Origin of the sequence: Stieleria bergensis (genome assembly GCA_007745635.1) — a bacterium.
Classification (GTDB): Bacteria; Planctomycetota; Planctomycetia; order Pirellulales; family Pirellulaceae; genus Stieleria; species Stieleria bergensis.
Genome location: CP036272.1, coordinates 1,123,371 through 1,238,713, shown reverse-complemented (window position 1 = coordinate 1,238,713; position 115,343 = coordinate 1,123,371). Strand labels below are relative to the sequence as shown.

The 115,343-nt window shown below is 55.5% G+C and carries 89 protein-coding genes (1 of these 89 only partly in view); 48 read left to right on the top strand and 41 right to left on the bottom strand.

The window, feature by feature from the left end:
* From SV7mr_RS04040 to SV7mr_RS04000, 10 genes are all read right to left on the bottom strand, one after another.
* Positions 1 to 346 carry the 5' end (the start) of a 2-isopropylmalate synthase gene (locus SV7mr_RS04040; RefSeq protein ID WP_145269453.1) on the bottom strand. 1,226 nt of this gene lie to the left of the window's left edge, so only the first 346 of its 1,572 coding nucleotides appear in the window; its start codon is at positions 344 to 346; its stop codon lies off the left edge, out of view.
* A gap of 566 nt (positions 347 to 912) precedes the next feature.
* Positions 913 to 1,659, bottom strand: a complete 747-nt coding sequence (locus SV7mr_RS04035; protein ID WP_145269451.1) for an EscU/YscU/HrcU family type III secretion system export apparatus switch protein — start codon at positions 1,657 to 1,659, stop codon at positions 913 to 915.
* Positions 1,660 to 1,668: 9 nt separating this feature from the next.
* Positions 1,669 to 2,499, bottom strand: coding sequence for a flagellar biosynthetic protein FliR (locus tag SV7mr_RS04030; protein WP_145269449.1), 831 nt, complete (start codon positions 2,497 to 2,499; stop codon positions 1,669 to 1,671).
* 42 nt (positions 2,500 to 2,541) lie between these two features.
* Entirely contained in the window at positions 2,542 to 2,811 is a 270-nt protein-coding gene (locus tag SV7mr_RS04025) for a flagellar biosynthetic protein FliQ (RefSeq protein ID WP_419188069.1), read from the bottom strand.
* Positions 2,808 to 3,683 (bottom strand): flagellar type III secretion system pore protein FliP, encoded by an 876-nt coding sequence (gene fliP, locus SV7mr_RS04020; protein ID WP_419188068.1) that lies wholly within the window; start codon positions 3,681 to 3,683, stop codon positions 2,808 to 2,810. Before fliP ends, SV7mr_RS04025 begins: the two co-directional genes overlap by 4 nt.
* 327 nt (positions 3,684 to 4,010) lie before the next feature.
* Entirely contained in the window at positions 4,011 to 5,114 is a 1,104-nt protein-coding gene (locus SV7mr_RS04015) for a pilus assembly protein TadG-related protein (protein ID WP_419188067.1), read from the bottom strand.
* A 174-nt stretch (positions 5,115 to 5,288) separates the two neighbouring features.
* Positions 5,289 to 6,395, bottom strand: a complete 1,107-nt coding sequence (locus tag SV7mr_RS04010) for a pilus assembly protein TadG-related protein (RefSeq protein ID WP_145269442.1) — start codon at positions 6,393 to 6,395, stop codon at positions 5,289 to 5,291.
* 142 nt (positions 6,396 to 6,537) lie between these two features.
* Positions 6,538 to 7,095: a TadE/TadG family type IV pilus assembly protein gene (locus tag SV7mr_RS04005; RefSeq protein ID WP_419188066.1), complete on the bottom strand. Its 558-nt coding sequence runs from the start codon at positions 7,093 to 7,095 to the stop codon at positions 6,538 to 6,540.
* 7 nt (positions 7,096 to 7,102) lie between these two features.
* On the bottom strand, positions 7,103 to 7,279 hold the full coding sequence (locus SV7mr_RS25055; protein ID WP_419188065.1) for a hypothetical protein: 177 nt from the start codon (positions 7,277 to 7,279) through the stop codon (positions 7,103 to 7,105).
* A 12-nt stretch (positions 7,280 to 7,291) separates the two neighbouring features.
* Positions 7,292 to 7,549: a TadE family protein gene (locus SV7mr_RS04000; protein ID WP_419188064.1), complete on the bottom strand. Its 258-nt coding sequence runs from the start codon at positions 7,547 to 7,549 to the stop codon at positions 7,292 to 7,294.
* Positions 7,550 to 7,959: 410 nt separating this feature from the next.
* Here SV7mr_RS04000 and SV7mr_RS03995 point away from each other — a divergent pair, with 410 nt between their 5' ends.
* The 5 genes from SV7mr_RS03995 to SV7mr_RS03975 all read left to right on the top strand — a co-directional run bounded on the left by SV7mr_RS03995 (position 7,960) and on the right by SV7mr_RS03975 (position 12,584).
* A complete protein-coding gene (locus SV7mr_RS03995) occupies positions 7,960 to 8,442 on the top strand; it encodes a TadE family protein (RefSeq protein WP_145269435.1) in 483 nt (160 codons plus the stop codon).
* A 68-nt stretch (positions 8,443 to 8,510) separates the two neighbouring features.
* Positions 8,511 to 8,969 (top strand): TadE/TadG family type IV pilus assembly protein, encoded by a 459-nt coding sequence (locus SV7mr_RS03990; RefSeq protein WP_145269434.1) that lies wholly within the window; start codon positions 8,511 to 8,513, stop codon positions 8,967 to 8,969.
* An 86-nt stretch (positions 8,970 to 9,055) separates the two neighbouring features.
* Complete coding sequence (locus SV7mr_RS03985; RefSeq protein ID WP_419188063.1) at positions 9,056 to 10,336, top strand: vWA domain-containing protein; 1,281 nt, start codon at positions 9,056 to 9,058, stop codon at positions 10,334 to 10,336.
* A 75-nt stretch (positions 10,337 to 10,411) separates the two neighbouring features.
* On the top strand, positions 10,412 to 10,972 hold the full coding sequence (locus tag SV7mr_RS03980) for a hypothetical protein (protein ID WP_145269432.1): 561 nt from the start codon (positions 10,412 to 10,414) through the stop codon (positions 10,970 to 10,972).
* Positions 10,973 to 11,150: 178 nt separating this feature from the next.
* The gene (locus SV7mr_RS03975; protein ID WP_145278007.1) at positions 11,151 to 12,584 is read left to right on the top strand and encodes a sulfatase-like hydrolase/transferase; all 1,434 of its coding nucleotides are present in this window, start codon (positions 11,151 to 11,153) and stop codon (positions 12,582 to 12,584) included.
* A gap of 121 nt (positions 12,585 to 12,705) precedes the next feature.
* Here SV7mr_RS03975 and SV7mr_RS03970 read toward each other — a convergent pair whose 3' ends face one another.
* Positions 12,706 to 14,916 (bottom strand): hypothetical protein, encoded by a 2,211-nt coding sequence (locus SV7mr_RS03970; protein WP_145269430.1) that lies wholly within the window; start codon positions 14,914 to 14,916, stop codon positions 12,706 to 12,708.
* Positions 14,917 to 15,521: 605 nt separating this feature from the next.
* Here SV7mr_RS03970 and SV7mr_RS03965 point away from each other — a divergent pair.
* The 3 genes from SV7mr_RS03965 to SV7mr_RS03955 all read left to right on the top strand — a co-directional run bounded on the left by SV7mr_RS03965 (position 15,522) and on the right by SV7mr_RS03955 (position 21,427).
* The gene (locus SV7mr_RS03965; protein WP_145269428.1) at positions 15,522 to 17,075 is read left to right on the top strand and encodes a circularly permuted type 2 ATP-grasp protein; all 1,554 of its coding nucleotides are present in this window, start codon (positions 15,522 to 15,524) and stop codon (positions 17,073 to 17,075) included.
* An 84-nt stretch (positions 17,076 to 17,159) separates the two neighbouring features.
* The gene (locus SV7mr_RS03960) at positions 17,160 to 18,110 is read left to right on the top strand and encodes an alpha-E domain-containing protein (protein ID WP_145269426.1); all 951 of its coding nucleotides are present in this window, start codon (positions 17,160 to 17,162) and stop codon (positions 18,108 to 18,110) included.
* On the top strand, positions 18,107 to 21,427 hold the full coding sequence (locus SV7mr_RS03955) for a transglutaminase family protein (protein WP_145269424.1): 3,321 nt from the start codon (positions 18,107 to 18,109) through the stop codon (positions 21,425 to 21,427). The genes SV7mr_RS03960 and SV7mr_RS03955 overlap by 4 nt, the downstream gene beginning before the upstream one ends.
* Before the next feature lie 527 nt (positions 21,428 to 21,954).
* Here SV7mr_RS03955 and SV7mr_RS03950 read toward each other — a convergent pair.
* From SV7mr_RS03950 to SV7mr_RS03920, 7 genes are all read right to left on the bottom strand, one after another.
* Positions 21,955 to 22,899 (bottom strand): IS110 family RNA-guided transposase, encoded by a 945-nt coding sequence (locus SV7mr_RS03950; RefSeq protein WP_145268727.1) that lies wholly within the window; start codon positions 22,897 to 22,899, stop codon positions 21,955 to 21,957.
* Positions 22,900 to 23,241: 342 nt separating this feature from the next.
* On the bottom strand, positions 23,242 to 24,237 hold the full coding sequence (locus SV7mr_RS03945; protein WP_419188062.1) for a transglutaminase family protein: 996 nt from the start codon (positions 24,235 to 24,237) through the stop codon (positions 23,242 to 23,244).
* Positions 24,234 to 26,825, bottom strand: a complete 2,592-nt coding sequence (locus SV7mr_RS03940; RefSeq protein WP_145269422.1) for a circularly permuted type 2 ATP-grasp protein — start codon at positions 26,823 to 26,825, stop codon at positions 24,234 to 24,236. Before SV7mr_RS03940 ends, SV7mr_RS03945 begins: the two co-directional genes overlap by 4 nt.
* Positions 26,826 to 26,837: 12 nt before the next feature.
* Positions 26,838 to 27,770 carry a peptide chain release factor N(5)-glutamine methyltransferase gene (gene prmC, locus SV7mr_RS03935; RefSeq protein WP_145269420.1) on the bottom strand — a complete coding sequence of 311 codons (933 nt, stop codon included), beginning with the start codon at positions 27,768 to 27,770 and terminating at the stop codon, positions 26,838 to 26,840.
* Positions 27,770 to 28,849: a peptide chain release factor 1 gene (gene prfA / locus SV7mr_RS03930; protein WP_145269418.1), complete on the bottom strand. Its 1,080-nt coding sequence runs from the start codon at positions 28,847 to 28,849 to the stop codon at positions 27,770 to 27,772. The genes prmC and prfA overlap by 1 nt, the downstream gene beginning before the upstream one ends.
* A 208-nt stretch (positions 28,850 to 29,057) precedes the next feature.
* Complete coding sequence (gene rpmE / locus SV7mr_RS03925) at positions 29,058 to 29,297, bottom strand: 50S ribosomal protein L31 (RefSeq protein WP_145269416.1); 240 nt, start codon at positions 29,295 to 29,297, stop codon at positions 29,058 to 29,060.
* 241 nt (positions 29,298 to 29,538) lie between these two features.
* Positions 29,539 to 30,516, bottom strand: a complete 978-nt coding sequence (locus SV7mr_RS03920) for an NAD-dependent epimerase/dehydratase family protein (RefSeq protein ID WP_145269414.1) — start codon at positions 30,514 to 30,516, stop codon at positions 29,539 to 29,541.
* Positions 30,517 to 31,336: 820 nt separating this feature from the next.
* On the opposite strand from SV7mr_RS03920, the gene SV7mr_RS03915 reads away from it, so the two are divergent.
* The 4 genes from SV7mr_RS03915 (at position 31,337) to SV7mr_RS25050 (ending at position 39,018) form a co-directional block, all read left to right on the top strand.
* A complete protein-coding gene (locus SV7mr_RS03915) occupies positions 31,337 to 34,552 on the top strand; it encodes a tetratricopeptide repeat protein (RefSeq protein WP_419188061.1) in 3,216 nt (1,071 codons plus the stop codon).
* Positions 34,549 to 35,628: a MotA/TolQ/ExbB proton channel family protein gene (locus tag SV7mr_RS03910; protein WP_419188060.1), complete on the top strand. Its 1,080-nt coding sequence runs from the start codon at positions 34,549 to 34,551 to the stop codon at positions 35,626 to 35,628. Before SV7mr_RS03915 ends, SV7mr_RS03910 begins: the two co-directional genes overlap by 4 nt.
* A gap of 3 nt (positions 35,629 to 35,631) precedes the next feature.
* The gene (locus tag SV7mr_RS03905; RefSeq protein WP_145269410.1) at positions 35,632 to 36,054 is read left to right on the top strand and encodes an ExbD/TolR family protein; all 423 of its coding nucleotides are present in this window, start codon (positions 35,632 to 35,634) and stop codon (positions 36,052 to 36,054) included.
* A gap of 63 nt (positions 36,055 to 36,117) precedes the next feature.
* Positions 36,118 to 39,018, top strand: coding sequence for a hypothetical protein (locus SV7mr_RS25050; RefSeq protein WP_419188059.1), 2,901 nt, complete (start codon positions 36,118 to 36,120; stop codon positions 39,016 to 39,018).
* A 219-nt stretch (positions 39,019 to 39,237) separates the two neighbouring features.
* Here the strand turns inward: SV7mr_RS25050 and SV7mr_RS03880 are convergent, their stop codons facing one another.
* Positions 39,238 to 40,062, bottom strand: coding sequence for a tetratricopeptide repeat protein (locus SV7mr_RS03880; protein ID WP_419188058.1), 825 nt, complete (start codon positions 40,060 to 40,062; stop codon positions 39,238 to 39,240).
* A gap of 314 nt (positions 40,063 to 40,376) precedes the next feature.
* Here SV7mr_RS03880 and SV7mr_RS03875 point away from each other — a divergent pair, with 314 nt between their 5' ends.
* A complete protein-coding gene (locus tag SV7mr_RS03875) occupies positions 40,377 to 40,925 on the top strand; it encodes a hypothetical protein (protein WP_145269398.1) in 549 nt (182 codons plus the stop codon).
* A 110-nt stretch (positions 40,926 to 41,035) separates the two neighbouring features.
* Here the strand turns inward: SV7mr_RS03875 and SV7mr_RS03870 are convergent, their stop codons facing one another.
* Complete coding sequence (locus tag SV7mr_RS03870) at positions 41,036 to 41,527, bottom strand: Fur family transcriptional regulator (protein ID WP_419188443.1); 492 nt, start codon at positions 41,525 to 41,527, stop codon at positions 41,036 to 41,038.
* Between the two features lie 734 nt (positions 41,528 to 42,261).
* On the opposite strand from SV7mr_RS03870, the gene SV7mr_RS25045 reads away from it, so the two are divergent.
* Positions 42,262 to 42,456 carry a hypothetical protein gene (locus SV7mr_RS25045; RefSeq protein ID WP_419188057.1) on the top strand — a complete coding sequence of 65 codons (195 nt, stop codon included), beginning with the start codon at positions 42,262 to 42,264 and terminating at the stop codon, positions 42,454 to 42,456.
* Between the two features lie 137 nt (positions 42,457 to 42,593).
* Here SV7mr_RS25045 and SV7mr_RS03865 read toward each other — a convergent pair whose 3' ends face one another.
* Complete coding sequence (locus tag SV7mr_RS03865; protein ID WP_145269394.1) at positions 42,594 to 42,923, bottom strand: flagellar biosynthesis anti-sigma factor FlgM; 330 nt, start codon at positions 42,921 to 42,923, stop codon at positions 42,594 to 42,596.
* A gap of 463 nt (positions 42,924 to 43,386) precedes the next feature.
* Complete coding sequence (locus SV7mr_RS03860) at positions 43,387 to 45,228, bottom strand: TIGR03960 family B12-binding radical SAM protein (protein ID WP_145278001.1); 1,842 nt, start codon at positions 45,226 to 45,228, stop codon at positions 43,387 to 43,389.
* Positions 45,229 to 45,381: 153 nt separating this feature from the next.
* On the opposite strand from SV7mr_RS03860, the gene SV7mr_RS03855 reads away from it, so the two are divergent.
* A complete protein-coding gene (locus SV7mr_RS03855; protein ID WP_145269392.1) occupies positions 45,382 to 45,705 on the top strand; it encodes a Rieske (2Fe-2S) protein in 324 nt (107 codons plus the stop codon).
* Between the two features lie 137 nt (positions 45,706 to 45,842).
* On the opposite strand, the gene SV7mr_RS03850 is transcribed toward SV7mr_RS03855, so the two are convergent.
* Positions 45,843 to 46,526: a metal-dependent hydrolase gene (locus SV7mr_RS03850; RefSeq protein ID WP_145269390.1), complete on the bottom strand. Its 684-nt coding sequence runs from the start codon at positions 46,524 to 46,526 to the stop codon at positions 45,843 to 45,845.
* 2 nt (positions 46,527 to 46,528) lie between these two features.
* Complete coding sequence (gene trpB / locus SV7mr_RS03845; protein WP_419188056.1) at positions 46,529 to 47,770, bottom strand: tryptophan synthase subunit beta; 1,242 nt, start codon at positions 47,768 to 47,770, stop codon at positions 46,529 to 46,531.
* A gap of 440 nt (positions 47,771 to 48,210) precedes the next feature.
* On the opposite strand from trpB, the gene SV7mr_RS03840 reads away from it, so the two are divergent.
* From SV7mr_RS03840 to SV7mr_RS03830, 3 genes are all read left to right on the top strand, one after another.
* The gene (locus SV7mr_RS03840; protein WP_419188055.1) at positions 48,211 to 48,882 is read left to right on the top strand and encodes a DUF2185 domain-containing protein; all 672 of its coding nucleotides are present in this window, start codon (positions 48,211 to 48,213) and stop codon (positions 48,880 to 48,882) included.
* Positions 48,883 to 48,884: 2 nt separating this feature from the next.
* A complete protein-coding gene (gene mutM, locus SV7mr_RS03835; RefSeq protein ID WP_145269388.1) occupies positions 48,885 to 49,769 on the top strand; it encodes a bifunctional DNA-formamidopyrimidine glycosylase/DNA-(apurinic or apyrimidinic site) lyase in 885 nt (294 codons plus the stop codon).
* A 163-nt stretch (positions 49,770 to 49,932) separates the two neighbouring features.
* Positions 49,933 to 50,997 carry a prenyltransferase/squalene oxidase repeat-containing protein gene (locus tag SV7mr_RS03830; protein ID WP_145269386.1) on the top strand — a complete coding sequence of 355 codons (1,065 nt, stop codon included), beginning with the start codon at positions 49,933 to 49,935 and terminating at the stop codon, positions 50,995 to 50,997.
* On the opposite strand, the gene SV7mr_RS03825 is transcribed toward SV7mr_RS03830, so the two are convergent.
* The 5 genes from SV7mr_RS03825 to SV7mr_RS03805 all read right to left on the bottom strand — a co-directional run bounded on the left by SV7mr_RS03825 (position 50,994) and on the right by SV7mr_RS03805 (position 59,792).
* Entirely contained in the window at positions 50,994 to 53,246 is a 2,253-nt protein-coding gene (locus SV7mr_RS03825; protein WP_419188054.1) for a serine/threonine protein kinase, read from the bottom strand. The two genes, SV7mr_RS03830 and SV7mr_RS03825, sit on opposite strands and share 4 nt — an antisense overlap.
* Positions 53,247 to 53,536: 290 nt before the next feature.
* A complete protein-coding gene (locus SV7mr_RS03820) occupies positions 53,537 to 55,465 on the bottom strand; it encodes an ABC transporter ATP-binding protein (protein ID WP_145269384.1) in 1,929 nt (642 codons plus the stop codon).
* A 154-nt stretch (positions 55,466 to 55,619) separates the two neighbouring features.
* Entirely contained in the window at positions 55,620 to 56,825 is a 1,206-nt protein-coding gene (locus SV7mr_RS03815) for a hypothetical protein (RefSeq protein ID WP_145269382.1), read from the bottom strand.
* A 12-nt stretch (positions 56,826 to 56,837) separates the two neighbouring features.
* Entirely contained in the window at positions 56,838 to 58,055 is a 1,218-nt protein-coding gene (locus SV7mr_RS03810; RefSeq protein WP_145269380.1) for a lysophospholipid acyltransferase family protein, read from the bottom strand.
* Positions 58,056 to 58,280: 225 nt separating this feature from the next.
* Positions 58,281 to 59,792 carry a serine/threonine protein kinase gene (locus SV7mr_RS03805; protein WP_145269378.1) on the bottom strand — a complete coding sequence of 504 codons (1,512 nt, stop codon included), beginning with the start codon at positions 59,790 to 59,792 and terminating at the stop codon, positions 58,281 to 58,283.
* A 673-nt stretch (positions 59,793 to 60,465) separates the two neighbouring features.
* On the opposite strand from SV7mr_RS03805, the gene SV7mr_RS03800 reads away from it, so the two are divergent.
* The 10 genes from SV7mr_RS03800 (at position 60,466) to SV7mr_RS03755 (ending at position 72,148) form a co-directional block, all read left to right on the top strand.
* Complete coding sequence (locus tag SV7mr_RS03800; protein WP_145269376.1) at positions 60,466 to 61,200, top strand: TIGR04282 family arsenosugar biosynthesis glycosyltransferase; 735 nt, start codon at positions 60,466 to 60,468, stop codon at positions 61,198 to 61,200.
* A 51-nt stretch (positions 61,201 to 61,251) separates the two neighbouring features.
* Complete coding sequence (locus tag SV7mr_RS03795) at positions 61,252 to 62,490, top strand: NAD(P)/FAD-dependent oxidoreductase (protein WP_145269374.1); 1,239 nt, start codon at positions 61,252 to 61,254, stop codon at positions 62,488 to 62,490.
* A gap of 106 nt (positions 62,491 to 62,596) precedes the next feature.
* Positions 62,597 to 63,364, top strand: a complete 768-nt coding sequence (locus SV7mr_RS03790) for a hypothetical protein (RefSeq protein WP_145269372.1) — start codon at positions 62,597 to 62,599, stop codon at positions 63,362 to 63,364.
* Positions 63,365 to 63,469: 105 nt separating this feature from the next.
* Complete coding sequence (locus tag SV7mr_RS03785) at positions 63,470 to 64,540, top strand: hypothetical protein (protein ID WP_145269370.1); 1,071 nt, start codon at positions 63,470 to 63,472, stop codon at positions 64,538 to 64,540.
* Entirely contained in the window at positions 64,537 to 66,114 is a 1,578-nt protein-coding gene (locus tag SV7mr_RS03780) for a sodium/glutamate symporter (RefSeq protein ID WP_145269368.1), read from the top strand. The genes SV7mr_RS03785 and SV7mr_RS03780 overlap by 4 nt, the downstream gene beginning before the upstream one ends.
* Before the next feature lie 150 nt (positions 66,115 to 66,264).
* The gene (locus SV7mr_RS03775; RefSeq protein ID WP_145277993.1) at positions 66,265 to 67,107 is read left to right on the top strand and encodes an ABC transporter permease; all 843 of its coding nucleotides are present in this window, start codon (positions 66,265 to 66,267) and stop codon (positions 67,105 to 67,107) included.
* 3 nt (positions 67,108 to 67,110) lie between these two features.
* The gene (locus SV7mr_RS03770) at positions 67,111 to 67,965 is read left to right on the top strand and encodes an ABC transporter permease (RefSeq protein WP_419188053.1); all 855 of its coding nucleotides are present in this window, start codon (positions 67,111 to 67,113) and stop codon (positions 67,963 to 67,965) included.
* Positions 67,966 to 68,022: 57 nt separating this feature from the next.
* Entirely contained in the window at positions 68,023 to 68,694 is a 672-nt protein-coding gene (cysC, locus tag SV7mr_RS03765) for an adenylyl-sulfate kinase (protein WP_419188052.1), read from the top strand.
* Between the two features lie 258 nt (positions 68,695 to 68,952).
* Positions 68,953 to 69,222: a 30S ribosomal protein S15 gene (gene rpsO, locus SV7mr_RS03760; protein WP_145269366.1), complete on the top strand. Its 270-nt coding sequence runs from the start codon at positions 68,953 to 68,955 to the stop codon at positions 69,220 to 69,222.
* Positions 69,223 to 69,907: 685 nt separating this feature from the next.
* On the top strand, positions 69,908 to 72,148 hold the full coding sequence (locus SV7mr_RS03755; protein ID WP_145269364.1) for a polyribonucleotide nucleotidyltransferase: 2,241 nt from the start codon (positions 69,908 to 69,910) through the stop codon (positions 72,146 to 72,148).
* 147 nt (positions 72,149 to 72,295) lie between these two features.
* On the opposite strand, the gene SV7mr_RS03750 is transcribed toward SV7mr_RS03755, so the two are convergent.
* Entirely contained in the window at positions 72,296 to 73,258 is a 963-nt protein-coding gene (locus SV7mr_RS03750; RefSeq protein ID WP_145269362.1) for an esterase/lipase family protein, read from the bottom strand.
* A gap of 283 nt (positions 73,259 to 73,541) precedes the next feature.
* Positions 73,542 to 76,658: a DUF11 domain-containing protein gene (locus tag SV7mr_RS03745; protein ID WP_145269360.1), complete on the bottom strand. Its 3,117-nt coding sequence runs from the start codon at positions 76,656 to 76,658 to the stop codon at positions 73,542 to 73,544.
* 433 nt (positions 76,659 to 77,091) lie between these two features.
* Between SV7mr_RS03745 and SV7mr_RS03740 the strand changes: the two genes are divergently transcribed.
* Positions 77,092 to 78,204: a lactonase family protein gene (locus tag SV7mr_RS03740; RefSeq protein ID WP_419188051.1), complete on the top strand. Its 1,113-nt coding sequence runs from the start codon at positions 77,092 to 77,094 to the stop codon at positions 78,202 to 78,204.
* Positions 78,205 to 78,230: 26 nt separating this feature from the next.
* Here SV7mr_RS03740 and polX read toward each other — a convergent pair whose 3' ends face one another.
* Both polX and SV7mr_RS03730 read right to left on the bottom strand, forming a co-directional pair.
* The gene (polX, locus tag SV7mr_RS03735; RefSeq protein WP_145269356.1) at positions 78,231 to 79,964 is read right to left on the bottom strand and encodes a DNA polymerase/3'-5' exonuclease PolX; all 1,734 of its coding nucleotides are present in this window, start codon (positions 79,962 to 79,964) and stop codon (positions 78,231 to 78,233) included.
* 26 nt (positions 79,965 to 79,990) lie between these two features.
* The gene (locus SV7mr_RS03730) at positions 79,991 to 81,430 is read right to left on the bottom strand and encodes a hypothetical protein (protein ID WP_145269354.1); all 1,440 of its coding nucleotides are present in this window, start codon (positions 81,428 to 81,430) and stop codon (positions 79,991 to 79,993) included.
* 1,053 nt (positions 81,431 to 82,483) lie between these two features.
* Here SV7mr_RS03730 and groL (SV7mr_RS03725) point away from each other — a divergent pair.
* From groL (SV7mr_RS03725) to SV7mr_RS03695, 7 genes are all read left to right on the top strand, one after another.
* Complete coding sequence (gene groL, locus SV7mr_RS03725) at positions 82,484 to 84,190, top strand: chaperonin GroEL (RefSeq protein WP_145269353.1); 1,707 nt, start codon at positions 82,484 to 82,486, stop codon at positions 84,188 to 84,190.
* Between the two features lie 103 nt (positions 84,191 to 84,293).
* Positions 84,294 to 84,590: a co-chaperone GroES gene (locus tag SV7mr_RS03720; protein WP_145269350.1), complete on the top strand. Its 297-nt coding sequence runs from the start codon at positions 84,294 to 84,296 to the stop codon at positions 84,588 to 84,590.
* Positions 84,591 to 84,716: 126 nt separating this feature from the next.
* The gene (gene groL, locus SV7mr_RS03715; protein WP_145269348.1) at positions 84,717 to 86,336 is read left to right on the top strand and encodes a chaperonin GroEL; all 1,620 of its coding nucleotides are present in this window, start codon (positions 84,717 to 84,719) and stop codon (positions 86,334 to 86,336) included.
* A 317-nt stretch (positions 86,337 to 86,653) separates the two neighbouring features.
* A complete protein-coding gene (gene dnaJ, locus SV7mr_RS03710; protein ID WP_145269346.1) occupies positions 86,654 to 87,772 on the top strand; it encodes a molecular chaperone DnaJ in 1,119 nt (372 codons plus the stop codon).
* Positions 87,773 to 87,908: 136 nt separating this feature from the next.
* Positions 87,909 to 88,478, top strand: a complete 570-nt coding sequence (gene grpE / locus SV7mr_RS03705) for a nucleotide exchange factor GrpE (protein WP_145269344.1) — start codon at positions 87,909 to 87,911, stop codon at positions 88,476 to 88,478.
* Between the two features lie 31 nt (positions 88,479 to 88,509).
* Complete coding sequence (locus SV7mr_RS03700) at positions 88,510 to 88,800, top strand: FmdB family zinc ribbon protein (RefSeq protein ID WP_145269342.1); 291 nt, start codon at positions 88,510 to 88,512, stop codon at positions 88,798 to 88,800.
* Positions 88,801 to 89,014: 214 nt separating this feature from the next.
* Positions 89,015 to 89,587: an isochorismatase family protein gene (locus SV7mr_RS03695; protein WP_419188050.1), complete on the top strand. Its 573-nt coding sequence runs from the start codon at positions 89,015 to 89,017 to the stop codon at positions 89,585 to 89,587.
* Between the two features lie 5 nt (positions 89,588 to 89,592).
* Here SV7mr_RS03695 and SV7mr_RS03690 read toward each other — a convergent pair whose 3' ends face one another.
* Positions 89,593 to 90,543, bottom strand: coding sequence for an alpha/beta hydrolase (locus SV7mr_RS03690; protein ID WP_419188049.1), 951 nt, complete (start codon positions 90,541 to 90,543; stop codon positions 89,593 to 89,595).
* A 155-nt stretch (positions 90,544 to 90,698) separates the two neighbouring features.
* Here SV7mr_RS03690 and SV7mr_RS03685 point away from each other — a divergent pair, with 155 nt between their 5' ends.
* From SV7mr_RS03685 to glpQ, 8 genes are all read left to right on the top strand, one after another.
* Positions 90,699 to 91,856: a TIGR03032 family protein gene (locus tag SV7mr_RS03685; protein ID WP_145269336.1), complete on the top strand. Its 1,158-nt coding sequence runs from the start codon at positions 90,699 to 90,701 to the stop codon at positions 91,854 to 91,856.
* Between the two features lie 198 nt (positions 91,857 to 92,054).
* Positions 92,055 to 96,119 carry an ELWxxDGT repeat protein gene (locus SV7mr_RS03680; RefSeq protein WP_145269334.1) on the top strand — a complete coding sequence of 1,355 codons (4,065 nt, stop codon included), beginning with the start codon at positions 92,055 to 92,057 and terminating at the stop codon, positions 96,117 to 96,119.
* Between the two features lie 117 nt (positions 96,120 to 96,236).
* Positions 96,237 to 96,719 carry a hypothetical protein gene (locus SV7mr_RS03675; RefSeq protein WP_145269332.1) on the top strand — a complete coding sequence of 161 codons (483 nt, stop codon included), beginning with the start codon at positions 96,237 to 96,239 and terminating at the stop codon, positions 96,717 to 96,719.
* 44 nt (positions 96,720 to 96,763) lie between these two features.
* Positions 96,764 to 97,447, top strand: a complete 684-nt coding sequence (locus SV7mr_RS03670; RefSeq protein ID WP_145269330.1) for a hypothetical protein — start codon at positions 96,764 to 96,766, stop codon at positions 97,445 to 97,447.
* A gap of 13 nt (positions 97,448 to 97,460) precedes the next feature.
* The gene (locus tag SV7mr_RS03665; RefSeq protein ID WP_145269328.1) at positions 97,461 to 98,306 is read left to right on the top strand and encodes a sugar phosphate isomerase/epimerase family protein; all 846 of its coding nucleotides are present in this window, start codon (positions 97,461 to 97,463) and stop codon (positions 98,304 to 98,306) included.
* 526 nt (positions 98,307 to 98,832) lie between these two features.
* Entirely contained in the window at positions 98,833 to 99,180 is a 348-nt protein-coding gene (locus SV7mr_RS03660) for a histidine kinase (protein ID WP_145269326.1), read from the top strand.
* A gap of 62 nt (positions 99,181 to 99,242) precedes the next feature.
* Positions 99,243 to 100,016: a PIG-L deacetylase family protein gene (locus SV7mr_RS03655; protein ID WP_145269324.1), complete on the top strand. Its 774-nt coding sequence runs from the start codon at positions 99,243 to 99,245 to the stop codon at positions 100,014 to 100,016.
* Between the two features lie 65 nt (positions 100,017 to 100,081).
* Positions 100,082 to 101,020 (top strand): glycerophosphodiester phosphodiesterase, encoded by a 939-nt coding sequence (glpQ, locus tag SV7mr_RS03650; RefSeq protein ID WP_145269322.1) that lies wholly within the window; start codon positions 100,082 to 100,084, stop codon positions 101,018 to 101,020.
* Positions 101,021 to 101,169: 149 nt separating this feature from the next.
* Here the strand turns inward: glpQ and SV7mr_RS03645 are convergent, their stop codons facing one another.
* The 3 genes from SV7mr_RS03645 to SV7mr_RS03635 all read right to left on the bottom strand — a co-directional run bounded on the left by SV7mr_RS03645 (position 101,170) and on the right by SV7mr_RS03635 (position 105,054).
* Complete coding sequence (locus tag SV7mr_RS03645) at positions 101,170 to 102,291, bottom strand: tRNA-queuosine alpha-mannosyltransferase domain-containing protein (RefSeq protein WP_145269320.1); 1,122 nt, start codon at positions 102,289 to 102,291, stop codon at positions 101,170 to 101,172.
* A gap of 38 nt (positions 102,292 to 102,329) precedes the next feature.
* Positions 102,330 to 103,676: a nucleotide sugar dehydrogenase gene (locus SV7mr_RS03640; protein ID WP_145269318.1), complete on the bottom strand. Its 1,347-nt coding sequence runs from the start codon at positions 103,674 to 103,676 to the stop codon at positions 102,330 to 102,332.
* A 190-nt stretch (positions 103,677 to 103,866) separates the two neighbouring features.
* Positions 103,867 to 105,054 (bottom strand): LptF/LptG family permease, encoded by a 1,188-nt coding sequence (locus tag SV7mr_RS03635; RefSeq protein WP_145269316.1) that lies wholly within the window; start codon positions 105,052 to 105,054, stop codon positions 103,867 to 103,869.
* Positions 105,055 to 105,243: 189 nt separating this feature from the next.
* On the opposite strand from SV7mr_RS03635, the gene SV7mr_RS03630 reads away from it, so the two are divergent.
* The 4 genes from SV7mr_RS03630 to SV7mr_RS03615 all read left to right on the top strand — a co-directional run bounded on the left by SV7mr_RS03630 (position 105,244) and on the right by SV7mr_RS03615 (position 111,915).
* Positions 105,244 to 105,576, top strand: coding sequence for a pentapeptide repeat-containing protein (locus tag SV7mr_RS03630; RefSeq protein WP_145269314.1), 333 nt, complete (start codon positions 105,244 to 105,246; stop codon positions 105,574 to 105,576).
* Between the two features lie 94 nt (positions 105,577 to 105,670).
* The gene (locus tag SV7mr_RS03625; RefSeq protein WP_145269312.1) at positions 105,671 to 106,300 is read left to right on the top strand and encodes a hypothetical protein; all 630 of its coding nucleotides are present in this window, start codon (positions 105,671 to 105,673) and stop codon (positions 106,298 to 106,300) included.
* On the top strand, positions 106,231 to 108,822 hold the full coding sequence (locus tag SV7mr_RS03620) for a secretin N-terminal domain-containing protein (RefSeq protein ID WP_419188048.1): 2,592 nt from the start codon (positions 106,231 to 106,233) through the stop codon (positions 108,820 to 108,822). The genes SV7mr_RS03625 and SV7mr_RS03620 overlap by 70 nt, the downstream gene beginning before the upstream one ends.
* Positions 108,823 to 109,143: 321 nt before the next feature.
* The gene (locus SV7mr_RS03615) at positions 109,144 to 111,915 is read left to right on the top strand and encodes an MMPL family transporter (protein ID WP_145269308.1); all 2,772 of its coding nucleotides are present in this window, start codon (positions 109,144 to 109,146) and stop codon (positions 111,913 to 111,915) included.
* Between the two features lie 156 nt (positions 111,916 to 112,071).
* On the opposite strand, the gene SV7mr_RS03610 is transcribed toward SV7mr_RS03615, so the two are convergent.
* From SV7mr_RS03610 to SV7mr_RS03595, 4 genes are all read right to left on the bottom strand, one after another.
* Positions 112,072 to 112,749: a histidine phosphatase family protein gene (locus SV7mr_RS03610; RefSeq protein WP_145269306.1), complete on the bottom strand. Its 678-nt coding sequence runs from the start codon at positions 112,747 to 112,749 to the stop codon at positions 112,072 to 112,074.
* A gap of 9 nt (positions 112,750 to 112,758) precedes the next feature.
* Entirely contained in the window at positions 112,759 to 113,064 is a 306-nt protein-coding gene (locus SV7mr_RS03605) for a hypothetical protein (RefSeq protein WP_145269304.1), read from the bottom strand.
* Positions 113,061 to 113,708, bottom strand: a complete 648-nt coding sequence (locus SV7mr_RS03600; RefSeq protein ID WP_145269302.1) for a thioredoxin family protein — start codon at positions 113,706 to 113,708, stop codon at positions 113,061 to 113,063. Before SV7mr_RS03600 ends, SV7mr_RS03605 begins: the two co-directional genes overlap by 4 nt.
* A 108-nt stretch (positions 113,709 to 113,816) precedes the next feature.
* A complete protein-coding gene (locus SV7mr_RS03595) occupies positions 113,817 to 115,241 on the bottom strand; it encodes a sulfatase family protein (protein WP_473163671.1) in 1,425 nt (474 codons plus the stop codon).
* Positions 115,242 to 115,343: the final 102 nt, after the last annotated feature.

Below are 115,343 nucleotides of genomic sequence, written 5' to 3'. Positions count from 1 at the left end.
TGCGAGACTTCTCGGCTGGCTCAACCGCATCGGCGGCACGCAGAATGTCCTTTTCACTACAACGGGCGAGACCACAGATGGTCGATCCCTTGATCGCACGCGCAATCTGCTGAACGGCCTCAAAGTCGCCCGGTGAAGCAATCGGGAACCCGGCCTCAATGATGTCCACACCAAGTTTCTCGAGTGCGTAAGCCACTTCCAGCTTTTCGGCGAGGTTCATGCTGGCCCCTGGTGATTGCTCACCGTCACGCAGCGTGGTGTCAAAAATCCGAATATGACGCGATTCATTGGACGCGTCAGCCGCAGCGGGTTTGCTGTCAGCATTGGCTGTTTGCTGTGGTTCCATGTCAATGTCCTGCCGGACGGGTAAAGGAATACTGGAAGTGAAAACGATACGTTAGAAACGAAACGATGTGGGTCAATGCGACGACGGGTAAACGACCGGTAACAAACACAAAAAAACCCGAGCCTCAGGGAAGACTCGGGTTTTTGCGTTTGTTCGGTTGGTCGGCCGCGTTAGCAGCCCGTCAAGCGATGCGTAGAAACCCTCGTCTTCCCGCTGGCTAGCAATGGAAGGAGTAGGAGAATTTCGTTTCGAAGTCGCAACGCTTGGTTCATGTCAACAGCCTAGATCAAAAGCCCGCAAATCGTCAAGCGGGTTTCGCACTTTGCATCAAGAATCTTGCGATGGCGGCATGCACGCCAAGCCCTTGCCAACGCCCAAGACCACCCATCACTCAACCGACACTGCAAGCATCGATCAGGTTCGCCCGAACCCCGGACGCATCGGAGCCGCGAACCAGGAAGGTTAACGATCCACGGCAGAACAGCCCCACAATCGACGTGACGCAGAATAGATAAGACGCAAAACCCACGCTCACACCATCGAGCTGAAGCTGCCAGTCGGCATGCTCATTCAGCCAGCGCCTGCACCGGCTGGGACCTGGCGACTTGCTGGCCGCGGGGACCTTCTTCGTTTCGTAACTCTTCACGCAACTCTTGTTCACTCATCATCAAGTCTTGCTGATGCTGCCACCAAGCGATGCCATAGTCTGCCGCTGCCAACATCAACAGCGTTAGCCCAAACCAGACACCACACTCCAGCACGAGTTGAAAGATCGTGGCGGCGATCTCGACCAGTGGCAAACCACCCAGCATGGCAAGCTGCTGCAGTTTGCCTTGGATCATCAAACCGGCAACGGCCAACATCACCAGTAACTTGAATCCAGCCAATGCCACAGCGAACAAACGTCGCGCCGAAAACATCAAACGCAAACCCGCTAATGGAGACACTCGCTGCCAAGATGGTTGTAACTTTGCTGGCGTAAACATCGGACCGGTTTGCAACACACTCAAACAAACCGACCCCAGCATCATCGCTAACGCCAAGGGGACCAGCATCATCAATCCCGAAAAGGCCGCGGCAATCAACAGCTGATAAATGGCTTCACCGTCGGCGCGGATCATCGCTGGCGATTGTGTCACTTGCCGAATGCTGGCACTGGCTCGATCCGCAATCTCTGGCGCGACAAACCATAGCATCAGCGTGAGCGCCAACAGGCCACCGGCTGACACCAATTCCTTGGACTTGGCAACTCGTCCTTGAGCACGAGCCTGCTGGCGACGCTTCGGTGTTGGTAAATGAACTTTATCTGACATGTTGCGAGATCAATAAAGCCCCAACCGAGAAAGCGTGTCAGCCACCTGAACCTGAAAGATCATGCCAGCCGCACCCACGGTCAATGCTAAGATCGCCAGGCCACCTAAAACATTCAGGTTAATTCCGATCGCCAACAAGTTCAGCTGTGGCAGCGAACGACTGATCAAGGAAACAACCAAGTTGCCGATCAACACGACTGCGATCACCGGTGCAGCAACGCGCAAGCCCGATTCGATTCCGATCGCCAAATGGTCCCAAACCAACTCCGCCAACTCAGCCGTTGATGGCACCACCGTCGGCGGCATCCGCTGAAAACTCATCAGCAAACCATCCAGCAATAATCGATGCGCCCCAACAGCAAACAAGATGGCAACAATCAATAGCCCTAACAACTGAGACATCTGTGGAACGGACTGGCCTTCACTGGGCGAAGCGGCTTGCGCTAACTGCATGCCCATCACCGAAGCAATCAATTCACCCGCCATCAAGATGCCGCAATAGAGCAACTGGATCGTGCCTCCGATCACCAAGCCAAACATCAGCTCGCGCGCACAGGCGATCAATCCGTCGACCACCCCTGATGGCACTGGCTGCCCGGTTCCATGAGCGATCGTGCTGGGTGCGACAATCAACGCAATCGCCATCACCAAAACCAAACGGAATCGCATCGGCAATAAAGCCGTAAAACAGGGCACCGCGAGAACCGTTCCAGTGATCCGAGCGATGATCAAGACGAATACCACCAACGAATCCACCGCATAGGCATTCACCCCTGGCAACCAATTGGACCAATTAGAATCCAACCCCGCAGGCAACCAAGATGCAATGGATTCAAACACGCGCGATCACTGACCCGAATGATGTTTGGAAGAACGAGAACCCTAATAAGGTTCGACACCCGACATGGTCTGCCAAAACTGCATCACCTGAGAAAACATCCAAGGCAAACAAACTAGCAACACCATCACGCTGGCAAGTAACTTGGGCACAAAGGAAATTGCTTGATCCTGAATCTGAAACAGAGACTGCAACAGCCCCGTCAGCAATCCCATCAACACGCCAACAATCAATATCGGCGCGGCAATCATGGCAGCAAGCAGCAACGCTTGCTGACACATTTCAATCGCAGTGTCTGCATCGATGTGAGTCAACTGATCGGCCCAAAACTGTTTAACAACATCCCAACCACTTGATGCCAGCCATCAACCAAGACGAACAACAGCAGTTTCAATGGCAACGACACCATTGCCGGTGGCAACATGAACATGCCCATCGACGTCGTCACACTGGCAACCACCAAGTCGACGACCAATAATGGTAAAAAGATCGTAAAGCCCATCAGGAACGCGACTTTCAACTCGCTGATGACAAAGGCCGGCAAGAGCACTTGCATCGGCACCTCAGCGAAGGACTCCAACGCCGCGCCCTCCGGATAGGCGTGGCGGTAAAACAAAAAGACATCCGCGCGATTATCGGCCGCGGCGATCTGCGCCGCCATGAACTGACGAATCGGCAACGCGCCAGCATCATAGGCTTGCCCCAACGTCATGCCACTTTCGTCTTGACGATAGGGCTCGATCGCGTCGTCATACACACGCGTCCAAACCGGCGTCATCACAAGCAAGGTCATGAACAGCGACAGACTGGTCAGCACTTGAGTCGGCGGTAATGTCTGCAGCCCAATCGCCTGCCGCACCAACGACAACACGACCATGATGCGAATGTAACTGGTCGTCATCAAAAGCACCGCTGGAGCCAAGCTAACGACCGACAACAACAGCACCGCTCGCAAACTGCTGCCAATGTTCTCCGGAGCCGCAATCGAACCCTCGCCACCGGCGATTGACTCAATCATCTGCCCCGCGCTTGAAACGCCTTGATCGTCCGAGATCGCATTCTGCAAGCCAGGAGAGATCGCCTCGTCCTGCAATGGCTCGCCCGCGACCAATGTCTGCGCGTGCGCTGACATCGGCAAAACGCCGACACAAATGGCAAAGACGAACAGGAAAACAGAACGCAACACGTTGAACCGCTAAGACAAAGGTGTTTGGGCAAGCTGCATTGATTGCTAGCAAATGCCCAAGCAAATAACGGAGGCCTGTCGGCCTCTCAGCGGGATGACTTTAGAAAAAATGCCGTCGAAAACGATAGATGAGTTTTAAAATGGATTGCCGCGTCAGACCACGAGCGTCTCGCCGCCCCTGACACCCCCAACGGGCGTCTCCCCCTGCTTTACCCTGCCCTGCCCGTTCTCTCCAGCACCGCGCAAAAAAAGACAGCATGCAACCCAGAAGTCGCATGCTGCCTTGTTTGGTTTGGAAAATCAGCCTTTTCGTCGCTGCTCGAGCGATCACTCAATCAATGCCGGAGTTGTAAACGCAGCGCTGATGCTGTGTGAGGTGTCTGACAAATCGTGATTCGGTCTCAAGTCGCCATCATAAAGATAGGTCTTTTTAATTTCGACAAACGTGCGTCCGTTGCCGCGAAACTCACTATTAACCACTTGAACAACGCCCCAATCCACGATTCGAAATTCTGTGCCGCCACCATGGCCGGCCAGGTCGTCGTAGATCGGAATCAGTCGAGTCTGACCATGCACGTCGGCGACTGCGTGTCGCATCCCGCCGGAAAGCCCGGTGTCACCGTTGACGTAAAAGTCCAGATCACCGTCGATGTACTCGTCGGTGGGAATTCGACTTTCGCCGTTCAACGCATCTAAATCGTCTTGATACAGCCCACCACGAATTTGGTCGCTCAAGTCACGGGTACTGTTATTCGAGATGCCGATATCGACGGTTCCCCAGTTGCCAGGAATCATATTGCCAGCCCCATCCTCCAAGTGTCCGTCCCCGTAAATACTCCAAACGTGCCCCTCCGGCAAACCATTCCAATGACTCTCTGGCACGGAAAACGGCAACACGCTAGATCCTGGTGGCAAGTAACGCGCTTTCTGCAGCACGGCCGTAGCGGTCACAACCACGTCGGAACTGTCCATGCCAAGCACACGTGCGAAGAACATTGGCACGCCGGGGTTGGTGGCAGTGTCACGACGCAACGTCACGCGGACCGTATCGGCCACGCCATCATTGACAATCGTCAAGTTTGTAAAGACAGTTGCGGGATCAAACCGACCAATTTCAATGTCTTCGTCCAAGACCGTGAAGGCATCGAAATCAGTCAAATTCATTTGCACGTACTGGCGAACCGCTGCTCGCGTAGCAGCCAGATCTTGGGACAAGTCTGCCTTGGGCACAAGTTCCTGCACGGCGGCCAAGGCGGCTGCATCGGCCATCCGTTGAAGTTCAGATCGCTCGCGAAGCACGTAGCCATAATCAACCGCAAAGGCCAGCATTCCGGCGATCGGAATCAGCAGCAGCGCCGTTGTTGCGGCGATCGCACCTTTGCGAGCCTGGCCTGGGCAGCCAGTTGGTTGAGGAGATTTTGAGAAAGCCATGATCGTAAAGTCCGTGTTGCTCAATTTTCGGCCTGCCTCAACACTGACATCAGTGCTGAAGCAGGACGAATGAAACTGTCTGTCAAGGAATCCAATTGCTTCAAACGCCCCTTCTTTACGCTTGCCTTGGCAAACGCGTGTCTTCCACATCATTCTCGTGATCTGTTCAATCGCCTAATCCACCAGCACGGGTACCGTGTAGGCACCGACGATCGATCCTTCGCTGACTGCCAGATCAGGTTGTGGCCGCAAATCACCGTCATAGATGAACGCCTTCTTGACGCGAACATAAGTGTTCTTCGAGCCTTGGAAACGCGAGTCCACCACTTGGCACACGGCCCAATCGACAATGCTAAATTCGGTGTTATTGCCGTTGCCACTGACACCGTTGTAGATTGGGATCAGACGTGTCTGACCATGAATCTGCTTCACCGCATGCTTCATCCCGCCCGACAGACCGGTATCCGCCTGGACGTCGAAATCCAAGTCACCATCGATGTATTCGTTGGTCGGAATTCGCCCATCACCGTACAGTTCATCCAGATCATCTTGGCGAAGCCCATTGATGATTTGATCAGACAGGTCTGCGGTACTGTTGTTTTCGTTGCCAATGTCAACCGTTCCCCAGTTGCCAGGAATCAGGTGCCCATGACTGTCTTCAAGCCGTCCGTCCCCGTAAATATTCCAAACCTCGTTCTGCGCCATATTGTTCCATTCGTTCTGGGGAATGGAAAATGGCAAGACATCCGAACCTGGCGGAATGTAACGCGCTTTCTGCAAGACAGCGGTCGCCGTGACGACGACATCGGAGGTGTCCATGCCAAACACGTTGGCAAAAAAGAGTGGTATCGCCGGATTCGTCTCACCATCTCGACGCAGGGTCACTCGAATCGTATCCAGCGTCCCGTCCTGCAAGAGCGAGACAGAATCGTAGATCATGTCTGGATCGAATCGACCGATTTCGATGTCTGCATCCGCAACATTGAATCCCTCAAGTTCCGTCATATTCGCGGCAACATATTCCCGAATGGTTGCCATCGCCGTGGCGACATCTTGAACGCCCTGGTCATCGGGCACTAAATCTTGAACGCCAGCGAGTGCCGCCGCATCTGCAGCACGCTGCAATTCAGATCGCTCACGAAGCAAGTATCCGTAATCAACAGCGAACGCGAGCATCGCTGCCATCGGTATCAACAGCACGGCGGCGATCACTGCGATCGCCCCCGTCCTGTGTGCAGTTGGCCGCCTAGTCGGCCAGCAGTAAGGACTGAAGTGACTCATCGAACTTATATCCAAAAGGTGTTTAAACTTCAAAGCGTTAAAAATCAATCAAAAATGATTGCGTAGCAAAACGAGTTTGCCTACCAAACTCACACACCGATCAAAGGGAAACAAATAAGGAATACAGAATGATGCGTTGGCGCTATTCACGCCGCATCACGGTGGTCGTTGTGAATGCCGAATTGGACAAACCGGGAAAACCAGGTGTCCAACGTACGGACTCGTACTGCAGCGTCACGGTCACGGAGACGGCATCCCCCGTCTGCAAGGCGTTCATGTCCCCATTGACGGCGGTCCCCGCACGATCAGCGACGGTGATCGGCGTGTGACCAGCCAAGGTTTCCGCAGCAACGTTCGGAAAGTTCTGTTGCAAGTAGGACGTCACTGCATTGCTGACTTGAGCGGTATCGGTTGCTCGATCTCTGGAGGCCTCACGTGCTCCGGCGCGCGAGGCGTCATTGACCACTTGCGACACACTAATCGACTGGCCAACATCAATGCTGCCCAAGACCATCAGCACCAAAACGGGAGCAACAAAGGCAAATTCGACGACCGCTGCACCCTTGCGTGATGCAGCCTTGCGTGATGCAGCCTTGCGTCTTGCGAGACGCCGAGAAACCCCAGCGACTGGTGCCTGAGTTGCACGGGCGCGGGAACCAGAACCAGCGCGAAGTTGATTGAATAATGCAGAATCGTTCATGATGGGCTTACTCCCGAAGCGAGGTCGCGGTGGCGCTAATCGTGACGCCGTCAAGAAAATTTGGCGCAAGCCAGGACACATCGGAAAAGTTCGTGCTCACCGTGGTCGTGATCTCAGTCCCAGGCTCCAGTGCCGACAAGCCATTGGGGGCGATCGCAACATTGCAGGCTGCAGGATCGTTCACGACCTGAGTCAACTAATCGCGTGCCGCTGCCTCCGCGACACCGGAATCATTGCAAGACGCCAAACTGGCACGCCGACAACCCGCTCGAGCTGCATCGGTCATCGTTTGCTGGATCATGACTGCACGACTGAACTCAATCAGGCCGAAAACCAGCATGAAAAAGACCGGCATCACGACAGCCATTTCAACGACGGTTGCGCCGCGGCGATCGCCTGGGCGGCGAGCCGCTTTGTCGCCCGAACGCACGAAAAAAGGGATGAAAGGACTCATAAGCCGTGTTTCAGATAAGGGCATGGTATGGAGCAGAGACAAAGAGCCTGGGCTCACTAAATTGGGGGCACTCAAGACAGAGCATCAGTTGAAACCTGGTATGAGAACCGTCATTAGGCCGCCAAATTCGTGAAAACGGGACGGATAATTCGCCCCACAGCCCCACCCCGTGGCAGGCATCCTGCACGCCTCCGTCACCTAACACCTTTCTGACAATGAAACTCGCCGCAATGAGGTAGGCCACGCAACGGCGACCGACCCTCCGCAAAAAAACATCATGTGTTTGGCTAAATCTTCGGTGAAATCGCTTGCCCCCTAGCCCTCATGGCATAGGGTCCACCGTGTTGACTGTGCGTTTCTCACCCTATTAGCGAGAACGCGCTTGTACACTTTTAGCCGGAGTGCCCATCATGTTTCGCCGCAGGCAATCTCTGCGCAATGACCAAACTCATTGCGTTTCTCGCTGGCCCGATCGCAAAGGGGTCGCGACTGTCGAGTTGGCATTCTGTGTCCCGCTGCTGCTGGTTTTCACCATGGCAACGCTGGACCTCTGCTCCCTGTTTTTCTTGAAGGAAACCATCACGCTGGCGGCCTATGAGGGCGCACGAGCCGGGGTCGCTCGCGGTCGAACCGACGAAGATGTCATCAACCGCATCTACCAAGTGCTTGATGAACGCAATGTTTCCTACGACGCGGGCAGCGTCGCCTTAAGCAGCCCGGGCTTTACAGACGCCGAACAACTGCAACATGTAACCGTCCGCGTCACGCTTTCAACAGAAGGCAATTTACTCGTGCCTTGGGGGCGTTTCACCAAGGACACCCTGTCGGCAGATTGCACGATGCGAAAGGAATATCGCAACCCACAAGTGGGTGATCCCAACCAAGGGTCTTGACCAACAAACAGCCCCAGCTCGTCAGCCCCAGCTCGTCAGCCCCAGCTCGTCAGCCCCAGGAACACCTCATGATCTCATCAAGAAGCCATCGACATCGCGCTCGTCCGATCCGTCGCCAGCGCGATGGACAACGCCTCGGCGCCACTGCAGTTGAATTTGCGATGTGCGCCAACCTTTTCTTTTTCCTGTGCTTCTCCTGCATCGAGATTGCTCGCATGAACATGATTCGCAATCTCGCTCAGGATGCCGCTTACACGGCTGCCCGGCATGTGGTTGTGCCCGGTGCAACAGCAGAGGAAGCTGAAGCCAAAGCCAGACAAGTGTTGGGCATGATCATCAACAATGGCTACACCATCGATGTCCCCACGATTGATCGCGACACACTTTGGGTTGATGTCACGGTGTCGGTGAATCTAAATGAAGTCGCTTTACTGACACCCAGACTGTTCGGCAACAAAACGTTAACAACCACCGCCCGCATGAATACCGAGCGTTACGAACACTACTTCAACCAAGATACCAATTAGCGCGTCAACGGCACCCAACCGTGCCTGATGCGCGTTTTAATCACTTCTTTTAGCTAGCCTTTTCACCAAGCGGTGAGGAACAGGTCATGGGACAAATCAACGTCGCGACAAAACAACAGTGCCGAGACAACCGACGTGGCGCCATCATGGGCGTGATGGCATTGATCTTCCCAGTGCTGGTGATGCTGGCTGCATTTGCGATCAACAGCGCGCACATGCAGCTCACCAGAACCCAACTGATGGTCGCCACTGATGCCGCAGCTCGCGCCGGCGGGCGAGCATTTAGCGAGACCCAGTCCGTTGATTCTGGAATCCAAGCAGCAGCAGCAACGGCCGCGATGAATGTTGTCAACGGCGAACCGCTGGCACTGAAAACCGGAGACAACGACGGGGAAATCATCTTCGGCATCGGGGTGCAGCCAGGCGGCGTCCTGGCTCGTTACGAATTCCAACCCCTCTCGACCGCTGCGGTTCGCGGCGGCCTGACCGCCAGCGCGTTCCAAGTGATTGGCAATCGCACCAACAACTCACTGAACAATCCGGTGCCTGTGATCCTGCCAGGACTGCTAGGGATCAACGAGTTTGAAGTCTCCTGGCCCTCGGTGGCGATGCAGGTTGACCGCGACATTTCACTGGTCCTGGATCGATCGGGATCGATGGACGACCTGGATCTCCCCTGGGAACCAGGCCAAGACCCCTTCAGCAATTCCGCAATCAACTGGGCCGTTGACCAAGGCATGGTCAACCGTTCCTGGAATGGAAACTCCGGCAGCTATCGCTACTACTATGCAGATGGCTACGACAGCGTGAGCTATCAACAGGCCGTCTACGAGGACTATTACGAAAACGGTATGGCGCCGAGAAATGCTTGGCAAGACCTCGTCGTTGCGGTGGATGCGTTCTTAGATATTTTGGACGAAACACCACAAGAAGAACAGGTTTCGCTCGCGAGCTATTCAACTGCGGCGTCCCTCGACAATCTGCTGGAAAAGGACCTCAACCAAATTCGGCGTGTTGTCCATCGCCTAAATACCGGTGGGCGAACGGCGATTGGACAAGGAATGAACCAAGGCATTCGTGCACTTGCCGATGCGCGTGCTCGTCCCTACGCAGCCAAAACCATGGTTGTGATGACCGATGGAATGGAGAACGAAGCCCCCTGGGCCGGGCCCATTGCCCAACGACTGATCGCGGAAATCCCGATGGTCATTCATACGGTTACCTTTGGCCCCAATGCAGATACTCGAGCGATGCGAAATGTCGCCGCCGTTGGCGGTGGCAAACACTATCACGCTGCAACGGGGGCGGACTTGGTCCGGATCTTTCAAGAGATTGCCAACAACCTGCCAACCATTTTGACACAGTGAAACATTGCGTCACGATCCTTCGACCAGTCAACAAATGCATTGATCGCCCCCGTCTGTTAACTCTGAACGCCCATCATGCCAACTTCCAAGCAAAAACCAAACTCCAAGCTGCCCGATTACTACATGAATGACTTGGGGTCTGATCGGACTCCACGTGAGGAACAGGCCCTCAAAGCTTCCGCGCGAGCTTACAAGATCAAGATGAGCGTGATTGCTGTCTCCGCATTCGCCCTGCTAATAATCCTGTCGAGATCCTTGGAAAGCGTGACTGCTGAAAACGAAGCAAACTTGGACACCCAAGACAGACGCACCGTTTCTTCGTCCAAACTGCTAAGAGTCCCCCGAGAAGTTGGTGAGCTACCGGACGTTGATCACATTCACATTGAGCGAGTTGAAGCGGATCTTCAAGCGAGCCTACGCGAACGAGAGATCCCTGCGTTCGTTGGCGAAAGCTCCAAACAAATCAAGGCCAAGATGCTTAAGCGTCAACGCGTCGTCAGGCAACAGTTGCAAGACCTGAATCAAGTGGTAAGTGATTTAGAGGCCAACAGAGCCCCCAGCAGAGCCCCCAACCAGCCTGCGACCATTCAGCAAGAGCTTCAGCAGCATTTGAAAAAGGTTGCCGACGACATCTGAAACATTCTTCGCTGTTAACCGTCAAACCAATTGACTAAACTGGAATTGCCAACACCCCGTCGCCAGACTTCGAGGGGGTGTTTTTCATTTCCACTGCGTTTCCCGTTTGGCTCAGTTTCTCATGCCTATCGTGCTTTCCTTTCTCGCTCGAACGCCGCTTGTCATCGCGACCGTGCTGATGTGCCTGCTATCCCAGAGTCTTTTACAGGCTCAGCAGAATCAGCGTCCGCCAAACATTGTTGTCATCTTGGCGGATGACATGGGATATGGCGACTTGGGCTGCATGGGCAGCCAAACACTCGAAACGCCAAACCTTGACCAACTGGCTGCTGCGGGAGTGCTTTGTCGCCATGCTTATGTAGCGAGTTCGGTTTGTTCCCCATCACGCGCAGGCTTGATGACCGGTCGAGACCCCAGACGGTTCGGCTATGAAGGTAATTTAAATGCCAGCGCGAATTCCTACGCTACGCGTCCCGAACTGCTTGGTTTACCCACCGGTGAACAGACTCTGGCAGATCAATTGAAATCAGCCGGCTATGCCACCGCGCTGATTGGCAAGTGGCATTTGGGGACAGGGGAAGCATTTCATCCCAATCAACGTGGCTTTGATCACTTCTGTGGCATGCTGGGCGGCAGCCATAGCTACTTTCCGCTCAACGGCAGGAACTCTATCGAACGCAATGGCACGCCGGTAACAGAATTCTCCAGCGAGTACATCACCGACTTCTTCACCGATGAGGGTCTGCGTTTCATTGACTGGCAATCGGAACAGCAGCCCAAACAACCCTGGTTCGTCTTCTTCTCTTACAACGCGCCGCATACTCCAATGCAGGCTCTGCCGAATGATCTGGAGCGATTCTCGCACATCACGGACAAGAAGCGGCGCACTTATGCCGCGATGGTTTACGCACTGGATCGAAACGTCGGCAGAATCCGTCAATCCCTTGAAGACAGCGGCCAATGGGACAACACGCTACTAGTGTTTTTCTCCGACAACGGGGGCGCGACCAGCAACGCCAGCTGGAATGGCCCTTTGCGAGGTGCCAAAGGCACCATGCGTGAAGGCGGCATTCGGATCCCCATGATTTGGACTTGGCCCAAACAGTTTCAAGCCGGCCAGGTTTGCAAGTCCGTGATCAGTTCCTTGGACCTGATGCCAACGTTTATGAGTGCTGCTGGTTCGCAGCCACTCCCGCTGAACGATCCACCCAGCCATCAAGACGCGCGGAATCGCAAACGCATGGTCGAACTCGCCGGTCCCTACGATGGGATCGATGTTTTGCCACAGCTGACCGATGTCTCGCTCGATTCCCAACGTCGTTTGCATTGGCGATTACAAGGCCAAGCCGCCATCCTGTTCGGTAAGCACAAATTAGTCCGACTTTCACATCGCCCCGCTGAACTCTTTGACGTTGGCAAAGACATCGCTGAAGCCAACAACAAGCGGCAGACCCATCACGCTGAGTTTGAAGAGATGTTTGAAGCCCTGGGGACCTGGGAGTCCACATTGCCGACGGTACCGCTGTGGGGATCGTCGCCGGTTTGGTCAGGTGTCTCAGCGGAGCACTACGACTCGCTGAACCCACGCCCGGAACCGTCATCGCCCCAGTAGACCGCAAAAAGCTTGTCAAACGCCAATGCGGCGGATGAGCTTTGACTGCACTCTCCCGCAAGCGGGAGGGTGTTGTTGAGCGAACCGTGGCGAACGCCAATGCGGCGGATGGAAACTGCTTCTACACGCGTAGATCGGCGAAGAAGGTTTCGTAACTGCTAAACGCCCCTCCCACCACCGTCACTGATTCGCCAGAGGGAAATCGCAGGCGACAGGAACTCCGCAAGTAACCACTCTGTTTTGTAGCTTGGACTTGATCACGCTTGGCGATTGCGACCAGGTACAACACTTGATGAGCGGGATCGTCGCTGGCCTCACTCACTTGATAGGCGACCAAGGTATCACCCAGCTGAGTTAAAAAGCCGTCGCCAGTGACTCGCGCGTCATCAGTCTGGATTTCGCTGCATTGATAGTGCGCAGCAACCTGAACTCCGCCCAGTTGCTGTTGCAAGAACAAAACCGGCGGCAGCGTCTTGCTGTCGTCAGCTGGGTTTTGGCACTGCTGAAAGAGCTCTTGTTGACTGGCTTCCTGATAGCGAGCCTGAATCTGCTGGGCGTCTTTTCGCAAGAAATAGGCGGCCTGCAGCATCGCATCCTGTCCCAGCCATCTCCGCAACAGGAACTCGCTTCCAGCTTCAAGCTTCACCTCTGCACTGAGCTGCGAATCGCCGATTTGTGTGGCTGCTGGCGGCAAGGGCGGCACCATCGCCAACAAGTCATCGAACCAGCGTTCACAGATCTGGGCCTCAGGGGGAAGAGGTGGCGGGGCAAAGAAAAATGGCGGCTCGCTTAAACCATCGGCTTCCCATTGCCGACGTTCCTCTATCGATAACTGGGACAATGTCTTGGTTCCATCAAGTTGCTTGATCGCCGCTGCCGCATCTTCACCAAAGAATTCCAAGCGAAACGCCAATAGCGTCTGGCAGGCGGCCACCAATTGCTCCTGGTCCGATAGTTCATGCCCCCATTTCTTGATCGCAATTTGCAGTCGCTCGGCGACCTCAGCAAACCACTGATGAAGCTGCTCACTGGAGACCTGCTGGACCGATGCTTTGAGCAGATGCGTGGTCACAAACTGTTCCAACTGCTGAGCGACAATCACGCGATCTTGCTGTGAAAGACTTTCTGCGGGCAGATATTGGTCCGGCCGCGACGTCGCGCCACTCGCCAATTGTCGCATCAAAGACACGCGGCCGTATTCAGCACGCAGGGTCAGTTTGCCAAGCTCACCAAGGGCAGCTAAACGGACCTCAGGCGGTAGCGGCACTTTACTGGCAAAATGCACCAACTCAACACCATAGATCCATTGAGCATCACGATAACGAACCTGCGGGCTATAGATGGCAGCGACTTCGACAGCAAAGATTTCGACCAACTGCCGAATCAAACCGATCGCCTGTTCATTGATGACATGCTCGCTGAGACGCGACGCACCATAGGTGGTTGCTTTTGACGCTGCCCACCAAGCGGCCAAGGTGATTGGACTGGCGCCGGAGGCAAATCGTCCGGCATAAAAGACGCTCGACGCGATGTCCAAGTAAGGCTTAGCGGTTTTGTAATAACCAAACGCCTTGACCGCTCGGCTGACCATGTCATAAATGGTTTGAAAATTGTACTGGTAGACATTGCCTGGCAAACTCTCTGCGGCCACCATCAGACGCAAGGAAGCATGACCAATCGCGCGAGTCGACGCCTCCGGATTGGTCTTCAAAAGAAAGTCCTGCTCGCCTGGCTTGTAGATTGCCACCACGTCAGCCAATAAGCGATACAAGTCGGCTCGAATCCGGCCGTAATCGAAAACCTTGACACCTCCCTTTTCAGTGCGGTACACGTCATTGCGAATGTCCTCAAACAACTCGTGAGTCTTGCCTTCAATCAGTTGCTTGAGTTCCACATCATGCTTGGCCAGCGGATCGGCTTTCACGGATTGTGCATGATCAATCAAACTGGGATCAGTTGACGCTCGTTGATTCCAGTCCATCGCGTCAGGGAACTGTAACCACTGCTGCAACAACAGCGATTGCTCAGTCAGCTGCGTTTCGCGAGCCGTCAAGTCGTCGGCTCGATCCTGCAGAAATTGCTGTAGGTCTGCGCCACCCTGGGAATCCCCTGCTGCCAGCTCCTGCTTCAGCTTCGCTCCGGACCGTGGCAACAGACGAACGACATCCAGGACCGCCGCCGTCAGAGGCAATCCCCCCAGAGCCAAGGCCCCTGCAGAAGACAGATCGTATCCGGTCAACAACATCGCCGAGCATGAAACGAAGACAAACACGCCAGAGAGCAAGCTGAGCAGAGGGGTTTTGCGATACAGAGACTTTAAAAGCGACTTCATTAAAAATTATTCAAGACGTGAACGTGCGATACTTTCGGACAATCCATGCGGATCATCCCTTCCCTGCGGAAAGCCTGACGCAAACTAGGACCAGAACGCGAATCGAGTGGGGATGTGACAATCATTCTCGAGTGAACGACCTGCACGCGCACGAACGCTTTCACCGTAACGGGGCATTTATGGTCATCCAGATGCCACAAGGTACATTGCGAGTGCGACTTAGTGGCCAATGGGAACTGTTTAGGTACGATAAATTGAAGTAAATCGGGAACAGGCGACGAAGTACATGTTAATGTGCCAGACTTGGCAACAAGTCACCCAGGCAATCGGCACTGCGACACCTCTGTGAAGGCTCCCATTTTTTCTCAATGGCTCGGCCGCTCGCTGAAAACTCAGCTAGCGTCCGACGCACCAGAACCGATCGTCAGGCGGGTCGATCAAATTCAACACTCACTTCATGAACCATGCATTGGTTCAGGTGGTGAATGCTGTTTTTATCGATTGCGATCGTATGCTGTGACCGACAGGTTACGGCACCCATTCAATGCAACGTCGAACGTTGCCTCGCATCTTGTTGCCAGAAACCGCCACCACGAGAATCAACCATGCAGCAGTCACAGAAGAGCGCTGCGGACTCCAGTTCCTTTAGCCCTTCCGACGGCTCATCCGAGCGGACGAAGATCGTGCTCCCAGGCTATAGTACAGACGCGTTTTACGACGAACTCGTCGAAGCAAACGGAGTTGCACGGCCCGATGCAGAGCAACTGATTCGCCTGTTCCAGGAAATGCCCGACGGCGAACTCAGTCGCCGCCAGCAGGCGATCGAGCGATTGCTGTACCACATGGGCATCACGTTCACCGTCTACAACGACAAAACGGGGACAGAAAAGATCTTCCCCTTTGATGTCGTGCCTCGAATCATCTCCTCGATGCTTTGGAAACACATCGAAGCGGGATTACGACAGCGAATCAGCGCCTTGAATTTCTTTCTCTGCGATGTCTATAACGAGCAGAACATTGTCAAGGAAGGCATCATTCCGGAGGATCTGATCAAGAGTGCCCCCGGGTACTTGGAGGCCTGCCAGGGGCTGAAACCGTTTAACGATGTTTGGTGTCACATCACCGGGACCGACCTTGTCCGAGACAACTCGGGAGCCGTCTATGTTTTAGAGGACAACCTGCGTTGTCCCTCTGGGGTTTCCTATGTGCTGCAGAATCGGCATGTGATGAAACGCAACTTCCCACAAGCGTTTAGTGCCTCGAATGTTCGACCGGTCAACAACTATTGCTCGCGATTGTTCCAGATGCTCCGTGATGTCGCGCCGCCACAAGTCTCGGACCCCACCGTGGTGATCCTTACACCGGGGATCTACAACAGTGCTTACTACGAGCATTCGTTCCTGGCGCAACAGATGGGAATCGAGCTTGTGGAAGGACGCGACCTCGTGGTCGATCGTGACATCGTCTACATGCGCACGGTGGCTGGCCTGAAACGCGTTGATGTGATCTACCGGCGAGTGGATGATGATTTCCTGGATCCAAAAACGTTTCGTAAAGACAGCGTACTCGGCGTTGCTGGTTTAATGGATGCGTATCGCGCTGGCAACGTCGCACTTGCCAATGCACCTGGAACAGGCGTGGCGGATGACAAAGTGATCTATTCCTTTGTTCCGGAAATGATTCGCTATTACTTGGGTCAGGAACCGATCTTGCCGAACGTGCCAACGTATCTCTGTCAACGTGCCGACGATCGCAAGTACGTGCTGGAGCATCTTGATGAACTGGTTGTCAAACCTGCGGGTGAATCAGGTGGCTATGGGTTGCTGATCGGGCCTCACTCCAGCAAAGAAGAACGCAGCGAATTTGCTGCGAAGATCAAGAAAAACCCACGCAATTGGATTGCTCAGCCCACACTGCAACTCTCTCGCGTGCCCACGGCCATTGACGACAAACTGGAAGGCCGCCATGTCGACCTGCGGCCGTACATTCTGTGCAGCCACCCCAATGACGTCTGGGTATTGCCGGGCGGCCTAACGCGAGTGGCATTAAAAAAGGGGTCGCTAGTCGTCAATTCCTCTCAGGGAGGCGGCAGCAAAGACACCTGGGTTGTGGCTGAAAGCGGCCAAGATGTCGCCACGGCATCCTCTCCTTCGACTTAATCCGTTCTTGCTTGCAATCATTGATGGTCACTTAACGGGCCATCGTTACCGGCCATCGCAATCGTCACCTAGCCTTCAAATCACATGCTTTCACGAGTCGCCGAATCAATTTACTGGATGGGACGTCAAGTCGAGCGGGCTGAAAACCTGGCTCGTTTCTTGGAAGTCACCTTGCAAATGACGTTGGAGCATCCCGACACCTTGGTTGACCCTTGGACACCCTTGGTAGAAGTCACCGGGGATCAAAAGGAATTCGCCGCCCGCTACGGTCGCGCGGATCCTCAAAATGTCGTGCAGTTCTTGGGCTTTGATCGAGATTATTCCAGTTCGATGGTCTGCTGTTTGCGTGCTGCTCGTGAAAACGCGCGAGGCGTCCGCGAATCGATCTCCACCGAGGCATTTGAACAGCTGAACGACTTTTATCACTTCGTACGTGATGCTGGCCCTTCACAATTGAGCCAACCAACCGGCGAATTCTTCGTCGAGATTCGCAACCATGCCTTGATGTGGACTGGCGTTTTAGACAGCACCATGAGCCATGACTTGGGCTGGCAATTTCTGAATGCGGGACGATTGATCGAGCGAGCCGATAAGACGTCACGAATCCTCGATGCCAAGTACTTTAATTTACTGCCTCGCATTGAAGACGTCGGCACCGCGGTCGATGATCTGCAGTGGTCCAACCTGCTGCTGGCCATCAGTGGCTTTGAGGCCTATCGTCGCGAACACCACCTGATGGATATCGAAAAGATCGTCTCGTTTTTCATCTTCCACAAAACCTTTACACGCAGCATTTATGCCTGCGTGGCAGGTGCGGATTGGTCAGTGCGTGAAATTCATAAGCAATGCGATGCTGAATTCCCCAGCGCATCGAGCAACCAGATCGCCTCCCTCCGGCATCGCCTACAAAGCATGGACGTGAAAGAAGTCTTGTCAGGTGGCATGCATCGCTTCATCGATGACCTGCAAACTCAACTCAACGAAATCGGCCAGGCGATTGCCAACGACTACTTTAACGCTATTGGAAGCAAATGACTATTCGCGTCGCCCTGAATCATCAAACGCATTATCAGTACGATAAGCGAATTTCACTGGCCCCCCAACTCGTTCGGTTAAGACCGGCCTACCACTGCCGAACGTCGATTGCAGGATACAACCTGAAGGTCACGCCCGACGAGCACTTCATCAATTGGCAACAGGATCCCTTTGCCAATCCCATGGCTCGCTTGGTCTTCCCAGAGAAAACAGACCGACTGAGTATCGAGATCGACCTGATCGCGGACATGACCGTGATCAACCCGTTTGATTTCTTTTTGGACGAAGAGGTTCAGGAGTGGCCCTTTGAGTACGATCCAGCGATCGCCAAACAGTTGGAATCCTACATCACACCAGAGCCTCTGACACCAAAACTCGGGCAGTGGGTTGACTCATTACCCAAGAAGATGCCACGGACGATCGATTTCCTCGTCGACGTCAATCGTCAAGCCCAAGAACTGATTCGCTACACCGTGCGGCTTGAACCGGGTGTGCAAACTCCAGAAGAAACACTCGAATTAGCGAGCGGTTCCTGCCGTGATTCGGCTTGGATGCTGACCCAAGCGTTTCGCCATCTGGGAGTCGCAGCGCGGTTCGTTTCAGGTTACTTGATTCAATTAACAGCTGATGAAAAGCCTGTTGATCCAAGTGAAGGCGCCGGTCCGGACGAGGACTTCTGTGACCTACACGCCTGGACGGAGATCTATGTGCCCGGTGGTGGGTGGATTGGCTTGGACCCGACCAGCGGCTTGCTGGCTAGCGAAGGACACATTCCCCTGGCCTGCACGCCGCACTACAACGATGCCGCACCGATCACTGGCGGCCACGAAGCCTGCGACGTTGAATTCAGACACGAAATGTCGGTACGCCGGGTGCTGGAGTCTCCTCGGACCACCAAACCGTATACCGATGATCAGTGGCAGAGCATTGTGTCTGCTGGGGATCAGGTTGATCAACTCTTGGATGATGGCGATGTTCGCTTGACCATCGGTGGCGAACCAACCTTCGTCGGCATCCAAGACACCGATGACCCGCAGTGGAACACCGAAGCGGTTGGCGAAGAGAAACGGGTGCTTTCCAATGTGCTATTGCTCAAATTGCGCGACACACTGGCGCCCGGTGCACTGCTGCATTACGGGCAAGGCAAATGGTACCCCGGGGAAAGCCTGCCGCGTTGGGCGCTGACTTGTTTATGGCGTAAAGATGGCCAACCGGTTTGGCAGGACGCGCGTTGGATTGCAGATGAAGGCAAGCAGTATGATTATCAGGATGCCGACGCAGAGCGTTTTGTCCAACACCTTTCGGGCGTGCTGGGGATCGACGCCAAGCTTTCGTTCCCTGTTTATGAGGACACGTTTTACTACCTGTGGCGCGAACAAAAGCTGCCCAAGGACGTTGATCCAACGGATCCCAAATTGGAGGACCCCAACGAGCGCGCCATGATGATGCGTGCGTTCCAGCGAGGACTCGATCGTCCGGTAGGGTTTGTGATGCCGCTCAAACGTGCTTGGTGGCAAGCGCATGCTGGTTGGGTCGGCGGAACCTGGCCGATGCGTGGCGAAAAAGTGTATGTGATTCCAGGTGACTCACCCATCGGGCTGCGGCTGCCTTTGGACCGACTTCCAAAATCATCCAGTGTGCCAGCCCATGAACAGTTGCCGGTTGACCCGTTCGCGCCACGGTCGCCACTGCCACCGGCCGTCCCGATTCGCCAAGAACCCAGTCGCATCGAACGCATCACCAATCAGCTGGAAGCAGAAAAAGAACAGCCTGTCCCCGATGCAGAAGTCATTCCCACTGCGTTGTGCATTGAAGTTCGCCACGGCAGGCTGCATCTCTTTATGCCGCCTACTCAGCGACTTGAAGACTACCTGGACTTGCTTGCCGCGGTAGAAGAAACCTGCGCCGACTTGGAAATCCCAGTGATCATCGAAGGCTATCTTCCGCCGAATGATCACCGCGTGGAACTGTTCAAAGTCACACCGGACCCCGGCGTGATCGAACTGAACGTGCAGCCCAGCAAGAGTTGGCCAGAGCTGGTTGAATTAACAGAAACGATCTACGAAAAGGCTCGCGAAAGCGGCTTAACGGCCCAGAAGTTTGATCTCGATGGAATTCACACCGGCACCGGCGGCGGGGCTCATATCGTGCTCGGTGGCCAGTCGCCAGAGGACAGCCCGTTCATTCGGCGCCCCGACCTGCTGGCCAGCATGATTCGCTTTTGGCACAATCACCCCGCTCTGTCGTACTTGTTCAGCGGAAAATTCATCGGCCCGACCAGCCAAGCGCCACGGATGGACGAAGCCCGCCGCGACAGCGTCTATGAGATGGAAGTTGCGTTGGCTGAAGTCGATCGCCTTGAGCAGAATGGCCAAGACATCATGCCCTGGACCGTTGACCGTCTGTTCCGTGATCTGATGGTCGACCTGACGGGCAACACGCACCGCGCAGAGATCTGCATTGATAAGCTTTATTCACCGGATTCAAGCACAGGCCGGTTGGGCTTGGTTGAATTCCGAGGCTTTGAAATGCCACCGAACCCACAAATGAATCTGGCCCAGCAATTGCTGATTCGAGGTGTCGTGGCCGCCTTCTGGCATCAGCCCTATAAGCAACCCTTGGTGCGCTGGGGAACCATGCTTTATGATCGCTTCATGCTGCCTCACTTTGTCTGGACAGATCTCTGCAACGCCCTGGATAAAATCGGTCAACTGGGCGTCAGCCTTGATCCAGGTTGGTACTTGCCCCAGTATGAATTCCGCTTTCCAGTGATCGGCGAAATGGTCACCGGAGACGTTCGCATGGAACTTCGCAATGCCATCGAACCCTGGTACTTGATGGGTGAAGACCCCGCCGGAGGCGGCACGGCACGCTTTGTTGATTCCTCGATGGAGCGTCTACAGTTGACGCTTGATGGCTTTGATCCAGCCAAACACGCAGTGTTGTGCAACGGACATCAAGTTCCCATGCACCCCAGTGAGATCACGGGGCGCTACTTGGCCGGGATCAAGTACCGTGCCTGGCAAGCTCCACGCTGCCTGCATCCGACGATCGGAGTCAACGTGCCGCTGCAAATTGAACTGGTCAATCGGTTCAGCAATCGCTCCATGGCTGGTTGCCGCTATCATGCAGCCGACCCCAGTGGACGAGCTCACGAAGTGTTTCCCATCAATGCGTACGAAGCCGACGCACGTCGCAGTGCACGATTTGAAACGCACACACTGACCGGCGGCAAATTGATGATCCCCGACCTGCCACCTTCCCGTTCACCAAATGATTACCCAATCACGTTTGACCTGCGCGGTGTCGGCCGTTAGTCTCGTCCCCCATTAACGCAGGCCGTAAGGCCCCGTTTTTGGGATGCTGCCGTCGTTGTGACCAAACCTTGGCCAACGCCAAAACGGCTGAGGTGATTCATGACTGAACTCTCCCGCTGGCGGGAGAGTCGAGCGTCAGCGAGGTGAGGGTGAAGTGGTTGGCAACGCCAACCGCAGGCCGCCACAACAGAGCCGTTGCCCCTTCGTTGACTGAACTCTCCCGCTGGCGGGAGAGTCGAGCCTAAGCGAGGTGAGGGTGAAGTGGTTGGCAACGCCAACCGCAAGCCGCCACAACAGAGCCGTTGCCCCTTCGTTGACTGAACTCTCCCGCTGGCGGGAGAGTCGAGCCTAAGCGAGGTGAGGGTGAAGTGGTTGGCAACGCCAACCGCAAGCCGCCACAAAGAAGCCCTCCCCGGCCGGCCGTTGAGACAACCAATGTCGCCGCCTTGCAACTCGGCACACTCACCAGCATGCCACCACCGCAAATCGGCCGACCCTTCCGCAAGCGGGAGCGGCTGTGTTAGATGTCAAGCGTTTTGTGGATTTTCCCATGCTGTATTTGTTTTGACCATTGTGTTGAGTGTGATGAGGATTTTGCGCATGCATGCGGTAATAACGACCTTTGGAGGCTTGCCTTGTTCGGCCAGTCTCTTGGAAAAGGCTGCGATCGCTGGGTTGTATCGGCGAGCACTCAGTGCGGCCATGTAGAGCGCCGATCGCACTGATCCACGGCCTCCAAAAATCGAACGCTTGCCTCGCATCTGCCCGCTGTCCCGGTTGAACGGTGCTAGTCCAACGAGCGAGGCGATTTCCTGTCGGTTCAGGTCGCCAAGCTCTGGTAACTCTGCAATGATCGTTGCTGATGTCACATCGCCGATACCAGGCATCGTCCCAAGTAATTCGGCGCGATGCTTCCAGTCATCATCAGACTGCACAAGCTTTTGGATCTCACGATCAATCATTTTGATGTCCTTGTTGATTGCATCGAGAACGCGCTGAATGCTCTTGCGAACCGCTCCGGACACGGCTTGTCCCTGTCGGTTCTTCTCGGCAGTTCTGGTGCCGATCAACTGTCTTCTTCGAGTCACAAGCTGATCCAATTCACCCTGCAATTGCTTGGTTTTGGCGACGGCTCGAGGCCTCGTCAATTTCCCAAACAGTGCGATGATGCGTGCGTCGATCTTGTCAGTCTTTGCCAATTTTCCAATCGCTTTGGCAAAGTCTCTCACTTGTCTCGGATTGACCACAGAGACAACATGGCCGGCTTCAACAAGTCGCACAGCGAGTGGACGTTCGTAGTTGCCAGTGGCCTCAATTACGATCAGGCAAGACTTCGCTTCTGGCAACAAATCCACTAGCTCATCAATTCCCTTTGGATCATTGGGAACGACTGTTGTCGTGGCTTGTTCATCAAACGCGAGATCAAGCTTGGCTTTTGAGACATCGATTCCGATAAAGTGTTGAAAACTCATCTTGGATGTATCCCTTCCTTGCAAATGCGAGCTCGAGAGCTTGTCTCGGCTCAGGCGGCTGTTCGGGCTATTTACCAAAGGCCGACGACGATCCAGCTCCCGCACAGTATCTGCGTTGCAGCACTCGAGGGTCAACGATCTGCCGTCGGCCGCAGTTGCTTTAGCCTCTTCGCTACGCTCAGAGGCTAAAGCAACTGCATCTGTAGTGTCCAACGAAACACCACTAGAATGTAACATACAAGGGTGTTGCTGAGAGAACCGTTGACTGAACCCTCCCGCAAAACAGCAGAGTGTTGCTGACCCGATCCTGGCCAGCGCCAAAACGGCTGAGGGAGCACTTGGCTACTGACCGGCCGGCACCGGTTCAACATCGACGCTGACCGACAAATGGTGCGTACCGCCTCCTAACACCACGCCACGCATCGGGCTGACATCTTCATAGTCCAATCCAATGCAAACAGGGATGTGATCGGTTCCCACAAACGTCCCGTTGGTGGGATCCAGCCCAACCCAACCCAACTCACGCCCAGCGTAAAGTTCAACCCAGGCATGCGACTCGTCAGCACCAATCAAACGCGGCTTGCCTGGCGGCGGAACCGTGCGCAGGTAGCCACTGATGTATCGTGCGGGCAATCCCAACGAACGCAAGCATGCAAGCTGCACGTGGGCAAAGTCTTGGCATACCCCTGAACGCATTTGAAACGCTTGTTCAGTGGGTGTATTGACATCCGTGGTCGTGGTGTCGTAGCTAAAATCGTTTTGAATGCGTTGCGTCAGCCCCAATGCGGCTAACAAAATCGGTCGACCACCGGAGAATTCTTGGCGTGCGTAACCGGCAAAATCATCGCTCAACCGGACACGACGGGACGGGTTCTTGTATTCGTCAATCAGTGGCTGAAAACCAGTGTCGGTCGCGGGGATCGCATTGGATCGCAGATCGGTCAACCCGATCACCTCCTCGAACCTCGGGGATCTCGTTTGCACGCTGATGCCAGAAGCACGGACCTGGACCAGACTGACGCATTCGACGAACAACGAGTCATGCAAAGATTCAATCGAGAAGGTTGTGACCTGATTCCCAAAGTAATCACGGTGTTCCTCTTGGCTACTTGGCGTGGGCGTGATGGTTAGATCACTGGACAAGCAATGACAAGGGGGACGCGACACAGGTTGCATACGCACTTGGTTTTGGCAGACCGCTACATTCTCGCTGTACTGGTAATGCGTCTGATGGCGAATCTTGTACCGCACGGCTTCCTGGGCCGGAGATTGCGACCCCAAGGGTTCGGCGACTGGGCCACTCTGTTGCTGACTTTGATTGCCCGTTTGATTCATCATCGCTGTGAGCCCGTTAACAACTGCCGTGGTGAGGTGTGAATCAGGTAGCGCGCGACCAGAGCTTCAGAAAGCTTGGGGAGTTCTCGCGAGCAGATCTCCAGTAACGCGTCGAGATGATTTAACGTGCCATCCTCGGCGACTTCAGCCAGTTGCATTGGATCGGCGTCTGCCACCTGTTGCAACAAGTTCTCAGCCAATGATCGCAACAGATCATCCGTGCCAGCGGCTTGACGGGTCGGCAGAAGATCGATCACCTTCAGAGTCTGCTGCAACTGGAAACACAGCGAACGCGGGTTGGTCGGATCGGTGACCAGCAGATCAATCACGGGAGCCAATCGCATCAGATTCAGATAGCGTGCACGGTAGGTCATCAACGAGTCCGTGACCCGCAACACCGCTTCGCAAATTGACTTTCCCTGATCCGTTGCCGGCACCAGCGTTTGCCGCAACAACTCGCTGGTTTGATCGGCGCGTTCAATCCGACGACCAAGTTCCACGAACTGCCACACGTGGCTGCGAACAAGGCTTTCACTGGTCAGCCCCGCCAAGGCCAACAAATCGACGATCAGACGCTCGACTCGCTCAATCGCTTCGCTGATCTGTATTTTCGGGACGGAGCCTGTGGGATGTGCCAAGGGCGAATGCGTCAAATCACGATAAGCCCGCTGAGCGATTCGGAAGGCTTCGCTGGACAAGCGATCGCGCACGGCGATGGTGTTGCCAATCACCGCACCCATCGAACGCACCAAGCCCAAGGCCTGATCACGATCCAACAAAGAGGCGGGCAACATCTGTTCGATATCCGGTAGCGTGGCCGCCAAGGAATCCACTGCGAAACCAGGTTCAATCTGCCCCTGCACTGCCAATTGACGAATCAAACGCGGCACAGCCGGCAAGTTCACCCAATCGTCTTCACCAGCGATCAAGTCCATGGTGGTGCGCATCACCCGGGCGATCGATTCCGAACGTTCAGCATATCGTCCCAGCCAGAAAAGATGCTCGGCAACGCGACTGGGAAGTTCATCACCAACCCGACGAATCTGCACCGGTGTCTTGCTATCATGCAACAGACTCTGGTGCGTGCCAACCGGTTGATCATTCGTCACCCAGCAATCTAACGTCAAGTGACCGCTGACCGGTGAAGTGGTCAGTTCCAGCGTATTCTCACCCACCCGCGCCAACGCACCGGGCAGAACATTGATGCTGTCTTTTTCATGTAGCTGAAAACTACGCAATACCATCGCGCGTTGCTTGATTCGATTGTCACTCCATAACGGAGTCAAACTAAAACTGGCGACACGCTGGGCGATGTAGCTTTGCGGGTGCTTCCGCAGTTGGCCCAAGAAGTTCTCCGCCTGGGCTGCATCAAGATCTTGCAAACAAACAGGCAGGTCACTGCTGACGCGAAAGGCATTGCGAAACACCCATTGATGCGGGTCGGCCAGCACTTGTTGAAAGTCATTAGGATCACCGCACCACAGTGTTTGCTGTGACTTCAATTGCAACGGATTGCCGTCAAAGAACTCACTTGCAGCATCAAGATAAGCCATCATACCGGGACACTGCGCCAAGGAACTTCCCACGGCGTTGGCAACGGCAACGCTGCCACGGCGTAGACAGCGCAGCAACCCCGTGACTCCTTGGTTGGAGTCGCCGGCCAGTTCCAAGGGATCGCAAAGTCGATCACTGACATGTCTCCACAACACATCAATGGATTGCAAGCCACCGAGCGTCTTTAAATACAGCGATCCACCGCGAACAGCTAAGTCCTCGCTCTGCACCAACGGCAGCCCCAAGTAACGGGCCAAGTAAGTGTCTTCGAAGCCCCGGTAACTGCCGCGCGGTGGCGTCATGATGCCGATCCATGGGTTGTCACTTTGACTGGCCAAGGAACGCAAGTGACTCTTAAATCGATCAAAGAACGATGCTAAACGCACGGTATTGCTGCGTCGAATCAAACCCGACATCACGCGACCGGTGACCACTCGATTTTCTAACAAGTACCCCAGTCCGCTAGGCGCTCGCGTGCGATCTCCAGTTGCGTACCAATTGCCATCAGCGCCGCGTGCCAAGTCCACGGCACTCAAATGCAGCTGTGGCTGCGCGCCAGCAAGCCCTTGAAAGGCTCGGTAGTAATACGGGTTCCGCCAAAGCAATTCGCCCGGAATCACGCCCTCGCGAATCAGTCGCTGTGGGCCATGAAGATCGGCAAGAATGCGTTGCAACAATCGCGCCCGCTGCTGTAGTCCGGCAGCGATTGGATCCCATTGCTGGATCGGAATCACAAACGGGATCACCGACAGTTGCCACGGCCGATTGATTTCGGCTGCTGAATCGTTGGTTGCAGCGGAACGAAACGTGACACCGTTTTCGCGAATGATATCGGCAATCGCGGCACTACGCCTGGAAAGCTCATCTGGCCCCAATTGATCAAGCTGTTGCGACAACCATTGCCAGTGCGGACGCACCTGTCCATCGGGAGTCGTTCGCTCTGAGTACGCTCCAACCGACTTCAATGGCTGCTCGGGCGCAGTTGCCAAGCTAGGATCCGCCCAAATGGATGATGGTTGGGACAGCTTGGTTGTCACAGTTGCTTCCCGTCAATGGATGGGCGACGCGCGGTGAGCGACGAGCACTCGTTGCAATCCGGAAAAGTCATTGATTAGTTTAGCATCCACAAGATGATCAAGGGCATTTGCCAAACGCAAACACTGCTCGGCGATCATGGGACTTAATTCAATCAACATCAAGCCACCGGGCACCAAACGATTTTCCGCAAGCTGTAAGATCCGTTCGATGATCTCCGTTCCCGTAGGCCCACTGACCAGTGCCGTTTTTGGTTCATAGCCTTTGACCGATGGATCGAGCTGCTGGTATTCGCTTTCACTGACGTAGGGTGGATTGCTACAAATCAGATCAAACACACGTTCCGAATCAACGTCGGCAAGCAAATCCGACTGCACAAACTCAATGCGATCCTCAGCGCCATGCAACTGAGCATTTGACGCTGCGACCTGCAACGCTTGTGGACTGATATCAATCGCCGTCAGTTGCGACGACGGGCTGTGCACAGCGATGGAAACGGCAATCGCTCCAGACCCTGTCCCAATATCGGCAATCGCGGGCGGATGATCCTGGGGATCACATTGTTTCAGATGATCCAGAGCAGCGATGACCAGGTGCTCGGTTTCCGGCCGCGGGATCAAGGTGTGCTCGTTGACATCAAACCGCAACGAATAGAATTCTTTGTAACCGACCAACTGAGCGACCGGAGCTCCCTCACCACGACGTTGGACCAGTTCACGAAAACAAGTGCGCTGCTCCTCGTCAGGCTCAGACTCGAACGCGGTGTACAGTTCGATGCGAGAACACGCCAGTGAGTGCGCAAGCAAGATCTCGGCGTCCAGACGCGGCGACTGACTGCCTCGAGATTCGAAAAACTCAGTCGTCCACTTCAGCAACCGCAAGACGGTCCAACGATCATCCTGAGCGGTCTTGGCAGCAGCGTTTGTGGCACCCGATGAATCATTCATCAGTCGATCATGTCTCCGCGCAATTGGTCGCGATCGTATTCAATTAAGGCATCGGTGACAGGATTCAAATCACCCGTCAAAACTTGATCCAGCTTGTAGAGCGTCAAATTGATGCGATGATCGGTCAGGCGATTTTGAGGGAAGTTATAAGTGCGAATTCGTTGACTACGATCGCCGGAGCCGATCAAACCTTTCCGCTGTTCAGCTTGCTTGGCAGCTTCTTCTTCGCGTTTCTTTTCGTAAATCCGAGCCTTCAAAACGCGAATGGCTTTGGCCAGGTTCTTGTGCTGACTCTTTTCGTCCTGGCACTGCACAACAATGCCGGTCTCATGGTGAGTCAAGCGAATTGCCGATTCCGTCTTGTTGACGTGCTGACCACCCGGACCGGACGCACCAAATTTGTCGACACGGTAGTCATCGGCTTTTAAGTCGATTTCCACGTCCTCCGGTTCCGGCATCACCGCCACGGTGGCAGCACTGGTGTGCACGCGGCCTTGAGTTTCGGTTTCCGGAACACGCTGCACGCGGTGCCCACCGGACTCATAAGCCAGATCGCGGAACACCGATTCGCCTTCTAGCGTGACCGTGATTTCCTTGAAACCGCCCATGTCGTTGACGCTGGAATCCATGATCTCGGTTTTCCAACCTTTGATCTCCGCGTAGCGACGGTACATCTCGAACAAGTCGCGGGCAAACAAAGCCGCTTCATCGCCACCGGTTCCGGCGCGGATTTCCATCACGCAGCGCGTTCGATGGCTATCTTCACCGCCAATGGTCATCGACAGCAGCTCTTCCCAAATGGTCTCGCGGCGAGAGCGCAAATCGGCCATTTCTTCTTCGGCCATTTCTCGCTCTTCTGCATCCTCGGCCAGCTCCGCCATCTCTTTGCAGCCCTGGATCTCGCTGCTCAGCTTTTTGAACTCGCGGTAACGACCGGCTAGCTTCGCCAGCCCACCGTGCTCGCGCGCTGTGGCACTCATCCGAGCCCCGTCGCCGAGGACTTCAGGATCGGACATGTCGCGTTCCAGTTGCTCGAAACGCTGCAGTTTTTCTTCCAGCAAATCGCGGATGCTGCTCATGAAGGGTGCCGAAGGCGAAAGAGGAATGAAGGTCGCAAGTCATGCCGGCGCACGAACGTTCACCAAGAACAGACGCCAGCAAAATAAAAAACGCATGGCCCATCACTGCCGTGGACCATGCGATAACGTAGCCATTTCATCGAATTCCACTAGCGGGGGCGTGTGATTCGCCAAAGCCCATGGAATCCAAAGAGGCGAAAGAGCAAAGCTATTTCTTTTTGCCTTTCTTCTGCAAGCTGCCGTAAGTACCAGCTGCAAACTTCTTCTGGAACTTGTCAATCCGGCCAGCGGTGTCAACAAACTTCATTTTACCAGTGTAAAACGGGTGACACGCATTGCAAATATCAACCTTCATTTCGCCTGGACGGACCGAGCGAGTATCAAAGGTGTTGCCGCAACCACACTTGATGGTGGTCTTCGCATAATTGGGATGGATGCCTTCTTTCATGGCACTTTCACTTCTCTTGTTTGGGTGAAGAGTGGAACTGGCTGGTGTACAGAACCACAAGGCCCAACAGAATAGGCTGCAACCGGGACCACCGACAAGCCCTGCTACCAACTCCAGGCCTAGTCATAACGGGTGGAAAGCAACAGCAATAAGCCCAGGTCGCCAGCCAGAAGAGGCCGAAACCACCCCACAGAACTACTCGCCGGCGCGTTCACAAACGCAACCCACCGGGAAACGACCGCTAACGCATGGCATTGGCAACGTCATCAATGATGTCGTCGAGCGTTTTTTGGGCCTCAAATCCAATGGCCGAGCGAATGCGATTCAGATCGGGAACTCGCCGGCGAATGTCCTCGAACGAATCATCGTACGCTTCGCGGTAGGACTGAAACTGAATGGTCGCTGCTGGATTGACTTTCTCGATCACTCGCTGGGCGAGCTGCAGAATGGACACCGGCTTGTCGCTGCCAATGTTGTACACGCGTCCTGCGGTTTCACGGGCCTCGCTCAGGGTAACGACCGCCCCCACCACATCATCGACATGAGCAAAACAGCGGACCTGTTTGCCATCGTCATGAACCACCAGCGGCTCGCCCGCCAAAGCAGCTTGAACGAAGCGTGGCAAGACCATCCCGTACGCGCCGGTTTGCCGAGGGCCGACAACATTAAAGAATCGGCCAACGACGATCGGCAGCGAAGATTCTTTGAAATAAGCCAAGGCCAAAAACTCGTCGATGGCCTTGCTGACGCCGTAACTCCAGCGCGGCTTGGTGGTCGCGCCAAAAACCAAGTCGTCCTCCTCGGACCACACTTCTTTGGGGTTCTTGCCGTAGACCTCACTGGTGCTGGCGATGAAACAGGGGATCAATTGGCCGCGTTTGGCACGTTCCCCCAGGCGATCCAAAATCAACTGTGTTGGATAAACGTTGCGTTCAATGGTCTGAATCGGCTGCTTGGCGATCAAAGCCACACCAACGGCGGCGGCCAAGTGATAAACGCAATCCGCGCGGCCAACCACTTCGGCAACCAATCGATCATCTTCGACGCTGCCTTGAATGAACTCCAGTTGTGGATGATCCATCACGTGCTGCAAGTTATTGGCTTGCCCGGTCGAGAGGTCGTCGACCACCAATACACGGTGCCCGCGTTGCAACAGTTGCTGCGTCAGATGTGATCCGATGAACCCAGCACCGCCGGTCACCAAACAGGTCTTTGCCATTTCGATTGTCTTGTGTTGTGGTTCCAGCCAGCGTGCCCGAGTGCATTTGTGAACCCCCGAGTGCATCCGTGAACCAAAGTCCAACGATGACCGCCGCTAGCTCTTCGCTGTGACGGCCTAAACGAGCCTCCATGTCACCGATTCAAAATCGCAGCGTTTCAAATGTTTGGCGGCGATGCGAATGGGGGAGCACCAAAGTGTCTTACGTCGCAAACCCACCCGGCGGTTCGCTGCCAATCAAAGCTTCGGCAAGCAAACGGTACGAATTAACCGATTTCGGTCGCTTCGCCAAATGCTTCCGCGGCGCCCTAATCAGCCGCCCGCCCCTCCTTTGAGAACCATCTGCTTTCCCCGCTGCTGAGGCGGGTGAGGCTTCGGCAAAGAGGGCAACAATCGCTACAACCGGCAGCGTCAACGCGAAGTGCATCACGGTGGCGGTGAAACGGAGCCTGAGGGAGTCATCAAAACAGCGTCCCAGGAGAGGCTGCGAAGTTTGGGCAAACTGACTGGCGAACTATCCTTTATTCCTTACTGCCGTTAAACTTAGTCTAGTTGGATCCTCGCGTAAGCTGGAAAAAGATGTGTCGTTGAGAGGAACCCGTCCGTTCAGGACAGTGGTACCGATTTCAGCGATGATCACACTTCATCTGATAGTCAACTTCTTTTCTGCGGTGCAAGCAACACCCCTATCATGAATCGATCTCTGTTCGCTCCAGACACTCTCCGTCACACAGTCCCTGGCATTTGTTCGGTCGTCGCCAGACGCCGTGCCCGGAAACGTTGGCAAAGCATCGCTGCATGCCTTGTCACCTTTATGGCAATGATCATTGACGCAAATGTCAGCAAAGCTGAAGAATCAACTGCAGCCTCGATCGCGTTGTACTCTGACGCGGCGAATTTTCAAAACAAAGGCGCCATCGATTTGGCGATTCGCAACTGGGAACAATTCCTTCAGCAATACCCCAAAGACGATCTCGCCAGTCAAGCGGCTCACTATCGAGGCGTCTGCGAGATGAAGCGTGAGACGCCTGACTACGGTCGCGCGATCACAGCCTTTCAATCTGCATTGACCGACCCGGCTTCCAAGCTTCGTGAGCAAAGCCTTGCCAATCTAGGATGGTGTCAGTTTGTCGTGGCCACCGAAGGTCAGAATGCGGATGCCAAAGCACTGCAGCAAACGATTGCCACGTATGTTCAATTGATCAAAGAGTTTCCCCAAACAACGTTTGCCGACCGCGCCTACTTTTACAGTGGTGAAGCAGCCTATCAGTTAGGACACGCTGATGCGGCCATCGCCAGCTACCAGCGCATGCTATCGCTCGCGACGTCAAAGCAATCCCCTTTGCGCTGCGACACGTTGTATGCCTACGGGGTTGCTCTGGAAGAAGCCGGCAAAGATGCTCAAGCGGTCCGGGCCTACCAGCAATTGTTGCAAGAATTCTCGACGCATGAATTCGCAGTGGATGTGCGACTTCGCTTGGGAGATCAATTCATCGCTGCGGGCAAGCAGGCCGAAGCTCTCAAGCTCTTTGATGGAGCGCTCTCGGCGGCCCAGTACGCCGAAGACGAACGCTACGCGATGCTGCGCAAGGCGTTTGCCCTGGTGCAGTCCAATCGGCCTGCCGAAGCAGCCCAGGTCTACGATCTGCTCCGGCAAAAGCACCCCAACAGCCCAGAGGCAGCGGGCGCCCTGTTGGCTGCCGGACAAGCTTACTATCGCGCCAAAAAATTGGATCTGGCGGGAAAACGTTTCCAACAACAACTCCAGCAACCCAACGTTGGCGGCGAAACCGCAACCGAATCGGCTCACTGGCTGGCACAGATCTCCCTGAACCAAAAACAAACCAAACAAGCCGCCAAGGTCGCCGAAGATCAAATCAAAAAGCAAGTGGCTGGAACCTACTCGGCACATTTATACTTAGACTTGGTCGAAGCACTTGCGGCCGATCCAGGCACGCTGGCAAAATCACTGCAAGTTGCCAAACAGGCTGCACAGAAATACGGTGACAGCGAGGTGGCGCCGCGACTGCTTTATAACGCAGCGTTCTCTGCTTTGCAGCTTGATCAGTATGCCGAAGCAGTCCAGCTAGCCAACCAATTCATGCAGCGTTTCAAGGATGACCCGTTGGCAATTGACGTGCGATTCATTGCTGCTGAATCGACCTTGCTGCAAGGCAAATCCCAAGAGGCCGTTCAGCATTTCCAAGCTTTGCTGGGTCGCTCCCCGGCCAATCATGCCAGCCGAGGCCAATGGGCACTGCGTGCTGCAACGGCAGCGAATCTGTCCAAGCAATACGACCTAACCTTGCAACTGTTGAAAAAAGAAACTGCGTCACTGAAGTCGGCTCAGCAACAATCCGAAGCCGCCTTGCTGATGGGCAAGGCCGCTTTACTGAACAAGTCAGCCGACCAAGCGATCGGATTGTTGGCCGGTGCAATCAAGCTGGCACCGGGCAGTCAAACAGCCGCACAGGCTCAGTTCCTGCAAGCCACTGCCTACGACGACGCCAATCGCTCGCAAGAGGCGACTCAGGCTTGGGCTCAAATCGCCAAGCGAACCGAGTCAACACCAGAGGTCAGGCAAGCACGCTACCGACTTGCCCAACTGGCTGCGGACCAAAATGATCACGCCACTGCATTGCAATGGCACCAACGACTGATCAATGACCCGGCCAGTAAACGATTGCGTCCGTATGCCTTGTTCGGATTCGGCTGGTCATTGATCCAAGCCGATCGGCATGGCGAGGCGATTGCTCCGTTAAGCGAATTGCTGGACAAATCACCCAACCATGAAACCGCGACCGATGCTCGTCTGACGCGTGGGATTGCCTACCGCGTCACCGGCGACAGCGCAGCGGCCCGCCGTGACCTGCAAGCGGTGATGGCCAAGAAACCGACCGGCACTCAACTGGGCCACGTGCTCTACGAATTGGCATTGGTCGATCAAGCCGAAAAACGCTTCGGCGACGCCGCCAATAAATTGTCCCAACTCCTGTCCAAAGTGCCCGATTATGACTCCCCAGAACGCCTGCGTTACGAAATGGGCTGGGCGCTGCAACAAGCAGGCAAAACCGATCAAGCCGCCAAGGTCTTTGAAGGCATCCTGGCCAAATCGAGCGACGCTCCGTTCACCGCTGATGCAGCCTTCTTCGTAGGCCAGTTCTATTACGACCAAAAAAACTGGGACAAAGCATCAGAGTTTCTCAAGCAAGCCAGCGCGGCCAAGGATCCCGTCGTGGCAGAAAAGGCCATGTACCGCTTGGCCTGGAGCGATTTCCAAGCAGGAAATCTGCAACAAGCTCGCCAGGCGTTTTCAAACCTCACCAAACGGTTTCCCAAAGGCGAATTGGCTCTGGACGCTTACATGATGGATGGCGAATGCCTGTTCCGAATGGATCAATTCGAGCAAGCTCTGCAGTCCTTCACAATGGCTCGCAAACAGATCGAAGCCAACGGTGACGACTCCACGACGCTCCGTGACCCAGAAGATCGCCGTATCCGGGAACTCGTCCTCTTGCATGGCGGTCAGTCTGCTGCTCAGTTGCAGCAATGGGATGTCGCCATCGATTGGTTCGATGCACTGAAAACACGCTTTCGATCAACCAGTTACTTGCCACAACTGCTGTACGAACTCGGCTTCGTCTACCAACAAAAAGGTGACACAGAACGCGCTTTAAGCTACTTTCAACAGGTCGCCGAAGGCTATCGTCGCCAGGAAGTCGCGGCTCGCTCGCGGTTCATGATGGGTGAGATTTACTTTCTGAGACAAGCCTTCGACAAAGCCATCCCGGAATTTCAAAGCGTCATGTATGGATTCGGTGGTTCAGAAGCCTCGGCCACCATTCGGCCCTGGCAAGCGCGAAGCGGATTTGAAGCGGGTCGCTGTGCGGAATCTTTAATCCAACAAGCGCAAACCGATGCCAAGCGCACCAAGGCCCAGACCGTCGCACGCACGTTTTACCAGTTTGTTGTCGAGGAACACCGCGACCATGAACTTGCCAAGAAGGCCGCCGAACGCTTGGAGGCGCTGAAGTGAATCAACCTTGTCCCCCACACAACAACGTCGCAGCGATGAGCGCTGCGGCAACTCCGGTTACACGGCCTGCCCTGATGACACCTGCTGCTCAACCGTCTGACTCATTCCTCGATCGAACCTGCCGATGGGCACGAAGCTTAATGCTGGCCGGGGTGCTGACATGGTTGCTTTGCGGCGGCATGCTGGGAATCGCCGTCGCACAGGACAATGCACCGGTCGATGCCGCTGAGATCCAGCGGATCATGAATGAAGCTGCGCCGACCGAGCCGACGCCAGAAACGCCGACCGGCATCGACATGATGTCGCTGATGCTCAGTGGTGGCCGCTTCATGATCCCCATCATCATCATGAGCCTTGTTGTCGTCGCGCTGGCCGTCGAGCGGATGCTGAGCCTGCGACGCGAAAAGGTGATTCCCGAAGAATTCGTCCAGCAGCTCAAAGAGATTGCGGATCCACTTGAATTGTTCGACCCGCAATCGGCATTTCAAGTCTGTGCGAACCATCCCTCCCCAGCGGCCAGCACCATCGGCGCGATGCTCTCTCGCACAGGCGAGCCCCTGGGACAAATTGAAACCGTGGGCGCAGAGACCGTCGCGCGGCAGGCTGATCGCTACGCCAGCCCAGTCCGCTGGTTAACACTGGCTGCCGCAGCGACTCCACTGATGGGATTGCTGGGGACGGTCTGGGGAATGATCGTGGCGTTTCATGATTCGACCGCGTTGTCCGCCGATCAATCCCGCAGTGAGCAACTTTCCGAAGGGATCTACACCGCACTGGTCACGACGCTGGCCGGTCTGGCAGTTGCGATCCCCGCGGCGATTCTGGCTCAATATTTGGAAAACCGAATCGCCAAACTGTTCTCCGAGATCGAACAACTGGCGTTTGACTTGGCGCCTGGGCTGCGACGCTTCGTTGGACGCAATCGCCTGAACAGTCGTGGTGAATTGGTGACAGACACTCACTCCAGTACCCCGCCAAGCAATCCAACGGCGCCACCGCTGGCTCCGCCGCGCGTCAGCCCCACTGACCAGGCACAAGACACAGCGACCAATGAACCTCCGGCGAGGGCAAGCTAAACGATGGCTGTTGAAATCAAAAAATCCAGCGTCGCTGGAATGCTTAGCCTGACGCCGTTGATCGATGTGGTCTTCCTGCTGCTGATCTTCTTTTTGGTCACCAGTGAGTTCGAAGAAGAAGAGCGTCGCATGGACATCGTGCTGCCGACGGCCACCTCGGCCGTGCCGATGGTCAGCAAGCCCAGAGAAATCGTGATCGATATCGATGCGGCCGGGCAAACGTACATGCGTGGCCAAGCGACTGAAATTGAGAACCTTGAACAGCTCCTCAGATCAGCAGCGGCATCAAACCCCACCAATCAGACCGTTGTGATTCGTGCGGATCGATCCACCAGTTTTCAGCCCGTCGTCAGCGTGATGGATGTTTGCAATCGCGCTGGAATCAGTGATTACTCGGTCACCACCTTAAAAGGCCCTGCGTCGTAATCGCCATCACTCCAGTGCGTCCCCCTTTAGCCCTACCCCGTCGTTGAGCTGACCAACAGAACCGTGGAACCTCCACCACCCCCTCGCCGCCCCAAGATCGAAAGCACTCCGGTTGAACCCAAACGGAAGTGGCCGCTGGACGTTGTGTCGTTAACGCTTGGCGCCGTGGTGCTGTATCTGGTCGTCAGCCAGTTGCGTCTCGACGATCCACGCTGGTGGCTGAACCCGAAAACGTACTTCGTTGCAGTGCCGCTGTTTTCCGTCTCGCTGGCGGTGATTCTGCGGTTCGTGTTTTCCAGATTCTTTCGCCAATCGATCCAACTCGGTTTCCTGATCAGTTTGATCGTCCACCTGATTTTGCTGATCGCGGCCCTGCAATACGTTGTGTTCTCACGGTATGAACCGATGGCATCCAACGGGGACTCCAAGCAAAAACCGATTCGCAAAACCATCTCAGAACATCTGTTCCGGCCCAAGGAAAACAACGAAAAACGGCCCGATTGGTCAAAACCGATTGACTCCGAAACCAGCGATCGCGTGGTGCCGCAAGAATTGCCCAAGATGCCTCCACTGCAGCAAAACGACGTGGAGCTGCAGATGCCGAATCCGAAACCGTTTCGTCAGGAACGCACTGAAAAGCAACTGATCAAACGGCAACAGCCGACTTCGTCGCAACCCACACCGGCGAACGCCGCTGGCAAGCTAGCGCGACGTGAAATCGAGCGTCAGCAACAAGCCAACCCGTCCGAACAAATCGCAATTCCCAAGAACCAACCGTCGCCCGCCCAACCTCAATCCGAGTCGCTGCCGGATCGACCGGCGGCAACAGCCAACCTGCCACGGCGATCAACCAACCAGTCAACGGTCCGCGCCGCAGCCCAGCGTTTGCCCACCATGCGTGACATGTCGCAGTTGCCAAAACAAACGCTGCAACGATCAGCGATCGCCCCGGCCGCCTCGCCCAGCACAAATGCTTTGCCAACCGTCGGGAATGCGGGACAGACTCGGCAGCGGCGAGCAACCGAGATCGGCACAGCGGCTCCCGCACTTGGCGCGGCGCCCACACCCATCGAAGTCGCCGTCGCACAAGAATCACCCTCAGCATCGATGGCTCTGCGCGCGGTGCCAAACAACATGCAACGGATGACACAGCAAGCCGGCTCACGCTTCGCTCCGCAGAATCAACCGAGCTTCTCCAACCAGCCCACGACAAGCTCGCAAACAACGGGGACACAGATCGCAAGAAACCAAGCCAGCACACTCTCGGGCGGACCGCAAATCAATGCCGGCAGCGCGTTACGAGCGACCGGACGCTCCAGACGACCGAGTGCGGTTTCCGGTGCCGCTTCCACAGCGCCCATTGAATTACCTGGTGGCAGTGGCGACCAAGCCGTCGCTCAGGCCAACACGGGGCAAGCCATGGACAGTGACCCCTTTGGCGCGATCGCCCCAGCCAGCTCGGGCGGAAACAGCGGCAACGGGTCAACCAACGGGTCAACCAACGGGTCAACCAACGGGTCAACCAACGGGTCAACCAACGGGTCAACCAACGGGTCAACCAACGGGTCAACCGGGTCTGGGCAAACGGGTTCGCCTGCAGGGTCCGCCTTGAACGGTTCGGGCCTGAGCGGGTCAGCCATGGGCCGACAACCCAGCAGCCTCGCCGGCGGTTCTCCATTGCTGGTGGATGCAGCAACCGGCCCTGCGGGGCTCGGTCGAATCCCATCGCGGAAAGTCGGCCTGCCTACCGCCGATGCAGGACCACAAATTGCTTCGATCGACCTGCCACGTCGTTCACGGCGAAGACCACGTAGCGGTAGCCCCGTCGAACCAGCGGGCGCCAAAGTGGCAGCCGTGCAATCGTTTGCCCAACGAATGCAGCGAACCAACGGCGGATCGGTCCCGCAAGCTGGCATGGGCGGCCCAGAAACCGAAGCAGCCATCGAACGCGGCTTGGCCTACTTGGCACGCATCCAAAACGATGATGGCAGCTGGTCACTACAAGGGCATGGCGAACCCGTTCAAATCACCAGCAACACCGCCGCCACCGGCTTGGCGTTACTGGCCTTTCAAGGCGCCGGCTACACTCACAAACAGCATCAGTACGCCCAGCAAGTTGCCAAGGGAATCGATTACCTGAGATCAGTCCAGCGACCGTCGGGAAACTTGTATCGTGCCGAGAATCCTGCTACTGACCCCAACGCGATGTTCTACAGCCATGGGATTGCGGCTTTGGCGCTCTGCGAAGCCTATGGCATGACCCAGGACCCTGAACTACGACCGGCCGCGCAGCGCGCGTTGGACTTCATCATGCGGTCTCAGCACCAAACACTTGGCGGCTGGCGTTACCAATCACAAGTTGGCAGCGATACCAGCGTTTCAGGTTGGATGATGATGGCACTCAAAAGCGGCGAACTCTCCGGCCTAACCGTCCGCCAACGCACGTACGAAAAGATCAATGACTGGTTGACGCTCGCCAGTGGCGAAAACAACCGCCGAGATCGTTATCGCTACAACCCGTTGGCGGCAGACACCTTGGAGAAACGACACGGACGGCGACCCACACCGACCATGACCTCCGTCGGGATGCTGATGCGGATGTACAGCGGCTGGCGGCGTGATCGCACTGAGATGCGTTCGGCTGCCGATTACCTGATTGGCAATCGCCCTGCACTGGGCACCACCGCGCAACCGCAACGCGACTGTTACTACTGGTACTATGCGACACAGTTCATGTTCCACATGGGCGACAAACATTGGGAACAGTGGAACCAAAGCCTCAACCCCTTGTTGATTGAAACCCAGGAGACCCAAGGCGACAACGCCGGTTCATGGTCTCCGCTAAAGCCTGTGCCGGATAAATGGGGCGGCTATGCGGGCCGTGTCTACGTCACGACGCTGAACTTGATGAATCTAGAGATCTACTATCGCCACCTGCCAATCTACGACGACACGGCAAAATAGTGGCCAAGCCAGGCGCAGCGCCGCCGGTTGATCAGTAAGACCATCCGGACCATGCTCAATGCCGGACCATGCTCAATGCCGGACCATGCTCAATGGGGGACAGCCCCTGACAGCCCGACCCTGTCAGCCAACGCAGGACCGTCACGTTCACGCTTCATTGATCGGCAAAGCGCATGACGGTCATCGACAGCCCGGCCTGCCGCTTTGCAACCGTTTCGGTTATCGCAGCGGCGAAGAAGCCCCGGTGCGGTTGGGATCCAAGGCAATGACTTGCTGTGGTGACAACATGTAATCAACCCAGCCGGTTTGCTGCACCAAGGGCTGATCGCGTTGTGCGGCGCGTTCGATGGCTAAATGCGCCGCATAAGCATCGCCGCGCGACAGTTCGATCGAAGCGATCTGCAGCAATGGCTCGGCGGCATTGGGATCATGCTCGGCGGCCTTAGCAAAGTGCTTGACGGCCAGCTCAGGACGCTGCAGACTTCGCAGCGCAATGCCGCGCATCATGTGAACCGCAGTGGGCATCTGCGAATCATCGGCGGCAGGATCAAATTGATCCAACGTTGCCAGCAAGCGATCGTACTGTTTGCTTTCCAGGTACAGGTCTGCGATCTTCAGCTTCACCGCGACCAGATCAGGCTGAATGGCAAGCGCTCGATGGTACGCGGCCATCGCTTCGCGACTGTTGCCACGCTGCTGAAAACAGTCACCGCGCAGCACCCAGATCTGCGGCGACTCGCGATCGCCAGCCAAAGCGATTTCACCTTGCTGCTGAGCATCATCAAGTCGACCGGTAATAAAATACATCTCGCCGAGTCGGGCGACCAATCGTGGCTCCTGTCCACTCAGCTCAACCGCTTTTTCCATGTGCAGGATCGCTTGGTCGTAGTCCCCGCGATTCCAGTAAGCTTCTGCGATACCACGGTGCGCCCGGTCGTCATCCTGCGAAACTGTCAACGCGTTCCCAAAGAGCTGCTCAGCTTGATCCCAACGTCCGTTTCGCATCGCCTGCAAGCCCTGGCGAGACAACCGACGTGCGGCCACCGTGTGTTTACTTTCGGTAATCCGCCCAATGGTGTGGCATCCGAAACTGGACAGGCACAGCAACCCAAGCAACGCTCCAGAGACCGCCCACGTTATCGCTGGGGACGCACACCCAGCGATTGCATTCGCGCGGGGAGTGGCGTTGGGAGGCCGTTGGTTGCATTGCAGCGAGAACATCACGCGCGATTGCCCGTAAAATAGAACTTTCCGATTGATTGTCGATTCGCAAGACTATCTCCTAGCAAATCGCCCCGGCGAACGCAATTCGGTTCCTCGGCAGAACGTTTCGAACCCTCCTGATAAACACCGCCAACATGCCTGCTCAATTTGATTCTATGGGACTGCGTTTCCTGTACCCGGACAACTGGACGGTCGCCCCCAGCGAGGAGACGGAAGCCAGCAGCGGCATGGGCGCGACTCTGGACATCCCCGGTGGTGGTTTCCTGTCCCTAGAGTGGTCACCGGCTGCCGACGTTGACGAGATGATCAGCCGAATTGAAACCACGATCTGCGAGGAATACGACGACGTTGAGCGTGAGAACACGCACTGGGACCTGGTTTCGCCGGACACTCCGATCATCGACCTGCGGTTTTACTACCTCGATTTGCTGATCCAGTGCCGATTTGTGCTCCTGACCAACCTGCCTGCTGCCGACCGCATTGCGGCTCAACAGGTCTTCAGCCAGCCCACGGCGGCCGAAGGGAGCGATGAGGAGGAGGCGGACACTCCTTCGCTGGCAGCGTTTACGCAAGGAGACCCTCCTGTGCTGGTCGTGCAACTGCAGGCAGAGAGCCGCGATTTTGACAAGAACGAAACCGTGTTTGCAGCAATCATCAAGCAGCTCGCCGAGCAAAGCCTGTAGCCAGACAGCGGCGGCCAATCGATTAGCCATTCCGCCCGTTTTTTAGCGAGGCAGTTCCCACCAAGCAAACCGTGGCTCACGGCAAAACGTTTGATGGGGCCCGTGATCGCTTAAACCAAATCTTGCTTGCGTTTTTTGCGACGAGCACGCGAGCACTCGCGACAAACACCTTGAATGATCATCCGATGGCTTTCGACACGAAAACCGTGCATGGCAGCCATCTTGTCGCGGATTTCCAACAGTTCATCACTCTGGAATTCCAGCAACTTGCGACACTGAGTGCAATAGAGGTGATCATGTTGTGGGTAACCATAGTCATGATCGTAAACCGTTCGCCCATCGAGCTGAAAACAATTCAGTAGCCCGGCATCAACACATTCGCGGAGCGTCCGATAAACGGTCGCAGTGCTGACGTAGTTTTCTTCGCCACGGCGAGGCAATCGATCAATCAACTCCTCGGCATCGAAGTGGTCATGCTGAGCAAAGACTTGCTCCACCAAAAACTTGCGTTGATTGGTTTGCCGCAACCCGCGAGTCTGTAGGTACTCGCTAAAGCGTTCCTGAGGTGATAGCGATACCTCCAAGGCCTCCACCTTTGTCATCACCTCGCCATCAGGGGAATCGGCGGGCGATGTTTCGACGGGATGTTGTGAGGACTGGACCATCAATCAATCTAACGGGGAACTGCCGCAACAAGGGGAAGACGGGATCAAGTATGAAACCCAATCGAGTCGGAAAACCGTGGCTTGCTGAACCATCCGTGGTGATGGGATGGTGATCGCCAGCGAGCAATCTGAGGCTGTTTTCCAATGAGTTTCCATCAGGCGGACAGCGTCATGCCCTGCCAAAGACCTATTCGAAGTCTACCCCGGCAACTGGCATTTGTCTGCCACCTGGGGGCATAAGCGATAAAAATCACGGGCGATGGCGGAGAAACTCACCCTAAATCACTTCATGAAACAGCACTCAGGTCTAATCTGCATCCATTGGGAGACAAAGTATGCCGCCTAGACACTTCGTTGCCCGGCGCGACTGGCTGGTGATTCGTCAGTGCTGACTACTCAGAGTTCGCGTCGGCATTCACCGAGGCACGGCGACGCGTCTCGGACGCGAATACAGGCAAGCGATGGAGATGGAGAACGCTAATCAGCACAAATCAATTAGCGTCGATGAGCGCTTATTAGTGTTCCAGAATCTCGGACCTCGGATATTGCGTCATTTGGACGACGAACGCTTGGTACACCACGACCCAAAAACGGGCCGAACGGCATTCACCGAGGCACGGCAACGCACCTCGGACGCGAACGCAGGCAAGCGATGGAGATGGAGAACGCTAATGAACACTAATCAGCACAAATCAATTAGCGTCGATGAGCGTTTATTAGTGTTCCAGGACCTCAGGCATTGCGTCGTTTGGATGACGAACGCCTGGTACACCACGATCCAAAAACGGGCCGAACGGCATTCACCGAGGCACGGCGACGCGTCTCGGACGCGAATGCAGGCAAGCAATGGAGGTGGAGAACGCTAATCAACACTAATCAGCACAAATCAATTAGCGTCGATGAGCGCTTATTAGTGTTCCAGCATCTCGATCCTCGATCCTCGCGTCGTTTGGACGACGAACGCTTGGCAAGCGTCATCGGCGTTGCTTGCCCGTCGATTCGTCTACCCCAGCAGGTCGAGGAATCGATCCAGAGCGGCGTCCATTTTCTCGGGCGAGTCATAGCTTCCGTCGGCGATCTGGCGACGAATTTCAGCGACGCGATCGAAACGAATGCCATCGCCGGCAACCGATGCACTGGCATCCAAGCGGCTCGCTGCGGTCGCAGCTTGGCTAAGGTCCAACTGGTCGACGACTCCACGGTCAGCAACGCTGCGAGCGGAGGAGTCTTGATGATCTACCGAATCAACCTGGCTGGCATCAACGCGTTGTGTTGCTTGAACGTTTGAAGAAGCGTTGGTGGTTGAAACGCGAAATGGGCCGTAAATCTGCATGTGAGCAATGCTCCAATGACTGAAAGGAATTCCGTTGGGCGATCACGGACCCACTGCGGGAGTGGTCAACAGCGATCACCTAACTGGGACAATGCGACGAAATTGGGCCGGACGAATCAACTTGGACCATTCGATCAAGCATAGGTTCGATTTGGCAAAACACCAAATGTGAACCCACACACAATCATCAAGAACAATCACAGGGAATGACTCGTCGTTTCCACATCGGCCATCAGCGCCGCGTTCCGTGTCCCGGTAGCAATCCATTAAGCGTCATAGAGACTATTGCCAGCGCATGTGAAGGGGAAACAGGAAGACGAATCGGGTCGATCCGCACACCAAGCCCACTGCGAGTGACAAAAACGGGATGCAAATCCGAGGCACTGCCCGCGACCCTAGCAAATCAGAATCCTTTCCCGCAAGCGGAATCTTCGCGCCAAGTGAACCGTCCGTCGAATTCGCTTCAGGTCGCGTTTGCCATGGCTTCCAATTGCACGGTTGCCCTGCCCTGTTCCTTTTCCAAGTAGTTGCGACCGAATTTTACGTTCACATGGTCCCAGGGCAACTTATCCATTAATTCGTACTTCTGGTGCACCTGTGCCTCAATGTCAATTCCGGCATCATGCAACGCTTGCCACCAACGATCAGGATCCATGTGTTCGGTCCAGCCGTCCATTCTTGCCCCACGCTCCCAGGCCAAGCGAATCGCTTTGGCGGTACGCCGATCACCACGGCTTAGAACGCCTTCTAACAAGCTGGTTTCAATGTTGTGACACTTGATGTTCACGCTGCGAATCTTGCGACGATTCCACAGGTACTTGTGTGCCCATTGAAAGTACTCCCTGCGCTGCATGCCATTCCACTGGTACGGCGTATGAGCTTTGGGAACGAAGTTGGACACACTGGCGGTCACGCGTGCGTAACGCCCATTGACCTCCTTCCCGACCCCGGCAATGGTTTCGGCCAAGTCCACAATGCCGTCCAAGTCGACCTCGCGTTCACCCGGCAAGCCACACATGAAATACAATTTCACGCTATCAAATCCATTTTGAAACGCGTTGCGGCAACCCTCGATCAGATCACTGTTTTTGATCTTCTTGCGAATCTGTTCTCGCATGTCGTCCCGAGCCACTTCAGGGGCCAACGTCAGCGAGCTACGACGATCGGTGCCGATCAGTTTGGGTAAGGAACGCAATTGATCATTGACGCGCAAACTGGGCACCGAGATATTCACGCCCAACGGCTTGAACACTTCATGCAAACGCAGCACCAAGGGTTCGAAATGCGGATAGTCGCTGCTGGAGAGCGACAAAATACTGATCTCGTTATGACCGGTGTTCAGATAGCTCTCCCACGCCGCTTCCACGATCGTTTCCACTTCGCGGATTCGCAGCGGACGCTTGATCACCGTGCTCTGGCAGAAACGGCACAAGTGAGGACAACCACGCATGATCTCTAATGCAATTCGATCATGCACACATTCGATGTAGGGCACAATCGGGCTCGTTGGCAGTGGAATGCCATCCAAGTCGCTGATCACACTGGGTGCAAATGTCTTGGGAACATCATCGCGCAAGGGTTGCAGCGATTCGATGCGTCCATCGCCGTCTTTGTAAACAGGCTGATAAAACCGGGGCACATAGGCAAACTCCAGCTTTTGCGCGACCTGGGCCAAAGCCTCGGCACGTTGCTGGCGGCCTTGTTCGCCGGTGGCATAACTGCCGTCGCTCTGGCGGTATTGCTCTTTGAGCTCCAACCAGAGATCACAAATCACTGGCAGCGCCGGTTCCCCGTCACCGGTGATCATGACGTCAAAGTACTCTGCCATCGGTTCAGGGTTTTGGCAGCATGGGCCACCAGCGACCAACAAAGGATCACCAATCGTGCGATCATCAGACAACAGCGGGATGCCGCCCAAGTCGATCATCGTCAGCACGTTGGGAGAACTGATCTCGTATTGCAGACTCAATCCCACGACATCAAAATCAGACAGCGCTGAAAAGGTTTCCAGCGTATACAGTGGAATATCGTACTGGCGAAGCAATTGCTCCATATCCGGCCAAGGCGTGAAGACACGCTCAGCACACCAGTCCTGGCGACGGTTCATTAGCGAGTACAAGACCTGCAAACCATGGTGACTCATCCCGATCGTGTACGCATCGGGAAAACCAATCGCCAATTTGCCTTTCACCTGACGATGGTCTTTGACCACGATGTTGCGTTCACCACCAACGTATTGAGCTGGCGTTTGCACGTGTGGCCAAACTCGCGATTCTAAAAGCTTGCGTCGTTGCTGTTGAATCATGTCGCTACAGAGTGTTAATCGAAGGGAGACCGTGGCAGGAGTGGAAGCGAGCAGCATTTCCGCCTACAGTGTGTCATCAGAGCACTCAGTGTGAACAATTATCCCTCGCAAGGACAAGAGAATCTTGCGAATTACCCGCGGAGAAACCCCGTCGTGAGCGATTTTGAATCAGTTGGGAAGGTCAGCGACTTTGAAATTGGCCGAGGTCGAGCCGTGGTGGTCGACGGCCGCATGGTGGCTGTTTTTCGCCAAGAAGACGGGTCCTGGGACGCGATTGACGACCTCTGCCCTCACATGGGGGCCTCTCTGGCCGAAGGCCATGTGGAAGGCAAAACGGTCACCTGCCCCTGGCACGCGTGGCGTTTCTGCGTCAACGATGGCACCTGGGAGGATAACCCGCGCGTCAGTGTGGACTGCTTTGAAGTCAAAGTCGAAGAGGAAGAAGTCTTCGTAAGGCCTGCACAGAAAAGCGAATAACTCACTCAGCCTTGCACCACTTGCAGCCAGCACCACTTGCAGCCAGCAGTCCTTGCAGCCAGCAGGCCTTGCAGGGCGTCTCCCGCATCAAGCGGGGCGGGACGAATCATCCGCTCGGGACGCCGCCTCGGCAGGCGTTACAGCGAGTAGCTGCCGCCGACTTCTAGAACGACGGCTTTGGTATCCGTTTCACCGCGAACCATCGTCGCCCAGGCTTCGGCATCCTGTTCTATCGGAGGCCATGTTCCATAGTGCGTGGGCAATGCGATTTTGGGACCGATCAGCTTGATCGCTTCAACACTATCGGCGGGCCCCATCGTGAACAGGTCACCAATGGGCAAGACAGCGACGTCGACACCGCCGGCATAGAAACGCATGTCACCAAAGTAAGCGGTGTCGCAGGCGAAATAGATGCGTTTGTTTTCCAGCTTCAGCACAAACCCTGCGGCGGTTCCGCCATACGAACCATCGGGCAAACCACTGCTGTGCAGCGCGGGAACCATTTTGATCTCGCCTTCAGCCAGCTCGGCAGCCCCGCCCAGATTCATTGCCAGCGCATTGGTCAGTTGATGCTTTTCAGCGAACCACTGGACGATTTCGAAGTTCGAAATCAGCCGCGCTCCTGAGCGTTTCAAGATTGCGGCGGCATCGGCCACATGATCAAAGTGACCGTGAGAGACCAGCACGTCGGTGACGTTTTCAAACGCGTCCGGCTGGACGGTTGCAACGGGGTTATCGGTAAAGAATGGATCCAGCAACAAACGCTGTGAACCGGATTCAATCAACCAGCTGGCGTGCGATAACCAAGTTAGCTTAACCATGATTAAAACTCTTGTCCTTTCAGCCGAGCGATCTCCATCGCATCTTTGTCGCCGCGTCCAGAGAGGCACACGACCAAGTGCTGATCGGCTGACATTTCGCTTGCGATTTGAAGTGCTTTGGCAATGGCGTGACTGGTTTCCAAAGCGGGAATGATGCCTTCTGTGCGCGACAGTGTATCAAATGCCGACATCGCTTCGGTGTCTCCACACTGAATATAATCGACTCTTCCGGTATCTTTCCAGTAACTATGTTCGGGGCCAACGCCGGGGTAATCCAAACCCGCACTCATGCTGTGTACATCGCAGGTTTGGCCGTCATCGTCTTGGACAACGTAGCTGTAACTGCCATGCAAAATACCGGGCTGACCAAAGGCCATCGGAGCGGCATGATCACCGGCTTGCGAGCCGCGACCACCGGCTTCAACACCGACCAAGCGAACGCCTTCATCTTCGACGAAGGGATAGAACATTCCTGCTGCGTTACTGCCGCCGCCAACACAGGCCACCACACAATCGGGCAAACGGCCCAAGAGTTCGCGTGACTGATCACGTGTTTCCCGACCGATCACCGACTGAAAATCACGCACGATCATGGGGAAGGGGTGCGGTCCGATCACGCTACCGATGATGTAGTGAGTGTCCTCAACGGACGACATCCAATCTCGCATCGCTTCGTTGACAGCATCACGCAAGGTTCGTGACCCTGATTCGACGGATTCAATGTGAGCACCCATCAATTGCATGCTGAACACATTGGGCTTTTGACGGCGGATGTCTTCGGCCCCCATGAATACGGTGCAAGGCAAACCGAAATGGGCACAAGCGGTTGCTGAAGCCACCCCGTGCTGTCCCGCACCGGTTTCCGCAATCACGCGTGTTTTGCCCATTCGCAAGGTCAGCAGAGCTTGGCCAAGCGTGTTGTTGATTTTGTGGGCGCCGGTATGATTAAGGTCTTCCCGCTTGAGCCAGATCTGAGCACCGCCGGCGGCCTCGGTCAGGCGTTTGGCAAAATAGAACGGGCTGGGACGTCCGACAAAGGTTTTTAGGAGCTGATTCAGCTCACGCTGAAATTCGGGGTCTTTTTTGGCCGCTTCGTACTCCTCGGCCAGCTGATCCAGAGCTCGCATCAGAGTCTCAGGCACGAAACGCCCACCAAAGTCGCCAAAACGTCCGTTCATGTCGGGAACGGAAGCAGTGGCAGATCCGTTTTCCATCGGCTCGCTTTGCTGGGGTAAAGTACTCATTGTCAATTATGTCCGTCGTGTAAGCTTTCAAAAGGTGCTGATATCATCCCCCGAGCGATCGATTTGGTCAACGCAGCGTTTCTCGGGAGATCATGAAATACTTGGTGATTTTCCACGTGTTTTCACGCCGATTCGGGTTTGCCTACGCCCCACAAGTCAGACAAAGCCAACCGAACTGGTCCGCGTGGCCAGCCAACAGACCAACCAGCAGGACGCGACAAAAACCTCCACCAAGCGGTGTGTCAACCGCCACCCAACCGCTTCGATAACCGCCCACCGAGACCATTCGCCCCGCAGCATTGACCGGCAAGATTGACCGGCCAGATTGACCGGCCAGATCAACCCGCGACATTCACCCTGCGAATCACTGATACAGGCGTTCCCGAACTCACCTGCGTCAAACAGACAACCGCTTTCCTCACGCAATCTCAGAACACCGCATGACCTACCGAGTTTTCTACTGCACCGAATCCACCGATGAAAACGTGGCGCCCAAGAAAGCGGTGACCAAGAGTCAGGATGAACTGCCGGCGATGCTGCAAGCACAATTGATCGATCGCCAGGATTTCCTGGGCATCATCGATGAAGGGCACACGACGATGCAATTCATGCGTGGCGGTGGCCAGCGGGTTTGGATGGAAATCCCCGATCCAGTCAAGCAAGGTTCGTTTGGAAAGCACTGCTTGCTCAGCGAAGCGATCGAGATTGTCAAATCACTTGACGGACCGCTGAATGAGTTCAAAGAACAATGGACATTCCAATCCTGGACACCTAAACCGGGACAGGAAAAGTTGCTGGCGATCACGCCCGATCAAGCTGAGGTCCTGATCCCTGGCACCGAGAAATGTTTTGCCACCGATGACGTCACCGTGAGCGATCTGGGCGTGGGCTACATGTACCGAGAAGAACCGGACTTCGATGAAGACTCGGGCTGGCGACTGTTCAGCGGCCACGAAGATCAAGAGTACCTGGATGATCCAGAAAACTGGGGCATTTATGATCTGAACTTGATCGCCAACTACGATCCTGACATCCTCCCTCTGATTGACGAAGCGATCGACTCTCACTGGGAACGCAATCAAGACAATCAGTTTTCTCCTGTCACCGATTGACGATGCCTGAACTTCCCGAAGTCGAAACCATGTGCCGCGGCATCGCTCCGATTGTCGGGCAGACCATTGTGCAAATCAATCGACCGCCCTGCGAGCGCAAGGCGATCTCGATCAAGCCCAGTGTGAAAACGATCGCCAAGAAAGCGGTCGGCCAAAAGGTCCAACGCATCGATCGACTTGGCAAACGCGTCTTGATCGTGCTGGAAAATGAATCGGCAATCGTCATCGAACCGCGGATGACGGGACTGGTGCTGTTAGCCGACCCACCCAGCACGGAACATCTGCGGCTGCAGATCATCTTGCATGGCAAGCCCGATCACAACGTGCTGTTCTGGGATCGACGCGGCTTGGGAACGGTGCAATTGCTCAACCCAAGTGAACTGAAACGCAGCGTGATTGACCGACTGGGGCCGGACGCCTTGGTAGCCACCGCAGATCAACTGAAATCCATCTTGGGCACCAGTCGACGGGCGATCAAGGTCGCATTGCTGGATCAATCTGCGATCGCGGGCGTCGGCAACTTGTATGCCTCCGAAGCCTTATTTGTCTCGGGCATCGATCCACGCACGCGCTGTGATCAGCTGACCAAACCACAATGGCAACGGCTTTGCTCGGCGATCCACAGCGTCTTGCGAGAAGCCATCACGCACGAAGGCAGCACGCTTTCCGATGGCACCTACCGCAACGCGTTGAACGACGCGGGCAGCTACCAGAATTACCACCGCGTGTACGATCGGGCTGTGCAAACCTGCAAACGTTGCCAAACCGGCAGCATCCGCAGAATTGTCCAGGCCCAACGGAGCACGTTTTTCTGCCCCGATTGTCAACAGCGGCGCGGCAAGCACGCCAGCGTTGACGCGGCGTCACCAAGCGTCGATCAGCCGTAAATGGGCCGACTTTCGCGTTTTTTCTCTCTCCCGGTCGCAGCCGGAAAAATCTTTCTTTCTCATGGGGATGGATTAGCGGTACAATATAAGTAACGCGATACCAACTGCCTTGCCCAGACAGCCGCCACGCTCTGTGCCTTTTTCTTTCAAAGATCACTGCGCTATGAACCACCGCACGCCAACCTCTAGCAACCGTCGTCAGTGGTTAAAAACGGCAGCACTTGGTGCAGGTGCCTTGTCACTTGGCAACTTGGCTCGCCCCTCCATTGCCACCGCTGCTGACAAAGCTTCCTGGGACACCGCGACTGAAAAGGGACTCCAGTGGCTGGCCAAGTCACAATCGTCGCGTGGCCATTGGAACACCCAGGTCTATCCAACCGCAATGGCAGCCCTGGCCGGTACCGCGCTCGTTGGCAGCGGTTCAACCACCACTCAAGGACCGTATGCAAAAAACATTTCACGCGCCGCTGACTTCATCATCAGCAAGAGCCGCAGCAATGGGTTGATCGGTGATCCCAAAACCGATCAACGCTACACCTACGGTCACGGCTTCGCGATGCTGTTCCTGTCGCAAGTGTTGGGTGAAGAAGGCTTGCTCGATCGACGCCGCGAAATTGTGGATGTGCTAACCCGAGCGGTGGAGTTCAGTGGCAACGCGCAGACCGCCGCCGGCGGCTGGGGCTATGTCTCTGCCGATGAGGGCAACGACTTCGACGAAGGCTCCACCACGATCACACAAGTGCAAGGCTTGCGCGGCTGTCGCAATGCGGGCATCCCCGTGACGGCCGAAGTCATCGACAAAGCCAAAGAATACATCTATGGCTGCAAGAACGACGACGGTGGCATCAGCTACAGCAGCCGTCAACGCGGTAGCAGCCGGCCTGCGATCACGGCCGCTGCCTTGGCTGCCCTGTACAACGCCGGCGACTACGACAGCGAACATGTTCCGCAGATGTGGGAATACACCAAGAAGGAACTTCACGATTTAGGTAACGGCAAGAATACGTTTGGCCACTGGGACTACACGTACTTGTACTACAGCCAAGTGGTTTATCGCCAAGGCGACGAATTGTGGCAACCTTGGAAAGCCAAGCTTTACAACCAAATCGTTAGCCAGCAATCACCCAACGGATACTGGGAAGGTCAGATTCATCCCGTCTATGTCACGGCCTGCAAACTGACCATGCTTCAGCTGGACTATGGGTACCTGCCGATCTACCAGCGTTAATCCGAGCGGATCGTCTCATCGCTTAGATCGCGTGTAACGTCTAGCTCTTGCTTGGTCGCAATCTGAGTCACTTCCAGACGCTTGGTCACACCGGCAGCCGGCGACGGTTCCTCGCCACGCAGATTGTCCTCCCACCACTTGAGAGCGTCCTTGGCGTTCCACTGCAAGGCAGACTGGCAGGCCGCCAGTCGATCGGCGAACGCTTCGGCGCTCCGCACACGGTCCTGAGGATCTTTGACCAGGCAATCCAGAATGACCTTTTCAAGATCCGCATCCAAAGGTCTCCCCAAACGCTGACTGGGCGTCACCGGCATGTCTTTGACATGCGACATCATCACTTGAGACATCGACTCACCCTCAAACAAGGTTTTGCCGGTGAGCAAGAAATAGCCCACCGCACCGAGTGAATAGATGTCGCCGGCGGTGCCAAAGCCTTTCCCTTGCAAGGTCTCTGGCGGCATGTAATGCGGTGTCCCCAACAGCGACGAAGCGGCGGTGATGTCTAAGTCTGACTTTTGATTTTTGACCAGCCCGAAATCAAGCAACTTGGCAAAGTCATAGAGCCCGCCTCGCTCGGTGATCATGATGTTCGATGGTTTGATGTCGCGATGCATCAAGCCTTTGCGATGCGCTTCGTGAAGCGAACCACAGACCTGCTGCAACAGATAAATCACACGACCTTCAGGCTGCGGACCATAGCGATCGACCAGTTCGGTCAACGTGATCCCGCTCAGATACTCCATCGCGTAGTAAAACACCCCTTCCGGCGTACGACCATAATCGTAAATCGCAATGGTATTGGGGTGCGTCAGCTCACTGGTCAACTGGACCTCGCATTCGAAACGGACCACGGATTGCTCGTTGGTTTTATCGGCATCCAGCAATTTGATCGCCGTCGGTCGACGGAGCATGTCATGGTGGCCGCGATACACGGTGCCCATTCCGCCACGCCCCAGCAGAACGTCCAAGTGATACTGGCCAAGCTTTCTGGCTCGGATCGCCATGTCACGCGCCCGATACTCCATGCGAGACGCGCGTCGAGCCAAGAAGGCATTCAGGGTCGCCATCCCAGCAAGCAACCCCAACAGCAGCAGAAACGTTCGCTTCAGCCCATAAAGCGTCTTAAAGGCCTCCGACTGATCGGCTTCGGTAGCGACTCCGAATCCGTAGTGATCCAACCAAGTCCAAGCGCCCACCACAGGCACACCGCGATAGTCACGGTATGAATCAACATTCACGCCACTGTGACCAGCGGTCGCCGAGGCAGCCATGGCAGTAAAGGGTTGCTCATGACGACGCAACGCTGGCCGTTTCCCGCGAGTCATGTCGACTCCGGGATCTCGCAACGCGACGTTTAACAGGGACTCGGTATTGTCGTCGTCGACAAGTAAACCGATCTGTTTGAGATCATCATCGAATCGACTGCTGGTCAGCATGATGCCTTTGGAATCAAAGGCGTACGTCTCACCCGTCTTGCCAACACGGGCGACCTGCAGGATCTGTGAAAATTCGGCGCGCGGATTCAGCCGGATTCCGAAGACCGCGATCACTTCGCCAGCAGCATTTCGAATTGGCGCGCAAACAAACATCACCGGCACACCCGCTCTGGGAATACCGTCAATGTCCTCTACTAGCATCAAGCTTTTCATGGGCGGGAACACCGCCGTGTTGCCATCAAAGACCGGCTGCAACATTTCCTGCAGTTGATCGCCTGGTTTCAATCTCCCCACTTCGCTGTCCAGGTCCTCGGCAATCACACGAAGCTGTGAATCCAAGATGGCAAACCCCATCCCGCCATGGTGATCTTGCCAGTGGTCAACAATTGCCTTGAGCCGCTTCATCGCCGGTGACTCAAGCAGTCGCACGGGAATGGACTCCGAACTCTCATCATCAGCGATGGCCAACAACTGCTCGGTGGCCGCTAAAACAGCGGCGTCATCGGCGAAGTTGGCTGCAGAGTCTTGCTGTGACTTTAACCAGATTTCCAGCGCACTGACATCCGCATCCAGCAGTGTCTGCAACTGCTCAGCCAAGTGCTCCTTCATCATCGACTCGATGCGGTTGCTCGACAGCCAGCCCACCCCAACTAAGGTGATCGCCGCCAGAATAAAAAACAGCCAGAGCCGATCCCGACGCAGCATGAACGAACTGAGCGACGCACCGAAAAGCGATCGCAGCTTGGCGTCACGAGATTGCCGTGACCGATCCATGGGTCGCGTGATCGCAACAGAGTCGTGCTTAGAATTCATTGGTGATTTTCGCCAATGGACGTGAATGACTTGGCTTGAGTAACAGCAAGGCGCGAGAACGATTCTCTGTAAAATAGCTTGCAAAGCATAACACGCCCGTAAACGAGACGGGAAACGCGACCCAAAGGTACAGCAGGAAACATCAGAAACACCGCGAACAGTGGTGACGAACAACCGACGGCACGGCGGCAGCCATTGCCTTCTTAGGGCCAGCCCTCACCGCTCCCATTCTAGATCGCGAGCAAGAGGCTGAAACTCTTGATTGCCAGCGGACCTGATTCTGCCAGCAATCAACTGGGGTTGGGAGAGGTCTGCAATTGCACCATTTCACGATACTTCCCCCCTCGCTTGAGAAGCTCCTCGTCCGTCCCTGTTTCCAGCACCCTGCCCTCATCCAGGACAACAATCAGATCAGCGTTGCGAATCGTACTAAGACGATGAGCGATCACCAAAGCGGTTCGCCCAGCCAAGAGCTCTTCCAGCGAACGCTGGATCAAGCCTTCGCTTTCACTGTCCAAGTTGCTGGTCGCTTCATCGAGAATCAAGATTTTGGGATCCGCAAGAATCGCTCGCGCGATGGCTAATCGTTGACGCTGTCCGCCGGAGAGCTTGACACCGCGCTCGCCAATCACACTGTCGTAACCCTTGGGCAACTTCGCAATGAATTCGTCTGCGGCCGCCAAACGCGCCGCCTCGATGACTTGTTGCCGCGTGCAGTCGCGTCTGGCATAGGCAATGTTCTGTTCAATCGTGCCGTCAAACAAGAACACATCCTGCTCGACAATCCCCAGCAACGAACGATAGGAATCGAGTTCTATCTTGGGTAACGGCTGACCATCTAGAAGAATCACGCCCTCGGTGGGATCATAGAATCTTGCGATCAGGTTGGTCAGCGTGGTCTTGCCCGCACCACTGCGTCCCACCAACGCAACGGTCTTGCCCGCGGGGATTTGCAAACTGATTTCGCTTAGGACAACGGTGTCGGTATCAGGATAGCGAAAGGTCACATTTTGCAGTTCCAACTGTCCCTGCACTCGCCCGTGAACCAAACGCTTGGCTTCAGGGTCAACGGGCAATTCTTGCTCATGCTCTAGCAAGTCCAACACCCGATCCAACCCTGCCAAGTTGTTCTGCAAACCAACGGCGCTTGCAGCAATGGTGGCCAGCGGATCAAGCAGCATCGTGAGATAGACCAGAAACATCATCAAGTCACCCAGCGTCAATTCGCCTTGAATGATTTGATGGCCGCCGTACAGCAGCAGCGCCGTGCTAGCGAGCGGAATCACCACGCCCCAGATGGTTTCGATGGTTCGCGCCCACCACCAAGTGAACAACTGCTGACGAACCAAAAAGCCGCCTTCACGAACAAACTTGCCCGCTTCACTGCGCGAGCGTGAAAACGTTCGCACGACTCGAATCCCGCCAAAGGTTTCCGTGGCCGATGCGTCGATCCGTTGTCGCTGTTTGCGAACGTCTCGAAACATGGGGCGAACTCGATTGATCCAAGTTCGATGAGTTGCCCAAACAATCGGCAGCAACAACAGACCACCGAGCATGAGCTTCCAGTCCACAAGCATCAGCACCAACAACGACCCGACGAACTGCAAGACGGCTCGCCATGGGTTGTACAACATGGAAAAAATCAAGTCTGCAATCCCGCCAGCGTCTTCGCGGATCAAGCTGGCAACACCACCTGATTTGAGGTCGTAAACTTTTCCCAACGGCAACCGGATCGCATGCTCATAGACGCGACGACGAATCGTAATCTGAGCCTGGTTGACGGCCTTGGTCGCACTCCAGCGACTGGCCAAACCAATCGCTGTGGCAAACAGCGTGGTGATCACCACCGCAGTGGCAATCCAGACCAACTGAGCCATCTGACCGGCGGGAAACTGCAGCGACTGCAACCAGGATGGCAGCGGACGAGGCGGACTGGTCAGCACACAGTCAATGGCCAGCTTGGTTCCCAGCGGTGGAATCAAACGCAACCCAACAGCCACACTTAACCCACCAAGAGCCATGAGAATCGACCGGCGATGAGGACGAATCAAGCGAAAGAATTCTCGCAGCAATTCGATCACACCACGTTCACGATCCCCAAATTTAGTTGGCTTTCGATCATGCCCATGATGGCTGATCGGAGCACTTTTACTGGGATCGCGCTGACGGACCTTTTGACGGTAATTTGAAAAACGACGACGACTGGGCTCGATTGACATACCGTATTGGTAGCGCCACAAACACCGATTGGCAAGTACCAGCGACCTCAAGCCACAGAGAATGACCGAACGCCCAGGAAATCCCTCACCTCAGCAGGGAGCCAGAGTGCCAATCGCAAGGGAGTTTCCGCGACCCAATGGAGGGCAACTCACCCTAACCGGTCGACTGAGCCACCATGGATTGACTGAGACGATCAAAGGCAGTCGCGTCGGCAAACTGGTTGCGATCGATCACAATGGTCGTGCTGCCATCGTCGGTTGCCAAAATCAATTGATCATCATCTCGCTGGCGAAAGGGCAAGCCGACAAGCGAAATCCGCAACACAATCACATGGTAGTCGTACCACAGATCTGTTTCGGACAAACCTGCCTCGACATGGTATTCATGCCGCGCCCACAACTTGGGAACCAGCGTCGTCACCGTCAGCCCGATCGCAATGATGATCACAGAGATGGACCACCTTGGACCGCCACCGGCCTGGCCCCAATTGATCGCCACGGCGAGACCACCGAACAAACAGATCAGAAACCCGAACAACCAACCCCAACGCCAGATCTGACCGGAGACGTTGGCCGAACACTGGAACTTTGGCAAACGCTGGCCCACACGCTGCTTTGCTCGTCGCCGACTGGCCGGTTCAGTCAGCGATGAAACCCGAAACGATTCCGCGAATCGTTTCAAATCGGGACGCACCGGTTCGGGGACACTGTACGTTTGGCGAATGCCTTGGCTGCGTGTGCGATGATTCCAAAAACTGATATCCATACAAAGCTGATCGATGGCAGCCAACACGTCAGGATCGGTCACCCAATCCTTGACGATCAGAAAGGGATTGATCGTGCCGATATTCCACAGCCAAGCCTGATCACTCAAGCTGATCTGCACTTGCTGCCAACCGCTGTAGACTTCGATCGGTCGCGAATCTCGCGTCTGTTTCTCGATCGAGAATCCCTCGCGGTGCAAATGCAACCGCACCGAACCTCCCAGCGGCGGATCAGCATCGTCATACAGCATGGGCTCTTTTCGCAACCGGGCACCCAAAAACCACAGCACCAGTCCGAAGACAAACACACAACCGAGCGCAAAGAAACTGAAATCAGCCGCCAGGACCACACCGATAAAAAACAGCGTCCCCATAATGACCAAGACAGAAAACAGCCGATGGAAGACTGCTTGCGGTTTAACAAATGGCACCACCTGACACTGACGAGCGAGCGCAAGTGCCTGTTCCGAATCAACCCTTCCTTCGATCGTTACCGTGGGTCCGGAATAGATCGGCCGCCCCTCCGGCAACAGCTCTGTTTGACCAGCCTCCGTGATAGAAAGATCGGCGGGTGGTTGATAAGGGTTCTGGTGCATCCGATTCAAACGCTACAGTGCGCGAGCTTCTTTTGACAAATTGGCGACCAAATCGTTTAGCTGTTCGTCCAGTTCTTGCATGACCGGGTCACGCTGTCCTTTGGGCGGCCGCGACGTGCTGACCTCGATTGCCGGAGCGAATTCAATGACAGCCTTCAAGGGAACACGATTATTCGAACGACCGTCCATCAGCTCCTGCATCCGCTGAATGGTTTCGACGATCCGCGTGTCGGTCGCCTTACCTGGCAACAAATAACTCTCTTGATAGGACAGGAGTTCTTGGGCTAAATCCGCCGCTGTGGCAACCCGTCGCAACTCTGCCTCGGAAGTGTCCTGATGCGGTGAAAAATGCTGCTCAGAGGCTTTGGCTCGTATCGCTCGCCCTCGATCACGCGCGTCTGCAATCGTCATCGGCAAGCCCAACGACTGCTCGCCGAAACGCAACAGATGTTCGATCAGAGCGTCCCGTCGCTGTGAAAGCGAACCCTGCTGGACCTGTCCCAGATACTGCATCTCCTTGATCGCCAAGAACGTGGCCGCCACATCCACTGTTCGCGTTCGAATGTCTCGATCTGGCATGAATTGCCAGGCAAACCGTTGTTCAAATTGATCGAGTTGCAGTTCAGCCCAAGGCTGTGGATCCTCGATGCACAAATACTTGATGCCAACAGGATGCACCACAACCGTGGGATCCTGGCCATCGTCAAGTTGCTTGACTCGCCGACGAGCGGCCGTCCGCGCAATCAGCCCAACGCCATCAAGCAATGGCTTGACCAGATCGTTGGTGCGATTCATTGCCCCTTCGGGAAAAACGATCAACGGCCGTTTGCCCTCCACCAAAACCTGCACCGCCGCTTCGATGGATTGGCGGTCGTTGCCTTCACGAAAGATGCTGAATGCGCCCATGCGGCGCAGCGCAAAAGAGTCAAAGCTCGACACATTGAACAAGTGCCAAGATGCCATCGCGTGAACGTTGACGCCTAACTGCCTGGCCGGCCACCCAAGCGCTAACGGATCGGCATAGCGGCAATGATTGGGCGCCCACAACATGGATCGGCCAGAATCCTTGCTGGCCTGGACATGCTCGAGACCACGCAGCTCATAGTCCACGACACCTTCGCTGTACCTCAGGTACAAATCATAAAGCCGCAACGTTTGAATCACGGTTGGCCACCACGACGAACGCATGGGAGGCACAAACTGATAGGGACGATCAAAAACGACGGTCATGGGCAACTGCGTCAGGAAAAAGACTCCGATTTGGCAATCATCCAATCATACCTTTTCTGCGACGTTCCTGGGCGCTGATTCAACGCCATTCAAAGATGCCCTGCCTCGGCAATGAAACCCTGCCTCGGCAATGAAACCCTGCCTCGGCAATGAAACACGCTGCAACACATCGGCGCCAGTGTCGCTCGTCCGGTGTGGGCAGACACCGTCTGGGGCGCCACCTGATCAGCCGACGGCTCTGGCCAAGATAAACCCGATGGTGATCGCCACCATGAAGAACGCGACCATCAAGGCAATGATTAGCGAGATGTCCGGTCGTTTCCCCGATCCGGAACCACTGCCGCCCTTTCTGCTTTCACTGCCGATACCGACACTGGAGCTACTGTCTAACGCCGAGGCGGGACGACTTGATGCAGGCTGCTGATAGCCCGATTCGGCTTGCAAATTGAGATAACTGGCCTCATCAAAATCGACTTCAGGACGTTTGACGCTGACCAGTTTTCCGCTGTCGCTGGGGCTAAGGCCTTCCTCAACCAAACGTTTGCGGCTACTGGTCATCGTGTCGTCGTTCTTGTTGGACAACGTATCACCGGTTCCCGTTCCCGCAGTGAAGGGATCATCCAATGAGATGGACGAAGAGCTGCTACTGACCGGCAGTCCAGGATCATCTCCCAAACCAATGACGACCTTTTGTCCCTTGGGGACCTTGGCAACAAACTTCTCCAGAGCTTCGGCGACGTCGGCAACCCTTTGGTATCGATACTCGGGCTGCTTCTGAATCATCTTGACGCAAATGCCTTCCAACTCTCCAGGCACCGAAGGACGGAGCGACCGGATGGGCTGTGGCATCTCGGTTTGGTGCATCGCGATCCGCTGGGCCAGCGTGCCTTTGTTGAACGGCGGTTGCCCGGTCAACAAGTAGTACATGGCGCAGCCCAAAGCATAGATGTCAGCGCGATGATCCACCGAGTGGCTGTCAATCGCTTGTTCCGGAGCCAGATAATCGGCCGTCCCGAGTACGTTCTCGTTGTTGGCCATCGTCAGCGAAGCTTCTTCCTCTTCGTCCATCAACGCCAAACCCATGTCCAACAGACGCACGCGGTCCTTTTCATCCAGCAACAAGTTCGCTGGTTTGACGTCTCGGTGAACCACTCCGTTGTCATGGGCATGCTGCAACCCACGAGCAGCCTGTGCGACCAGATCTGCTGCCAAGGACGGATCCAAGGCTCCATCACGTTTGACCAACGCTTGCAAATCTAAACCGTCGACGTACTCCATGACCATGTAATGAACATCGTCAATGTTATCAATGTCGTAGGCCGTCACAATGTTAGGATGGTTCAGCGAGGCAATCGCCTTGGCTTCTAATTCAAAACGAGCCAGATACGACGAGTCCGACACACGTTTCTTGGGCAACACCTTGATCGCCCGTTTGTGATTCAACTTGGTGTGTTCGGCCAAGTAAACACTGCTCATGCCGCCGGTGCCAATGTGCCCGAGCAACTTGTACTTCCCTAAGAAGAATCCCTTGTACTTGCCTAGATACAATTTCTCCAAGTGCCAGGCCGTCACCATGTTGTTTTTGACCAACAGACGACCGACCAGTTTGACGTCACTGGGAAGCTTTCCATCATGATGATTGCGCAATTTCTTCTCAAACCGCTTTAACTTCTGCGGATCGACGAGCTGGCTTTTCTCAACCAGGCGAATCAACATTTCGGCGGTCAGCTTTTGCATGCTTTCATGGCCACACACGATGCATCAACCATGCCAGAACAATTCATGGCAGCGGTGGGACGTCAGGACACCGGTGATAAGGGATCAGAGGAGCGGATCGAATCGGGAACGCAGGGAACAGATCTAAGCGAACAAACCTAAGCTGAAATTCCAACCTAAGCTGAAATTTCAAAGCAGGAGACTGGATTGGACACTTGAGCAAGAGGGCTGATCACTGAACCTTTGCCGCGCGTCTCCGTTCGCCCAGCCCATCACCCTCTGCCATCCCCAGCCACAAGAGTGTACACCTATCCACAATCACTCGGCAAGGCGTACCAAACCCCCTTAGAAGAGAGCAAGTGTGTGGATTGACAACCCAATCGAGTTGCCAATGGCCCAGTCTGGCAAGCAGCTATCGTAGACAATTACCACACGGTGTAGTGCAGGAAATGCAGCCGGCGGCAAGAATTTCAGCTTTTTCACCGCAAACAAACCGGCCGTACTCTCTACCAACGGCAAGCGTTGTTTGCTCTGATGCACCACAGTCTCAAGCCACCACATTCTGCAAGAACCACAATCGATACAGCCTTCACAACCCTCGCCGTCGCAACTCGAAGCCCCCAAAACGCGTGCACCACTGTCGCCCAGCTGCCAGTTCGGGCCTTCGATCTGCAGCTGATTCGCTGGAAACAAAATGCTCACTCAGCACCACTCCGCCGCACCCCTGCTAGGTGTCATGGCCAAGTACTGGACACCCGGTCGGGTCAAAACTCGGCTCGGGCAAACCATTGGCATCGAAAAGAGCGCTCAAATGCATCGGCTGTTTTGCCTGCACTTGGCCCAGACTCTGGGGACCACAGCATGGGCTGACGCGGTGAACCTGGTCTCGGCCGATTGGCAGAGACAATTTGTGGTCGCGCCTGATGCTGACTGCGAACGCTTTCAACGCGAGCTGCCCGCGGACTGGATCGTTGCCAGCCAAGGTGACGGCGACCTGGGCGACCGGATCAATCGCTGGTTCAAGTCGACTGCGACCAAGGGCCACCGAGTTCTGATTGGTGCCGATTGCCCCTTGATCGATGTCACCCTGATCGATCAGGCTTTAAGAGCCCTTGATCAACAGGATGTCGTGCTGGGACCGGCTCAGGATGGCGGCTACTATTTGATCGGCATCAGCGGCACAAACAGCTCACGGATTGAACAACTGACTCAGTCGATCACGTGGAGCACTGAAACGGTGTATCAAGACACCTGCCGAAACGCGGAACACGCAGGCCTAAGCGTGGCCACATTGCCGATCAAGCAGGACGTTGACACCATCGATGAACTCAATGCGCTGATCATTCAACTGAAACGGCACGTTGCCCCACTGGATCTCAACCATCCCAACACTCGACTGCTGGCTGAAATGGAAGCGATTCTCAGCTAAGCAACCAAGCTCCGTCCCCCTTTTGAAAAACAGTTAACCTTTGCCCGCAACATGAGCCAGACCCAGTCAGACATCGTTGTGATCGGAGCCGGCGCGATTGGCTTGACCACGGCTTACGAGCTTTCCAAGCGCGGCCATCGCGTCACGCTGCTGGAACGCGATGCGCTGCAAACTTCCACGGACGAACAGGTCTCTGGATATCGCTCCGCCAGCTCCTGGGCCGCATCGGGCATCCTGCCGCCCGCCAATCTAACCGGCAGCACAGATCCGCTGGATCGACTGCGTGGGCTAAGTCACCAGCTGTACCCTGCCCTGGCGAGAGAACTTGCACAGCGCACGCGTATCGACTGTCAACTGGAACGCTGCGGCGGTTGGTACTTATCAGAGAGTGTGGGTGAAACCGCAGCGATGGCTGGCATGGTGGCTTACTGGGATGAACTAGGCATTGAATGTCAGCAACGCGAGCTGCAAGACTTGCAGCAATCGGAACCGGCCTTGCAAGCTTGGTGCCAGCGAGTCTCTGGAGGCGCGAGCCAAAAACCGCCGCATCGCCGGGCGTGGTGGGTACCGGATGAATATGCCATTCGCACGCCGCGTCTGTTGCGTGCCTTGCTGGCTGCTTGTCAACAGCTCGGCGTGACCGTGATCGACCACTGCCAGATCGACGAGATCAACCTGCATGAGATTCGCCTGCGGTACAGACATTCTTCAGCCGACCACTCAACCGGTCAGATGGAGGCGGACAAGCTGATCGTTTGCGCGGGCGCGTTGACTGGCCAAATCGATCAGCGATTGCAACTGCAGCGCAGTCTGATTCCGATCCGTGGTCAGATCTTGCTATACCAGATGCCCCAGCGTGGCCTGCAAAGTGTGATCAACATTGGGCATCGCTATTTGGTTCCCCGTCGCGACGGCAAAGTGCTGGTTGGATCGATGGAAGAAGAGGTTGGTTTCCAACACGGCACGACACCTCGCGAACTGGATTCACTGCGCCGCTTTGCAACCGATCTTTGCCCGGCGCTCAAAGAGGCCGAAGAACTGATGGCATGGTCGGGTTTGCGGCCGATGACCTTTGACGGCTTTCCGATGATTGGCAAACTGCCCGATCACGATGCGGTGTTCGTCGCGGCAGGGCATTTTCGTAGTGGCGTTCACCTTGCCCCTGCGACAGCAACCTGCTTGGTCGACTTGATCGAGGGCAAAGTTCCCGCAGTAGACCTTGAACCGTTTTCTGTCGGCAAGCAACAATACCGTGATCCCGCCCGCGCCCGTGCCACGCCGTTCAATTAACGCGAAACGAAGCGGGGACTGCACACCATTCACCTCTCCAATCACCAGGGTTGTCCGCCTTTCTTGATGCGAAATGTTCGCAGTGGCAAGATCAAGACACAGCTAAATGACACAGGACTCCCTGGCAAACCACGTCCCCACCGACATGACACTTGACCCGCCTGGATCGATCGCTGTGATCGGAGCCGGCCCGATGGGGATTGAAGCGGCGCTGTATGGACGCTTCTTGGGTTACAACATCGCGCTCTATGAAGCCGCTGAGCAGATTGCTGCCTCTCTGCAATCCGAACGCGACGAGCAGTTGCCGCAGATGCCAAGCCACTGCATGTCTCCGCTTGCACTTCGCGCGCTTGAAGCACAAGGTAGCAGCGAGGCACCGAGCGAATTACCCACCACCATTGATCACTGGATCACACGAGTGTGGGAACCACTCGCAGCATCGGACCTGCTGCGTGGCCGGGTGCAGACAGGCAAACCAGTCACTGATCTTCGCTTTGCCGAACCAGACGATGAAGATGAAGATGACCAAGCCCAGCAGCCAGCGGACAGCGAAGCCGATGCTGCGGACTCGGACACTGAACAAGCCGTCCCACCGGACTTTCAATTGAGCTTTGGCGATGAAAGCACTGAAGTCGTTGAAGCGGTGATCGTCGCCACGGGAACGCAGCACTGGACCGCAACCGAGTCCCATCCGACCGGGATCGCGGTGCATTTTGATTTGCCCGCCGAATACCTGTTCCAAGTCACTTGTCCGTGCAGCGACCAAACCGATGCCGACTATCTGTCTGGCTTGAAACAGATCGTCAAAATCTACGCTCAACTGGCTGGCCGAGAGGATTTAGACCTCTATAAACCGGTACGTGGCCCGGAGTGACCTTGATTTTTGCCGCAGAATACGCGAATTAGCAGTAGGAAACCCCGGAGTCCCGCTGATCGGGCCTCTTCCAGCTCCCCTATTTCGCCCAACCTGTGTGCTCCCATGGTCAATTCCTGCTTGTTCAAACCTTGGCAAAGCCGCACGCGTCGAATCGATCGAGGCTACAAGCAGGCGTTGAACTGGCAACTGGCAACCGCATTGACCGTCTTGATGACCGCCTGCATGTTAGACGGCGTGATCAACCGAGCCGATGCTCAGTCGGTGCCCAGAAGCAGCCAGTACAACTATCCCGGCAGCCAGTCGGTGAGCAGCCAGCCGGTGAGCAGCCAGCCAATGAGTGTGTACACGGCACCTCGCAGCCAAGTGCCCCGCAGCCAGGCGCCCCGCAGTCAGGCGCCCCGCAGTCAGGCGCCCCGCAGTCAGGCTTCCAACAGCCAAGCCTCTGCAACACGCTTGGCCAGCACGGCGCCAGCTTTAGCCAGCACCGCCGTTTATCCCGTGGTTGGTGACCGACAACCGTCGCCCCATCATTTCGCTTCCCTTTCGCAGCCACCAGCGAGTGCCGCAAGGCTTGACGGAGCGTCACTGGAAGAGGCGGCGTTGAAACAGTCCACCGCAAGAGAGACATCCTCCAAAGCGACCGCTGAGTTGGCAGAGACTCAAGCGAACCGTGGCCAAGCGAACCGTGGCCAGGCATCGGCAACCGATGGGTTTCCGGACTTGATGCCAAGCGACCAGGCGGAGCAAACCAACACCAGTTTTGTTGACGGTTTACTGGAAGGCGACTTCGCCGCCGGCCCCATGGTTCGCACTGGCAGTGCGTTACTGATCGTCCTGTCGGTCTTTATTGGTTTGATTTACTGCTACCGTAAACTAGGCTCCAAGGGAGTGGTTCCGGGACGGTTACCGACTGACCTCGTCCAGCATTTAGGCAGTACAGTCATCGACCAAGGCATGCGAGTGAGCTTTATCCAAATGGCCGATCGCATTGTGGTCGTTGGCCAGCGTGCCAATGGCGACCCTGTCACGCTGACGGAAATCACCGACCCGGTAAAAATTCAGCAGGTTGTCAATCGCTGCATGGGACGCCCGCAAATCGTTGGCCAACGTGATCATGGCTCAGTGCCGCACCAACAATCAATCAGCAGTTCGCTTGAAATGGCAATTCGATGAGCCTGACCCTCGCCTTTGCGGCGGCCTTACTTTTGCTTGGCGTTCTAATGCGCCAGTGGTTACCGCTGTTTCGCGTGCTGTACATCCCAGCGTCAGTCATCGCGGGATTCATTGGCCTGGGAATTTTGGCGCCACTTTCGAGTGACTGGGGCAGCACAGCGCACCCCGGCTTATCGCAGTGGGCCGAGCAAGCCATCGAAACGCTGGCAACTTGGCCTGGGGAACTGATTGCCATCGTGTTTGCTGCCATGATGTTGCAGCCACCGGACTCCGGATCGGGCGACCGGGAGGAAATCAAAGCCAGCAACGTTGCCCGCCAAGGCCTGATGGCGTGGATCATTGTCCTTGGCCAAACCGCCGTCGGTGCACTTGCCACCTGGTTGCTGATTAAACCCTGGGTCGATGTCCCCAATTCATTTGGAATGCTGATTGAAACGGGCTTTGCCGGTGGACATGCCACCGCCAGTGCGATGGGCGAAGTGTTCAACAACAGCATCATCAACTTTCCGATCGGGAAAGACCTGGGACTGCTGATGGCCACCCTCGGCTTGGTCTACGGCATCATCAGCGGGATTGTCTTCATTAACATTGGCGTGCGTCTGGGCTGGGCACCGGGCAATGATGGCGCTCATGAATCATCGGGCGACTCAACGTCAAACGAAAAGCAAGCCGCCAAACCCAAGTCAACAGGGTTCGCCGTCTGGGCCAGTGACACCATTGACCCCATGTTGTTGCAACTGGTTTGGATCGCGCTGGCAGTGGGTCTGGGCGCCCTGATGCAACTGGGTGTGCAAACCGCCGCGACCCGCATTGACCAAGCACGCGCGACCACCGCCCAGACGGAAACCACCGCCAACGGGAAAACCATCACACCGATTGAAAGCTCACTCGACGACGGGGCAGCCATTGAATCCACGGATGCCGAATCGACTGGGGACAACGCTGTTGCTGCCAAGCCAGACAAGAGCGAACTGAGCAAACGTTTAAAGATCGCCAACGTGCTGGACTTTCCCTTGTTCATTTATGCGATGCTTGGTGGGTTCTGTCTGCGGAAACTGTTTCGCGGAATGGGTTGGGAACATCGCATTGATCCCGTTTCCATCAATCACATTGGAAGTGCCGCGATGGAGGTTTTGGTGGTCGCCGCGATCGCATCTTTGAAACTCAGTGCAGTGGTTGCCTGGGTCGGTCCGCTGTTGGTGCTGTTTTTGTGTGGCAGCGTTTGGTGTTGCTTCTGCCTGCTGGTGCTCTCACGCTGGATTCTGCCGAAATCGCATTGGTTCCAGTTGGGTTTGATCAACTATGGCATGTCAACGGGAACGACCGCGACTGGATTGGTCTTGCTGCGGGTGGTGGATCCGGATCTGCGCACTTCGGCTGCGGGTGAATACGCGCTTGCCGCTCCGATTTCGGCTCCGTTCATTGGCGGTGGGATTCTGACGTTTGCCTTGCCGCTATTGTTTCTGGAGTCATTCCCACTGGCCTTGACGGCCCTTGTTCTGGCGGGAGTGATCACGGTTTTGATCCTGATCGGGATCCGTGCGAACAAACGGCAACAGCCGAACGGTTCCTGATCCGTCGATCTACCTCCGTCGAGTCGCGGTTGACGTTGCAAGTCCCGTGGATGTGGCTATCTTGCGGTCGTCGAGTGATGAACAACGCGATTGAGTGAGGCTAATTTGTCTGCAACGCTATCCGACCGGACCTACCCACCTTTGCCACCGATGCGGTTTTCCAACCGGATCTCGGTCTGGGTGATGATTCTCAAGACGTCGTTGGGTGAGCGATTGGTCTATCGCGGAGACTTTGCCCTGGGAACGCTGATGCGTTTCCTGCCGATCATCACCCAGATTTTTCTGTGGTACGCCGTGTTTGATGCGATCGGCCAAGCAGAGGGCAGTTCACAGAGTCAGATTGGCGGCTTTCGCTTTGCCGACATGGTGGCCTATTACTTGTTGGCGATGGTCGCACGAGCCTTTTCCAGCATGCCGGGATTGGCTTCTGGAATTGCTCAGCAGATTCGCGATGGCGAGATCAAACGCTATTTGATTCAACCGGTCGACTTCATTGCCTTTTTGCTGCTCACTCGGGTGGCGCACAAACTGGCCTATTACGTGATTGCTGTGGCACCGTTTGCCTTGGTGTTTTATTTGGCCCGCGACTACTTCATTGACGGCTGGCCCAGCATCCCGGTGCTACTTGGATTTTGCAGTTCGCTGGTCATGGGCTTTTTGATCGGTTTCTTTTTGGAAGCCGCGATCGGGATGATTGGCTTTTGGTTCCTGGAAGTCACCTCGCTGCTGTTCGTCATGATGCTTTTTAGTTTCTTCCTCTCCGGACACATGTTTCCGCTGACCATGCTGCCGGAGGGCGTTTTAGAGGTGGTCAATTTCTTGCCCTTCAAGTACCTGGCGTATTTCCCAGCCGCCATCTTCCTGGGCAAGATTCCCGAGGACGAACTGGCGTTTGAGCTGTGCATCGAGGCCGCATGGCTGGCCTTCTTCATCGTTTTGTGCCGCTTCGCGTACACACGAGGCATCAAACGCTACAGTGGATTCGGAGGCTAAACCGTGACAGAGTTCTCTCGATACTGGCGGGTCTGGTTGACCTTTGCACGCAACAGCTTGGTGCGTGACATGACATTCCGCATGAACTTCATCCTGCAAGCGGTCAGCAGCTTGGGCTGGACGGCGATGAATGTGGGCTTTTACCTGATCATCTTCCAGCACACCCCCTCGATTGGCGAAGGCACGGGCTGGGACGAAAATCGGTTCTTCCTGTTCATCGCCACCACTTGGTTCATCAATTCGATCATCCAGGCATTCTTTATGCCCAATGCGCAAGAGTTCAGTGAACTGATCCGAACGGGCGGGCTGGACTTTGCGTTGCTCAAGCCGATTGACACTCAATTCTTGATTTCCTTTCGCAAAATCGATTGGAGCCAACTGACCAACTTCTTGGTTGGCCTGGCCATCGCTGCGGTCGCACTGCATCGCCTGGCGAACGATCCCGTGCAACCGATGGTGCCCTCGCCGCTGGCGCTGATTCTGTATGGGGTGTTTGTGATCTGTGGCGTGCTGATCATGTACAGCCTAATGATCACCCTGAGTGCGACCAGTGTGTGGTTGGGCCGCAACCAGTCGCTTTATAACTTCTGGTTTTACATCACCAACTTTAGCCGCTATCCGATGGAAATTTACGATCGCGGCTGGGGCAAACCGCTCTACAGTGTGTTCACGTTTGTGATCCCCATCTTGGTTGTGGTCAATGTTCCGGCCAGAATCTTGGCCATGCCCCTGTCACCCCGAGCAGACTGGGAATGGGGGATCGCGCTCTGGACGGCACTGGTCACCGTGCTTAGCCTGCTGGTGAGCCGCTGGCTGTTTCGCACCAGTTTGAAAAGCTATCGCAGCGCCAGCTCCTAAAAACTCCGCCAGCTCCTAAACCCTTCTGTTCTTCAACCTTCTCCGGCAAACACCACCGTGGCTGATTCCCAAGCGAACGACATTTCCAAAGACATCGTCTGGCACGAACAGAGCATCACGAGGCAACAGCGCGAAGAACTGCTCGGCCAACAGGGCTGCGTGATCTGGTTCACGGGACTTAGCGGCTGTGGCAAAAGCACGATCGCCAATGCACTGGACGCCATGCTGCACAGTCAGGGGCGGGCCTCGGTGCTGCTGGATGGGGACAACGTGCGGCATGGCTTGTGCGCCCCGGCCCCCGTCTTGGCCCCACAGCATGGCCAAGCCTTTGCCGATCGCTTTGGGCTGGGCTTTGGCGAAATCGATCGCCAGGAAAACATCCGCCGAGTCGGCAGCGTGGCGGCGCTGATGGCGACTGCCGGCTTGATCACCTTGACCGCCTTCGTCAGCCCGTACCGGGAAGACCGCGACCGAGCCCGCCAGGTGGTGACGGCCGCTGGAAAGCCGCGTGACTTCATCGAAGTCTTTGTCGACACCCCGCTGGAAATCTGTGAATCTCGGGATCCCAAGGGGCTATACAAAAAGGCTCGCGCCGGAGAGATCGCACATTTCACCGGCATCAGCGCCCCCTACGAACCACCGGAGAGCCCCGAAATTCGGCTCGACGGCGGCAGCGGCCTGAGCGCCGACCAGATGGCCCAGCAAGTGCTGGCCTACCTGCAAGCGTGACGCCCGGCAAAAATGGAGCCTGACGCCACCCACCGCAAAGCGAGACAATCCCCCCCGCCTAAGGACTGGGACGACTTTGCGGATTGCTTAAACTCAGTCGGCGTGGCTTCGCCAAACAAGCTCCGTCAGACGCGGAGACCCGCCAAAATCGGCCGCAATGAATGTATTAATTTGCCGTTGCGTGCTGCTGGCGGAGCGTTAAACTGTGGGCTTGGATTTTCAAAACGAATCAGAAACTGTACGAACAAAATTTATCACATGACGATTTCGAAGCAACGCAAAGCTGAGGTCATCAAAGAGCACGGCGCCAAAGAAGGCGATTCGGGGTCTCCAGAAGTTCAAATCGCGATCCTGACCGAGCGAATCAACGGTTTGACTGAGCACATGCGAACTCACAATAAGGACTATGCGACTCGTCGTGGCCTGCTGGGTTTGGTCAGTCGCCGCCGTCGTTTACTGGATTACGTCCGTGGCGAAGCGCCACAGCGTTATCTGGACATCATCGGCAAATTGGGCATCCGTAAATAGCCCTCCAGCGGCCGCATTGGCGTGACAAGGCTTTGAGCAACGTCGCCCAAGGCGACCCACTGTCATTGCCTACATCGAAGCCAACGCGAGGATTCACCTCGCGTTTCTCTTTGGCGCACGTCTCCACGGCCTTGAACCAATCACCACTTAACCGCGCCCCAACGACGCTTGGCGGTAACGGTTCTTGGTGGTTGAAAATCCGCTAGCGATCTGTTTGGCTAGCAAACCATTCAGCCGCAGGATCCGCCGTTGATTCGGCTTCGAATTTCCCAGACCACGGACCGGTTGGATCTAGTCTCTTTTGCTAGCATCCATTTGCCTCACGTTCGGTTGACCTGATGATGGTCAACTCATTTCGGCTTCACTTGTTCCATCAAGTGGCCAAACAACGTGTTGAATCACCAGTCTCGGCAGCTTGGAAAGATCGAAAAACGATGGTTGCAAGCGTGACCCTGAGATCGCAACGCAATCGGTGACCGCTATGATTTTGAGCACAGTGTCGTGTTCTAGCAGCCAGCTCGGCTGAGCATATCATTTGTCATTGCAGTGACTGAAAACGATCGACGCTTGCCACTGGAAACCCAACACACAAGAAAATTGGTTTCCGCCAGCGTCCTTCAGTCCATGTCTGTAGTTAGAAAAGCAATTAGCTAAATCATTTGTAGTTTGTAGGAAGGTAGAAAAAGTGACTGTAAATAAAATTCGAGTAGAAAAGAAAATCGGCCGTCAGGTGCTGTCGTTTGAAACCGGTCAGTTGGCCAAACAAGCCGCCGGTGCCGTGTTGGTTCAGTATGGTGAAACCGTTGTATTGGTTGCTACGGCAAGCAGCAAGCCACGTCCTGGCATCGATTTCTTTCCCCTGACCTGCGATTATCGCGAGCGATTCGCAGCGGCCGGTAAGTTCCCCGGTGGCTTCCTGAAACGTGAAGGCCGCCCATCGACGAAAGAAATCCTCAGCTCGCGATTGATGGACCGCCCGATCCGCCCCTTGTGGCCCAACGGGTTCATGAACGAAGTCCAAGTTCAAGCATCGGTGGTTGCCAGCGATCAAGAGAACGACGGCGACGTGTTGGCGATGAACGGTGCCGGAGCGGCTCTGCACATCTCTTCCCTGCCCTTCCTGGGCCCAGTGGCTTCGGTTCGTGTTGGTAAAGTTGATGGTGAATTGATCGCCTTCCCAACCAACTCGGATCTGGACGAAAGCGAACTGGACATGATCGTCAGCGGATCGCGCGATCAAGTTGCCATGATCGAAGGCTTCGCCAATGAAATGCCCGAAGATCAAATGCTTGAAGCGATTCGCTTCGCTCACGGTGTGATCCGTGAAGTGATTGAGTTGCAAGAAGAGCTGTACCAAAAAGTCAATCCAACCAAGGACGAGTTCGTCGCTCCCGAAGACGACGGACTGCTGGATCGCCTTAGCGATGCTTATTACGACGAACTCAAGTCGGCCATGCAAACCACCGGCAAGCAAGATCGCGCCGCAGCGGTTAGCGCTGTCGAAGAACGTGCGAAGGGCGAAATCATCCCTGACCCCGACGCAGAAGGCGCCGTTTGCCCCAAACGCTTCCGCACCGTTTGGCATGATCTCGAAGGCAAATTGGCTCGCGACTTGATCGTCGCTGGCACGCGTCCTGATGGCCGCGACAACACCAGCCTCCGTCCTATCCAATGCGAAACCGACGTTCTGCCACGCGTTCACGGCTCAGCCGTCTTCCAACGTGGTGAAACTCAGGCTCTGGTCACCGTGACTCTGGGAACCGCTCGCGATGAGCAACGAGTCGATGGTCTGCACCAAGAATTCAGCAAGAAGTTCATGCTGGATTACAACTTCCCATCCTACAGCGTTGGCGAATGCCGCCCGATCCGCGGCCCTGGTCGTCGTGAAATCGGCCACGGCTGCTTGGCTGAACGCAGTGTCGCCCCCGTGCTGCCCGCTGCGGAAGACTTCCCCTACACCGTGCGTGTGATCAGTGACATCACCGAGTCAAACGGCAGCAGCTCGATGGCCAGCGTCTGTGGTGCCACCTTGGGCTTGATGGCCTCGGGTGTTCCCATCAGCAACCCCGTTGCAGGCATCAGCGTTGGTTTGGTTCGCAACAGCGAAGATGACTTCGTCTTGCTGACCGACATCCTGGGTTCAGAAGATCACTTCGGCGACATGGACTTCAAAATCGCTGGAACTCAAAACGGGATCACCGGCATCCAGCTTGACCTGAAAGTCACCGGGATTAGCGATGAAATCATCAGCGCAACCCTGAAGCAGTCTCGCGGTGCTCGAATCGAAATCCTGCGTAAGATGTTGACGACGATCGCACGCCCTCGTCGCGAAACCGCACCAACAGCACCTCGCTTGCTGCGAACCAAGATCTCACCGGACAAGATCGGTGCTTTGATCGGCCCTGGTGGCAAGAACATTCGCGGTATCCAAGAATCAACCGGCTGCGTGATCGAAGTCGACGATGAAGGAACCGTGCTTGTCGCTGGTAGCGATAAAGAGTCCGCTGCTGAAGCGATGAAGCAAGTGGAAGCCTGCACCGCGACCGTACAGATCGGCAAGATCTACGACGGAATCGTCAGCAGCATCAAGGACTTTGGTGCCTTCGTTGAAATCCTGCCAGGCCGTGACGGCTTGTGCCACATCAGCGAATTGAGCAGCGGCTACATCAGCAGCATCGACAAAGTGGTTCGAGTTGGCGACCCAATGAAGGTTTTGGTCATCGATGTCGATGAGCATGATCGCGTCAAGCTAAGCCGTCGCCAAGCCTTGGAAGAGCTTGGTGAAGAAGACGAAATCGCAGCAGCAGTTGCCGAATCTGGTGACGATCGCGGTGATGACAGTGGCGACGACAATGGCGATGATCGCCCACGCCGTCGTGGTGCCAGTGGCCGTCGTCGTGGCGGACGTGGCGGACGCCGCGACTGATCACCTGTCTACACCGACAACTAAAACAACAAGCCGCCTTTGCCCAAGCAATGGCGGCTTGTTTCATTCTCACCTGACACTTCGCGGCAACGCTTGCCGCTGGCGTGGGCGCGCTTGCCCACACTCGCCCCTGGCGACTGATCCGTTCTATTGCGCCGTCGCGTTTGACAAGAGCTCGATCGTCTGCTCAATCACAGCTTGATCGGACATCAAGAAGCTATGCAAAACGGGGACAACCGTGTGACTGGCGGCCCCGTCTAGCTTGGTTTCTTCGACCTTGACGACAAAGTCTCCATCGCCATCGATTAGCGGATTCTCAATCGGCCCATGGACTTCACCGGCGACGATATGAAAGGGAAACGGTGGTGTCGCTAGATTAGGCTCCAATTCAGCCCAGCGTTTCCCCAGCTCCATGCCCCCTTTTCCGGTCACCCAGGCAAAGACCTTCGTCGGCCCTAGACGTTCGGCGATGATTGCACCCTGGTTGGGCGGCCCCAGCATGACCATTCCCTGACAGCGCGGCAAAATCCCTTTCGGATCACCATCACGCTGCAGGTCGGCCACAAGATGCCTGGTGATGATGTTGCCCATGCTGTGTGCGACAAAGCTAAACGTGTCGTCTTCTGGAAAGGCTTCTAATAGCTCTCGCAAAGCAGCCGCATGGCTGGCAATCGGAGCCCGGGAACTGGCGTAAGTGATCGGCACAGCAACCGAATCGGATGCATCCTCGATCGATGCCGCCATTGACTTCATCGAGCCAGCGGTCCGCATCAATCCGTGTAGCAAAATCACACGGTGCTTGGCGGTGGTGGCCTCTTGTGGCGGGCACAGCGAGACCAGCTTTTGTTCACATTGAACGCGTTTTCCCCAGGCCAGACGGACATTATTGGGATCCAACAACCGCCAGTGCTTGGTCAAGGCGTTCTTCTGCAAACGATAACCATCCTGCCAGCAATGGTCGGTCCAAAACTGGGCCCCACCGGCTGTTTTCATTGGCAGGTTGGGGAACCCGCGACTCTCATCTGCGGTCATCTCGTCAGCTCGGGTCAGGTTCACGGCGGTGGTCAAGCCAATCAGAAAGACGATTGACTGGCAGTTTCGAAGTTTCACAACATTAGTTCTCAAGAAAGGCAAAAATTGCTGTCTGCAAATCAAGAGCCCAAACCAACCGGCGACGCGCGAAAAAAAATAGCTGCACCAAAAGAAAACGGCTGCCACCAGCCAGGCTCCACCGCGGAGCGCCAAGCGCGCGGCGGATCAACACAGCGAATCAGTGTTGCCGATCACAGCCCTGCCGCCGATCACCATGCGGTCACCGATCGCTCCGTGACGAGGTGCTGCCCAGCGGTAACAATCGCGCTGCCGCCCAGCGGCAGACGACCATCTGGATTGCCTAGCGAGGCGAGTTCGAACTACGACGCGAGACGCGTTGTTGGCCACTGCCTAGGTAGCGAGTGGCTTCTTCAGCCACCAGGACCGTTTCACCACTACGAATCTCTGTGCGGAAGCGATGATTGCCTTCGGTTTCCGCTTTAGCAATCACTTTGATGCGAAGCGTCTGACCGGGCTGAATCGCTTTGATCGGGTCCAACAGCACCTGTCCGGTCAAGACGCGACCGGTGTGCCCCTCGATCCGAATCGGCTCAATGCCTTCACTGAACTGAGCGATCACACGAACGGCGTCCGCTTGGCGGCTCCCACGGTTGTTGACCACGATCTCATAAGCGACTTCTGATCCAATCGGTGCCGGTGCGGCAGGGTCCTGAATCGTCATCACCAAGTCAGCGATCGATTCGACGCGAGTGGTCAAGGCGACATAGGTCTTACCGGCCGCAGAGCCCTCCGCAGAGAATTCAATATTATGGTTGCCAGGGGAAGCCATCAAGCACTGGAACTCGTATTCGTGACTGGCTCCTGGAGCCAAGCCATCAACGGTCCAGAACAGTGTATTGCCCTGTTGCTGAGCACCTTGAATGCCACCGCTGTAACGAACACCCGCGGGCAACTTCAAGGTCGCTTGGACGTTCTGGCTGACGGCGTTGCCTTGGTTGGTCAATTCCAGCAAGTAGGCACCGCTGGAGTCTTGATAGCGCAACTCTGGTCCCGCCAGAGCAGACTCCAAACGAGCTGCTGTGACCCGAATGTTTTTCTCTGCGTTGGACTTGAGCCCCAACGGTGACGACGCCAGACCACTGATCTTGAGGTCGCCCATGTCCTGAGCAGTCAACTCGATTTCAAACTGAGCTTCTTTCCCACTGGGAATGTCACCAATCGGTTGCGACTGGGCTGACGATGATTCGGGTGACAACGTGAACATGACATCCGATGCGATTCCATTGCCGGGGTTCATCACGCGAACGCGATAGGTTTGCGACTGCCCGTAGACAACCTCTTCTGGACCATCAATCACCAGCTGCAACTCGGGCTGCTTGACTTCAATGCTGGTCACACTCTGTTGTGGCACCAATGTCCAATCAATGTCCAATCCATGGACGCCGCCAGCAAAGGCTTGCAACTGGAGGTTCAGCGATTGAGACGTCCCGGCAGGCAGCGAGGGCAGGATCCAAACCATTCGTTCCTGGCCATCAACCTGCTGCTTTTCAACCGTGCCGATCGTGCTGCGATGATCTTTGATTTTCGCCCAGTCTGGAACCAGTGCGCGAACCATGATCCCGCTGGCGTCAATCGAACCGCGGTTTTCAACGCGAATCTCGAAGGGCTGAGCTTCATGAATGAGCACACTTGATGGCCCCACCGTGACAACCCGTAAACCTGGAAGTTCGGAGCTCACGCTGTTGCGACCACTTCGCATTTGGTTGCTGACCTGTCGATTCACTGGCGCCGCTGAGGCACGCAGCGGCGTGCCGCTTGCCTGACTGGGCCGAGACGTCGCACGATGCAAGTCGCTGCTGGTGGATCCGGCGGCAACCGTTTGAGCTGGTGGCCGTGCAGCGTTGGCCGTGCTTCGCAGTGGCGAAGTGGGGAAGCTGGACGGAGCTGGCTGAGCGCCCGAGGCTGGCAGCGGAGGTGTCGTGGACTGTGCTGTGCGAGTAGGGTTTGGCAACGCCTGATGCTGCGAAACAGGGATCGCAGCGGGTCGTCCTGACAAGCCAGATCCAATGGGCGCCGACGCGGTACGGAATGTATTGGGAGCCGACGGCGCTGGTTGGGTCGTCGCAAGTTCAGCCGATCGCGGCGCGTTGGAAACTGGCGCGACAGGGATCGCAGGCTGCGAAGACGTGCCAACCGGACCGGCTGGGGGATTCGGTGACAGGCCGCCCATCGCAGGTGTCGATCGCGGCGGTGTCATTTGTGCAACTGTCGATTGCGCTGCAGGTGGCTGTCCCAATTGTGACTGCGCGGTACCCACTGGTTGGCGTCGCGAGCTGGATTGATTCTCGCTGGGCATCGCCCCGCTAGCGACATCCATCGCAGCGGGCGATTGCGTGGGAACCTCGGCAGTCGGCTTCGCAACCACAGCCTTAGCCGGAGTCGTCGTTGCCGTTGGCTGGGTTGACTTTGACGTGACGGCCGCGACTTGCTTGCGTTCAACCTTTGGGCTTGCCGCGGCGGGACGTTGACTGGCGGACTTGGAAGCCACCATATCAGAGAGGTCCAACTTCGGCACACTGCGCCGACCGCTTCGCCGGCTACTGGAAAGCGGTGACAGGACCTCCACCTGATGGCGTTCGACTTTGACCGGCACCGATTCAGTCATCGAATTTCTTCGACGACTGGAAACAGCAATGGCTTCGGTGGCTTGTTCTGCCGGTCGATCAATGGGCTTGCGCGACACAGCTTCCAATGAAGGCGGTGTCGGCAGGCTTTGACGGCTCGATGAATTGGCGGACGAAGATGGGGGATTGGACCGCGCGATTTTTTCGTTTGGCTGAGTGTCTTGCAAGCTCTTGGGCGATGTGATTTGCGCTTCGCCTGGTTTCGGATCACGCAACGGCGTCGCACCGGAAGTGTCCTTGGCAACGCGTGAGCGAGCTTCGTGATAGGGAATCCCATCCCAGTTCACAACCACAGGCGCCTTGGTCGCAACAGGCGGTGCCTTGGTGGTCGAAGGCTTGGCCTTTTCTTTCCCACCGAACAAACCACCTAAGAAACCTGGCCCACCGCTGGTGCTGCGCGACGGCTGGTTCGACGACCGAGCTGACTGCGAACCGGTTGCTTGCTGTGAACTGGCTTGCGAGGTACTCGCTGGAGTTCGCGATTGACCTGCTGATCGCGCACCGGAAACCTGCCGAATGCCCTCCCCAGAGAGCGGTGTTCCGCCCTGGTGAATAGCGTGTTGCACTGCACCCACCGGCTGATGAGTTCCAGCGGCGGTGACCGACTTAGAACCAGCGGTTGGAGCAGCGGACAACCGAACTTGCCCCTGATTGGCAACGACCGCCAGCGATGGTTGGTCGGCCATGGCGGGACCACATGCCAGCAGTGGCTGAGCCAACATGGCAGCAAGGGAAAGTCGGGTAGCGATTTGTTTGAAGTGACCGCGCGGCATGCGTTCGTCTCACAATGTGCGTATCGAGAATGCGTCAATCTCGATATCGGAACGCATGGATTACTAGTTGAGTAGAATTTGTCGGTTGTGCCGAATTGTCCTGTGTTATCATTTATGTTGGGACTTGTTTCACGCCCAGTTTCACAGCCAATCTGCGACCGTTGAGCTACAAAACACGTTCAACGAGCACCTTGACGTCCTGCAAACCCGGCCCCCACCAGCCACTGCTTGGCAGGTCTTTTACAGCCTGACGGGTCTAAAACTGCAGCGATTACAACGTGGAATCGTTGTGCACGCCTTCCGCGCTGTGACATTGAACTTCACAGATTAACCGTTCCCCGATTTATTCTTACGACGCCAGCAGGAACTCCCCACCATGCGACTTGCCGCTTCCTTTCCTCATCTCCTTCTGACAACCTTTCTTTCCGTTGCGATGACTCTTGCATCCCCCTTTGAAGATTCTTCCGCTGAAGCTCAACAGAACAGTGCTTCAATGGTTGACGTTTGGTTTGGCACCTCCACTCCACGCAACGGATTAAGTAAAGGCATTTACCATGGCAGATTCGATCCTCAAACGGGTCAACTGAAAGGAATTTCTTTGGCTGCAGAACTGAGCAGCCCAGGATTTTTAGCCAAACATCCCAGCGGCAAAATGCTGTATGCCGTTGGCAGCGAAAACGGCACCGCGTCCGTCGTCGCCTACCGCATCGAGGGAGCCAAACTGACCAAAGACAGCAGCGTGCCGATCGGCGATGGTGGATCGGCTCACGTCGCGGTCAGTCGTGACGGGAAGGTCGTGTTGACCGCTCAGTACGGCGCCGGCTCGACAGCGTGTTTTCAACTGGATGAAAATGGCAGCCTGCTCCAGCGCAGCGATCTACAAAAACAAGGTCCCGGATCAGGCGTGGTGGGACGACGCCAGGACAGTTCGCACGCGCACTGGTGTGGCACCTCACCGGACAACCGGTTTGTGTTTGTGCCCGACCTGGGAATGGACAAAGTGGTGATCTATCGCCTTGAAAGTGACAACGGCAAACTGACGCCCCATGGCTTTGGAAACTGCCCAGCCGGTGGTGGCCCCAGACACATGAAATTCAGCCCTGACGGAAGCAAAATCTATGTTCTCAACGAGCTGGCGCTATCGATCACAACCTTTGACTACGATGCCAAAGCGGGCACGATGACGCCGATCCAAACGGTGCAAACACTCGACGATGAAACCAAAGCAGGTGAAGTCTTTAACAGTGCCTCGGAGATCCGAGTGCATCCCAGCGGCAACTATGTGTACTCCGCCAATCGCGGCAATGACTCGATCAGCGTGTTTCGTGTGTCCAAGGACACGGGAAAGCTGACCAGGATTCAAGTTCAAGCCTTGCATGGCGCCTGGCCACGCAACTTTAACCTCGATCCGTCGGGTCACTGGTTGCTTGCCGCGGGCAAGAAAACGAATTCGGTAACGATCTTTCAAATCAACCCAGACACCGGCATGCTGCAATACACCGGCAATCCCGTCTTTGTTCCACAGTCCATCTGTGTGTTGTTCTAAGCCAGCAATTCGACCGCTTGTCTGCTTTATTCAGACGCGGCTGCGACCTGGGCCATGAATGCCTCAGCCGAGCGTGTATTGACCACGTCGGCGGCGGTCAGTCCACCGCGCCGCGCCTGCTTGATCCCGTACGGCATGACTTCAAAACCATACGTACTGTGTGCGTCGGTGCTGATCACGATGCCGATGCCCAACCGCTTGGCCATGGCTAAATGAACCTCATTGAGGTCCAAACGAGCGGGATTGGCGTTCAATTCTAGCAGCGTCCCAGATTCCAGGGCCGCTTGCATGACGGCTTCCATGTCAACTTCATAGGGTGGCCGACGATTGATCAAACGGCCCGTTGGATGTGCAACACAGTCAACGTGCGGATTGTTGATCGCACCCACGATACGATCGGTGATTTGCTGACGGCTTTGACGCTGCCCGTAGTGAACACTTGCCAGCACCCAATCGGCCTGGGACAAGACATCATCGGGCAAGTCCATCCCCCCGGCTTCCAGAATATCGCACTCAATCCCCTTAAAGATTTCCAAGCGACCTTCATATTCGGGACGCAACTGGTCAATCATCTCCCACTGTTCGAGCAGTCGTTCAGAGTCCAAGCCTCGGGCCATGGAAACGCGCTGGCTGTGATCGGTGATCGCGATGTACTGCAAGCCTCGTTCAATCGCAGCATCAGCCATTTCACGCAGCGTGTTTTGTCCATCGGTGGCCGTGGTGTGCATGTGCATGTCACCGAGCACCTCTTGCGTCTCAATTAACGGGGACGGTTCGGTTTGCTCCACCCACTGAAACTCCAAGCGATCCTCGCGCAGTTCCGGCGGAATCCAGGGCAACCCCACCGCTGCGTAAACGTCCTGCTCAGTCGCTCCGGCAACCATGGTGTCATCGTCGACACGAAAGACGCCGTATTCATTGACCTTCAAGCCTTGTTTCTTGGCCAGCCGACGAACGTGAACATTGTGCGCTTGCGAGCCGGTGAAATACTGCAATGCTGCGCCGAACTGGTTGGCTTCCACACAGCGCATGTCAACTTGAAAGGCTTTGTTGACACGAATGCTGATTTTGGTTTCCCCGCGGCCGATGGTCTGAGTGCGCTGGGAGTAGGCTTCAAAGTGATCCATCGCCGCTTGGCGATCTTCAGCAACGACCAATAAATCCAGATCGCCTACCGTGTCACGCCCACGACGATAAGAGCCGGCCCAGCACATCTCGGCGATACCAGCACCGTCCCTCATGTGCTGTTCAATCGACGCAGCCAACTGATCGCCTTTGGACCAAAAGATTCGCTCAGCAGCTTGTTCAGCGATCGAGAGACCACCCAAGATGGACTCGGCGGTTTTCTTGCCGAACCCTTTCAAGCCAGCGACTCGGCCGTCTTTACAAGCCTCACGCAATTGATCCAAGGATTCGATGCCAAGCTCATCGTGCAAACGAGCTGCCTTCTTGGCGCCCAGCCCGGGGATCCCGGACATTTGCATCAAAACCTCTGGGACTTCGCCGCGCAGCTTCTCCAGCTGAGGAAGCGTCCCCGTTTCCAAGAGCACCGTGGTCTTATCAACCAGTGTTTTGCCGATCCCAGGGAGGTCAGAGAGTTTGCGATTTGGATCGGCAACAATTTGCGCGACCGGTTCTGCCAGATCACGAATGGCTTTGGCACCTTGGCGATAGGCGCGAATGCGAAAGGGGTTTTCGCCTTTGAACTCCAATAACTCGGCCAACTCATCAAACACGTTGGCGATTTTGTTGTTATCCATCAGCGAGCATTCAATCCTAAATCAAATCAGGTGGAACGCGCCCCGCTGTTAAACAACCCCGTGCCAACCGGTTGCCTGGCTTCGGTGGTCGCAGGCAGTGGAGGCGCCTGGAGGGAGTCTTGGTTTGTGTTCACAGCAGGTTGCTTGGGAGCGATCCCGATCGGACGCAAACGACTGTAGTTTTGCCACTGTTGCTTGTTGGCAGGTTGCCGGACAACATTCTGTGACGCATTTGCTGGCGGGCGGACGGCTGTCTCGAAGTTCGCTTGCTGGTTCGGACGTCCAGCCGCTTGCTCATTCGCTGCGGTCCAGCCAGAGGACTGACGAATTTGCTCAGTCGCTCCACCATAGGACCGGGCCGTCCCGGTACGAGGCGCGTTCGGCTGAACTCCCATCGGCTGGGTGGTCGTGTAACTGGACGATTGAGGCAAATTGCCAAAGCCTGATGTCACGCGGCCGTTCCATTGTAACGGCTTGGGCTCGGACGCAGAATCGGTGGTGCTTGGTAACGCAGGTGTGCTGCCCTGGCTGCCAGAACCCTGGCTGCCAGAACCCTGGCTGCTAGAACCATGGCCGTCCGCTTCAGGTGCTGGTCGCTGTAGCTGGATCGATGGAGCTTGCAGCGGGCGGTTGTCGTTCGGGTCGCTGCCAGTCAGTGGGGCGACGTTGTTTCCAGCCGGCCCGTAAGTTGACGGGATGGATGTGGGAATCGGCGCAACGCTGCTTCCCCAGGCACCCGTTGTTGTGCCACTGACGGTGCTAATGTTGCAGTTATTGCAAGCTGGTGCTGGCGCCGCCATCACGGGAGCCGAGACACTGTAAGGATTCTGCTGAATCTGTGTGACAGTCGATGTACACGGCATCTGCACCGTTGTAGGCGCTCCGGTGACGGGACTGTAAACCGTTTGCGGGCGATAGTAAGTCACCGGCGCCGAGTAAGTTGACGGACGATAAGCCGTTTGCTGAGATCCACCGCTAAACATGCGACAAAACCGCTTGAAGCAACTTTCCTGCTTGGGCGGTTGATAGGCAGTCACCATGGGCTGAGTCACCACGGGCTGATAGGCGGTCACGGTTGTTGGGTAGGCGTTACCGACTGGCCCGGTCGCGGGCATCAACGATGTCTGCTGAACCATGGGAGCCGCCATTGGCTGCATCGTGGTTGTTGTCAGCGGAACTCCGACTGCACTTCCGTAATAGGTGGAATACAACGGTGACGGGGCCTGCAAGGCGACAACAGGTGCTGAAATGGAGGGACGTGCCGCGTAATACGATCCAGCAACGGGTGCGTAACCAGCAACAGGCACCGAATAAGCCGTCACTGGCGGCTTGGCTGCTGAGCGTCCAAAGAGACGACATTGCGCCATCGCGGTCGAACTGACGACGGTGCAGCTGACCATCAGCGCGATCACTCGCGTGCAGGATCGGAGCATGAGTTGTGACGAGTTCCCGTGAAACAGTCGCATCGCATTTTCCCAAATGGGCATGATTGAAAGGGATTGATTCCGGCAACCGACCGTCGCCGACGGCCACCCCAGTTGCGTTCCCGAGCACCCCGCATCCACGGCCCGTCAACTGGTGCCGGTCGCTATGGGGGGGCGATGGTTGCGGAATCTCCACAATTGTTAGTGTAGAAATTGACGATGCAGATAGGTTTCCGTCAAACGGAATCCTGAAGGAACTTTCACGTTTGGGAAGCCATTCAGGCAGCCAGCAACCGATTGTGAGGAACCGGCAGTTTGTGCCGTCTGAGCCAGCAACCGAAACCGTTGGCACCGCGCGAGGCTTCTAAGCAACATGCCCTTGGCAAGACGATCGACGTCAGACCCTCTTGACCTGCCTGAGAGGCGCTGCATGGAGACGCTGCATGGAGGCACCGGCAACCACCCATCCGAGCGGAGTCGGATCTGCACATTTCGCAGAGTCCTCAGGGCCGATTTCACTTCACGCTGCCAAGCTGACAGCAAGCGGATCAGACGACACGGATTCTGACAAACCAGCGTGGTAATTTCTTTCCCGCCCTGGCGGATGACTGCGGAATCGTCAACAATTCCCCCGAACTGCCTGCCCGCCGTCAGAATCTTGAGCGGTTGAAATCAGTTTTTTTCCCGCCAGAGTCTGCCCTTGGCACGCAGATTGCTCTGGGTGCGGAACTGTTTACCAAACTGTCATTCCGTCGCGATGTCTTGCTTGACGGCGAAACTGCCCCTCAGAGGTGAGAATTCACCTCCCCATCGGTAGTCCCGCCACACCACCTACATCGCGCCAAATGAAGACAGCATCTGGATTCGGTTGCAGCGAACGACAGCCTCTGTTCGCTGGGCCCGATCGCATGCCGACCGTTTTGGCGGTTGGCAAGATGCAGACCAAACACGCTTTACATCCCTCGGCGACTGACAATCGTTCGAGTTTTCATCCACTTCCCCGTTTTAATCAGGTGCTCACTTGGATCGGCTCGGCCAATGCGTTGGTCAGCGCCTTCAGGTGAAACCGTTGCAAATCACAGGAGTATCAACGTCGTGGCAAAGCAAATCGTTTTCGACGACGACGCCCGCGGGCCTCTGTTGTCCGGCGTCAGCAAACTAGCACGAGCCGTTAAGAGCACGCTTGGCCCTCGCGGCCGCAATGCTGTTCTTGACAAAGGCTGGGGATCACCCAAAGTCACCAAAGATGGCGTGACCGTAGCGGAAGACATCGAGCTTGATGATCCCTACGAAAACTTGGGCGCACAACTTGTTAAGGAAGCGGCCAGCAAGACAAACGATGTCGCTGGCGATGGCACCACCACCGCAACGCTGTTGGCCGAAGCCATTTACCGTGAAGGCCTGAAAATGGTTGCCACGGGTGCTGACCCAATGGCTTTGTCTCGCGGTATCAGCAAAGCGGTTGAAACCGTTTCGGTCCAGATCGCCAAGATCGCCAAGCCCGTCAACGAGAAAAGCAAGAGTGAAATCAAGCAAGTTGCCACCATCGCTGGTAACAACGATCCCGCGATCGGCGACGTTCTAGCCAAAGCCTTCACCAAGGTTGGCAAAAACGGCGTCATCACGGTCGAAGAAGGCCGCTCCAACGAAACCTATGTGGACTTTGTTGAGGGCATGCAATTCGATCGTGGTTTCTTGTCGCCTCACTTCGTGACCGATCAAGACTCGGTCAGCGTTGAGCTGGAAAACTGCTACATCTTGCTGTTCGAAGAAAAGATCAGCAACAACAAGAAGCTGATTCCTCTGCTAGAAGCAATCAGCAAAGAGAAAAAGCCTCTGCTTGTCATCGCAGAAGACGTTGAAGGCGAAGCACTGGCAACTTTGGTTGTCAACAAGATGCGTGGCATCATCTCTGCCGCTGCTGTGAAGGCACCTGGCTACGGCGATCGCCGCAAAGCCATCATGGGTGACATCGCGACACTGACCGGTGGCAAAGCGATCTTCAAAGACTTGGGAATCGATCTGGAAAGCGTCAAGCTTTCTGACCTCGGTAAAGCCAAGAAGATCCACATCAGCAGCGACAACACCACCATCGTTGGTGGCGCTGGCAAGAAGGTAGACATCGAAGGCCGCGTCGAGCAAATTCGTCGCGAGATCGAGCTAACCGATAGCGACTACGATCGCGAAAAGCTGCAAGAGCGTCTGGCCAAACTCGCTGGTGGCGTTGCTCAGATCAACGTCGGTGCCGCAACGGAAACCGAAATGAAAGAGCGTAAAGCTCTGATCGACGACGCTCGCGCTGCGACGCAAGCTGCGTTGGAAGAAGGCATCGTTCCTGGTGGCGGCACAACCTTGCTGCGTTGCCGTCCAGCGATTGAAAAGCTGGCCAAGGAAACCGAAGGCGATCAGCAACTCGGTGTTCGCATCATCCAAAACGTGCTGGACCAACCGCTTCGCACCATCGCCGGTAACGCTGGCTTGGACGGAGCTGTGGTTGTCAATCGCGTTTCTCAGTTGAAAGGCAAAACCGAAGGCTACGACGCCAACGCAGAAAAGTACTGCGACTTGCTGGCCGCCGGGATCGTTGACCCCGCCAAAGTTGTTCGCACCTCACTGGCCAACGCCGCCAGTGTTGCCGCCTTGCTGCTGACCACGGAATCACTGATCACTGAGATTCCCGTCGAAGAAGAAGAAGGTGGCCACGACCACCATCACGACCATGGCATGGGCGGCGGAATGCCCGGCATGGGTGGCGGAATGCCAGGCATGGGTGGTATGGGCGGAATGCCCGGCATGATGTAAGCCGCTGCAGCGACCAAACACTTCGCGGCAAGCGCCTGGCACTTGCCGCGATCAACCAACATAAACCCAACCTTACACACTCTTAATCGAAACCGAATTAAACATGGCTGATTTGAAATTGCGTCCCCTGGATGATCGCGTCGTTGTTCAACCACTTGAAGCAGAAGAAACCACTGCAGGCGGCATCGTCCTGCCCGATTCAGCAAAAGAAAAGCCACAACGTGGCACCGTCGTCGCGGTTGGCCCTGGCAGACTTCTCGAAAGCGGCAACCGTGGCGAAGTCAGCGTTGCCCTTGGCGACCTGGTCATCTACGGCCGCTACGGCGGCAGCGACATCGAAGTCGACGGTCAGGAAATGAAGATCCTTCGTGAGAGCGATATCCTCGCCAAGCTTCTCTAGCCGTTACCTCTGACACCTTTGGTTGAGAACGCAGCGGGATCAATCCGCTGCGATCGCCAAAACGTCAGACGTGACCTTGGATGCGTTCAATCACAGCACCTATCACACTGTTCGAGGAATCCTCTCGTGGCAAAACAACTCCTTTTTGACGATAACGCCCGGGCCCGCATGATGGCCGGGATCGACAAGCTGGCCAACGCCGTGGCAGTCACCATGGGCCCCACTGGCCGCAATGTCATCATTGATAAGTCCTTCGGCGGACCCACTGTCACCAAAGACGGTGTCACCGTGGCCAAAGAAATCGAACTTGAAGATCGCTTCGAAAACATGGGCGCCAAGCTCGTCATCGAAGTGGCTCAAAAGACCAGCGACCTGGCTGGTGACGGCACCACGACGGCGACCGTCCTAGCACGCGCCATCTTCAAAGAAGGCCTGCGAAACATCGTTGCCGGTAGCAACCCAACCGCTGTTCGTCGCGGCATCGACAAAGCGATCGAAGCTGCCTCGGCCAAACTGCACGAAATGGGTCGTCCGGTTGAAGACAAAGCTCAAATCGCCAGCGTTGGCGCGATCAGTGCCAACAACGACCAAGTCATCGGCGACCTGCTCGCTGATGCCTTGGAACGCGTTGGCAAAGACGGTGTGATCACCGTTGAAGAAGGCAAGACTCGTGACACCGACGTGAACTACGTCGACGGCATGCAGTTCGACAAAGGCTATATCTCTCCCTACTTCATCACCGACGCCGGTTCGATGGAAGCCAACTTGGAGAACGCCTTGGTCCTGATCTACGAAAAGAAGATCAGCAACATTCGCGACCTGATTCCTCTGTTGGAAAAGTCAGCTCAAACTGGCCAACCACTGATGATCATCGCCGAAGACGTCGACGCAGAAGCCCTGACCCTGTTGGTGGTCAACAAACTTCGTGGCACACTGAACGTCTGTGCCGTCAAAGCTCCTGGCTTTGGCGATCGCCGTAAAGCCATGCTTGGTGACATCGCCACGCTGACCGGCGGAACACTGATCAGCGAAGACCTGGGCATCCAGCTAGAAAACGTGACCTTGGAACAACTCGGTCGTGCCAAAAGCGTTGTCGTCGACAAAGGCAGCACCACCATCGTCGAAGGCGGTGGAAAGCGTGAAGCCATCGACCAACGCGTCGCTCAAATCCGAGCTCAAATCGAGCAAAGTGACAGCGACTACGACAAAGAAAAGTACCAAGAGCGTTTGGCAAAACTTTCCGGTGGTGTTGCCGTCATCAGCGTCGGTGCTGAAACCGAAGCTGAAATGAAGCAAACCAAGGCTCGCCTAGAAGACGCTCTGCACGCCACACGTGCTGCTGTCGAAGAAGGCATCCTGCCCGGTGGTGGCGTCGCATTGGTTCGCTGCATCGAAGCCATTGAAGCTGCCAAGAGCAAAGCCAAAGGCGACGAGAAAATCGGCGTTGAAATCGTCTGTAGTGCCCTGGCGGCTCCCATGCGTCAAATTGCTGACAACGGCGGCATCGACGGCAGCGTCGTCGTTGACGAAGTTCAGCAAAAGAAAGCCACCATCGGCTACAACGCCCACTCAGGCGAATACACCGACATGTTCAAAGCTGGCGTGATCGACCCCGTGAAGGTCGTTCGCACTGCATTGACCAATGCTGGCAGTATCGCTGGCCTTCTGTTGACCACCGAAGCGATGGTCACCAACTTCGAAAAAGAAGATAAAGAAGGTCCGGGAATCGAAGGCGTGGTTGCCTAAGCAATCTCGCATGATCTCACCGCGTTGATTGCCTGGCAATCAACGCGTGGTGAACCCAAACAACCGGCTTGCTTGCGTTCAATGAACTGTGCTTGCCACCGTTGTAACCAACTTCTATCAAGCGTTCGCTTCGCTTGATTTTTCAAGTGCTGACAGGTGTCAGCCACTGAACGAACACTCAGGCCGCTGTCTGCATCACGAGGCATGCGGCCTGCTTTGTTCCTTCATACCATTTGCGACACGCACACTTTCATATTGTGCCACGCGGGATAACCGCAGCACTCGGAATCACCGACGCGGTTGACTCGGGCTACCTGATGAGCGAAAAAAGAGACCACTACGAAGTACTTAGCGTCACGCGAACGTGCACCAAAATTGAAATTGATCGCGCCTATCGAAAGCTGGCGATCAAGTACCACCCCGACAGCAGCAAAGCCGAAGACGCCGTCGAGCGATTCAAAGAAGCGTCGGAAGCCTATGATGTGCTGGGAGACGCCGAAAAACGCGCTCGCTATGACCAGTACGGTCACGCAGGCATGGATGGCGGAGCACAATTCAACGACGTTGAAGACATCTTTGAAGCCTTTGGCGAGATGTTTGGCGGCGGAATGTTTGGCGACCTGTTCGGTGGTCGCAGCCGAGGAGGAGGACGACGACGCACGCGACGCGGCGCAGATGTCCGCTGTAACATCACGCTCACGCTGGACGAGGCCGCTAAAGGGGTCGCGAAAGAAGTCTCCTATCGCAGGAATGTCCCCTGTGATACCTGCGACGGCGATGGCGCTGCTCCAGGCAGCGAACCGATCACCTGCAATACCTGTGGTGGTCGCGGACAAGTCATTCAGTCCGCTGGCATTCTACGAGTCCAAACCGCCTGCCCACATTGCGGTGGCGCCGGCAAACAAATCAGCCAGCCCTGCGGTGACTGCCGTGGGAGCGGACTGCAAACTGAACGCGCTGAACTGACCGTCGAAATCCCAGCGGGGATCGATGATGGAATGCGGGTTCGCGTGCAAGGTGAAGGCGAGGCCAGCCCTGACGGTGGACCGCCCGGAGATTGCTACTGCTTTATCACCGTTAAACCGCATGAACTGTTTCGCCGGGAAGGCGAAAGCCTGATCCTGAAAATTCCGATCAGTTATACACAAGCCGCCTTGGGCGCGGAGATCGAAGTCCCCACCCTGGACGGCCCAGAACCGCTACGAATCGACCCAGGAACCCAAAACGGTGACGTGTTCACCCTGGTGGGGAAAGGGGTCGTTAACCCGCGCGGAGGTGGCCCCGGCGACTTATTGGTGCAAGTCTTCATTGAGGTCCCCAAAAAGGTGTCCGCCGAACAAGAAGAGCTGCTGCGAAAACTTGCTGAACTCGATAGCGAATCACTGCTGCCACATCGCAAGACATTCCTCGAAAAAGTCACCACGCTGTTTGGTTAATCAGAGCTTCGCTGATTCGGCAACAACATCGCGTCGATTCACAACAGCGCTCCAATTACCAAACCTCCCGCACGCACACACACATTCAAGCTGACCAAACCGTCAAGCGGGCCAATCCCGCCAGGCTGATAGAACCATGAGCAACGAACAAGCCAACAACAAAAACGAAGTCGACGTCGTCATCGATGAACAAGTCGTGGACGCCGTCGACCCCAGCAGCGACGACGCGCCAGAGACTCGCGACGAAGAAATGGAACGGCTACGCACTCAAGCCGCCGAAGCAGACAAACGCGTGCTGCAAGCCCAGGCGGAAGCCGAAAACTTTCGCAAACGCATGCGGCGTGATTTTGACGATCAACTGAAGTTTGCTTCCACAAATCTGATCGTCGACTTGCTGCAAGTTCACGATAATCTGAACCGCGCGCTCGAAGCAGCCTCCGGCGAAGGTGATTCAGTGAGCGGACTGCGAGATGGAGTCGCGATGGTTGCCAAACAGTTGACCGATGTGCTGGCCAAGTACCAAGTCACTGAGATCCCGGCGATGGGCGAAGAGTTTGACCCCAATCACCATGAAGCAATCTCGCAGATGCCCAGCCCGGATGTCCCCGCCGGCCAAGTCTCTCATGTTGCCGTCAACGGATTTAAGCTACACGATCGCGTGATTCGGCCTAGCCAAGTGGTTGTCAGCAGTGGTGCTGCTTCCTAATTCCATTGCTCCTTTTTTTAGGTCAACGCTCATGCCAACCTATGACTACGAGTGCTCAGCATGCGGGCACGAAATGGAAGTCTTTCAAAAGATCAGCGATCCTATTCTAAAGAAGTGCCCCGAGTGCAAGAAGCTGAAGCTCAAGCGACTGTTCGGGACCGGCGCCGCGATCATGTTCAAAGGAAGCGGGTTCTACCAAACCGACTATCGCAGCGAAGGCTACAAGAAAGCAGCCAAAGCGGATAAGAAAGCGGCTAGCGAGAAGAAATCGGACAGCAGCAAGTCCGATTCAAAAAGCAAGAAACCCAGCAAGCCTGAGTAACCGAGCCACTGACCGCTGCAAAGGGACGCGCAGCGCCATGCGATCGACGTTCACCGATCGGTCGCACCTGAGCAAAACGGGCTGGTCCACTCAAGATGCATCACGCGCTAAAGCCTTGAGACCGAATGGCCAATTCATCGCGTCGTCCCAATCGAATGCCCGATCCTGCCGCCCGATCCTGCCGCCCAGTTCTGCCGCCCAGCGAGTCACTCTCATGCCGCACCATGCCTCAACGGACGTTCTGCAGCCCCATCGATCAGCCATCTTGATCATCGACCTGCAACAGAAACTTGTTCCCGTGATTCCATCGGGACAGGACGTTGTTGCCTGGACTCAGTCGCTGCTGCAAGGCGCCGATCTGTTAGACGTTCCCAGCGCAGCGACGGTCCAATATCCCAAGGGCCTTGGCGGACTGGTCGATCCGCTTGACCAGCAATTTCCCAGCGCTCAAGAGAAGCTTGACTTCTCCTCGGCAGTCTGCCGAACAGCACTGGACCGGTGGCATCATGAAGGCCGCGACCAGATCCTGGTTTGTGGGATTGAAACTCACATTTGTGTGCTGCAAACGGTCTTAGACTTGTTAGCCGAAGGCAAGCAAGTGTTTATTGTCTCCGAAGCCGTTGCCGCCCGAGGTGGCTGGGAACATGAAACCGCGATGGCTCAGATGCAACAGCAAGGCGCAATCATCACCACCGTCGAATCCGTTTTCTTTCAGTGGCTGCGCAGCGCCAGCCATCCCCAATTCAAAGCCATCAGCAAGCTCGTCAAGTCATTCGCCGACGGCTGAACGAGTCATTCACCGGCGGCACTGGAGCCCTCTAGCGCGGGCACGCTTGACTCGGGCACGCTTGACTCGGGCACGTTTGACTCGGGCAACAACGCTTCGACTTGCCGCAAGACTTCGTTGGGCATCGAATCATTGTGGCCCAGCCCTTCCACAGTCAGAAAGTTTTTGTCTTCACTGGGGATGGAATCAAAGAGGGCCTTACCATTGCGATAGGGAACGATGGCATCAGGCGGTCCATGAATCTGGACGACCTTGCCTTGAAACTCGCTTAATCGGCGTTGGGATTCAAAGCGATTTTGCATCAACCATCGCACCGGCATCATCCAGTACTTTTGCGCCGCAACGGCCACAGCTGCATCAAAAGTTCGATCCAGAATGATTGTTTTCGACTGATTGATGCTGGCAACTTCAGCCACTGCCGCGCCGCCCAATGAAGTGCCATACACAACCAAGTCTTGACGCTGCACACCAGCATCTTGACAGGCCGCTTGATGGGCCGAGCAAGCATCGGCTAGAAAGTTCTCTTCGCAAGGCGTGATCTCGGAGTACTGAAAACCACTGTACTCGGCGCAGTAAACATCACACTGCAACAGATTGGCAAGCTGCGAGATTCTTAAGTCCATCCACTTGGCCTGAATGCCATTGCCGTGTAACAACAACACCGTCCGCTTCGCATCCGGCCGCAACAATTTCCGTCCGGTCAATTTCAAGTCATCCTTGTTGCGATAGTCCCAGTCTTCGACCTCCGGAAGGACAGCGGCGTTGCGGTGGGTAAAATAAGCGCCTGGGTAAACCAAGCGACTCTCGAAAACAACCATCGCAATCAAGACCAACACATAAACGATGACGCAGACTCTAAAACACTGAATGCCGCGTTGCACAATCGTTGGACGTTTTGCTGGTGAAGCGTTTTCAGCGGACGCTTGCTCCGATGTTCGGTTATCCTGGCTGGACATTCCCTTCCCTATCATGCTTCGCAAGACATCTAAAAAAGAAGTGATCTGATTCGTTCCCCTGCCCCAATCGCTAAACGACATCGCAACAAGGTGAATCAAATCCACTCCACCGCATCAAAGATTCAAGAGCCCCATCGACGGTGATAATAGCGCTCATGGTACAAAAAAAATCCCCTTCAGTCCCAAAGCGGCAGATCGATTTTCGACATAGCACGCAATTTGTGCCCATTCTGGAACATCTTCACTGTTCGTTATTGGTTTCCACCTATGCCGCAGGGAAACTCGCCTGCATTTCTGCCTCCGATGGTCAGCTGCATTTGCAGTTCTCCAATTTCCAACAAGCCATGGGTGTGACCAGTCCGGTCATGGCGGACGGTCAACCTGCAGACCGCATCGCAGTGGGAGGCCCCAACTTGATTTGGTTTTTAAGCGATGCCGGCCCGATGGCACAGCATGTGGAACACGCAGGCACCTATGACAAGGCATTCCTTGCTCGTGAATCGTTCGTCACTGGCAACATTTCGATTCATGAAATGAGCTGGGGAACAGACGGAGAACTGTGGGTGATCAATACACTGTTTTCTTGCTTGTGCACACTGCACGAAGACTTTGCCTTTGTGCCACAGTGGAAACCAGACTTCATTTCCGATCTGGAACCACAAGACCGCTGCCATTTAAACGGCATGGCGATGCTCGACGGTCGCCCCAAGTATGTCTCGATGCTGGGCACCGGCAATCAGCCACGCAGCTGGAAAGAGCACAAAGCCAACGGCGGCGTGATCATGGAGGTTGAATCACAACAAGTGATTGCCAAAAACCTGTGCATGCCGCATTCACCTAGGCTTTATCAGGACAAATTGTATGCGCTCGATAGTGGGCGAGGACGCTTGATCACGATCGATCCCCTGTCAGGCCAAGTCACCACGGTTGCCCAATACCCTGGCTATGGACGCGGCCTGGCCTTTGCCGGACAATTCGCAATCATCGGGATGAGCCGTGCACGAGAGACATCGGTCTTCGGTGGTGTGCCGATTTGTGAAAAACCAGATGAGATGCGCTGCGGTGTGGTCCTGGTCGACTTGAAAAGTGGACAGTGCGTCGCGTACTTAGAATTCGTCAGTGGTGTTGAAGAATTATTTGACGTGCAAGTGGTTCCTCACAGCAAACGACCGGTTGTTTGCGGCCCTTACCCAAAAGAAGATGGCCAGAGTTCAGTCTGGGTCATCCCAAGACACGACCAAGTCAGTGCGTTAAACCAAAGCCCTGCCCGCAGAGGGGTCACGAGACGACCGCCCCAAAGCCAGCGCGACTGAAACCCCGGCAGCAAGTCTGCTGAAAAGGTTCAGCCGCCCTCATCAGCCGCAGCGTTCGGTTATACTGCAAGCCTCGTCTCGCTCCTGCTTTGAGAGCCTTGCAGTGCATCGCGATGAATTGCACCGCGAAAACCGGGCTCTTCAAGCCGACTTATCACAGGCACCTCAGCCTCCCACCTCGAATCATTTGCATGCCCCATGAAGGTCGGTCGTAACGCGCAGTTATCCAAACGCAACAGTGACTCCAAACGCCCTCGAGTGTCCAGCAACAAACGTCTTGGCCAGCGAAAGCATCGAAGTCGTCGACAACTAACCAACGCCCTGCAACGGTTAGAAGATCGCCACTTACTGACCTTTGCGATTGATCTTGTCAGCGACATCAACTTGATTGGCGAATCGTCGTCCATCAACCAATACATTGAAATGGATGACGTGGGCTACTTTGTTGCCAATGATGGCCTGTCTGGTGGTGAACTTTGGAAGACCGACGGAACCTCGGCAGGAACCTCACAAGTCAAAGACATCGTCCCTGGGCCGGTCGGTGGGCAACCGGAAGGTTTAACAGTCCTCGACGGCAAGTTATTTTTCATTGCCTTGGACGAAGGCGGAGAGACGAATCTCTGGAAAAGTGACGGGACAGAATCCGGCACCATGATGGTGTATGACGCCAACGAAGCGGGTGTCTATTCAATGGATCAGTTGACCAAGAGCGGTGATCAACTTTTCTTCACGGCCTACGAAGAGAACAGCGGCTATGAACTTTGGCGGAGTGATGGCACCAGCAACGGCACGGTCCTGGTTGAAGACATCAATCCGGATGCGACTGCCTTCGGCCGCCCCGAGGATTTAACCGACGTCGATGGAACCCTGTTCTTTACGTCCTATGAAGACAGTGACTACAACCGCGAGCTATGGAAATCGGATGGAACAGCCGCTGGCACGATGATGGTTGTCGACCTGACCATCGACCCCGCCGATGGTGGTGAATTATCGACCGTCAGCTCATACCCGTCCTATCTGACCAACGTCGATGGCACGTTATTTTTCGCGGCGTATGACCTCGACCATGGCATTGAGCTTTTCAAAAGTGACGGGACAGCCAATGGAACGATCTTGGTGGACGACTTGAATCCGGGATCGGCCGATTCAGACCCGCTCGAATTGACCGCCTTCGGCAATTCGCTGCTGTTCTCCGCTCGGGACAGTGCTGGCAATCGACATGTCTACCGCGCTAATGACCAGGGCATTGAATTGATTGCCGACACCACAGGCGGACTGGGCTCGTCCAGTCCAGCCGAATTCACGGTGGCCGGCAATGAAGTCTTCTTTGCTGCCAATGGCTCTCGCCCGCTGACTCAAGTCGTCGCTGACCAGCCAGATCTCAATGGGGACAACACCACTCGCAGCGGCGGATTTGCTGGCATTTTCACGAGCGTTAACAATGCCTTTCAAGGCACGCTCTCCGATGCCGCCGGCAGTTCAACTGTCTCCACGGTTGCCCAGTGCTGTTCCGATGATGGACCGGGATTTGTCGACGGAGGGACCGCGCGGATCGGTTCGGCCGGTGTCGCGTTGACGAACATCGAAGTGGGCGACTTCTACATTCAATCGATTGGCTCCGGTGAACTTGATCAAGAATACTGGGACTGGACCATTAGCGATGATGCTGGACTGTCCAACATTGACTTCTCCGGTTTCATTTCCGGCAACCAGATGGACAATGGCGAGGTGAATGAAGGCGTCACGTTCACTTTATACCTGAATGAAGACTTCAACACGCCCGTCAGCACATGGCAGGTTCCCGGCGACAGCACAGGGGACGCGATCGACAACTGGTACGGCGCTAGAGACGGTGACAACCTGCAGTTATCCAATTCTGGTGGCAGCAACGTGACAGCCGCAACGGTGCGGATGACGATGGGTGTCAACGGTGCCAATGTCTTTCCAGACGGCGGTAGCGAAGCGTTCCTGATCAACGCTCAGCTGACTGCCGATCTCTCAGCCAATACAACCCAACGTGTTCCCCTGGGACGTGAGCTACATCGCACCGATGGCTCACCGCAAGGCACCGCGATTGTCAAAGACATCGTCCCGGTCGGATCTTCAAACCCCTCCGACCTGGTCGCCGTTGGCAACAACCTCTTCTTTTCGGCGGACGACGTTGTAGGCACCGGCCGGGAACTGTGGTTCAGCGATGGGAGCGACGTTGGCACCACACAGATGGTCGACTCATTGCAGGGAGTCGATTTATACGGCGCGCCTCTGGACGGTGCTCCGGAATTACTGGGAGAGATTAACGGGGAACTGATCTTTACGACAACGAATCAGTTCCAAGACCGCGAACTATGGCTCAGTGATGGAACGGACTCCAGCTCCAATCCAGGAACCAGAGAGCTTAAGAACATTAACTTGTTCACTGAAGATTCGGAAGTCAACGATCTGTATGTGGTCGGCACGGACATTTTCTTTGCCGCCAATGACGGCATCAACGGCGAGACGCTGTTCAAGATGGATACCACGACCGATACGGTGACGCAAGTCTTTGACGCCTCGCCCTCCTCTGTGGACCAGATCTCGGAACTGAATGTCTTGGATCCAGTCACCGGCACGGCGTTGTTTTACAGTAACACCACGGGTGTCAATGGACAGATTTATTTACTGGACCCTACTAATCTTGCCACGCCCGTGACGGCCCTGGCCGCTCAACAGCCCATTGAACTGGACGAAGATGGCACGCGATTTGTCGTTTACGATAGCTGGGCCTACTTTGTCAGCAGCGACAGCACGGCGGGGATCGAACTTTGGCGAATCAATGCTGCAGGATCGGCCCAGCGTCTAACAGACATGATCCCAGGCATTCCCAGCAGCGAACCGCGCAGTCTGGCAGCCTTCAACCAGCGCATTTACTTTAGCGCCGACACCAACAGCTCCACCCCCGAGTTTGAGAACATCGGCCGGGAGTTATTCGCCTATGACCCAGAGCAGGAGATCGTCGAACTTGCTGCAGACCTCCGCATGGGAACGTCCGACGGCAATCCAGCACAATTGACAGTGATGGGCAACAAACTGTTCTTCACTGGCACCGACGGCACAAACGGTGACGAACTCTGGTACTTGGATTTCAACGGCACAAAGCATCCGCTAACCGACATTCGCGTTGGCGGGGGCTCTTCATTGCCGCGTCATTTGACCGTGATCGATGACATCCTGTACTTCTCTGCCGCATCTTCGGACCTTAACTTCGAACCTTACCGAACCGACGGAACACTCAATGGCACCTATCGTTTGGCTGACATCCAGCCGGGCGGTGGCGGTTCGGACCCACGTGACTTTACCAAGTTTGGCGGTGACGTTTACTTCAGCGCCGGCGACCTGACCAACGGCCGTGAACTCTGGCGCAGCGATGGAACAGAAAATGATGCCACGTTGGTCATCGACCTACTGCCGGGAATATCCAGCAGCAACCCTGTCCCACTTGCGGACAATGGACATCGTTTGATCTTTAGCGCTCAAGGTCAAGGCATCGGGCAGCAAGAGCTTTGGGTGACCGACCGGAGCGCCGAACGAACGTTCTTGATCGATGACCTCAACCCGATCGCGAACCAAGGCAGCTCGCCCACCGACATGGTTCAAGTCAACGGCGTGTTCTACTTTGCAGCGGACAATGGCAGGACCGGCCAAGAGCTCTTCCGCATGGATCAGGTCGCCCCGGCAGTGGAAAGCATTGTCACCGGTGGAGACCATTTGGCGCCGGTGGAAGAAACACAGCGTTCGATTGTTGACCGCGTCAGCGTCACCTTTGACAGCCAAGTCGACTTGCCGGGCGCTGCCTTCGAGCTAACAAACGTGACCACCAACACGGTGGTCACAACGTTACTGGTTGACTTGCGAGTCGAGAATGAAAAAACGATCGCTGAATTGACCTTTGCCGCCGGTCCTGGGGTCGACACACGTGGCACCAGCCATTCGCTGGCAGATGGCAATTACGAATTGCGGATTGTCGGCATCGAAACATCCAGCACGATCAGCGGCACGTTGATGGTCGCTGATGACACCTTTGGCGATCAGCCCACCGACAACTTCTTTCGACTCTTTGGTGAACTTGGCGGCGATGGGTTGGTCGACGGTGGTGACCTAGCCAGTTTCCTTGGCGGATACCTGAACGCGCCCGGTTACACCGATGATCTGGATTTTGATGGCGATGGTGACATCGATGGCGTCGACTACGGAGCCTTTAGCCGGCGATTGAGCACCAGCAGGTAAGAATCCCGCCACGCCACCCAAGCTACGTGCTAGGAATTGAAGAGCAGGCAGTGCCCAATCGGTGCGTGGGGCAAACTGTCGATGCTCTGTGATTCCTGTTTGCTTGCGGTGCTTGTGATGTTTCAATCTTGTTTGACCGACCCTCGTGAAAACACCCAGTTGCTGAAACGTTGGCGCTGCGGCCGCATCATCATGAAGGGTGGCAAGCTTCAACAGATCCGTCGTCGCTGGATGCCGTCAACGGTCTCCGTCGCCCAAGTGCTGTGGCAGATGACCTATGGAAGAATGGACGATGATCTCTGCTGGCTGGACTATCACCAACCGCTTGGCATGCCAGGATTCTTGACCTTGGATTATGTTCGCAGCGGCCACAAAGCAGGCTATCAATCCTTTGCTGGCGCCGTGCATGTTCTGGATGAAATCGCCCGAGCTCGAGGCGCGGTGGCGATCGTGGCCCATGTGACCAATGGTGGGATTAGCGATCGCTTCATGCAACGGATGGGCTGGCAGCAACACCTTCAGCAATGGTCAGGGCGTCATTGGATCCGTCGCTTTTATGATGGGTATCCAGAACCGGCGATCGAACGCTATCTTACCTAATCCAACCCCTCCGGTTGGTGATGCAATTCAAGACAGCCAGCCTGATGAATTTTCTGACCCATGCCTTACCGATCCTCGACCAGCCGCATGTGGTTGCTGGAACGGCACTGCCTGACCTGCTGCGAGCGACAGATCGCCAACTGCGAGTCCGGCGCAAGATGGCGCTGCAAGCACAACAGGCGAGCGATGCACTGCAGCAGCAAATCGCCACCGGCATCCTCCGCCACATCGATGACGACCATTGGTTCCATACAACCGCTGCGTTCGTCGAAGTCAATCTGCAGTTAGCGGTTCAATTACGTGAGCGACTGCCGGGCGACCGAGGGTTCCGGCCCATGTTCTTGGGCCACATCCTGATTGAAATCTTCTTGGATGCCGTGTGGATCGAACAGCGCCCCGAGCTGGCCGCGCGCTATTACCAGATTTTTGCCTCGCTGCCAGCCGATGTGATCCAAGACCAGGCGAGCCAAATCATGGGACGATCAACCGCACCACTGGCAGCGACTTGGCAACGGTTTGGCGAATCACGGTTTCTGTACGATTATTCGGACCGATCTTCACTGCTGGTGCGGTTGAATCAGGTCATGCGGCGAGTTGGGCTCCGGGAGTTGCCGGAATCTTTGTTGCCCTGGCTGGCAGCGGCCCGAGAGTTGGTAGAATCCAGGTTCAATGAGTTCCTAACGAAGCCCGACGGATCTCTACATTATCCCCTCCCTTCCCAGGACTAGGACCCAGCAAACGATGAAGTACGGCATGAACCTGCTGCTTTGGAGCGGCGAAGTCACCCAAGAACTCTATCCAGTGATCGAAAAGCTCAAAGCGATTGGCTTTGACGGCGTTGAACTTCCCATGTTCAACCTGGACCTGGACTATGCCGCACTAGGCTCGTTTCTCGATTCGGTTGGTCTGCAGCGAACTGCCGTGACGATCCGCACCGAAGAAGACAACCCAATCTCGCCCGATGCCGATGTTCGCCAAAAAGGCATCCAAGCGACCAAGCGCACGCTGGATCTCTGTGCCGCCGCGGGCGTGGAAACATTGGTTGGCCCCTATCACTCGGCCATTGGAGCCTTCAGTGGTGCTGGTCCAACCGACGACGAATGGAAGTGGGGCGTGGAAAGCATGCAAGAAGTCGCCGAGCACGCTGGCGAAGTCGGCGTTAAGCTGGGCGTCGAAGCACTCAATCGCTTCGAAACCTATCTTTTGAATTGCCACGCTGATTCGACGCGGTTTGTGCGCGAAGTCAATCATCCCGCCTGTGGCATGATGTATGACACCTTTCATTCGAACATCGAAGAAAAAAGTGTTACCGAGGCTGTTCACGCAGGAGGCGACAAGCTGTTTCACATTCACATCAGCGAAAACGATCGCAGCACGCCGGGCAAAGGTGGTGTGAACTGGGCCGAAAACTTTGACGCCATCAAATCCTGTGGTTACGACGGCTGGCTGGTGATCGAAGCCTTCGGCCTTGCCTTGCCAGAGATCGCCGCAGCGACAAAGATCTGGCGACGCATGTTTGACGATGAATTGAAACTGGCCACCGACGGCCTGGAATTCATGAAATCTGAAGTCGCCAAACGCGCTTAGAGTTGGCGGTGGCCCAGCACGGTCAATCCCGTCGCGGCAACCAGCGCGCCGTGACGGGTGAAGCCCGAGAGGTCGTGCGTCTGCTAGCCGCCATCACACCTGCGTGACAAATCGTTCAACGTGCTTTCTGAAACCACTTGCTTTCTGAAACCACTTGCTTTCTGAAACCACTTGCCTTCCGAAACCACGTGCGCTGTCGATCCACGCGGTCAGCGATTTTCTTAACAAGGCAAACAGCTTGTCGTGGCGACATTTTTTCGCTTGGCAAGCTCGTCGTCATCGGGCATCTTATCTGCATCGCAATGGTGCCCAAAATGATCCACGGGGCAGCGACCTGCAACAACCACCCTGTGGCGGACACAACGATGCCGTGCCTTGATGTGGATCGTTCACATGCAGGATACCCGACCCTCGCGACCGAGTTGTCGGATGCGCGCCGTGCCGACTGGCGGCCCCATGTCAATGGAACTGTCCACTGAGTGTCCAATTCACTGCCCACCAGTGCCTCCACTTTTTCACTGCAAACATGTCCAACACGCCCTCTGAGTCGCCCGGTAAAGTTGTCTTCCTGTCGGGTGATTTGATGTTCGCTTCACGCGTGGAATCGGCGGCCAAACGCAGTGGGCTAACGTTCCAACTGACCGGGGCATTACCCGATGCCAGTGACGCCAGTTGGGTGATTGTTGACCTTTCCATGTTTAGCCATCTTGTCGATGAACTTCCCGAACATTGCCAGCAGAATTGTCCTCAGGCAACCATCATTGCTTACGGGGCACACGTCAAGACCGAGCAACTTCGCCAAGCTCGCGCCGCCGGAATCGAACACGTGCTGACCAAAGGACAATTTGACCAACAACTGCCGACTCTGTTCTAAACACACGCTTTCGCTTAGCGACGTCTTTCTAACGACCTCACCACTGACAGGAACCAACAACTATGCCTTCGGTACTTGCCATCGCTGCTCACCCTGATGACATCGAATACCTGATGGTTGGAACCATGTTACAACTGGCCAAACGAGGCTGGGATTTGCACTATGTGAACCTGTGCGATGGTTCCAAGGGCAGCACGGTTCTTTCCCCCGAAGAATGCGCGGCGACTCGCTTGAAAGAAGCTCAAGAGTCGTGCCGCTTGATGGGTGCAACGTTCTACAATCCCATCTACCGGGACATGGAAGCAAGCTACAGTTTTGAGAACCTGCAAAAGGTCACCTCCATTGTGCGGCAAGCCAAGCCATCCATCGTCCTGACGCACTCTCCATCGGACTACATGGAGGATCACGAGATTGCCTGCCGGCTCGCAGTCAGCGCAGCGTTCTCGCATGGCATGCCCAACCTCGAATCCAATCCGCCTGCGGAGTCATACTTTGACCCGGTGACGGTTTATCATGCTCAGCCCGTTGGCAACCGCACGCCCTTGGGCGAAGTGGTGCACCCGCATTTTTACGTCGACCAAAGCGACTTGGTCGATCGCAAGATCGAATTGCTGAGCTGTCACGCGAGCCAGAAGGAATGGCTCGATCAGACGCAAGGGATGGATAGCTACATCCAAACCATGAAAGATATTAACGCAGACACCGGCGCCATGAGCGGTCAATTCGAATATGCTGAAGGCTGGCGCAAGCACCTGCACTGGGGCTTTTGTGGCCCCGACGATGATCCACTGCGTACCGCACTGGCTGACCTGATCGTCGAGGGCAAAGCTCCCTGATGAACCGAGCGTTTCGGTCTCAGATCACGCAGGGCTGGCTGGTTTCAGTTTAAAGGAATCGATCGATGCCCCTTGATGCTCTCATCCCGGTTGTGATCGCCCATCGCGGCGCCAGTGGTTACGTTCCTGAACACACCCTGGTTGCCAAAGGGATGGCTCACGCGATGGGCGCCGACTTCCTGGAACAGGACGTCGTTGCCACCAAGGATCATCAGCCCATCGTCATGCATGATGTGCATCTGGACACCGTCAGCGATGTGGCTCAGCGATTCCCCGACCGCAAACGATCCGATGGACGTTTTTACGCGATCGACTTCACGTTGGCTGAAATCAAGCAACTGAGTCTGCACGAACGGAGAAATCTCTCCAGCGGCAAAGCGGTCTTCCCCAAACGCTACGCGGGAACGCTCGCCAACTTTCAGATTCCAACCTTGGCCGAAGAAATTGATTTCATTCAGTCGCTGAATCAATCCAGTGGCCGCACCGCGGGGATCTATCCCGAGATCAAAGCACCTGCATGGCATCGTCAACAAGGCTGTGATCTTTCCGCCATCGTGCTGAAAACACTGTCTCAGTTTGGCTATCAACGCAAACAAGACCTTTGCTACCTGCAATGCTTTGACGAATTCGAAGTCCGCCGGATTCGTGACGAGCTGAAGTATCAAGGTTTGTTGATTCAGCTGATCGGCAGCGGCCACGATGAAGTTTCAGGAACGGATTACAACCGTTTAAAATCCCCCGCCGGTTTGGCTGATCTACGCGACACCGCCGACGGCATTGGACCGAATCTGAACGACATTGTCCGCTGGGATTCGCAGGGGAAAGTGACCCTGACAGAGCTCGTCGAACACGCGCACGACCAACGTTTGGCCGTGCATCCGTGGACCGTGCGCGAGGATGCCTTGCCCAAGCACTGCCCTTCCCTGCACGCCCTGATTCAAGCCTTAGCAACCGCAAAGATCGACGGTGTGTTCGCGGACCAGCCAGACAAAGTCAATCCATAGCAAGACGCCCCGAAACGCGTCCATGAAACCAAAACCGTAGGGTGCCCAGCTTGCACGCACCACGGTCGTCAATAACGCTCGTCACCCAAAAGCGTGGCTATCGCCAAAACGGATGATGGACGCGTGCTCCGGCCCCTTATTTGGGCCCCTTATTTGGCAATGCGTTCCAATTCGCGATCCATGCGATGCGTCACGGATTCAATGGTTTCGTTTTCGATTGCGGCCAAAGCTTGCTGCGCGAAACTCTGGCGTTCGTTTGTTGATTGCAAGCGATTGATGATCTCAGCAGCCTCTGACAACGATCCATAACACAACGTGTCAGGCACGAACTCCGGATAGCTTAACGCATTCGGCGTGACTGGAACGGCGCCTGCCCAAATCGCTTGCCGGATCGCAATCCCGTAGAACTCATGATCAGCCGTACTGACGACGACATCCATTTGATGAAGCCAGCGCCAATAGTCCGCTTCCGAAGAGGCGTATCCGTTGAACAGGATTTGTGCTCGATACTGTTGCTCAATCGGATCAACCCATTCAGCAGTCTTGCCGCGTTGGCCCATTAAAATCAACTGAAAATCGATCTCAGCCGTTGTCAGCAACCCCAGCAACTGTTGAAACCGATCGGGCCGTTTATCGTGTTCCCAGCGGGCCACCCAACCGATCGTGATCGGCTGGTCACTGGATGCGGCAGTCTGGTGCATGGGGGTGTCCGACAATGTCAGACTCGGCATGGTAAAGCCTGGGGGCATGATCACGCTTTTTTGCTCCACTGCCTGCAAGTCAATGCTGTGCCGAGAGTCGGGCATGCGTTTGACAAAGGCCTGGGCACGTTCGAGCAAACTGTCGCGGTTGTATCGTGAATTGAACCAGCAGTGATCAGCGGCTTGCGCCGAAAGCAAGTTCGTGAAGGCAAAGTGATGATCGACTCGTGAATCCGGGGCCGGCGGATAGGCCCACTGGTTTTCATGAAAGTACATCACCAGTGGCCGGTTCAACAAACCGTTGTCAATGCGTGAATCCTTGATCGCCAGCCCTAGCCAGGTCGGCAGATCCAACATGTCACTGACCCAAACCACATCGGGCAGCGGTTGGCCATCGAGCGATTCCGCCAGTCGACTCAGTAACTCAGCCGGTGCACTACGCATCCGCCATTTCCAGTGACGGGCAGGCAAGGTGACACACTGCCATTGATGGCAACTGTGGGCCACCAGCTGTTCTAGAAAGGCTTGATGACTGCCGCCGTAGTAGGGCTCAATCGCAAGAACTCGCATGATATTGACTGAACCCGCCGAGGATTAGAGTGGCACCGTTAGCACTTGCGAATTTTCTCGCGTCCTTCAGTGACGGCGGCGGTTGCGTTGCGTGTATCAATCACCAACTGGCTGTGCTTGACGATCGCCGCATAATCAAACGCCGAGTGGTCGGTTGCAATCAACACAGCGTCTTGCTCGGCCAGAAACTCTGGTGTCAGTTCCTGGCTCTGCATGGCGGGCAAGTCATGGTGGCGCATCGAGGGCAAGGTCGGCACGTGCGGATCACTGTACGTCAGCTCGGCCCCTTGCTGTAACAGCAACTCCATCAGTTCAAACGAAGGGCTTTCGCGGGGATCATCGACATCTCTCTTGTAGGCGACGCCTAGCAAGCAAATCTTGCTGCCATTGATGGGCTTGCGTGTTTCGTTCAAAAAGTTGGCCGCTCGCGAAATCACATACCCGGGCATGGCTCGATTGACTTCGCCCGCCAGTTCGATGAAGCGTGCATTGCTGCCTTGCTTTCTTGCCAGCCAGGAAAGATAAAACGGATCAATGGGGATGCAGTGGCCGCCGAGTCCGGGGCCGGGATAAAAGGCTTGAAAACCAAAGGGTTTGGTCTTCGCAGCATTGATCACTTCCCAGACGTCGATCTGCATTTCATCAAAGAGCACCTTGAGTTCATTGACCAAGGCAATGTTGACGGCCCGATAGATATTCTCCAGCACTTTGGCAGCTTCAGCGACTTCGCAGCTAGAGACCGGTACAACGCCTGCCACGGCAGATTGATACAGGGACGATGCACAGGCAAGGCTGTCGTGATTGATCGCCCCGACCACCTTGGGAATCCCTGCGGCGGAGAAATCCGGGTTGCCTGGATCTTCTCGCTCGGGACTGTAAGCGACAAAGAAATCCTCTCCGGCCGTCAAACCACTGGTTTCTAAAATCGGCACCATGACATCGCGCGTCGTGGTGGGATAGGTCGTGCTTTCCAGGACCACCAACTGACCAGGCCGCAACTGACTGGCAATCGTTTCGCAGGTGCTCGTCACGTATCGCAGATCAGGATCACGAGCACTATCAAGTGGAGTCGGCACACAAATGAGCAGAACATCTGGTTCGCCCAGTCGCGACATTTGATCCGTGGCGTCAAACTGTTTCGCCTGCAACCACTGCGAAATCTTCTCGTTGGGAATGTGCTTGATATAGCTCCGCCCCCTTAATAGCGTTTCAACTTTTCCGCCATCAACATCGAAGCCCAGGCAAGACAAGCCTGCTTGAATGAAGGCATCGATCAGTGGCAATCCAACATAGCCCAGACCGATCACTCCCACGGTGCAGGACAGATCCTCGATGGATTGCAGCAAGGTCTTTGCGTGGTCCGAACTGACAGGTTGAGGCGACATGATGAAGATCTAACCGTAGAACCGGGAAACGGGTTGGAGCAAGTGATATCAGCAGCAGGCGCCGGGTGCGAATCCACACACAGCGCTGACACAACACAGCGCTGACACAACACAGCGCTGACACAACACTGCTGGGACAACACTGCTGGGACAACACTGCTGGGGCCAACCACTTATCTGACTGGCAATCCTAACAGCGACGGATATGGTTCACTAGGCCAATTCCAATCACGCCCAAGACGGCGTTGCCAATCCAAACCCCATAGGGAGGAAACACGGATTGCTTGGCCATATCCAAACCCAAAATGAACAAGGAATAATAGATCAGAATGGTTGGCAGGAACGCCTTGGCGAAGGTCATCCAGTACTCGCTTGTCTTGGCGATCATCGCTAACGGAGCACCGATGAGGACAAAGAAAAAGCAGCTGAATCCTTCCGACCAGCGCCGCCAGGGTTCGACTTGCAGCTTGACCAAGATCCGGTGGCTGTGATTGATCTCGCCTACCATTTGTTGCCCTGAGACGCCGACGATTTCCTCTGGGCGACTGGTCAGCAGCGAAAACGCGGTATGAGCGGCCAACTTTTCTTCCGCTGCGCGTAAACGCTGGTCTTGCCGCAACCGCTCGGTAGCGATCAGGCGCAAGGGCATCTCGCTGGGACGCAACTGATCGGCAGTCGGGGTTTTCCATCCATCAGCCAGCGGAATTGGATAGGATTCTTTCTTGGGAATGTAGCCTTGAATCTCGGAACCACGATTCAAACTGCTATTGGTCAGCTCCAGGTAGAGCGCTTCGTTTTCAACATCCAAACGAAGTCGGCCTTCTTCGGCCTTAAACTTCATCGGTGTGCCACCCTGCGAAATCGTAATCCGCGGGGACTTCATCACCCGGCCTTCGACATCGCGAACGTAAATCGAAAAGCCCTTGCCGATGTAGGAACGCTGCGATTCCATTTTTCGGTAAACAATGTCCTCGATCGACAACATCACCACGCGATGAATTCCCGGCCGTCCCCAAGAGACCGCCAAGTCGCTTAACACGAGTGCGACGGGACTCAGTAAAAACGCAAAGATCAACGCTGGCTGCAGAATCTTGAGCGGCGAAATCCCTGACGCCTTGATGGTCGAAACTTCACCATCGCCAGCCATGCGGCCGTAGACGCAGGAAACCGAAAACAACGCCGTTGCCGGAAATGCGTGCTGAAGCGACACAGGCAAGAGGTAGGGCAACAACTGACCGACGGCTAAGGGCCCCAAGCCCTCTTTCAGCAGCGTACGCCCAACACCAATCAATAAGATCAGTGTGGTCAACACCACTAAAGCAACGACGAAAATCTTCATGACTTCCGCCAAAATGTATCGGGTCAGCCGGCTCGGCATTACTGCTAAATCTGTCGGTGCATTTGTGGAAAAACTGGGGGCGGCGAGGCCATTTCACTGTGGGAGGTGTAGCACATCTCGGTGATCTCTCGATAGATCGGATCCGATCAGAAATGTTCGTGATTCCTCTGCGTTTGGTAAACAAGATCGAGGGGTTCATGCATCCTCAATTCTGCGGGCTCCCGCGTCTTGTCTTCTCTGACGCCTCGTAACGTGCGTCCAACCGGCCCGAACGAATTGCAGCTCAACGAATTGCAGCTCAACGAATTGCAGCTCAACGAATTGCAGCTCAACGAATTGCAACTCAACGAATTGCAACTCAACGAATTGCAGCTCAACGAATTGCAGCTCAACGAATTGCAGCTCAACGAATTGCAGCTCAACGAATTGCAACTCAACGAATTGCAGCTCAACGAATTGCAACTCAAGCGCCTCCCTGCGAAAACCAGTGAATACTGCCCTGCTTTCGCGCAGAATGGCACTTCACTGCAATTAGTCACCGGTCACTGCGGAACTTCATAGCAAGCATCAAAATCAAATGCCGCGATCACTGATCCACTGCCCAGCAGCTCAACCGTCCACAACACCAGAGTCGCATTTCGGTTGTTCGCGAGCGGTGAGCAGAAACAAGCGACTGGGCTTTGGACACCTTTCCAGCGCGTTGCTTTGCAGCCTGCTGGTTTGCAGCGGCCTGCCGAACCCCTGTGCGGCAAGCCCCATCTTGCTGCAGGAACCGGCGATCTTCGCTCAGCCGGGGCAAGACATGCCTGTCCAGGTCATCCCTGGTCAACCCGTGCCTGGTCAACCCGTGCCTGGGCAACCGGCTCCCGGCCAGGCAGGCGCCCCCGGCAGCGCCAAGCCACAGAAACCGGGCAATGACTCTCCCGAACCGAAAGTGATTCGCCGTGCCGAACAGAAGGACCGAAACGCGGACCCGGAGGAATTGAAAGCAGCAGTTGGCGAGGACGGCAAAGTTGCGTTTCAGTTTCGCAACCAGCCGTGGGTTGACCTGATTCAGTGGCTTGCACAGATCGCCGATAAGCCACTGGACTGGCAGGAGCTCCCGGGCGACAAAGTCAACATGAGCACGCCTGGCCGCTATACGGTTGCTCAGACCATGGACCTTTTTAATCGCCACCTGCTGGCACGCTGCTGGAGCTTCCCGGTGGCATCTCAGTGGTCAAGACAGCGACGATCAATCCGGCCATGGTGCCCCGCGTCTCGCCGCAACAGCTCACCAACTTGATGCCGCACACCTTTGTGCGTGTCTCACTGGAGGTCGGCTGGCTAAGCAGTGAAAAACTGGCCGTGGAACTCAAGCCAATGATCAGTTCCAATGGGCGCCTGACTGCGCTGACGACCACCAACCGCATCGAGGCAATGGATGCGGCCGTCAATCTTCAGCAGATCGCTGAAATGCTACGTCAGGAGGTCAGTCAACTGAGCTTGGAAGCGATGGCGCCCGAATTCAAGCTCCGGCATATCCCGGCAGAAGTTTGCAAGAAACTGCTGAGCGAGTTTTTAAAGATTGAAAAGAAGTCCAGTGCGCCAATGAACCCCCAACAGTTGCAGATGATGCAGCAGATGGGCATGCAAGGCGGCGTGCAACCTGTCCAACCGGGACGAGAGTCAGGCGGTAAAACAGAACTCTCGATTGTCGCTGACACCCGACGCAACGCCATCTTCATTCGTGGCCCAGCCGATCGAATCGCCTTGGCAGCGGAATTCATTAAACGGATTGATGTCCCTGGTGAGGGGATCACGTCGCTGGCAGACATTGAATCGCGAATTGAAGTGATTCGACTGTATACCATCGATCCAGAAAAGTTAATTGACATCGTCAACGACATGAACTTTTTGGAACCAGGCACGCACCTAGAATCTGATAGCGACAACCATGCCTTGATCGTTTCGGGCACCGCAGCGGATCGTTACATGATCAATCAAATTGTCAAACGGCTTGATGGCAGCGGTCGCGAATTACATGTCCTGCAACTACGCCGTTTGAACGCCAACGAAGTAGCCGAATCGATCGCCTTTCTGATGGGTGACAACGATAAACAGGAAGACAACTCTGCGGCCAATCGCATGTTCTACTACGGGTTTGGCCGGCCACCGGAAAAGAAAAAGAAGAACGACGACAAGTTTCGCGTGGCAGCCAACAGTCGCTATCGGCAAATCTTGCTCTGGGCAAACGAAACGGAGCTGAAACAGGTCCAGAACCTGCTCGTCAAACTGGGCGAGATCCCGCCGCCTCAAGGTAGTCGATCTCCGGTGCGGCGAATTGACGCCTCCTCCACACCCGAGACGTACGATTATCTGCTGCAACTACAAAAGCAGTGGCAGACACTCTACCCTGTCCCTTTAGTCTTGCCCAACCAAACCCAGTTTGTTGACCCGCTGCAAAACGACGAACCTGAAGACTCGGCTGAAACCGAACCGACCACAGAGCAAGAGAGTGACACAGAGCAAGAGAGCGACGCCGAATCCAAGCAACCGGATGCTGCCACGACGACCAGTTTTTCACAGACCGCGGTGACAACATTGGCAATCAATCAACCGCCCTCAACCAACCCGCAGCCCAACGCTAACTCAGAGGATGTGACTGATCCTCGCGATTCGGCGCAGGGCGACCCCGGCGATCGGTCGGCCATTGGGAATCTGATTCAGTCAGGTGAAGACTTTGATCGACTGCTGGGTCGTCCCCCCGCGCCGGCTTCTTCGTCCGAACCCAAGCTCAACTCGCAAGCCCAACCATCGGCGCCGGTTCAGATCAATCTTGATCGCGATGGCAACTTGGTTCTCTCCGGTGCTGACCCTAGAGTTCTGGATCAGCTAGAAGATCTGATGTTGCGATTCGCGCCCCCGCGACGCCCCTATCATGTGTTTCGAATCCGAAACCAGAGCGCCTATTGGGTGCACCTGAACTTGACGGAATACTTTGAATCAGACGAGGAAGAAAGCGATGACGACGACTTGTTTCGGTGGTGGATCGGCGCGCCCTCCAGTGGGGACGATGATGGACCGACTGGACTGGGCAAGAACGCTAAACTTCGTTTCATCTACGATCCTGACACCAATACGATCGTTGTCTCGGGTGCAACGTCGACGCAGCTGAAAACAATTGCCGAATTGATCGAACTCTGGGATGTTGCCGAACCGGTCAATAAACGCAGCCTGCGCTATACGAAACTGATTCAGATTAAATTTGGCCAGGCGACACAGATTGCTGAAACGATCAAAGAGGCTTATCGCGATCTACTGAGCAGCAACGACAAAACGTTTCAGCGAGCTCCCGGAGGCGGTGGCGGTGAAGCAAGTGGTGGGGGAGCAAGCGGCCCGGCCAACGCAAAATCCTCTGGGCGTGGCAATCGAGGCAGCGGGCTGACCTCAGATAGCGGCAAGGACGGCGGAGATGTCGACTTTTCGTTTCAAGGCAAACTGTCCATGGGCATTGACCCGATTGGCAACACGCTGCTGATCAGCGCCGAAGGCGAACCACTGTTACAACTTGTCGAGGACATGATCAAGCAACTCGATGAAGCCTCGCAATCGGCGGGACATGTGGAAGTCTACACGCTGCGTGGTGACACCAGCTCCCTAGCCGTGGAAACGCTCCTTAAGACGCGGGCCCAGAAGGTCAAGGTCCAACAAGGCAATGGCGTCGTGGGGGCCAATGGACAAGCGGTGAACACTCAAGCGGGACAACCTCAACCCAACATCAACCCCTCTGCGGGAGGTGTTTCCATCAGCGGCGAGTCTTTCTAAGGGTTTTGTGAGCGACGTGAGCTGACATTCAAGAGGCAGGGGATTGCCGAACTGTAAGGATTCGCCCCACAATGCTGTTTTTGCCTAGAATGATTAGTCCTTCTCTGCTTCGATCGCGTTGTAAACAACGTCAAACAGAGTGACCTACCCTTTAGCATGCAGAATCCAACTGCAAGCCGGCCCACGGGCCGACGGCCTCAAGTCCCCTTTGGCGTGTCCGCAGGGAGAGTCTTTGAGTGTCGCTTGGATTCACCTGCACTGCCACTGCTCCTTGGCAAGCTTTTGGCGTCAACCATCACGCGGCGTGCTTGATTCGTAATTATGTTGTCCTACCTTACACGTCGATTCTCTCACTTTACGGTTCGACGTGCGCCACTGATCGTCATTGCATTTGCCGTCATCGCGATCGGTATCTTTCAGGCTGCGCCGCGTTGGAATGAAGTGGCCTACGATGGCGACTTTGACTACCTGCCGCCGGGGACCAATTCTGCAGTGGCAGCGCGCGTCATGGACGCGGCTTTTCAACAAGATCGAGCGCGCAGCCAGATTGTTCTGGTGCTATCGACCGACCAACAGGAACTGAGCGACATTGATTTGCTGGTCGGAGACGATCTGCTGCGTCGCCTTTATCACCGCTTGTCAGAAGCTTGTTATCGTCGCGCCTTAAGCCTTGGCTACCAAGGCGGCCCGATTGATTCGGCTCCCCAAGAGACTCACAAGTGGCTGCGGCGTTCGCTATCGACGTTGGATCGATGCATTAATATCGACAAGCGATTTTACGAACGCTTTATCGACTACCTGCCCGATCAAGCTCCGACACTCACTGAACCTCGGATGGCGATCGCCTACTATGACCGCAGTCAGTTATTGTCCACCGCTCCGATGGAGGATCGTTCACCGGACCAAGATCTCCAGGACGCCCTCACGTTAGTTCCATCGATTGATCAGACACTTCAACCCATCGAACAACGAAAGGTTGCTGCCTGGGATTCCTTGCTGGACATTCTGTCCTGGGACGAGTCTGTTTTAGGATCACAGCTCAGCAAGCCTGGCGCGCAACTGGCGGTGCTGCAACTGGAGAGTGAGCTCGCCGCAACCGGCAATGTAGCCACACTGACGGAGGTTCATCAAATCGTCAACGATGTGCGCAAGTACAGCGTCCAGCGGATTGCCAACGTCAGCGGGGAACCGGTCAACACGGTGATTGCCGTCACGGGTAGCGCCGCGGTGGGTGGCGAAACGTTGATCGCGTCGCGGGATGCGATTCGTTACACCGAGTCGATCACGGTGATCATGATCTTGCTGATTCTGATCATGGTTTACCGAGCGCCATTGCTGGTCGCGATTCCCATGCTCTCGATTGGCTTTGCCGTGATCATTGCGACATCGCTGGTCGCTTTGTTGGCACAGTTATCCGAACAGCAGGTGATCCCTTGGCTGGACATGCGCGTGTTCACCACCAGTCGGATCTTTATTATCGTGATTCTGTTTGGTGCTGGAACAGACTACTGCCTCTTCCTCATTTCTAGACTTCGCGAAGAAGCCAGCCAAGCACCGTGGGTGGTCGCCTGTCGCCGTGCTTTAATCGGCGTGACCAGTGCACTGATGGGCAGCGCCATGACGACCATTGTCGGCTTGGGCATGCTCTGGTTTGCAGACTTCGGTAAATATCATTACACCGGTCCCATCATTGCGATCTGCCTGTTGGTGGGACTGATCGTGAGTTTGACATTGGTTCCCGCGCTGTTGACCGTCCTCGGCCCGATCGTCTTTTGGCCCAATAAGATTGATCCCACGGACCAACATTCACGCTCAAGGCTGACCGGGATCCGCGCTGATGGCGTCCCAGCACGACGCAACAATCTATGGTCGTGGATTGCATTAAAAGTAACGCGGCGGCCGGGATGGACGTTGTTCCTGGGAATTCTGGCGTTGCTCCCACCAAGCTACTACGGAGCACAGAACGAACGAGCGGTGACGTATGACTTGACAAGTGAGCTGGATGAATCCGCGCCCAGTCGCCGCGGCACGAAACTGCTTCAGCAACACTTTGACATCGGAGAAATCAACCCCGTCACCGTTTTAATGGTACGGCCCGAAGACCATCCGCGAGAAGAGCTCCGCAAAGAAGTCCAGCAACTGACCAAGCTGCTCTATCAGCAATCCGGCGTGGTCGCGGTTCGCAATGCCAATGATCCGCTGGGAGACTTTCCACCGGATCGTGGCATGGGCCTGTTGAATGCAGACTCTTGGCGCAGAATGGCGTTACAGAAACATCGTGTCGCCCAGGATTACTTCTTTTCAAATACCCAAGAGTATCAAAACCGATTGGTGCGCATGGACTTGATCATGGATGGCAATCCATTTGAGATCAAGACACAGCAACAGGTTGTCGCCATCCATCAAACGCTATTGGATGTGACAAACAGCGAGCAGTCGAAGTGGAGTGAATCCGAAGTCTATCTTTTCGGGACCACGCCGTCGATCATTGATCTTCGGAGCGTGACGATCAAAGACAATCAGCGAATCAAGATCGCGGTGGTGCTTGCGGTCTTTCTCGTGTTATTGATCGTGATTCGACGATTCATGCTTTGTGCCTACCTGATTTTTACCGTCCTGCTTAGTTACTATGCGACGCTGGGCATCACCGCAGCCTTTTTCGGCTGGATCTACGGTGACGACTTTGTCGGCCTGGACTGGAAACTGCCGCTCTTCCTGTTTGTGATCCTGGTCGCCGTTGGCCAAGACTATAACGTGTACTTAGTCACGCGAATCGTCGAAGAACAACGTCAGCGAGGATGGCTGGCCGCGCTCCGTCATGCGCTCAGTCGTACCGGCGGCATCATCACTGCCTGCGGTGTGGTGATGGCAGCCACCTTCTTTAGCATGACCGCATCGGCGTGGCTGCCCCCGACGCTGGAAGCCTTGGGCTTTCCCAGCAGCCAAACGCTGGGACTGCGCGGGATCGTGGAATTGGGATTCGCGTTGGGGCTGGGTGTCCTGATTGACACCTTTTACGTGCGAACTGTCTTGGTGCCAAGTTTTGTCAGCCTCATGGGTAAGTTCCGAGCCAAACGGCCGGCCCGTCGTTAGCTGAAAATCCGCCGGTCGGTCGGCAACAAAACCAATTCCCCAAAGAACGTGGCTGATGGCAGCACCCGCGGGTCCCGTGCTTGCACGCACCAGCGTCAGCGAGGCCAGGCTCACCCAGAACCGTAGCGAACGAACGACTGACGGGCTTTGGTGCTCCTAATGTTCGTTCCCAGTGATCAACTTGGCAGGCATGTGAGTCACGGAATTGAAATAGTCCAACTGCCATTGCTGTTGTTGAAAATTCACCTTGGTGATGCCACAGTTCCGTAATGCACCCAAGCCAACGACATCGCAACGTTGCTGCAGCATCTCGGCCAGCATCAATCGCTTCAAGTCGGCATGGATCAGCATCACCACGACTTCATCGTTCTGATACATCCGCAGCAGTTTCTCAACGACCTGCTGAGCTCTCTGCCATGCCTGCTGATCGGTCTCTCGATGCGGCTGATTCCACCATCCTGTGTCGTCAATGGTCTCGGCAATCTGACAACGTTCGGCGTCCTTACCCAACATGCGAATCAGTTCCGCGCGTCCCATTCCTGGTTGGCCCGCATAATTGTCTTCGCGATAACCGCTAAAGCACCCACCGCGTTCGAAGACGTCGTGCCAGATCTGAACGACACCGGGGTTGTACTGCAAGACTGGCAGCGTGGTTTTGATCGTGCGGCGAAACGGGCTGGTAATCAAGTGATCCCACTGCAGTGAGGTCAGCCAATGAGAAAGATGCTGAGCCTGCAAGCGTCCGACAGCAGTTAAATCCGGGTCAGGCACACGCTGATAGGTTGGCAACGCATTGTTTGCACTCTCAGCGTGCCGAATCAAATACAACTGCATGAATCCAAATCATCCTTGACGGGAAAAGAACAGACCGCGCAACCAATCGAGGATCACCCACTGCACGATCAGCATCAGGACTGGGAAGGTGAACAGAGATAACTGAATGACTTCTTTAGGCAACACATCTTCGCCCGACGCAAGATAGACAGCGACCAATCGTGCGGTCAGCAGTCCGTTGAAGGCCAGGCAAATCCCCATCACAACTGCACTGCAGATCGCCGCCAAGACGCCCAACAGCCATTGCCACCAGGGCGTCCTAGGAACGAATCCTTGGGATGGACGTGTTGCAACGGGTGAATGTTTCGCATTCATTTTCGCGGTCGCCGTTGTCGCTGCAACCGAATGCGGCAACCGATCGGAGGTGTTTCTTGATGCTCAAGCTTCTCTCCGGCAAGCACAGCATCAATCGCTTGTGATAAAAACGGAAGGCTCTTGGTTTGCCCTGGCAACTTGCCTGTGATCGCCCCCATGTAAACGACCTTTCGTTGCGCATCCAGCACGTAACACTCAGGCGTATAGATGGCTCCATAGTCCTTGGCAATCTGCTGTGACTGATCCCAGAGATAGGGATAGGGCAGTTTTAACGCAGCGGCCCGCTGCTTCATCGCTGGCAATCGATCTTCGTCAACCAAGTTGACATTGATGGCCACCAACTGAACTCCCTTGGGTTGATACGATTTGGCCAGTTTGATCAACGGTTTTTCCGCGTCGACCGCATAGGGGCAGGTGTTGCAAGTGAACACGATCACGACGGCTTTGGCATCGTCAAAATCCGTCAATGAATAGGTCTTATCATCGGTCCCTGGCAGATCATTAAAGACGGGTCCCTGGTCACCGAGACTTAAGACACGATTGTACTTTCCAGCCCTGGCGGGACTGGTTGTCAACGCGATCAGCAGCACCAAGAAGCCGGCTGGAACCGTGATCGAACGCAAGCCTTTTGAACTCACTTTCATCGCTCTCTATCCATCAAATGTTTGCAAGACTTAAACGCCAAGCGGTAGACCACTCCACCGACCTAGCGTTCTGAACGTCCCTTCACCTTCGGCACACATCGCCCCAAACTACTGGGCAACGGTGGTGGTTTTGCGTTTTTTCACCGGATACCACTCCTGGATCTGCTTTGCGAGGCGGGCCACGACTTCGGGATGTTTGGCAGCCAAGTTGGTTTCTTCAGCAGGATCAGCGGTCAAATCAAATAACTGTGGCCCTGTCTCGGTTCTTGGGTGCGTGGACTTGTATCGATTGACCTCACCATCGTAGGTCAGCAATAACTTCCACTTGCCCTCGATACACCAACGGTACAACAAAGTCGCTTCAGGATCGTTGACGTCCGCAATATCGTGGGCAAACCCTTCGCCAAAGATGGCTTTGCGTTCAATGGGTTTATCGTCAGTCAGGTACGGCATCAAGTTCAGGCCAGGCAACTCATTCTGAGGGGTCACACCAGCGGCGGCCAACATGGTGGGATAGATATCAATGCTGCTGACCAGTTCCTCACGTCGCTGGGCAGGGATCGTGCCAGGCATCCAGTAAAAGATCGGCGTCCGAATCCCACCTTCGTACGGAGTTTGTTTGCTGCGTGGTGCGTAACCATTGCCCTTGGGATTCTGAATCCAACCATTATCGGTCAGGTAGACAATCATTGTGTTGTCATCCAGACCGCGTTTTTTGAGCGAGTCCATCAGTTGGCCACTGGTTTCATCCAACCATTCGCACATTGCGTAGTAGCGTGCGACGGTCATTGGCCGACCTTCTTTTTTGTACTTATCAAACAAACGCTTCGGCGGATTGTGGGGTGTATGCGGCAGAAACGGAGCATACCAGAGGTAAAACGGCTTGTCTTGCTTGACGGCCAAGTCCAAAAACTCATTGATGGGTGCTAAGCCGGTGCGACCGATCGTCAACCCATCGTCGCCATGACGACCACCCTTTTCAGGAAAGCCGCGTGTCATCCCATGCGTGAAGCCAGCATTCTGATAACTCCCTTCCCAGAGCTTGCCACTTTGATGACTCAAGTAACCCTGCCGAGCCAGCGCGTCTCCAATGGTTTCAAACCGATCGATGTAGGAGATCAGTTGTGCGCGCTGATCGTTGTACTGTTTACTGTCTCTCTGAGCATACTTGGGCGAGGGATCGTTGCCCGTGATTCCGTGCACAGAGGCATACTGGCCTGTCAACAGTGTCGCCAATGACGGACGGCAAAGAGCTGTTGGCACGTAGCCACGCGGAAACACAGTTGCCTGTGACGCAAGCCGATCCAGGTTCGGAGTTTGAATATCGGGATGCCCCATGAACCCATAGTCAGTCCAGGCCATGTCGTCGCTCAAAAGCAAGACAATATTGAGCGGCTTACTGGCTTTCTGAACGGCATCGGCCGACTGAGCACTCGCCAATGGGGCGCAAACCATCGAGCCAAAAGCAACCAACAGCAGAAGACCAAACCGCTGGAAACAAGATTTCATCATCAACATTACACGAGAACGCATGGCAGACTTTTCGAGAGAAGAATGAGGCGGGCGAACAATCCCTTCTAGGATACACCAAACGGCTCAGATCGCCCCCCAAAACCGCCGTGCCCGCTGCAAGTT

Bases quoted from the DNA above. Each gene is read 5' to 3' on its own strand.
- SV7mr_RS03745 (WP_145269360.1), bottom strand. From the start codon at position 76,658: ATGCCGCGCGGTCACTTCAAACAAATCGCTACCCGACTTTCCCTTGCT.
- SV7mr_RS03795 (WP_145269374.1), top strand. From the start codon at position 61,252: ATGAGCCAGACCCAGTCAGACATCGTTGTGATCGGAGCCGGCGCGATT.
- SV7mr_RS03810 (WP_145269380.1), bottom strand. From the start codon at position 58,055: ATGACCGTCGTTTTTGATCGTCCCTATCAGTTTGTGCCTCCCATGCGT.
- SV7mr_RS04010 (WP_145269442.1), bottom strand. From the start codon at position 6,395: ATGAGTCACTTCAGTCCTTACTGCTGGCCGACTAGGCGGCCAACTGCA.
- glpQ (WP_145269322.1), top strand. From the start codon at position 100,082: ATGCCCCTTGATGCTCTCATCCCGGTTGTGATCGCCCATCGCGGCGCC.
- SV7mr_RS03660 (WP_145269326.1), top strand. From the start codon at position 98,833: ATGTCCAACACGCCCTCTGAGTCGCCCGGTAAAGTTGTCTTCCTGTCG.
- SV7mr_RS03780 (WP_145269368.1), top strand. From the start codon at position 64,537: ATGAGCCTGACCCTCGCCTTTGCGGCGGCCTTACTTTTGCTTGGCGTT.
- SV7mr_RS03775 (WP_145277993.1), top strand. From the start codon at position 66,265: ATGCGGTTTTCCAACCGGATCTCGGTCTGGGTGATGATTCTCAAGACG.
- SV7mr_RS04000 (WP_419188064.1), bottom strand. From the start codon at position 7,549: ATGAGTCCTTTCATCCCTTTTTTCGTGCGTTCGGGCGACAAAGCGGCT.
- SV7mr_RS03700 (WP_145269342.1), top strand. From the start codon at position 88,510: ATGCCAACCTATGACTACGAGTGCTCAGCATGCGGGCACGAAATGGAA.
- grpE (WP_145269344.1), top strand. From the start codon at position 87,909: ATGAGCAACGAACAAGCCAACAACAAAAACGAAGTCGACGTCGTCATC.
- SV7mr_RS03815 (WP_145269382.1), bottom strand. From the start codon at position 56,825: ATGCACCAGAACCCTTATCAACCACCCGCCGATCTTTCTATCACGGAG.
- SV7mr_RS03805 (WP_145269378.1), bottom strand. From the start codon at position 59,792: ATGCAAAAGCTGACCGCCGAAATGTTGATTCGCCTGGTTGAGAAAAGC.
- mutM (WP_145269388.1), top strand. From the start codon at position 48,885: ATGCCTGAACTTCCCGAAGTCGAAACCATGTGCCGCGGCATCGCTCCG.
- SV7mr_RS03610 (WP_145269306.1), bottom strand. From the start codon at position 112,749: ATGCAGTTGTATTTGATTCGGCACGCTGAGAGTGCAAACAATGCGTTG.
- SV7mr_RS03870 (WP_419188443.1), bottom strand. From the start codon at position 41,527: ATGACAAAGGTGGAGGCCTTGGAGGTATCGCTATCACCTCAGGAACGC.
- prfA (WP_145269418.1), bottom strand. From the start codon at position 28,849: ATGAGCAGCATCCGCGATTTGCTGGAAGAAAAACTGCAGCGTTTCGAG.
- SV7mr_RS03970 (WP_145269430.1), bottom strand. From the start codon at position 14,916: ATGAAGTCGCTTTTAAAGTCTCTGTATCGCAAAACCCCTCTGCTCAGC.
- SV7mr_RS03635 (WP_145269316.1), bottom strand. From the start codon at position 105,054: ATGCCGAGCCGGCTGACCCGATACATTTTGGCGGAAGTCATGAAGATT.
- SV7mr_RS03905 (WP_145269410.1), top strand. From the start codon at position 35,632: ATGGCTGTTGAAATCAAAAAATCCAGCGTCGCTGGAATGCTTAGCCTG.
- SV7mr_RS03995 (WP_145269435.1), top strand. From the start codon at position 7,960: ATGTTTCGCCGCAGGCAATCTCTGCGCAATGACCAAACTCATTGCGTT.
- dnaJ (WP_145269346.1), top strand. From the start codon at position 86,654: ATGAGCGAAAAAAGAGACCACTACGAAGTACTTAGCGTCACGCGAACG.
- SV7mr_RS03785 (WP_145269370.1), top strand. From the start codon at position 63,470: ATGGTCAATTCCTGCTTGTTCAAACCTTGGCAAAGCCGCACGCGTCGA.
- SV7mr_RS03790 (WP_145269372.1), top strand. From the start codon at position 62,597: ATGACACAGGACTCCCTGGCAAACCACGTCCCCACCGACATGACACTT.
- SV7mr_RS03945 (WP_419188062.1), bottom strand. From the start codon at position 24,237: ATGATGAATCAAACGGGCAATCAAAGTCAGCAACAGAGTGGCCCAGTC.
- SV7mr_RS03960 (WP_145269426.1), top strand. From the start codon at position 17,160: ATGCTTTCACGAGTCGCCGAATCAATTTACTGGATGGGACGTCAAGTC.
- SV7mr_RS03950 (WP_145268727.1), bottom strand. From the start codon at position 22,899: ATGAGTTTTCAACACTTTATCGGAATCGATGTCTCAAAAGCCAAGCTT.
- SV7mr_RS03915 (WP_419188061.1), top strand. From the start codon at position 31,337: ATGATCATTGACGCAAATGTCAGCAAAGCTGAAGAATCAACTGCAGCC.
- SV7mr_RS03690 (WP_419188049.1), bottom strand. From the start codon at position 90,543: ATGTCCAGCCAGGATAACCGAACATCGGAGCAAGCGTCCGCTGAAAAC.
- SV7mr_RS03655 (WP_145269324.1), top strand. From the start codon at position 99,243: ATGCCTTCGGTACTTGCCATCGCTGCTCACCCTGATGACATCGAATAC.
- SV7mr_RS03605 (WP_145269304.1), bottom strand. From the start codon at position 113,064: ATGAATGCGAAACATTCACCCGTTGCAACACGTCCATCCCAAGGATTC.
- SV7mr_RS03800 (WP_145269376.1), top strand. From the start codon at position 60,466: ATGCTCACTCAGCACCACTCCGCCGCACCCCTGCTAGGTGTCATGGCC.
- SV7mr_RS04035 (WP_145269451.1), bottom strand. From the start codon at position 1,659: ATGTCAGATAAAGTTCATTTACCAACACCGAAGCGTCGCCAGCAGGCT.
- SV7mr_RS04005 (WP_419188066.1), bottom strand. From the start codon at position 7,095: ATGAACGATTCTGCATTATTCAATCAACTTCGCGCTGGTTCTGGTTCC.
- SV7mr_RS03595 (WP_473163671.1), bottom strand. From the start codon at position 115,241: ATGCGTTCTCGTGTAATGTTGATGATGAAATCTTGTTTCCAGCGGTTT.
- SV7mr_RS03865 (WP_145269394.1), bottom strand. From the start codon at position 42,923: ATGCAGATTTACGGCCCATTTCGCGTTTCAACCACCAACGCTTCTTCA.
- SV7mr_RS03600 (WP_145269302.1), bottom strand. From the start codon at position 113,708: ATGAAAGTGAGTTCAAAAGGCTTGCGTTCGATCACGGTTCCAGCCGGC.
- SV7mr_RS03920 (WP_145269414.1), bottom strand. From the start codon at position 30,516: ATGGCAAAGACCTGTTTGGTGACCGGCGGTGCTGGGTTCATCGGATCA.
- SV7mr_RS03730 (WP_145269354.1), bottom strand. From the start codon at position 81,430: ATGCGACTGTTTCACGGGAACTCGTCACAACTCATGCTCCGATCCTGC.
- SV7mr_RS03985 (WP_419188063.1), top strand. From the start codon at position 9,056: ATGGGACAAATCAACGTCGCGACAAAACAACAGTGCCGAGACAACCGA.
- polX (WP_145269356.1), bottom strand. From the start codon at position 79,964: ATGGATAACAACAAAATCGCCAACGTGTTTGATGAGTTGGCCGAGTTA.
- SV7mr_RS03720 (WP_145269350.1), top strand. From the start codon at position 84,294: ATGGCTGATTTGAAATTGCGTCCCCTGGATGATCGCGTCGTTGTTCAA.
- SV7mr_RS03830 (WP_145269386.1), top strand. From the start codon at position 49,933: ATGAACCACCGCACGCCAACCTCTAGCAACCGTCGTCAGTGGTTAAAA.
- SV7mr_RS03860 (WP_145278001.1), bottom strand. From the start codon at position 45,228: ATGATTCAACAGCAACGACGCAAGCTTTTAGAATCGCGAGTTTGGCCA.
- SV7mr_RS25045 (WP_419188057.1), top strand. From the start codon at position 42,262: ATGAACACTAATCAGCACAAATCAATTAGCGTCGATGAGCGTTTATTA.
- trpB (WP_419188056.1), bottom strand. From the start codon at position 47,770: ATGAGTACTTTACCCCAGCAAAGCGAGCCGATGGAAAACGGATCTGCC.
- SV7mr_RS03850 (WP_145269390.1), bottom strand. From the start codon at position 46,526: ATGGTTAAGCTAACTTGGTTATCGCACGCCAGCTGGTTGATTGAATCC.
- SV7mr_RS03645 (WP_145269320.1), bottom strand. From the start codon at position 102,291: ATGCGAGTTCTTGCGATTGAGCCCTACTACGGCGGCAGTCATCAAGCC.
- rpsO (WP_145269366.1), top strand. From the start codon at position 68,953: ATGACGATTTCGAAGCAACGCAAAGCTGAGGTCATCAAAGAGCACGGC.
- SV7mr_RS03965 (WP_145269428.1), top strand. From the start codon at position 15,522: ATGCAGCAGTCACAGAAGAGCGCTGCGGACTCCAGTTCCTTTAGCCCT.
- rpmE (WP_145269416.1), bottom strand. From the start codon at position 29,297: ATGAAAGAAGGCATCCATCCCAATTATGCGAAGACCACCATCAAGTGT.
- SV7mr_RS03675 (WP_145269332.1), top strand. From the start codon at position 96,237: ATGTTTCAATCTTGTTTGACCGACCCTCGTGAAAACACCCAGTTGCTG.
- SV7mr_RS03980 (WP_145269432.1), top strand. From the start codon at position 10,412: ATGCCAACTTCCAAGCAAAAACCAAACTCCAAGCTGCCCGATTACTAC.
- SV7mr_RS03640 (WP_145269318.1), bottom strand. From the start codon at position 103,676: ATGTCGCCTCAACCTGTCAGTTCGGACCACGCAAAGACCTTGCTGCAA.
- SV7mr_RS03840 (WP_419188055.1), top strand. From the start codon at position 48,211: ATGACCTACCGAGTTTTCTACTGCACCGAATCCACCGATGAAAACGTG.
- SV7mr_RS03685 (WP_145269336.1), top strand. From the start codon at position 90,699: ATGGTACAAAAAAAATCCCCTTCAGTCCCAAAGCGGCAGATCGATTTT.
- SV7mr_RS03615 (WP_145269308.1), top strand. From the start codon at position 109,144: ATGTTGTCCTACCTTACACGTCGATTCTCTCACTTTACGGTTCGACGT.
- SV7mr_RS03975 (WP_145278007.1), top strand. From the start codon at position 11,151: ATGTGCCTGCTATCCCAGAGTCTTTTACAGGCTCAGCAGAATCAGCGT.
- SV7mr_RS03875 (WP_145269398.1), top strand. From the start codon at position 40,377: ATGCCTGCTCAATTTGATTCTATGGGACTGCGTTTCCTGTACCCGGAC.
- SV7mr_RS03670 (WP_145269330.1), top strand. From the start codon at position 96,764: ATGAATTTTCTGACCCATGCCTTACCGATCCTCGACCAGCCGCATGTG.
- SV7mr_RS03680 (WP_145269334.1), top strand. From the start codon at position 92,055: ATGAAGGTCGGTCGTAACGCGCAGTTATCCAAACGCAACAGTGACTCC.
- SV7mr_RS03820 (WP_145269384.1), bottom strand. From the start codon at position 55,465: ATGTCAATCGAGCCCAGTCGTCGTCGTTTTTCAAATTACCGTCAAAAG.
- SV7mr_RS03740 (WP_419188051.1), top strand. From the start codon at position 77,092: ATGACTCTTGCATCCCCCTTTGAAGATTCTTCCGCTGAAGCTCAACAG.
- SV7mr_RS04015 (WP_419188067.1), bottom strand. From the start codon at position 5,114: ATGGCTTTCTCAAAATCTCCTCAACCAACTGGCTGCCCAGGCCAGGCT.
- SV7mr_RS03955 (WP_145269424.1), top strand. From the start codon at position 18,107: ATGACTATTCGCGTCGCCCTGAATCATCAAACGCATTATCAGTACGAT.
- SV7mr_RS03695 (WP_419188050.1), top strand. From the start codon at position 89,015: ATGCCGCACCATGCCTCAACGGACGTTCTGCAGCCCCATCGATCAGCC.
- SV7mr_RS03990 (WP_145269434.1), top strand. From the start codon at position 8,511: ATGATCTCATCAAGAAGCCATCGACATCGCGCTCGTCCGATCCGTCGC.
- SV7mr_RS03825 (WP_419188054.1), bottom strand. From the start codon at position 53,246: ATGAATTCTAAGCACGACTCTGTTGCGATCACGCGACCCATGGATCGG.
- SV7mr_RS03665 (WP_145269328.1), top strand. From the start codon at position 97,461: ATGAAGTACGGCATGAACCTGCTGCTTTGGAGCGGCGAAGTCACCCAA.
- prmC (WP_145269420.1), bottom strand. From the start codon at position 27,770: ATGAATGATTCATCGGGTGCCACAAACGCTGCTGCCAAGACCGCTCAG.